The sequence below is a fragment of the Rhodococcus sp. BE178 genome, assembly GCF_050433545.1.
Lineage (GTDB): Bacteria > Actinomycetota > Actinomycetes > Mycobacteriales > Mycobacteriaceae > Prescottella.
Window position 1 is genome coordinate 1 of record NZ_JBNPXA010000013.1, and the last position, 115,343, is coordinate 115,343.

General features: G+C 67.9%; 88 protein-coding genes and 3 pseudogenes (1 of these 91 running past the window's edge). 36 read left to right on the plus strand and 55 right to left on the minus strand.

Annotated elements, in window-relative coordinates:
* Positions 1-105 precede the first annotated feature (105 nt).
* Complete coding sequence (locus J2X34_RS20545) at positions 106-690, minus strand: TetR/AcrR family transcriptional regulator (RefSeq protein ID WP_114724487.1); 585 nt, start codon at positions 688-690, stop codon at positions 106-108.
* Between the two features lie 85 nt (positions 691-775).
* Between J2X34_RS20545 and J2X34_RS20550 the strand changes: the two genes are divergently transcribed.
* Positions 776-1,831 carry a beta-ketoacyl-ACP synthase III gene (locus J2X34_RS20550; RefSeq protein ID WP_429519470.1) on the plus strand — a complete coding sequence of 352 codons (1,056 nt, stop codon included), beginning with the start codon at positions 776-778 and terminating at the stop codon, positions 1,829-1,831.
* A 66-nt stretch (positions 1,832-1,897) separates the two neighbouring features.
* Here J2X34_RS20550 and J2X34_RS20555 read toward each other — a convergent pair whose 3' ends face one another.
* On the minus strand, positions 1,898-2,488 hold the full coding sequence (locus J2X34_RS20555) for a TetR/AcrR family transcriptional regulator (RefSeq protein WP_429519472.1): 591 nt from the start codon (positions 2,486-2,488) through the stop codon (positions 1,898-1,900).
* 64 nt (positions 2,489-2,552) lie between these two features.
* On the opposite strand from J2X34_RS20555, the gene J2X34_RS20560 reads away from it, so the two are divergent.
* Positions 2,553-3,263 carry a lysophospholipid acyltransferase family protein gene (locus J2X34_RS20560; protein ID WP_429519474.1) on the plus strand — a complete coding sequence of 237 codons (711 nt, stop codon included), beginning with the start codon at positions 2,553-2,555 and terminating at the stop codon, positions 3,261-3,263.
* Here J2X34_RS20560 and J2X34_RS20565 read toward each other — a convergent pair.
* From J2X34_RS20565 to bioB, 4 genes are all read right to left on the minus strand, one after another.
* Positions 3,241-5,553, minus strand: coding sequence for an FdhF/YdeP family oxidoreductase (locus J2X34_RS20565; RefSeq protein WP_429519476.1), 2,313 nt, complete (start codon positions 5,551-5,553; stop codon positions 3,241-3,243). The two genes, J2X34_RS20560 and J2X34_RS20565, sit on opposite strands and share 23 nt — an antisense overlap.
* Before the next feature lie 178 nt (positions 5,554-5,731).
* On the minus strand, positions 5,732-6,286 hold the full coding sequence (locus tag J2X34_RS20570) for a DUF2567 domain-containing protein (protein WP_429519477.1): 555 nt from the start codon (positions 6,284-6,286) through the stop codon (positions 5,732-5,734).
* A gap of 11 nt (positions 6,287-6,297) precedes the next feature.
* Positions 6,298-6,546 (minus strand): hypothetical protein, encoded by a 249-nt coding sequence (locus tag J2X34_RS20575; RefSeq protein WP_114724492.1) that lies wholly within the window; start codon positions 6,544-6,546, stop codon positions 6,298-6,300.
* Positions 6,533-7,546: a biotin synthase BioB gene (bioB, locus tag J2X34_RS20580; protein ID WP_429519484.1), complete on the minus strand. Its 1,014-nt coding sequence runs from the start codon at positions 7,544-7,546 to the stop codon at positions 6,533-6,535. The genes J2X34_RS20575 and bioB overlap by 14 nt, the downstream gene beginning before the upstream one ends.
* Positions 7,547-7,717: 171 nt before the next feature.
* Here bioB and J2X34_RS20585 point away from each other — a divergent pair, with 171 nt between their 5' ends.
* The 6 genes from J2X34_RS20585 (at position 7,718) to J2X34_RS20610 (ending at position 14,056) form a co-directional block, all read left to right on the plus strand.
* Entirely contained in the window at positions 7,718-8,347 is a 630-nt protein-coding gene (locus J2X34_RS20585; protein WP_429519488.1) for a TetR/AcrR family transcriptional regulator C-terminal domain-containing protein, read from the plus strand.
* Between the two features lie 71 nt (positions 8,348-8,418).
* On the plus strand, positions 8,419-9,012 hold the full coding sequence (locus J2X34_RS20590; protein WP_429519491.1) for a hypothetical protein: 594 nt from the start codon (positions 8,419-8,421) through the stop codon (positions 9,010-9,012).
* Positions 9,013-9,469: 457 nt separating this feature from the next.
* Complete coding sequence (locus J2X34_RS20595) at positions 9,470-11,251, plus strand: MOSC domain-containing protein (protein ID WP_429519493.1); 1,782 nt, start codon at positions 9,470-9,472, stop codon at positions 11,249-11,251.
* A gap of 80 nt (positions 11,252-11,331) precedes the next feature.
* Complete coding sequence (locus J2X34_RS20600) at positions 11,332-11,757, plus strand: DUF6325 family protein (RefSeq protein WP_114724510.1); 426 nt, start codon at positions 11,332-11,334, stop codon at positions 11,755-11,757.
* A 15-nt stretch (positions 11,758-11,772) separates the two neighbouring features.
* Entirely contained in the window at positions 11,773-12,096 is a 324-nt protein-coding gene (locus J2X34_RS20605) for an SHOCT domain-containing protein (RefSeq protein WP_114724498.1), read from the plus strand.
* A gap of 55 nt (positions 12,097-12,151) precedes the next feature.
* Positions 12,152-14,056 (plus strand): alkyl/aryl-sulfatase, encoded by a 1,905-nt coding sequence (locus J2X34_RS20610; protein ID WP_429519500.1) that lies wholly within the window; start codon positions 12,152-12,154, stop codon positions 14,054-14,056.
* 29 nt (positions 14,057-14,085) lie between these two features.
* Here J2X34_RS20610 and J2X34_RS20615 read toward each other — a convergent pair whose 3' ends face one another.
* Positions 14,086-15,063 (minus strand): helix-turn-helix transcriptional regulator, encoded by a 978-nt coding sequence (locus tag J2X34_RS20615; protein ID WP_429519505.1) that lies wholly within the window; start codon positions 15,061-15,063, stop codon positions 14,086-14,088.
* Between the two features lie 119 nt (positions 15,064-15,182).
* Here J2X34_RS20615 and J2X34_RS20620 point away from each other — a divergent pair, with 119 nt between their 5' ends.
* Positions 15,183-16,619 carry an amidase gene (locus tag J2X34_RS20620; protein ID WP_429519508.1) on the plus strand — a complete coding sequence of 479 codons (1,437 nt, stop codon included), beginning with the start codon at positions 15,183-15,185 and terminating at the stop codon, positions 16,617-16,619.
* Positions 16,620-16,650: 31 nt separating this feature from the next.
* On the opposite strand, the gene J2X34_RS20625 is transcribed toward J2X34_RS20620, so the two are convergent.
* Positions 16,651-16,986: a hypothetical protein gene (locus J2X34_RS20625; RefSeq protein ID WP_429519512.1), complete on the minus strand. Its 336-nt coding sequence runs from the start codon at positions 16,984-16,986 to the stop codon at positions 16,651-16,653.
* A gap of 186 nt (positions 16,987-17,172) precedes the next feature.
* Here J2X34_RS20625 and J2X34_RS20630 point away from each other — a divergent pair, with 186 nt between their 5' ends.
* Positions 17,173-18,303 carry a lipase family protein gene (locus J2X34_RS20630; RefSeq protein ID WP_429519516.1) on the plus strand — a complete coding sequence of 377 codons (1,131 nt, stop codon included), beginning with the start codon at positions 17,173-17,175 and terminating at the stop codon, positions 18,301-18,303.
* Positions 18,304-18,316: 13 nt separating this feature from the next.
* Here J2X34_RS20630 and J2X34_RS20635 read toward each other — a convergent pair whose 3' ends face one another.
* Positions 18,317-18,913: a TetR/AcrR family transcriptional regulator gene (locus J2X34_RS20635; protein WP_181818974.1), complete on the minus strand. Its 597-nt coding sequence runs from the start codon at positions 18,911-18,913 to the stop codon at positions 18,317-18,319.
* 170 nt (positions 18,914-19,083) lie between these two features.
* On the opposite strand from J2X34_RS20635, the gene J2X34_RS20640 reads away from it, so the two are divergent.
* Both J2X34_RS20640 and J2X34_RS20645 read left to right on the plus strand, forming a co-directional pair.
* Positions 19,084-19,659, plus strand: coding sequence for a pentapeptide repeat-containing protein (locus J2X34_RS20640; RefSeq protein WP_429519676.1), 576 nt, complete (start codon positions 19,084-19,086; stop codon positions 19,657-19,659).
* A 233-nt stretch (positions 19,660-19,892) separates the two neighbouring features.
* Positions 19,893-20,318 (plus strand): GNAT family N-acetyltransferase, encoded by a 426-nt coding sequence (locus tag J2X34_RS20645; RefSeq protein WP_254622533.1) that lies wholly within the window; start codon positions 19,893-19,895, stop codon positions 20,316-20,318.
* A gap of 77 nt (positions 20,319-20,395) precedes the next feature.
* On the opposite strand, the gene J2X34_RS20650 is transcribed toward J2X34_RS20645, so the two are convergent.
* Positions 20,396-20,677, minus strand: coding sequence for an SDR family NAD(P)-dependent oxidoreductase (locus tag J2X34_RS20650; protein ID WP_429519523.1), 282 nt, complete (start codon positions 20,675-20,677; stop codon positions 20,396-20,398).
* A 241-nt stretch (positions 20,678-20,918) separates the two neighbouring features.
* Between J2X34_RS20650 and J2X34_RS20655 the strand changes: the two genes are divergently transcribed.
* Positions 20,919-23,264, plus strand: a complete 2,346-nt coding sequence (locus J2X34_RS20655; protein WP_429519527.1) for an ATP-binding protein — start codon at positions 20,919-20,921, stop codon at positions 23,262-23,264.
* 122 nt (positions 23,265-23,386) lie between these two features.
* Here the strand turns inward: J2X34_RS20655 and J2X34_RS20660 are convergent, their stop codons facing one another.
* Complete coding sequence (locus J2X34_RS20660) at positions 23,387-23,887, minus strand: DinB family protein (RefSeq protein WP_114724506.1); 501 nt, start codon at positions 23,885-23,887, stop codon at positions 23,387-23,389.
* A gap of 217 nt (positions 23,888-24,104) precedes the next feature.
* Here J2X34_RS20660 and J2X34_RS20665 point away from each other — a divergent pair, with 217 nt between their 5' ends.
* On the plus strand, positions 24,105-24,710 hold the full coding sequence (locus J2X34_RS20665; RefSeq protein WP_429519534.1) for a helix-turn-helix domain-containing protein: 606 nt from the start codon (positions 24,105-24,107) through the stop codon (positions 24,708-24,710).
* A gap of 113 nt (positions 24,711-24,823) precedes the next feature.
* On the opposite strand, the gene J2X34_RS20670 is transcribed toward J2X34_RS20665, so the two are convergent.
* Entirely contained in the window at positions 24,824-25,066 is a 243-nt protein-coding gene (locus J2X34_RS20670; RefSeq protein WP_429519538.1) for a hypothetical protein, read from the minus strand.
* A gap of 45 nt (positions 25,067-25,111) precedes the next feature.
* Between J2X34_RS20670 and J2X34_RS20675 the strand changes: the two genes are divergently transcribed.
* Complete coding sequence (locus J2X34_RS20675; RefSeq protein WP_429519540.1) at positions 25,112-25,681, plus strand: hypothetical protein; 570 nt, start codon at positions 25,112-25,114, stop codon at positions 25,679-25,681.
* 408 nt (positions 25,682-26,089) lie between these two features.
* On the opposite strand, the gene J2X34_RS20680 is transcribed toward J2X34_RS20675, so the two are convergent.
* The 15 genes from J2X34_RS20680 to J2X34_RS20750 all read right to left on the minus strand — a co-directional run bounded on the left by J2X34_RS20680 (position 26,090) and on the right by J2X34_RS20750 (position 54,433).
* On the minus strand, positions 26,090-26,497 hold the full coding sequence (locus tag J2X34_RS20680; RefSeq protein WP_429519678.1) for a DUF1801 domain-containing protein: 408 nt from the start codon (positions 26,495-26,497) through the stop codon (positions 26,090-26,092).
* A gap of 96 nt (positions 26,498-26,593) precedes the next feature.
* Positions 26,594-27,208, minus strand: a complete 615-nt coding sequence (locus J2X34_RS20685) for a hypothetical protein (protein ID WP_174910796.1) — start codon at positions 27,206-27,208, stop codon at positions 26,594-26,596.
* Between the two features lie 11 nt (positions 27,209-27,219).
* Positions 27,220-27,966 carry a Mut7-C RNAse domain-containing protein gene (locus J2X34_RS20690; protein ID WP_429519545.1) on the minus strand — a complete coding sequence of 249 codons (747 nt, stop codon included), beginning with the start codon at positions 27,964-27,966 and terminating at the stop codon, positions 27,220-27,222.
* A 61-nt stretch (positions 27,967-28,027) separates the two neighbouring features.
* On the minus strand, positions 28,028-28,411 hold the full coding sequence (locus J2X34_RS20695) for a VOC family protein (protein ID WP_174910802.1): 384 nt from the start codon (positions 28,409-28,411) through the stop codon (positions 28,028-28,030).
* A 102-nt stretch (positions 28,412-28,513) separates the two neighbouring features.
* Positions 28,514-44,890 carry an amino acid adenylation domain-containing protein gene (locus tag J2X34_RS20700; protein ID WP_429519551.1) on the minus strand — a complete coding sequence of 5,459 codons (16,377 nt, stop codon included), beginning with the start codon at positions 44,888-44,890 and terminating at the stop codon, positions 28,514-28,516.
* A gap of 314 nt (positions 44,891-45,204) precedes the next feature.
* Entirely contained in the window at positions 45,205-45,561 is a 357-nt protein-coding gene (locus J2X34_RS20705) for a hypothetical protein (RefSeq protein ID WP_114719363.1), read from the minus strand.
* 126 nt (positions 45,562-45,687) lie between these two features.
* On the minus strand, positions 45,688-46,152 hold the full coding sequence (locus tag J2X34_RS20710) for an Hsp20/alpha crystallin family protein (protein WP_429519558.1): 465 nt from the start codon (positions 46,150-46,152) through the stop codon (positions 45,688-45,690).
* Positions 46,153-46,287: 135 nt separating this feature from the next.
* Positions 46,288-47,040: a succinate dehydrogenase/fumarate reductase iron-sulfur subunit gene (locus tag J2X34_RS20715; RefSeq protein WP_429519680.1), complete on the minus strand. Its 753-nt coding sequence runs from the start codon at positions 47,038-47,040 to the stop codon at positions 46,288-46,290.
* A 1-nt stretch (position 47,041) separates the two neighbouring features.
* Positions 47,042-48,973 (minus strand): fumarate reductase/succinate dehydrogenase flavoprotein subunit, encoded by a 1,932-nt coding sequence (locus J2X34_RS20720; RefSeq protein ID WP_429519560.1) that lies wholly within the window; start codon positions 48,971-48,973, stop codon positions 47,042-47,044.
* Positions 48,974-49,016: 43 nt separating this feature from the next.
* Positions 49,017-49,820: a hypothetical protein gene (locus tag J2X34_RS20725; RefSeq protein WP_258557664.1), complete on the minus strand. Its 804-nt coding sequence runs from the start codon at positions 49,818-49,820 to the stop codon at positions 49,017-49,019.
* A gap of 11 nt (positions 49,821-49,831) precedes the next feature.
* On the minus strand, positions 49,832-50,116 hold the full coding sequence (locus J2X34_RS20730; RefSeq protein ID WP_114719358.1) for a hypothetical protein: 285 nt from the start codon (positions 50,114-50,116) through the stop codon (positions 49,832-49,834).
* A 143-nt stretch (positions 50,117-50,259) separates the two neighbouring features.
* Positions 50,260-51,159, minus strand: a complete 900-nt coding sequence (locus tag J2X34_RS20735; protein ID WP_114719357.1) for a class I SAM-dependent methyltransferase — start codon at positions 51,157-51,159, stop codon at positions 50,260-50,262.
* 109 nt (positions 51,160-51,268) lie between these two features.
* On the minus strand, positions 51,269-51,958 hold the full coding sequence (gene bioD, locus J2X34_RS20740) for a dethiobiotin synthase (protein WP_114719356.1): 690 nt from the start codon (positions 51,956-51,958) through the stop codon (positions 51,269-51,271).
* Positions 51,955-53,121: an 8-amino-7-oxononanoate synthase gene (locus J2X34_RS20745; RefSeq protein WP_114719355.1), complete on the minus strand. Its 1,167-nt coding sequence runs from the start codon at positions 53,119-53,121 to the stop codon at positions 51,955-51,957. The genes bioD and J2X34_RS20745 overlap by 4 nt, the downstream gene beginning before the upstream one ends.
* Positions 53,122-53,158: 37 nt before the next feature.
* Positions 53,159-54,433, minus strand: coding sequence for an adenosylmethionine--8-amino-7-oxononanoate transaminase (locus J2X34_RS20750; protein WP_397484385.1), 1,275 nt, complete (start codon positions 54,431-54,433; stop codon positions 53,159-53,161).
* A 135-nt stretch (positions 54,434-54,568) separates the two neighbouring features.
* Here J2X34_RS20750 and J2X34_RS20755 point away from each other — a divergent pair, with 135 nt between their 5' ends.
* Positions 54,569-56,641, plus strand: coding sequence for an acyltransferase family protein (locus J2X34_RS20755; RefSeq protein WP_429519563.1), 2,073 nt, complete (start codon positions 54,569-54,571; stop codon positions 56,639-56,641).
* Positions 56,642-56,660: 19 nt separating this feature from the next.
* Here the strand turns inward: J2X34_RS20755 and J2X34_RS20760 are convergent, their stop codons facing one another.
* Positions 56,661-57,908, minus strand: coding sequence for a cytochrome P450 (locus tag J2X34_RS20760; protein WP_429519565.1), 1,248 nt, complete (start codon positions 57,906-57,908; stop codon positions 56,661-56,663).
* A 197-nt stretch (positions 57,909-58,105) separates the two neighbouring features.
* A complete protein-coding gene (locus J2X34_RS20765) occupies positions 58,106-59,317 on the minus strand; it encodes a PucR family transcriptional regulator (protein WP_429519567.1) in 1,212 nt (403 codons plus the stop codon).
* Between the two features lie 183 nt (positions 59,318-59,500).
* On the opposite strand from J2X34_RS20765, the gene J2X34_RS20770 reads away from it, so the two are divergent.
* The 4 genes from J2X34_RS20770 (at position 59,501) to J2X34_RS20785 (ending at position 63,751) form a co-directional block, all read left to right on the plus strand.
* Positions 59,501-60,541, plus strand: a complete 1,041-nt coding sequence (locus J2X34_RS20770; RefSeq protein WP_114719351.1) for an NAD(P)-dependent alcohol dehydrogenase — start codon at positions 59,501-59,503, stop codon at positions 60,539-60,541.
* A gap of 341 nt (positions 60,542-60,882) precedes the next feature.
* A complete protein-coding gene (locus J2X34_RS20775) occupies positions 60,883-61,422 on the plus strand; it encodes a chloride channel protein (protein WP_258557663.1) in 540 nt (179 codons plus the stop codon).
* 183 nt (positions 61,423-61,605) lie between these two features.
* Positions 61,606-62,280 (plus strand): response regulator, encoded by a 675-nt coding sequence (locus tag J2X34_RS20780; protein WP_429519570.1) that lies wholly within the window; start codon positions 61,606-61,608, stop codon positions 62,278-62,280.
* A gap of 13 nt (positions 62,281-62,293) precedes the next feature.
* Complete coding sequence (locus tag J2X34_RS20785) at positions 62,294-63,751, plus strand: ATP-binding protein (RefSeq protein ID WP_429519572.1); 1,458 nt, start codon at positions 62,294-62,296, stop codon at positions 63,749-63,751.
* A 40-nt stretch (positions 63,752-63,791) separates the two neighbouring features.
* Here the strand turns inward: J2X34_RS20785 and J2X34_RS20790 are convergent, their stop codons facing one another.
* The 3 genes from J2X34_RS20790 to cycA all read right to left on the minus strand — a co-directional run bounded on the left by J2X34_RS20790 (position 63,792) and on the right by cycA (position 67,879).
* Positions 63,792-64,340 carry a hypothetical protein gene (locus tag J2X34_RS20790; RefSeq protein WP_429519574.1) on the minus strand — a complete coding sequence of 183 codons (549 nt, stop codon included), beginning with the start codon at positions 64,338-64,340 and terminating at the stop codon, positions 63,792-63,794.
* 98 nt (positions 64,341-64,438) lie between these two features.
* On the minus strand, positions 64,439-66,310 hold the full coding sequence (locus J2X34_RS20795; RefSeq protein WP_429519576.1) for an acyltransferase family protein: 1,872 nt from the start codon (positions 66,308-66,310) through the stop codon (positions 64,439-64,441).
* Between the two features lie 105 nt (positions 66,311-66,415).
* Complete coding sequence (gene cycA / locus J2X34_RS20800) at positions 66,416-67,879, minus strand: D-serine/D-alanine/glycine transporter (protein ID WP_114719347.1); 1,464 nt, start codon at positions 67,877-67,879, stop codon at positions 66,416-66,418.
* A gap of 610 nt (positions 67,880-68,489) precedes the next feature.
* Between cycA and J2X34_RS20805 the strand changes: the two genes are divergently transcribed.
* The 4 genes from J2X34_RS20805 to J2X34_RS20820 all read left to right on the plus strand — a co-directional run bounded on the left by J2X34_RS20805 (position 68,490) and on the right by J2X34_RS20820 (position 73,134).
* A complete protein-coding gene (locus J2X34_RS20805; RefSeq protein WP_114719346.1) occupies positions 68,490-69,746 on the plus strand; it encodes an NAD(P)/FAD-dependent oxidoreductase in 1,257 nt (418 codons plus the stop codon).
* 160 nt (positions 69,747-69,906) lie between these two features.
* Positions 69,907-71,550, plus strand: a complete 1,644-nt coding sequence (locus J2X34_RS20810; RefSeq protein ID WP_429519578.1) for a PucR family transcriptional regulator — start codon at positions 69,907-69,909, stop codon at positions 71,548-71,550.
* A gap of 146 nt (positions 71,551-71,696) precedes the next feature.
* Positions 71,697-72,152: a RidA family protein gene (locus tag J2X34_RS20815; protein WP_114719458.1), complete on the plus strand. Its 456-nt coding sequence runs from the start codon at positions 71,697-71,699 to the stop codon at positions 72,150-72,152.
* A 553-nt stretch (positions 72,153-72,705) separates the two neighbouring features.
* Complete coding sequence (locus J2X34_RS20820; RefSeq protein ID WP_429519580.1) at positions 72,706-73,134, plus strand: hypothetical protein; 429 nt, start codon at positions 72,706-72,708, stop codon at positions 73,132-73,134.
* 96 nt (positions 73,135-73,230) lie between these two features.
* On the opposite strand, the pseudogene J2X34_RS20825 reads toward J2X34_RS20820, so the two are convergent.
* Positions 73,231-73,387: pseudogene (locus tag J2X34_RS20825) on the minus strand (IS256 family transposase); the annotation flags it as partial.
* 1,794 nt (positions 73,388-75,181) lie between these two features.
* Here J2X34_RS20825 and J2X34_RS20830 point away from each other — a divergent pair.
* From J2X34_RS20830 to J2X34_RS20840, 3 genes and pseudogenes are all read left to right on the plus strand, one after another.
* A pseudogene (locus tag J2X34_RS20830) lies at positions 75,182-75,337 on the plus strand (integrase core domain-containing protein); the annotation flags it as partial.
* Positions 75,338-75,750: 413 nt separating this feature from the next.
* On the plus strand, positions 75,751-77,094 hold the full coding sequence (locus J2X34_RS20835) for an SLC13 family permease (protein WP_429519582.1): 1,344 nt from the start codon (positions 75,751-75,753) through the stop codon (positions 77,092-77,094).
* A 342-nt stretch (positions 77,095-77,436) separates the two neighbouring features.
* Positions 77,437-77,853 (plus strand): annotated as a pseudogene (locus tag J2X34_RS20840) (helix-turn-helix domain-containing protein); the annotation flags it as partial.
* An 80-nt stretch (positions 77,854-77,933) separates the two neighbouring features.
* On the opposite strand, the gene J2X34_RS20845 reads toward J2X34_RS20840, so the two are convergent.
* The 4 genes from J2X34_RS20845 to J2X34_RS20860 form a co-directional block, all read right to left on the minus strand.
* Positions 77,934-80,018: a glycosyltransferase family 39 protein gene (locus J2X34_RS20845; protein ID WP_429519683.1), complete on the minus strand. Its 2,085-nt coding sequence runs from the start codon at positions 80,016-80,018 to the stop codon at positions 77,934-77,936.
* 14 nt (positions 80,019-80,032) lie between these two features.
* Positions 80,033-81,268 carry a bifunctional glycosyltransferase family 2/GtrA family protein gene (locus J2X34_RS20850; RefSeq protein WP_114719341.1) on the minus strand — a complete coding sequence of 412 codons (1,236 nt, stop codon included), beginning with the start codon at positions 81,266-81,268 and terminating at the stop codon, positions 80,033-80,035.
* Between the two features lie 155 nt (positions 81,269-81,423).
* Positions 81,424-82,860: a sensor histidine kinase gene (locus tag J2X34_RS20855; RefSeq protein WP_429519584.1), complete on the minus strand. Its 1,437-nt coding sequence runs from the start codon at positions 82,858-82,860 to the stop codon at positions 81,424-81,426.
* Between the two features lie 2 nt (positions 82,861-82,862).
* The gene (locus J2X34_RS20860; protein WP_114719339.1) at positions 82,863-83,564 is read right to left on the minus strand and encodes a response regulator transcription factor; all 702 of its coding nucleotides are present in this window, start codon (positions 83,562-83,564) and stop codon (positions 82,863-82,865) included.
* 145 nt (positions 83,565-83,709) lie between these two features.
* Between J2X34_RS20860 and J2X34_RS20865 the strand changes: the two genes are divergently transcribed.
* Positions 83,710-84,018 carry a PadR family transcriptional regulator gene (locus J2X34_RS20865; protein ID WP_114719338.1) on the plus strand — a complete coding sequence of 103 codons (309 nt, stop codon included), beginning with the start codon at positions 83,710-83,712 and terminating at the stop codon, positions 84,016-84,018.
* A gap of 146 nt (positions 84,019-84,164) precedes the next feature.
* Positions 84,165-84,608, plus strand: coding sequence for a hypothetical protein (locus J2X34_RS20870; protein ID WP_114719337.1), 444 nt, complete (start codon positions 84,165-84,167; stop codon positions 84,606-84,608).
* Between the two features lie 31 nt (positions 84,609-84,639).
* On the opposite strand, the gene J2X34_RS20875 is transcribed toward J2X34_RS20870, so the two are convergent.
* The 5 genes from J2X34_RS20875 to J2X34_RS20895 form a co-directional block, all read right to left on the minus strand.
* Complete coding sequence (locus J2X34_RS20875) at positions 84,640-84,873, minus strand: PepSY domain-containing protein (protein ID WP_429519587.1); 234 nt, start codon at positions 84,871-84,873, stop codon at positions 84,640-84,642.
* Between the two features lie 100 nt (positions 84,874-84,973).
* Positions 84,974-85,495, minus strand: a complete 522-nt coding sequence (locus J2X34_RS20880) for a hypothetical protein (protein ID WP_258557661.1) — start codon at positions 85,493-85,495, stop codon at positions 84,974-84,976.
* Positions 85,387-85,701, minus strand: a complete 315-nt coding sequence (locus J2X34_RS20885) for a hypothetical protein (RefSeq protein ID WP_258557660.1) — start codon at positions 85,699-85,701, stop codon at positions 85,387-85,389. Before J2X34_RS20885 ends, J2X34_RS20880 begins: the two co-directional genes overlap by 109 nt.
* A 136-nt stretch (positions 85,702-85,837) precedes the next feature.
* Positions 85,838-86,413: a hypothetical protein gene (locus J2X34_RS20890; protein WP_114719335.1), complete on the minus strand. Its 576-nt coding sequence runs from the start codon at positions 86,411-86,413 to the stop codon at positions 85,838-85,840.
* The gene (locus tag J2X34_RS20895) at positions 86,413-88,284 is read right to left on the minus strand and encodes a DEAD/DEAH box helicase (protein ID WP_114719334.1); all 1,872 of its coding nucleotides are present in this window, start codon (positions 88,282-88,284) and stop codon (positions 86,413-86,415) included. The genes J2X34_RS20890 and J2X34_RS20895 overlap by 1 nt, the downstream gene beginning before the upstream one ends.
* Positions 88,285-88,424: 140 nt before the next feature.
* Here J2X34_RS20895 and glgX point away from each other — a divergent pair, with 140 nt between their 5' ends.
* Complete coding sequence (gene glgX / locus J2X34_RS20900) at positions 88,425-90,533, plus strand: glycogen debranching protein GlgX (protein ID WP_429519590.1); 2,109 nt, start codon at positions 88,425-88,427, stop codon at positions 90,531-90,533.
* A complete protein-coding gene (gene treY, locus J2X34_RS20905) occupies positions 90,530-92,908 on the plus strand; it encodes a malto-oligosyltrehalose synthase (protein WP_429519592.1) in 2,379 nt (792 codons plus the stop codon). Before glgX ends, treY begins: the two co-directional genes overlap by 4 nt.
* Before the next feature lie 166 nt (positions 92,909-93,074).
* On the opposite strand, the gene J2X34_RS20910 is transcribed toward treY, so the two are convergent.
* A complete protein-coding gene (locus tag J2X34_RS20910; protein WP_429519594.1) occupies positions 93,075-93,203 on the minus strand; it encodes a hypothetical protein in 129 nt (42 codons plus the stop codon).
* An 88-nt stretch (positions 93,204-93,291) separates the two neighbouring features.
* Entirely contained in the window at positions 93,292-94,302 is a 1,011-nt protein-coding gene (locus J2X34_RS20915) for an EamA family transporter (RefSeq protein WP_114719331.1), read from the minus strand.
* A gap of 82 nt (positions 94,303-94,384) precedes the next feature.
* On the opposite strand from J2X34_RS20915, the gene J2X34_RS20920 reads away from it, so the two are divergent.
* Positions 94,385-95,257 carry a LysR family transcriptional regulator gene (locus tag J2X34_RS20920; RefSeq protein WP_429519596.1) on the plus strand — a complete coding sequence of 291 codons (873 nt, stop codon included), beginning with the start codon at positions 94,385-94,387 and terminating at the stop codon, positions 95,255-95,257.
* A gap of 108 nt (positions 95,258-95,365) precedes the next feature.
* Here the strand turns inward: J2X34_RS20920 and J2X34_RS20925 are convergent, their stop codons facing one another.
* Complete coding sequence (locus J2X34_RS20925; RefSeq protein WP_429519598.1) at positions 95,366-96,211, minus strand: SAM-dependent methyltransferase; 846 nt, start codon at positions 96,209-96,211, stop codon at positions 95,366-95,368.
* Positions 96,212-96,332: 121 nt separating this feature from the next.
* On the opposite strand from J2X34_RS20925, the gene J2X34_RS20930 reads away from it, so the two are divergent.
* Together J2X34_RS20930 and treZ are read left to right on the plus strand one after the other, a co-directional pair.
* A complete protein-coding gene (locus J2X34_RS20930; protein ID WP_429519600.1) occupies positions 96,333-97,145 on the plus strand; it encodes a mycofactocin-coupled SDR family oxidoreductase in 813 nt (270 codons plus the stop codon).
* A gap of 51 nt (positions 97,146-97,196) precedes the next feature.
* Complete coding sequence (gene treZ / locus J2X34_RS20935; protein WP_174910916.1) at positions 97,197-98,936, plus strand: malto-oligosyltrehalose trehalohydrolase; 1,740 nt, start codon at positions 97,197-97,199, stop codon at positions 98,934-98,936.
* 21 nt (positions 98,937-98,957) lie between these two features.
* On the opposite strand, the gene J2X34_RS20940 is transcribed toward treZ, so the two are convergent.
* The 4 genes from J2X34_RS20940 to J2X34_RS20955 all read right to left on the minus strand — a co-directional run bounded on the left by J2X34_RS20940 (position 98,958) and on the right by J2X34_RS20955 (position 104,651).
* The gene (locus J2X34_RS20940; protein ID WP_174910919.1) at positions 98,958-99,110 is read right to left on the minus strand and encodes a hypothetical protein; all 153 of its coding nucleotides are present in this window, start codon (positions 99,108-99,110) and stop codon (positions 98,958-98,960) included.
* The gene (locus J2X34_RS20945; protein WP_429519603.1) at positions 99,111-99,923 is read right to left on the minus strand and encodes a class E sortase; all 813 of its coding nucleotides are present in this window, start codon (positions 99,921-99,923) and stop codon (positions 99,111-99,113) included.
* A 31-nt stretch (positions 99,924-99,954) separates the two neighbouring features.
* The gene (locus J2X34_RS20950; protein ID WP_174910925.1) at positions 99,955-100,098 is read right to left on the minus strand and encodes a hypothetical protein; all 144 of its coding nucleotides are present in this window, start codon (positions 100,096-100,098) and stop codon (positions 99,955-99,957) included.
* A 146-nt stretch (positions 100,099-100,244) separates the two neighbouring features.
* Positions 100,245-104,651 carry a DUF5979 domain-containing protein gene (locus tag J2X34_RS20955; RefSeq protein WP_429519605.1) on the minus strand — a complete coding sequence of 1,469 codons (4,407 nt, stop codon included), beginning with the start codon at positions 104,649-104,651 and terminating at the stop codon, positions 100,245-100,247.
* Between J2X34_RS20955 and J2X34_RS20960 the strand changes: the two genes are divergently transcribed.
* The gene (locus J2X34_RS20960) at positions 104,614-105,243 is read left to right on the plus strand and encodes a hypothetical protein (protein WP_429519606.1); all 630 of its coding nucleotides are present in this window, start codon (positions 104,614-104,616) and stop codon (positions 105,241-105,243) included. The two genes, J2X34_RS20955 and J2X34_RS20960, sit on opposite strands and share 38 nt — an antisense overlap.
* 414 nt (positions 105,244-105,657) lie before the next feature.
* On the opposite strand, the gene J2X34_RS20965 is transcribed toward J2X34_RS20960, so the two are convergent.
* The 4 genes from J2X34_RS20965 to J2X34_RS20980 form a co-directional block, all read right to left on the minus strand.
* A complete protein-coding gene (locus J2X34_RS20965) occupies positions 105,658-105,906 on the minus strand; it encodes a hypothetical protein (RefSeq protein WP_429519608.1) in 249 nt (82 codons plus the stop codon).
* Positions 105,907-106,164: 258 nt separating this feature from the next.
* Positions 106,165-106,902, minus strand: coding sequence for a class F sortase (locus J2X34_RS20970; protein WP_254622544.1), 738 nt, complete (start codon positions 106,900-106,902; stop codon positions 106,165-106,167).
* Positions 106,903-106,993: 91 nt separating this feature from the next.
* Entirely contained in the window at positions 106,994-110,770 is a 3,777-nt protein-coding gene (locus tag J2X34_RS20975; protein WP_429519611.1) for a DUF7507 domain-containing protein, read from the minus strand.
* A 564-nt stretch (positions 110,771-111,334) separates the two neighbouring features.
* Entirely contained in the window at positions 111,335-112,849 is a 1,515-nt protein-coding gene (locus J2X34_RS20980) for an MFS transporter (protein ID WP_114719323.1), read from the minus strand.
* A gap of 117 nt (positions 112,850-112,966) precedes the next feature.
* On the opposite strand from J2X34_RS20980, the gene J2X34_RS20985 reads away from it, so the two are divergent.
* The gene (locus J2X34_RS20985) at positions 112,967-113,521 is read left to right on the plus strand and encodes a TetR/AcrR family transcriptional regulator (protein WP_114719322.1); all 555 of its coding nucleotides are present in this window, start codon (positions 112,967-112,969) and stop codon (positions 113,519-113,521) included.
* Here J2X34_RS20985 and ilvA read toward each other — a convergent pair.
* Positions 113,514-114,866 (minus strand): threonine ammonia-lyase IlvA, encoded by a 1,353-nt coding sequence (ilvA, locus tag J2X34_RS20990; protein ID WP_174910934.1) that lies wholly within the window; start codon positions 114,864-114,866, stop codon positions 113,514-113,516. The two genes, J2X34_RS20985 and ilvA, sit on opposite strands and share 8 nt — an antisense overlap.
* Positions 114,867-114,928: 62 nt before the next feature.
* Positions 114,929-115,343, minus strand: partial view of a pyruvate dehydrogenase gene (locus J2X34_RS20995; protein ID WP_429519614.1) — the end only. It continues 1,361 nt past the right edge of the window; 415 of the gene's 1,776 nt are visible here — the last part of the coding sequence; its start codon lies off the right edge, out of view — the gene reads right to left on this strand; the stop codon is at positions 114,929-114,931.

Below are 115,343 nucleotides of genomic sequence, written 5' to 3' on the forward strand. Positions count from 1 at the left end.
TCGACCCCCACGCCGGCCACATCCTCACCAACCGAGGGACGCCGACCACTTGGAGTGAACTCACGACAAGTCGTGTGTCACTACATACCGTCTAGAGCGTGCCCCCTAGCGGGGTGCGAGGTGATGCCCCAGCAGCAGACCGAGCTGGTCCTGTGCCGCGGCGAAGGGTTCACTCGACTTGAGCGCGCGACTCTGGACGATCGCACCCTCGATGACCGACAAGAGCAGTCCCGACATCGAACGCGCGGTCGAGTTGTCGAGCCCGCTCCGAACCATGCCGCCGGAGAGCAATGCCGTCCACTCGGTGAACGCGTGTCCGGCGGCGGACTGGACCGCCGGATCGAGCTCGTCCAACGCCGCCGCCATCATGAACGAGCCCAGACGGTAGTCACTGGATTCGAGAGGATCACGCCAGAATGCGAGCAGGTCGTCCAACCATCGGTCGATCGACGGCGCGGTCGGCAGCCGTTCAGCCATCGCACTCAGATGCGAACCGACGACCCTCGACACGATCCGAGTGGCCGTCTCCACGACCTCACTCTTTCCGGCCGGGAAGTGCTGATACAGCGAGTTCCGCGACGTATTGCTGCGTTTGAGCAGCTCCGCCAGTCCGGCACCGTGCACCCCGAGCTCCTGCACCATGGCAATGGTGCTCGCGAGGAGTCGAGCGCGCGGGCGTGCTGTGGTCATTCGAGCCTCTTTCGGTTGTGTGGACCGATCGGTTCATGTTAGATCTGAAGCATGTGAACCGATCGGTCCACATGGAGAGGATGCCGTGCCCGCCCCCATCGCCACCGCACAGCCCGTCGCCCACGCAGCCCTTCTGGGCCTCGGCGTGTACCGGCCGCGACGTGTGGTCCCCAACTCCGAGATCGTCGACCGCATCGACTCCTCCGACGAATGGATCCGGACCCGTTCCGGAATCACGGCCCGTGGCTGGGCCGAGCCCGACGAGACCATCGTCTCGATGAGCGTGGCGGCCGCCCGCGACGCGCTCGCCGCCGCGGGTCTGGTGGCCGAGCAGATCGACGCGGTCGTGCTGGCCACCTCGTCGCAGATGGTGCTGGGGCCGTCGGCGGGGGCGGTGGTGGCGACGGAACTCGGTATGCACGACACCGCCGCCTACGACATCTCCGCCGGGTGCGCGGGCTTCTGCTACGCGCTCGGCAACGCCGCGGGTCTCGTCCGCGCAGGGCAGGCCCGCCATGTCCTGGTGATCGGTGTGGAACGGCTGTCCGACCTGCTCGATCCGACCGACCGGACGTGCGCGTTCATCTTCGCCGACGGTGCCGGCGCGGTCGTGGTGGGTCCGTCCGACGCCGAGGGAATCGGTCCGGTCGCGTGGGGTTCGGACGGAAGCCAGACCGCGGCGATCAAGCAGGACAAGGACTTCAAGCAGTACTTCGCCGAGGTCGAGGCAGCCGAAGCCGACGGGGGCCGCACCGAACGGCCGTACATCCGGATGAACGGTCAGGCCGTGTTCCGTTGGGCGGTCACCTTCCTGGAGAAGGCGTGCCGCGACGCACTGGAGAAGTCCGGTGTCGCGGCCGACGACCTGGACGCCTTCGTGCCGCACCAGGCCAACAGTCGCATTACCGACGCACTGATCCGGACACTGGGACTACCCGATACCGTCGCGGTCGCTCGGGACATTGCCGAAACCGGCAACACCAGCGCGGCGTCGATCCCGATGGCCATGGAACAGCTTCTGCGTTCCGGCCAGGCCCGCCGCGGCGACACGGCGCTGCTGCTCGGCTTCGGCGCCGGACTGGCCTATGCCGGACAGGTCGTCCAACTACCCCCGATCGCGACCGGTGACGGGCTCGGATAGCGTCCCAGTCGCCCCGGACAAGGCCGGATGCGGTGCTCGGGGATCAAAAACGGGAACAGCGCGCCCTCAGGTCGGCGGCACCAGGTGCGCACCGATCACCCGCCCGACGAGACCCTCGAGCACGGCATCGCCGGCGACCAGTTGCAGACTCCGGTTCGCCACGAGGACAGCGGTTCCGTGCAGGGACACCCAGATGGCAAGTGCGCGATCGCCCGCGTCGGTGTCGTTCGACGCGTCCTCGACGAGCCCGTGCAGTGCGGCGAAGAGTGGCAGGGTCGTCGCGCGCAGGTTCTCCCCGGCACCCTCGAGCAGGTCGTGCCGGAACATGAGCTCGAACATCGCCGGCCGGTCGCGGGCGAACTCGACGTAGGCGATCCCGAGCGCGACGAGTCGATCTCGCGCAGGGACACTGGATCCGTCGAGCGACGGGCGCAGCCGCACCGCGAGGTCCGAGAATCCCTCGACAGCGATCGCGGCGAGCAGAGCGTTGTGCGTCGGGAAGTAGCGCCGCGGCGCTCCGTGTGACACCCCGGCCCGCCGGGTGATCGCCCGCAGGCTGACGCCGGACGCCCCCGCCGCCTCGAGCAATTCGACACCGGCAGACACCAACTCGTCACGCAGCGAACGCACCGTCTCCATGTAGACAGTGTCTACCATCGCGCTACGATCAAGCGGGTAGACACTGTCTACTCGAGTGCGGGCCGGAAAACAGGAGGCTGCTGTGTGGTATCGACTGTTCAAATACGTGCTGATCGGACCCGTTCTCCGGGTCCTCGGTCGGCCGACGATCGAGGGCGCGGAGCACATCCCGACGAGCGGTCCGGTGATCCTCGCGGGCAACCATCTCGCGGCCGTGGACTCCTTCTTCCTGGTGCTGATGGTCCGGCGCCGCATCACTTTCGTGGCGAAGCGCGAGTACTTCACGGGCACGGGGATCAAGGGCAGGTTTCTCCGTTGGTTCTTCACCGCATCCGGGCAGGTCCCGATCGACCGTGGCGGTGCCGACGCCGCCGCGAGCGCGCTGCGGGCCGCGCGCGACATCCTCGAGTCCGGTGGCGTGTGGGGCATCTACCCGGAAGGGACCCGGTCGCCCGACGGACGGCTGTATCGCGGGAAGACCGGCGTGATGCGCGTTGCGCTGGCCACCGGTGCGCCGGTCGTTCCGGTCGTCGTCCGTGGGACCGACACGGTCAACCCGCCCGGCACCCGCGCGTGGCGGCCCGGCCGAGTGCGGATCACGATCTGCCCACCGGTCGATTTGTCTCGCCAGCACGGCGGGCTCGGCCCCACCGACGGGTCACCCCACCCGGCGCGGTCCGCCACGGACGAGTTGATGCGCGTCCTGCACCGCCACTCGGGCCAGGAGTACGTCGAGATGTACGCCGCGGACTACAAGCGTTCCGATCGGGTCACGACGCCGCCCGAACAGTGATCCTGACGTTCTTCATGAGCGGCTGGTCACTCTGCGTGCTGTAGTCACCGATGGCGCACAGCACGTTCATCTCGGGCATGTACCCGGCCGCGCTGCCACGAGGGACGTCGTACGGAATGGCGGTGTAGCCGTGCAGGGAGCGCGTGCTGCCGTCGCGGGCGATGCTGGTGATGTCGACATCGTCGAACTTGCCGATACCGCGCTCGCGCATGTCGTCGGCGTTCATGAAGATCAGCGTGCGCAGGTTCTTCACACCACGGTAGCGATCGTTGTCGGAATAGATGGTGGTGTTCCACTGGTCGTGCGAGCGCATCGTGCAGAGGACCAGCCGGTCCTCGGCGGGGACGACATCCGGCAGTGTGGCGGTGGAGAATTCGGCCCGCCCGGAGGGGGTGTCGAAGACCAGTTCGCGGGCGGGTTGGCGGATGCGGAAGCCCAGGGGCAGGCGCACTCGTCGATTGAAGTCCTCGAATCCGTCGAGCACGTGGGACATGGTGTCGCGGATCCGGTCGTAGTCCTCGACGTACCGCTCCCACGGCGTGGCGCTGTCGGGCAGGGCGGCGCGGGCGATGCCCGCGACGATAGCCGGCTCGGACAACAGGTGCGGGGACGCGGGCCGCTTCATCCCGATCGACAGGTGCACCATGCTCATCGAGTCCTCCACCGACGTCGCCTGGACACCGGCGCGCTGCTGGTCCTTCTCGGTGCGACCGAAGCAGGGCAGGATCAGCGCATCGCGGCCGTGGACCAGGTGGCTGCGGTTGAGTTTCGTGCTCACGTGCACGGTCAGTCGGCACTTCTGCAGCGCCGCGAAGGTGTACGGGGTGTCGGGAGCGGCCAGCGCGAAGTTCCCGCCCATGCCGACGAAGACCAACACGTCGCCGCGGTGCATGGCTTCGATGGTGCCGACGGTGTCCAGTCCGTGGCGTCGGGGCGGGTCGATCTCGCAGACCGCGGCGAGCCGGTCGAGGAACTCCCCCGTCGGACGATGATCGATACCGCAGGTCCGGTTGCCCTGGACGTTGCTGTGACCCCGAACCGGTGAGGGCCCGGCGCCTTCCCTGCCGAGGTTTCCACGCAGCAGCAGCAGGTTGACGATCTCGCGGGCGGTGTCGACGCCGTGATCGTGCTGGGTGACGCCCAGGCACCAACTGAAGATGCTGCGGTCGGCCTCGCAGTAGACCAGCGCCGCCTTGCGGATATCGGCGCGAGCGACCCCGGACTGGTGCTCGATCTCCTCCCACGACGTCGCCTCGCACAGGGCCCGGTACTCCGCGAACCCGGAGGTGTGGCGCTCGATGAACTCGGTGTCGAGAGCTTTCGGGTCGGTGCGGGCCTCGTCCAGGACGACCTTCGCCATCCCACGGAGCAGCGCCATGTCGCCGCCGATGCGTGGCTGCAGGTTCAAGGTGCTGGTGGGGGTTGATCGGAAGGAAGCCATGGCCAGGAACTCGTGCGGAATGATCGCGCGCCGGGCCGCGGCCTCGATCAGCGGGTTGATGTGCACGATCTGAGCGCCCCGCTTGTAGGCCTCGACAAGTGAAGTCAGCATTCTCGGCGCATTGGAGGCCGCGTTGACGCCCATGACGAACAGCGCGTCCGTGACCTCCCAATCCTTCAGGTCCACCGTTCCCTTGCCCGTGCCGAGGGACGCTTGCAGGGCGCGGCCGCTCGCCTCGTGACACATGTTGGAGCAGTCGGGCAGGTTGTTCGTGCCGAGTTCGCGGGCCAGGAGTTGATACAGGAACGTTGCCTCGTTGCCGAGCCTGCCCGAGGTGTAGAAGGCCGCCTGATCGGGGTCGTCGAGTTCACGCAGGGCCCGGCCGACGAGGTCGAAGGCATCCGGCCAGCTGATCGGAACGTAGCGGTCGGTGTCCGGGTCGTACCGCATCGGCTCGGTCAGACGGCCCTGATCCTCGAGAGCGGCGTCGCTCCACCGCGACAGCTCGCCGACGGTATGCGCCGCGAAGAAGTCTCTGCCGACTCGTTTGTGGGTCATCTCCCAGGTGACGTGTTTGATCCCGTTCTCGCAGATGTCCAGGTGCAGGCCCTTGAGATCGTCCGGCCAGGCGCATCCCGGGCAGTCGAAGCCGCGGCCCTCGTGATTCATCCGCATGATGCCTCGCGGCCCGTCGAGGAACTCACCTTCTCGGGCGAGCACGCGGCCCACGCTCTTGGCGGCGCCCCAGCCGGCGGCCGGGTGGTGGTACGGCCGGACCCGGAAGGGGGCTGATTCGCCACTGCTGCCGGCTGTCGGGTCGGTCTTCTCGTTCTCGGATTCCGCGCTCATGATCGGTACGCTCCTGACGCGAACGGATCGGTCGAGGTTCGGTGACTACTCACGAAGAGCCGGATGGCACGCCAGGACGGTGCCAGCGGCGGATGCCGAGGAGTCTATCCCGAAGGCCGCCCGCCCGGACCCGATCCGACCGCGCAGGGCTCCTCGCCGAGACGATCTCCGCGACCGGCTAGCGCTCGACGGGGACGTCCGGCTTCGATTCGTCCTCGGAAAGTTCGTGATCCGAGATCCCGAGATCGTCGTACGGGCTCAGGGACACGAGGAGAAGGTAGATCAGTGCGGCCGCAAGGGGCTGCAGGATGAGCACGATCGGCGTCACCAGCCCCGGTGCCGCGGCGACGACGTCACCGACGGTCGGGGAATCGACGTCCGGGAAGCGCAGCTGCGCGACACCCATGCCCACGAGCGCCGCGACGCCCGCGCCCAGCCCGGAACCTCCCACCAACGCGGCCAGCGCGGCCGGACCCCGGGAGCGGCGCATCCCCCACACCGCGACGGCCGACAACACCCCGAGAACCAAGCCGATTCCGGCGAAGATCGCGATCGCGTCGAAGCGGTGCAGGCTCTCCGTGGTGAGCACCACGCCCCGGTCCTCGGCGACGACGAGCATCCGGACGGGCGGCGCCAGGAACGCCCACACGACACCTGCCGCGGCGCCGAGGATGGCGAGCCACCACACGATCCGCAGGGCTGCGCGCGGACGCGGGCGTCGAGATGTCGTCACATCGTGCGACGTTACCTGCGTCCGAGAAGAGCGGAGTCGAGGACGCCGTGGCGCGAGCACTTCGCCCACCACCCGTCCGGGCTGACCTGGACGATCATCCGTCGACCGCACTGCTCACAGAATCGCGGCGGCTCGAGCCCCAGTTGTGCCGCCGCGGGCACCTCGTCATCGACACCGACGACGATTCGGTGCCCGGTGAACGGGTTGTAGCGCTCGTCGCCCATCGCACCGGCCTCGCTCACAACGTCAGAGGGTGGCATTGAGTGCCTTGATCGGCATCTCGAGATCCACCAGCAGATCCAGATCGCTCTCGGCGGGGCGGCCGAGGGTCGTCAGGTAGTTGCCGACGATGACGGCGTTGATTCCGCCGAGCATGCCCTGCTTGGCCCCGAGGTCACCGAGAGTGATCTCACGTCCACCGGCGAACCGGAGGATCGTCCGCGGCAGCGCGAGACGGAAGGCGGCGACGGACTTGAGGGCCTCGCTCGCCGGCAGCACATCCAGATCCCCGAAGGGCGTGCCGGGACGCGGGTTGAAGAAGTTCAGCGGCACCTCGTCGGGTTCGAGGGCGGCGAGGTTGGCCGCGAACTCGGCACGCTGCTCGACGCTCTCCCCCATGCCGAGGATGCCGCCGCAGCACACCTCCATGCCCGCCTCGCGCACCATCCGCAGCGTGTCCCAGCGCTCGTCCCACGTGTGGGTGGTGACGACGTTCGGGAAGTAGGACTCGGCGGTCTCGAGATTGTGGTTGTAGCGGTGCACACCCATGGCCGCGAGCTGATCGACCTGCTCCTGGGTGAGCATGCCGAGCGAGCACGCGATCTGGATGTCGACCTCGTTGCGGATCGCCTCGATCCCGGCGGCGAGCTGGGCCAGCAGCTTCTCGTCGGGCCCGCGAACCGCCGCCACGATGCAGAACTCGGTGGCACCGGTCTTGGCGGTCTGCTTCGCCGCCTCGACCAGGCTGGGGATATCCAGCCACGCGGACCGCACCGGGGACTGGAACAGACCGGACTGCGAACAGAAGTGGCAGTCCTCGGGGCACCCACCGGTCTTGAGGCTGATGATTCCCTCGACCTCGACCTCGGGACCGCACCACTTCATCCGCACGTCGTGCGCCAGGGCCAGCAGCTCCTCGAGCCGGTCGTCGCCCAGCCGAAGCACCTCGAGCACCTGGTCCTGCGACAGCGCTTCGCCGCGCTCGAGCACCTGATCACGGGCGGTGGCGAGAATGTCGGTCCGCTCGGGGGCCTGGGTCACTGCAACTCCTCGGGTTCGAACAGCCCGCAGGAGCGGGCCGGACGGATACAGCAACATGATCGACGTCACGAATTGAACGCCGTACAAGTTGAACGGCGTTCACGTTAGAGCTGCGGTCGATTAGTGTCAAAGGAAACCCGCTCGAACGGCCGATCGAAGTAGGAGAAGTCAGTGCAGCTACGACGCGGCGACGTCCTCGACGGCGCCATGGCGATCCTCGACGAGTACGGCCTCGCCGACCTCACGATGCGCCGACTCGCGACCTCGCTCGGCGTCCAGCCCGGCGCGCTCTACTGGCACTTCCCCAACAAGCAGACCCTCCTCGGGGCGATGGCGGACCGCATCCTCGAGGACGTCGACGCGCCGGTGTCGTCGACGCAGTGGGACGACGGCATCGCGGAGTTGGCCCACCGCCTGCGCAGCGCGCTGCTCGCCCACCGCGACGGCGCCGAACTGGTGGCCGCGACCTACGCGTCGCGGATGACGTCGAACCTGGCCCGCGAGAGCTTCGTCGGTGCCGGGATCCGCGCCGGCCTGCCCCGTCCGTACGCCGAGCTCGCCGCCTACACGCTGCTGTACTTCGTGCTCGGACACACCGTCGACGAGCAGTCCCGCGAACAGTTGGAGGCGATGGGCGCACTCACTCGGTCCCCCGCCTCGCCCGACACCGAGACGGGCGCCGACCTCGGCTCCGACGACGAACTCCTCGACGGCGATCCGGCCGTCCGCTTCGACTTCGGTCTCGGCCTGTTCATCGACGGCGTCCGGGCTCGACTCGGCGAGCCTGCGGCCCGCGCCTGACCGCCCGCGCCCGCCCCTACATTCGGAAAAAATCGCAATTCCGTCTGCGCCCGAGTTCCTTTCACCGCCGAATGGCGAGGGCGGCGCCCTGCGGCCCGTTACTGTCGCCGATCATGAGTTCAGTCGAACGGTTCCAGACTCGCACCGCGGTGCGCCGGGCCGCGATGCATGTCGGTCTGACCATCGCGGGAGGGCTTTCCCCCTTGCTGCTCGCCGGTTGCACGTCGGGAGGCCCGACCCCTGCACCCTCTGCGAGCGAGACGGAATCGGCGGCCGTCGACACGACCACAGGATCAGACGGATGTGATGTGGTGCCGAAGCAGCGCGACGAGCTGTACGGAAAGGAATGGCTTCTCGCTTACAAGCAGGAGCCGTCCTCGGGTGTGTCCCTCCGGCGCTGCCACTACTCGAGGAGTGCACAGGACAGAACCGATCTCGTACACCCGGCATCGGGCATCGCCGATGCCGACGAGGTACAGGAGATCATTCTGTCGCTGCCCGATTCGACCGACGTGGGCCACCGATGCGGCCCCGGGGGTGATTACCTGTTTATCTACACCTTCGACGAATACACCGTGCTCGACGAGTCCGGAACGCCGGTGGCGACGTTCCGGACAAGCGAGAACGACCCCTGCGGAATCAACAACGTGATCCCCTCCGCATGACGCCGTGGCCCGACGGCGCGCATCACCGCGGAATCCACAGCGCACGTGCAGTTTCGGACTTCGATGCCGATCGCGGCGCGAGAGCGAGCGTGCAGACGAAGGTCACGGCCGCGAAACCGACTGCGACACCGGGCATCACAATCGACGCCTCACCTGCAGACGTGGACAGCACCCACATCGAGGACATCGACATCAGCAGGAATACCGCGGCCGCAGAACACGACGCGAAGCGCGCCCGCCGACCGCCGCCACGACCACACCTCCGCACACCGCACCCGAGCCGATCGCGATCGACATCTCCCGCCCCACCCATTCCCCCATGTGGTCATGCGTACCACAGGAGGCGTCGTCGAACCCTTCACGGGTGAAACGTCTTCGGCACGGCGAAGGTTGCTCGTTCATCTCGGATCGCGCTCTTCACCGCTGAACCGCGTCGACGACTACTAGCGTCGGGGACATGGGACAGCCTGCCGTCACCGGGCGTCTGGTCTCGATCAATGTGGGAATGCCGCAGGACGTGCCCTGGCGCGGTAAAACCGTTCATACCGGAATCTGGAAGTCACCGGTGTCCGGACCGGTCAGGGTTCGACGCCTCAACGTCGACGGGGACGGCCAGGGCGACCTGGCCGGGCACGGCGGTGAGATGCGCGCGGTCATGGTGTATCAACTCGACTCGTACGCTCACTGGGAGCAGGAGTTCGGGCGCGACGACCTCGTCCACGGTCAGTTCGGTGAGAATTTCACCGTCGACGGCCTCGCCGACCACGACGTCTGCATCGGCGACCGCTATCGCATCGGTGAGGCTGTCTTCGAGGTCACCCAGCCGCGAGTCACCTGCTATCGGGTCGGGCTGCGGATGAACGAGCCGCGGATGGCCGCACTCCTCGTCGCGCATCGCCGGCCCGGCTTCTACCTTCGCGTCATCGAGGAAGGGACCGTGCAGGCCGGACAGGACATCGTCAAGATCGCCGACGGCCCCGAATCCCTCACGGTGGTCGACGCGGATCGCCTGCTGTACACCGCGGACCATCCCCGGGAACAGCTCGAGCAGGCGCTCCGGATCGAGGCTCTGAGCCCGGGCTGGCAGACCTCGTTCCGTTCACTTCTCCGACAGGCCGACCGTCCCGGCGGCGGCAACGTCGGGCTCAGTCCCGCCGCGGCCGGACCACCGCCCGCCTGGCCGGGTTTCCGCGGTCTGCGCGTCACCGACATCCGTCAGGAGACCCACAGCGTGTTCTCCATCGTGCTCGCCGACCCGAACGGCTCCGACCTTCCCGCCGCACGGCCCGGGCAGTACCTCACCGTGAAGATCGCGTCCGATGACGGCGAATCGGCGCTGGTGCGGAGCTACTCCCTGTCCGGCGAGCCCGGCGCTCCCACCTATCGGATCAGCATCAAGGTCGAGCCCCGCGGTGTGGTCGGCAACAAGCTGCACGACGCACTGCAGGTCGGCGACGACCTCGCCTCCGCTGCACCACGAGGAACGTTCTTCCTGGCCGATGGGCAGACTCCCGTACTGCTCGTGTCCGCCGGGGTCGGGATCACCCCGGTGCTGGCGATGCTGCGTGCACTCGCAGACGAGGAATCCGGCCGCGAGGTGTGGTGGGTGCACGGCACCCGCAGCCGCGACGAACACGCGTTCGCGACCGAGGTGCGGCAGCAGCTGAACCACCTGCCCCACAGCCACTTCCACGTCTGCTACAGCAGGCCCGCAGCCACCGACCGCCCCGGAATCGACTTCACGGACACCGGGCACATCGACGCCGAACTGCTCACCCGAATCGATCCCCCACGCGATGCCACCGCCTACCTGTGCGGACCCACCGCATTCATGAACGATGTAACCGGCGCCCTTGTCGGTCTGGGCCTCGGTCCGGAGCGGATACGCACCGAGATCTTCGGCGCGGGCCCGGGTATCACCCCCGGCATCGCGGCAACCCCGTCTGCGCCACCGCACGCTCCGCCGGGACCGCCGACGCAGGGACTCGCAGTGTCCTTCGCCCGCAGTGGCCTCACGGTGCCGTTCGACTCCACCGGGTACGCGAGCATCCTCGAACTCGCCGAGGCCTGCGACGTCCCCGTTCGCTGGTCGTGCCGCACCGGCGTGTGTCACACCTGCGAGACCGCGATCATGAACGGCGACGTCGACTACGACCCGGATCCGGTGGACCCGCCCGGTTCCGGCGACGTTCTGATCTGCTGCTCGACGCCCCGCGACGACGTCGTCATCGACCTCTGACCCGGACGATCCGCTCGATGCGGACACGACATCCGTCGAACGTCCGGCGTCCGTGCGGCAATGGTGGCAGGCTCACGGTCATGGGTGACACATCGAACATCGGACCGGTCGAACTGGTCGTACTGGCATTCCCCGGCGCTCGCGTCGACGACGCCACGGTCGCTGCGCTGCAGGACGTCGTCGACCGCGGCTACGTGACGCTGCTCGATCTCGTCTACCTCGCCAAGGACGCCGACGGGAACGTCACCCAGGTGGACGTCGACGAGGACCTCGACGACGTCGGCCTGGCAATCCTGTCGATCGAGGCGAAGTCGCTCATCAGCGACGAGGACCTCGACGTCGTACGCGATTCACTCGAACCCGGCAGCTCCGCGGCGATCATCGTCTACGAGGAGACGTGGGCGCGACAACTCGCGTCGACGGTCCGCGGCGCCGGCGGCGAGGTCGCACTGCACGTCCAGATTCCCCGCGACGCGGTGATCTCCGCGGTCGAAGCAGCACTCTAGGAACAGGAGAGCCACATGGTATTTCGAGCCGGCCGCAGGGGTCGTCCCGGATTGCTCGGCACCGTCGCGCGCACCGCGGTCATCGCGGGCACGGCGCAGGCCACGTCCAACGCCGTGAACCGCCGCGGACAGCAGCGGGCCGCGGAGCAGCAGGCATACGCCGAACAGCAGGCCGCGGCACAGCAGGTGGCCGCCGTCCAGCCCGCGCCCCCGCCACCGCCCGCCGCGCCGTCGGGTGACGACCTGGTCTCCAAGCTGCAGCAACTCGGTCAGCTGCACCAGTCCGGTGTGCTGTCGGACGACGAGTTCGCCGCGGCGAAGGCACAGCTCCTCGCCTGAAAGATCCGACGAAACAACTGAATTCGTGTCGATGGCCTGACGAGAGGATGTCCACATGACGGAGAACGAGGGTGCCGCCCCTGCAATCGCCGCAGCCAATGCCCGGGCGTCGGCGGCGCTCCCGTTCTCCGACGATGCGGACGTCGCGGACGCGGACCGCGGCTTCGTCGCTGCGCTGAGTCCCGGTGTGGTCACGGCACCCGACGGAGCCGTGGTGTGGGACAACGATTCCTACGCTTTCCTCGCCGAGTCCTGCCCTCCGACCGTCAATCCGAGCCTGTGGCGGCAGTCGGGGCTGGTCGCGCGGCAGGGCCTGTTCGAGGTCGCCGAGCGGATCTACCAGATTCGCGGCCTCGACCTGTCGAACATGACACTGATCGAGGGCGAGACCGGCGTCATCGTCATCGACCCGTTGATCTCGGCGGAGACGGCCGCGGCCGGACTCGCGCTCTACCGTGAGCACCGCGGTCACCGGCCGGTGACCGCGGTGATCTACACGCACTCCCACATCGACCACTTCGGTGGGGTCAAGGGCGTCACCACCGAGGAGGACGTCGCGGCGGGGCGCTGCGCGATCATCGCGCCTGTCGGCTTCGTCGAGCACGCCGTCGAGGAGAACGTCTTCGCCGGCACCGCCATGGCACGCCGGGCCGCGTACATGTACGGCGCCGCACTGCCGCGTGGACCCCACGGCGCCGTCGGGGCCGGGCTGGGGCAGACCACGTCGACGGGAACCCCGAGCCTGATCACTCCCACGCTCGACGTCACGGCGACCGGACAGATGGAAGACGTCGACGGGGTTCGAATCGAGTTCCAGATGACGCCGGGCACCGAAGCGCCGGCCGAGATGAACTTCCACTTCCCCGATCTGCGTGCACTGTGCATGGCCGAGAACGCAACCCACACGCTGCACAATCTGCTGACGCTGCGCGGCGCCCTGGTACGGGACCCGCACGTGTGGGCGAAGTACCTGACCGAGTCGATCAATCGGTACGCCGCACGCTCCGACGTCCTGTTCGCCTCCCACCACTGGCCCACCTGGGGGACGGCGCGGCTCACCGAGTTCCTCTCGCTGCAGCGCGACCTGTACGGCTACCTGCACGACCAGACTCTCCGACGAATCAACCAGGGCCACACGGGTATCGAGATAGCCGAGGAGATCGAGTTACCGCCCGCGCTGGTGAACGCCTGGCACACGCACGGCTACTACGGTTCGGTGAGCCACAACGTCAAGGCGATCTACCAGCGCTATATGGGCTGGTTCGACGGCAACCCGGCCCACCTGTGGGAACACCCGCCGGTGGAGTCCGCGCGGCGGCACGTCGAGTTCATGGGCGGGTCGGCCGAGGTGCTACGGAAAGCACGGGAGTCATACGCCGACGGCGACTTCCGCTGGGTCGCGCAGGTGGTGAACTACGTCGTCTTCGCCGAACCCGACAACGTGGAGGCGAAGGCCCTGCAGGCCGACACCTTCGAGCAGCTCGCGTACGGCGCCGAGAACGGGACATGGCGCAACTTCTATCTCACCGGAGCGTACGAACTACGCAACGGGCCCGTCGGAACCCCGACGGCGAGCGCCGCGCCCGACATCGCGGCCGCACTGTCGGTGGAGCAGGTGTTCGACGCGATCTCGCTGCGGATCGACGGGCCCAGGGCGTGGGCGGCGCACATCGTGATCGACTGGCGCATCACCGACGAGGACGTCGTGCACCGCACACAGCTGCGCAACGGCTTGCTGGTGCACTTCGACCTCGACGCCACCGTCAGGGACTGGCCGGCCCCGGACGCGACGTTCACCCTCACCCGGCCGATGCTGCTCGGCGCGTTGCTCGGTGGGGTGAACATGGGCGAGGCGATCGCCGACGGCCGGATCGCCGTCGAGGGTGACGTCGCCACCCTCGTGGAACTCGCGGGGTATGTCGACGAACCCGACCCGAACTTCGCGATCGTCACCCCCTGACGGAGGCCCCACCACGACCCGACGGGCGATCAGATCGGCGTCAGCCCCCACCGCGCGGCCGTTGCCGCGGCCGCCGTGCGGTTGGGCGCCGCGATCTTGCGCAGGATCCGCTCGAGATGCGTGGCCACCGTCGCGGGGCCGATCCGCAGCCGCGCGGCAATCGCACCGTTGGAGGCGCCCGTCGGCAGCAGCGCGAGCACCTCCGCCTCCCGCCCGGTCAGTTCCATCGGCGGGTTACCCGGGCGGCACGCGACCAGGGTGCCGCCGCGCCGGACCGGCTCCATTCGCACACACAGCACCGAGCCCGCACCGACGAAGACGAAGTCTGCGGCCCGTCCCGACGCCGCGACCGCGCCGGCCAGTCGACCCCCGGTCGTGCCAGGGCCGAACAGGACGACCGGGGCGTCACCGGTCAGCGCCCGTGCCGAGCCGTCGGCATCGACGACCAGCGCGGCGTCTCCGGGACCTACCCGCGGGGACGGGCCGGGCTGTGCCAACGGGTCGAGCGCCTCCGCCAGCACGTCGCTCAGCAAGGTGACCGTGACGACGGACTGCTGGTCGAATCGCTGTCCGTCGGTGGTACTCATGTTGAGCATCCCGATGTAGCGACCGTCCCGCGTGTGCAGGCACTGGCTCAGCCCGTCGCTGTAGTTGTGCGAGCGAATGACCCGATCGAACACCGGTCCCGAACGCATCGCCTCGGGGACGTCGAAGAGTCGCATGGGAAGTCGCGTGTCCCGCAACTGCCGGAAAAGTGGGTGCCGCGGCATGCAGTGGTTCACGACGTCGACGGAATCGGCGTGGTAGCCGAGGCTCGCGCTGGTCACGTGTGCGCCTGCGACAGGGTCCCACCACGACAGCACCGCGTGCCTGTACGGAACGGCGGCGGCGAGTTCGAACAGGACCCGACCGGTGGAGATACCAGGGGAACCCGCGTCGAGCGACCCCGAGGTCACGGCCGCCCGAAGGCACAGGGCCGCCCCCAACCGGTCAACCGTCGTGTCCATGGCGGCAGTATGCCCTACGTCACAGAAGACCCCGCCGCGTCCGTCGATCGACGGATCCCCGGACCGCACGGCGGACGTACGTTCGCTCCTCCATCGATCAACGAGCCACGGAGGATGCCATGGATATCGCCGACTATGCCGCGCGGGATGCGACCGAACTCGCGTCACTGATCGCAGCGGGAGAGGTGGGCGCCGCGGAGGTGCACGTCGCGGCCGCGGCCGCACTGGACCAGGTCGAGCCGCAACTGGGTGCGGTCGCCGGCGAGCGGTTCGCCCAGCCACTCGACCACGACGCGTCGGGACCGTTCCGGGGTGTGCCGTTCGCGATCAAGGACCTGATCACGCACGCCGCCGGGGTGCCACAGCGCAACGGCAGCAGACTGTTCGGGCCCGGGATCGAGCATCCCCACGACAACGACCTGATGACACGGTTCCGCCGCGCGGGCCTGGCCACGATGGCGGTGACCACCTCCCCCGAATTCGGCTTCAACGCCACCACCGAGGCGCTCGCCTACGGCGGGCCCACCCGCAATCCGTGGGATCCGACGCGCAGCCCTGGCGGATCGAGTGGCGGATCGGCGGCACTGGTGGCGGCGGGCGCGCTGCCGTTCGCCCACGCCAACGACGGCGGCGGCTCGATCCGCATCCCCGCCGCGGCGTGCGGACTCGTCGGCCTCAAGCCGAGCAGGGGCCGCACCACTGTCGGCCCCGACCACGGCGACCCGCTGCTCGGACTGGGCATCGAGTTCGCCGTCACGCGCACGGTGCGGGACTGCGCCGCGCTGTTCGACGCGGTGCACGGATCCGAACCCGGCGACAAGTACCTGTTCCCCGCGGAGGATGCGTCGTTCAGCGAACTGATCACCCGGGGCGTACGGCCGCTGCGGATCGCGTTCACCACCGTCCCGTACGACGCGAGCCGCACGGTCGATCCGGAGTGTGCACGGGCCGTGACCGACCTCGCCGCCCGACTCGCGGACCTGGGCCACCACGTCGAGGAGGCGGCGCCGCGCATCGACGCCGCGGCGTTCGACAAGGCGAACCTCGACGCGTGGTGCAGCTTCCTCGGCGACATCGTGACCACGGCCGCCGAGATGACGGGCACGGCTCCGGGCCGCGAGCACCTCGAGGCCACAACGCTGGCGTGCGCAGAGTACGGCGCCTCCCTGAGCGCGCGCGACATCTTCGCCGCCGAGCACCAGTTCAACGTCGCCCGCCGGGAGGTCGCGCGGTTCCTCACCGGGTACGACGTGTTCCTGACGCCGACCACCGCGCAGCCGAACGTCCCGCTCGGGCAGCTCGACGCCGACGACGCCTCCCTCGACGCCCGGGGTTGGTACGACAGGATCTTCGAGTACAGCGCGTTCACCGCACTGTTCAACGCGACCGGCAATCCGGCGATCTCGCTGCCGCTCGCCGAATCCGGCACGGGCTGGCCGATCGGACTTCAGTTCGTCGGCAGGTACGGCGACGAGGCCACCCTGTTGGCCCTCGCCGCGGATCTGGAACGGGCGATGCCCTGGTCGGCTCGACGCCCGGGGATCTACGCGCACTGACGGCGACCGCTCGGACCGGACCGAATCAGCCTCACACCACACCGTGACGGCGCTCGTTGACCAGGACACAGATGTCCTTGTCGGCGGCGGTCCGGTTCGCCGCCTCGAACTCGCCCGCGAGCAGCAGTTCACGTTCGCGGGCAGCGAGCGCCCGAATCGCGCGGTCGAGCTCGTCGTGCTCCATCGCCCACGCCGCCGCGTGCACGGGAGACGACCTCGCGCGTCGACGTTCGCCCCATTCCTTCCACGCGAACACGATGAGTGCCAGTATCGTCAGCAGGATCGGGATCATCGCGACGACCACCAGCCACGTCGGCGCTGCGACCAACTCCCCCGAGTACTCGCCCGGATACTCTCCCGGCCCCATGAATCCACCCCCACCACCATGACAATGCCGCGCGAACTACGCTGCGCCCGTCTGCGTATCGGATAATAGACCGGCTCCTCGACCGCGGGAGCGGCACCCGAAGATGGTCGAACCGGTATGCCGGCACCTCCGGTTCGCGCAGAATGGGAGTCGGCGTACACGCGGACGAACCCCGGGAGCGGTGCGATGATCCGACTACGGCTCGGCCAAGCATTGATGGTCACCGCGCTCGTCGCTGCGGTCGTTGCCACGGCGCCCGCCCATGCACAGCAACCGACCCCGGCAGCTGCGCCGGGCACGGTGACCGCTGTGACTCCCCTGCCGCCGTCGTTCTGGATCCCCGGCGCCGTCGACGGATCGAAGCTCACCTACTGGTCCACCGGCCCACTGAACCGGCCCGCGTTGAGTACCGGCGCGGTCTTCCTCCCACCCGGTGATCCACCCGCAGGTGGCTGGCCGGTGGTCTCATGGGCGCACGGCACCGTGGGCATCGCCGACAAGTGCGCTCCTACCGTGACCGGGACGGTCGGCAGTCCGTACCTCACGCACTGGCTCTCGCAGGGTTACGCGATCGTCGCGACCGACTACGTGGGGCTGGGCACGCCGGGAATCCACCCGTACCTGGACGGTCCGTCGGAGGCGCACAGCGTGGTCGACATGGTGCGCGCTGCGCGTGCGGTCGAACCGTCCCTGTCGTCGCGGTGGGTGGCACTGGGCCAGTCTCAGGGCGGCCAGTCCGCGATGGCCGCGGCGGCGATCGCGACACGCTACGCACCCGAACTGGACTACCGCGGGGCGGTCGCGACCGGGGCGCCGTCGAACCTGGAGAACCTGGCGCCGCTCGTTGGGCCGGGCTTCCCCCGATTGCCACTGACCGGCAGCACCGTGTTCGTCTCGTACATCCTGGCCGGACTCCGGGCGGCACGACCCGATCTCGACATCGATCGATACCTGACACCGCGCGGCATCGACGCCCTCGCCCGAGCCGAAACCGACTGCTACGAGGAAATGGCAACGGACCTGGACGACGTCACGATCGGCGATCTGGTGAACCGGCCGCTCGACGATCCCGCAGTGCTGGCCGCTGCTCGCGGCATGCTCGAGATCCCGACGACCGGCTACGACCGGCCCGTCTTCCTCGGGCAGGGGTTGACGGACGAGATGGTGCCGGCTCCGCTGGCGTTGAAGCTCGCGGCCGAACTCGCCGCCAACCGCCAACCGGTCACGTTCCGCACGTACCCGACGGGGCATATCGAGACGATGCGGGCTGCACTTCCCGAGAGCCTGTCCTTCGTCCGAAACCTGTTCGGGCCGTGAGTAGGTCGGATGCTCAGCGCGGGGCCAGGTTCGTCAGCGCCAGAGCAAGAATGCGCTCCATGTCTTCGACCCGATAACTCGCCTCGGGCTCGCAGGCTCGGTCAGCGACCAGGTGATTGGACATGGCCAGTCCGTGCAGCAGAACCCAGAGCATCGGACCGACGTCCCGAGCCTCGCCGGCGATGAGGGTGCCGCTCTGCTGCGCCTCGACGACCAGTTCCTGGAAGTACCGATTGAAGTCGTTGGCGGCATCTTCGAGCACCCGGCTCGGCTTGATCGCATAGTCGCCGCCGAACTCGAGTCGGTAGTGGTTCGGATGTTCCCAGGCGACTCGTACGTAGGCGAGGCAAGCACGGAACAGCGGGGCGGTGGCCGACGTGGTGTCCGCGACGGCACGCTGCATCTCTGCCTTCAGGAAGGCCAGGTTCTCGGCGGCCACCGAACTGAGGAGGTCGTCCTTGTCCTGGAAGTGCCGGTACGGAGCCGTCCGCGACACGTCGGCCGCGGCACCAACCGCCCGCAATGTGACGTGAGCCGGTCCACCCCGCGCCAAGAGTTCACTGGCCGCGGCGATCAGGGCACGGCGCGTGTCTCGGGTTCTTTCCTGCACGCCCAGAGAATAGGAGGAGGTTGACGCTGTCAACAAGTCGAGTTAAGTTGACGCCGTCAACTAGACGGTGGTGGTCGAACCGTCCGGTCGAGATGCCGAGCACGGTCGGCCCGACGCATGATCCGGGCCAACGCCGACCGGCTACTACGTTCGTCCGATACGGGGGCTCAATGACGTCCACATCGCAGGCAAATCCGCTCGACCTACTCCGCTCGGATGTTGCGACCTGGAATTCCCTACGGAGTTCCAGCGATTCAGAGACGGTCAGCCTCGTCGACGCCGACCTGGCGGGCGTGGGCCTGGCGGGCGCAAATCTGACGGGCATCGATCTCACCGGCGCAGACATGTCCGGAGCCGACCTCACGGATGCCGAACTCGCAGGCGCGAATCTGACTTCCGCCGAGTTTGTCGGCGCCAACCTGACGAGGGCCGATCTCACCGGCGCAATCGCGCATGACGCCAATTTCACCGGCGCGTATCTCACCCGGGCCAACCTGCGGGACGCCGACCTGACGATGGCCTATCTGACGAGAACCTACCTCGCACATGCAGATATCACCGGCGCGGACCTCTCCGGCGCGTACATGACCGGCGCATACCTCGGGGAGGCCGATCTGACGAGCGCCACCCTGATCGGCACCTATCTGGGCAAGGCCAACCTGACCGGCGCGAACCTCGTTGACGCTGTCCTGAACGGTGCCGATCTGACCGATGCGACCTTGCCGGACGGCACAGTGGCCGAGTGACGGCGGGCGTATCTTCCCCGTCGGCATCCTGAAGAGACCGTAGGACTCGAAAGAGTCCGTGACCTCGTTTCGTAGGCATGGCCGGCTGAATCTGTTGATCATCGGAAGTAGTGGTGAGCTCGGCCCACAAGGCGTGGACCGTCCTGGATATGGAACCCTCGCGAACCCTGCGAAATCTGGTTCTGCGAGACGGGCGGCAGACGCCGGATAAGCTCCCGGACATGGACGTCCGAGTGGAGATCATCCGGGAGGCGAGTCAAGGGATCGTAGATGCCTTCAGCAGGTTGCTGCCGCAGTTGTCGTCGACCGCCAAGCCCCTCGACTACGAAGCGATCGACCGGATGGTGACCTGTGATGCCAACACCGTGCTCGTCGCCCGAACATCTGATGCGGTCGTCGGCACCCTGACCCTGGTGCTGTTGCCCCTGCCGTCCGGTGCGAGGGCCCGTATCGAAGACGTTGTCGTCGACGGTGCGGCGCGAGGCCAGGGAGTCGCTGGACTTCTCACTCAGGAGGCCCTGCGGATCGCCCGGGAGGCGGGTGCCCGGACAGTGGATCTCACCTCCCGACCAGATCGTGCAGCAGCTAATCGACTGTACGAGCGTCTCGGCTTCCAGGCCCGCAAGTCCAGGGTCTACCGCTTTCCATTTGACGACTGACAGCCAACCGCCGACGGCCCGCTGCGGCGCCCGTCTGTTCGAGAAGCCGCAGATGCCGGAATAACGCCCCCACCTCTTCATATGGGGTGGCAGGCCCGCAACAGTGGCAGGGATGCGAACGGGCCGGCCATGAAAGAGCGCTCGACTTGGTCGAGGTCGACATCCAACAGATCGCCCAAATCGCTGAACACCGCGTTGCTCACGAGAATGTCTACGCCGCCGAACAATTCGACAGTCCTGGACACAAGCGGATCGAGTGCGTCATGATCGCTCACATCGCAGGCGATCGGCTCGGCGCGCACACCCGAATTGGTCAACTCCGCACAAGTGTCCACCAGCTTGCTCTCCGTGCGCCCCACTACCGCGATGTTCGCCCCTCCTTCGCCAAGCGACAGCGACGCCCTGCCCTACGCCCTGGCCCGCGCCGGTGATCAGCGCGACTCTGCCATCAAGAGTGCCCATCAGCGCTCAACCGGTGGTTCCAGTGACTTGTCGGGGCCCGCGTTTCACCTCGGCTACAACGTGACCACGAACGGCCGGTCGGGAACTGCCGAGGGTAGTTTTCATATGCATGAGTTTCGCGAGATGAGATGACGTTCGATGACGACCTCCGTGAAAGCCGAGCGCGGAAACCTGCCGGCGGAATCGACCAGTTTCATCGGCCGGCGCCGTGAGCTGGCCGAGGCGCGGCGGTTGCTGTCGACCTCGCGGCTGGTGACCCTGACCGGCATCGGTGGGGTCGGCAAGACCAGGCTGGCGGTGCGGACCGCCGAGGACTCGCGGCGAGCATTCCCCGACGGGGTGTGGTTTGTCGCGCTCGGCGAGCTGCACGATTCGACGTTGTTGGCCGAGACCGTGGCGGCCACGCTCGGACTCGCGGATCAGCCGGGCCGGTCGTCGTCCCGGCACCTGATCGATCACCTCTCCCCCACCCGGACGTTGTTGGTGCTGGACGACTGCGAGCATGTGCTCGATGCCGTCGCGGAGTTGGCGGAGGCGCTGCTGCGAACGTGTCCGGAGCTGCGAATCCTGGGGACGAGCCGCGAGGTCCTCGGGGTGGTCGGGGAACAGGTGATGCGGGTGCCACCGTTGACGGTTCCGGACGCGCAGCGGATCCCGTCACTCGAGGCGCTGCCCCAGTACGAGGCGGTCACACTGTTCCTCACGCGGGCCACCGCGGGCCGTCCGGACTTCGCGCTCACCGAGGCCAACTGCGCGGCAGTGGCGGGAATCTGCAGGAGGCTGGACGGGCTGCCATTGGCAATCGAGCTGGCGGCGGTGCGGATCCGGGCGATGTCAGCCGAGCAGATCCTGCAACGCCTGACGGACCGGTACCAGTTGCTGACCGCCGGTTCTCGGGTCGCACCGACCCGCAAACAGACGTTGCGGGCGTGTGTGGACTGGAGCTACGACCTGTGCGAGGAACGGGAGCAGAAGCTCTGGACCTGGCTGTCGGTGTTCGCCGGCAGCTTCGAACTGGATGCCGCCGAGGGCATCTGCCCAGACGAGCTGGTTGCAGACGACTTCCTGGATGCGGTCGCCTCGCTCGTGGACAAGTCGATCCTGGTCCGGGAGCAGGTCGGGGAGGTTGTGCGCCTCGGCATGGCCGAGACGATCCGCGTGTACGGCAGGGAGAGGTTGCGCGAATCCGGCGACTACGCCTGGTTCCTGCGGCGGCACCTCGACTGGTACGAACGACTGGTACTGCGGGCCGCGTCCGACTGGATCGGCCCCCACCAGACGCAGTGGATCGCCCGACTCGATCGGGAACAGCCGAACCTGCGCGATTGCCTGGCGTTCAGTCTGACCGACGCGGTCGTCGCTTCCGATCCGGATATCAGCGCGCGCATCGTCAACGCCATGTTCCTGTTCTGGTCGTGCCGGGGTCTGCTGACGGAGGCCCGGCATTGGATGGGCCGCTGTCTGACGAGCTCCGACATCATGCAGGCCGAGGAGCGCGTGGTGATGTCGTACTTCGACAGCCTGTTGGCTGGTATGCAGGGCCAACTCGACGAGGCCGCGGCGAGGGTGACGGAATGTTGCTCGCTCGCAGAGCAATTGGGAGTTGCCGAGTCGATCGAGATCGCGAACTACGCGAGCGGGTATCTGGCCGTGTTCCGTGGAGACCTCGCCGCGGCGGTCGAGCCGTTCCGGGCCGCACTCACGAGCGACCCAGATCTGGGTCGATCCTGGCGCCGGACCGCCATACTGCTGGGTTCCCTTCCCTCCCTTGCACTCGTCAGCGGGCTGCTGGGGGACGAGGGGACGGCCGTCGCCTGTCACGAGCGGGTACTCGAGATCACGACGCCGCGGGGTGAGTCCTATTTCCGGGCGTACTCGTTGTGGGCTCTCGGCGTGATAGCGCTCCGGGCAGGAGAACTCGATCGGGCAGCAGCCCTGACGGAACAGGCGTTGCGGCTGATCTGGCAGATCCATGTCCAGGTCATGACCGGCTGGTGCCTGGAGTCGTTGGCCTGGATCGCGATCCGCGGCGGCAATCCGAAAGGTGCCGCGGTCCTGATGGGCGCCGCCGAGACCCTCGCGCGGACGGCGGGAAGCGCCTCGGTAACCCTCCCCTACCTGCTCGGCTACCACGACAAGTGCGCGCAATCCACCCGCGAGGCACTCGGGGACCGCGCCTACGGCGTGGCCTTGCGCACCGGTGCCGACATGAGCCTCGGCGAGGCCGTCGCCTACGCACTCGGCGACCACACCGCCGACCAGCCCCGGACGACACCGGTCACACCGGTGTTGACTCGCCGCGAGACCGAGGTGGCCGAACTCGTCGCGAAAGGCCTGACCAACAGGGAGATCGCCTCCATGTTGGTGATCTCACCCCGCACCGCCCAGGGCCACGTCGAGCACATCCTGACCAAGCTCGGGTTCACCTCGAGGACGCAGATCGCGGCCTGGAGTGCCGAGAACCAGCAGCATCGACAACTCTGATCCGAGGCTCTGATCCGACGACGGGGAGATGCCGTGACGCCCTGGACGTGCCCGGCCGCGACGTTGGTAGCGGGCGTGGCGGCCGGGTACAGCTCGGCGTCGGTCCTGGAGGTTCGTTGAAGTCAGCGCCCGGTGGTGCTGTCGATCAGTTCGCGGAGGATGTCGGCGTGGCCGGCGTGGCGGCCGGTCTCTTCGATCATGTGGGTCAGTGCCCAGCGGACGCTGGGGGTGGGGCGTCCCGGTCGCACCCGCGGAACGGGTGAGCCGAGGTCGGGGCACTCGTCGAGAATCTTGTTCGCGGCTGCGACGGTCTCGCGGTAGCGGGCAACGACATCGACCACGCTGTCCGTTGGCACGGCCCGGAACGTCGCCTGCCAGTCGGTCACGTTGTCGCCGAGGAACATCGCGCGCTCTACGAACGTCAGGTGATTGAGCAGTCCGAGCAGGTTCGTGCCCGAGGGCACTGCTGCTTCTCGCACCTGCGGTTCGGGTGCGCCGTCAACCTTCGCGGCAATCGCCGATCGGAGGTAGTCGAGGAAAGCACGGAGGGTCTCGGTCTCGCTGTATCCGGATCGCGGCGGTGGGGTGTCGCTGCGGCGCTTACGCGGCGAGTTGGTGGGCACGGTGGCCTCCTTCCTGGGTCTGGTCAGGCGGTACGGCGGATGAGGAGGGCGAGATCGGTCACCTCGGCGGTTTCGCCATCCCGTCCGGTCGCGATCCGGCGGGGCTGGCCCGCATCCGTGGTTCTCATCGAATTGCTCCTCTGGTCGGGACACTCCCAGTCTCGCCGGGAACGCATCGAACCGGCACGCAATCTTGCGGTTCTGGCAAGGTGGTCTCGTGGATCGCGAAACGGACGATGTTCTGGACGTGGTGGGTCCGCGGCTGCGTGCGCTGCGCCGCGAACGCGGCCTCACCCTTGCTGACCTCGCGGTGAGCACCGGGGTGTCGGAGAGCACGCTGTCGCGGCTCGAGAGTGGGCAGCGAAGGGCGACGCTGGAATTGCTGCTGCCTCTCGCCCGTACCTACAACATTCCGCTGGACGATCTCGTCGGGGCCCCGCGCACCGGCGACCCCCGGATCCACCTGAGGCCGATCCGACGGGCCGGGATGATCTTCGTGCCGTTGTCCCGGCGGCCGGGTGGGGTGCAGGCGTTCAAGATGATCATCCCGACTCAGCCGGAACCGCTCGAACCGACATCGAAGACTCACGACGGTTTCGAATGGCTGTATGTGCTCAACGGTCGCCTGCGGCTCGTGCTCGGCGATCGTGACATGACGTTGCCGCCCGGTGAGGCCGCCGAGTTCGATACGTCCCTACCGCACTGGCTCGGCAGTGCGGACGGCGGCGTGGTCGAACTGCTGATCCTGTTCGGCCCGCACGGAATGCGTGCGCACGTGGGCGCTGACCCGCATCGTTCCTCTCGCAGTGCGATCCAGCGATGAGCGCCACCTCGCCCGCGCAGGCCTTTGAAGCTGGGATGCGGTAGGCGCGCCCAATTCCGGTGCGCCGGTGAAAAGTGTGCCGTATCCCGCATCGGTGAGTGGCTCTGTCCGCCCTAGTCCGCGGTCTCGGTTGGTGGGTGCACGGTCCGCGGGCGTGTGGGGTCGACGGTGATGGCAGCGACGATGTCGGCGTTGATCGGGTCGGTGTAGGGATTCGGCGTCGCGTCGTGGACGACGCCGATTCTGCTCGGGCCGGACAGGTCGACTGTCGAGGCGTCACCTGTCTGTCGGTTGATCCGTCGTAGTTCCTCCGGGCCGACAACGCTCCATTTGGTTCCGCCGGTATCGAGCGCCACGTCGGCTCTGGTCGCCGCTCTACTGACCGTGCGCTCCAATTCAGGATGGGTGACGGGCGTCAGGCGGCGGTTCGTCTCGTCGAGAACTTGGAGACGATGAAGGTCGGGTCGGGTGCGTATGGCTCCGTGTCGCCGATCGCTGGACAACCAGCCCCTCGACTGACCTACGACGTAGAGCTTGTGCAGGTGGACGGCAGTGACCCTGCCGCCTTCGGTGGTGTAGCGATCGAGGTTCAGTCCGCCATCGTCGGTGAGGGTGCAGCGGTGGATGTCGTGCGGGGAGGTGATCCAGCAGCCGTCATCGCCGTCGGTGTGTACTCGTCGCGTCCACTTTTCGTCCGGGACCTCGAGAGGCAGGGGCAAGGTGTATCGCACGATGTTCGGCGGACCCCCAATCGATGTGTCCACCCGAAGGAGTATCGGATCGGACGCGTGCATGACCCAAACGATGTTGTCGTGGACGGCGACCGCACCGGCATTGAAGGCTGGTTTGCAGTCCGGCCTGGCATTCAGGTCCAGTTCGACGAGGATGCCGGCCGCGACGAAGTCGCCGTCCTGGGCCGAATCAAGGTGAGGGTTACCGGTCCGCGGACGGCACGGTCGGTCCACCATTGACTGCTCCACCCATCGCCGTAGACGAGATGCAGCCAACGAAGTCCACCATCACGGTCGGTCCACGGTGCTCGGCCGTACGCCGGACGAGCGATCGCCGTTCGTGTTTCGTCGCACATCGAGGGGGCTTCTTCGACTGAAGTGAATCCCAATGACACGTCGACGAAGTCGCCGACCGCAGCGCGGGGAAACGACCCATCGCCGATGAGCCATCCGGGGACGAGTACACGCAAGGTTCGAGGACGTTGAATTGCCTCGTGCACTTGGTAGTTCATGTCGTTCCCGACGCACTAGGAGTCCGCGCGGCGAAGCGTGCGGGCGTCGGGTCACCGCGCCTGACGATACAGCCATCGACCCGACTGTGTCGCATCCGGCTCCCGCCACCGTTCCAAGTTAGGGACCGGGTCGCGCCTAGGACATGTTCAGCTCCGCCGCGGCGCGCACGAGCGCCGTGAAGGCCTTGTCGTCGATGCTGTCGCCTTCGTGGAAATCGATGGCACGCCTGGTGTTGCCTTCGAGGCTGGAGTTGAACAGGCCCGCTGGGTCGTCCAACGAGGCGCCCTTGGCGAAGGTCACCTTCACGATCTTCTTGTAGGTCTCTCCCGTGCAGATCATGCCGGCGTGCGACCACACCGGGACGCCTCTCCACTTCCATTCCTCGACCACATCGGGGTCGGCCTCCTTGACGAGACTCCGGATCCGGGCGAGCATCTCGCCCCGCCAATCGCCCAGCTCGTCGATTCTCGCGTCGATCAGCCGAGAGGGATTGTCTTGTCCTGCACCTGCACCTGCACCGGAGCCGCTTTTCGCTTGGTTCATGGTTGCCAGTCGCTCTCTTCGCCGTGGTGGTCTCTCGCCGATCACTCGAGTATCCGCGCCGGCCGTCGTGAATGCATCGCGAATCGTGTCGGCGCGTCAGTCCAGCAGGTCGGCGGCGTTCTTCTCGAACCAGTCCTGCGGATGCACCGACCTCGTTCGATCGAGAGTCCCGTGGGTGCGTTCGATGACGGGCCGGAAGCGGCGGGCCGGAACGTCGAGGTGGATCCAGTCGAAGGCGCGCAGCGTCGGATGGGCGAGGATGCGGTCGACGTCCTCGTCGGACACCGGAACGTCCTTGACGATCAACAGTTCCTCGAGGTTCGGTGCTTCCAGTACGGGGGCGAGTGACGAGAGGTTCTTCATCATGCCGAGCTCGACGCGGCGCAGATTCGTCATGTTCGCGAAGGACGGCAATCTCCCCACCCGTGATTGCGCGTACAGGCTCAGCAGACGCAGTCCTTCGCACTCCGGCAGCGCATCCATCTCGGTTATCCCGCGCACGCTACTCATGTGCAGGTAGACCAGCTGATCACAGCCGTGAACAGCATCAGCGTTCGTCCCTGTCCCGCCGCGGATGTCGAGCCATCGAAGCCCTCGAAGCCGGCTGTAGAAGTCCGGAGGTGTGCGCACCGCGTTCGCCCTGATCCGACGCACCCCGCGATGCACCGCGATATCGGATTCCGACAACGTCACGCGCTCGAGCATCAGCATGACTTCGGATGCTAGAACCACACCCCGATCTCTGCCAGTCGCGCCCGCAGACGCGCGAGATGCCCACCCGGCCAGTACAACTGTCCGCAGTCGTGGCAGCGGCTGAAACGTTTCTGCTCCCGCAGTACCCCGCCGGGCACACGGCCTCGCGCCAGCGCGGGAGTCGCCGGTCCGATCAACCCGTTGCAGCGGGCGCACCGCGTGAGCGGCGCGATGCGCCCCTGCAGCCGGAACCGGTCGAGTACCTCACGCAGTTGCCGCCGCGAATCGGTCTCGTGCAGGAATCCGCCGTGCACGAGTGCGGCCCGCCTGAGTAGACCGACGTCCCGGGTCAGCAGGATTCGATCTTCCGTGCGGGACAGCGCAAGAAGCTCGTCGTCGTCGCTGTCGTTCCGGTAACGGGTGTCGAAGCCGAGCAGTCGCAGGTAGCGCGCGAGGTGACCGAGGTGCACGTCGAGCACGAATCGCGGCTGCTGCAGCGGCGGGCGCAGCGGCGCGATCCCCGGCAATTCCAGCGACTGGAACGCCGGATACACCGCGACCCGTTCCCCACCGGCGAGACGGTGGTCGAATCCCACGGGGCTGCCGTCGACGAGGATCAGATCGACCTCGGTGTGCGGGACGCCGAGTGATTCGATCCGGTCCTTGACCGACGGCGTCCCGTCGAAGGCGTGCTCGAAGCTCCGCTTGCGTTGCGCGGGCGCCAGAAACTCGTCCAGCTCCCCGTAGAAGCGGAACTCGCACCAACGTCGATCCATCACCAGGCACCGCGCGGAACGGGGCGTCGTTCGCCCGCCTACCCTCGCCGCACCCGACCGCCTAGCGGCCGGAACCGTACGGGCGGGTGATGATCTCGAGGTTGTGTCCTGCCGGGTCGTGGAAGTAGACGCCGCGGCCACCGTCGTTCCGGTTGAACGTGCCCGGCCGGGACTTGTGCGGATCGGCCCAGTGCTCCATCCCCCGTTCTACGATCAGGCCGTAGATGCGGTCGAAGTCCTCCTCGCTCACGAGGAACGCGTAGTGCTGCGGCAGGACGTCGATCGGCGGATCCGCGAAGTCCAGGGTGACTCCGTTCTCCAGTTGCACTGCCAGGAACGGACCGGCCGGAACCGGATCCGGCAGGCCGAAGAGCGAGGTGAGAAAGAACGCGGACACGTGCTTGTCCTGCGCGAAAACGATGGTGTGGTTGAGCGAGATGGCCATGGATGACCCCTTGTGATACGACGCCTCCATGCCTGACGCAGTCCGCCACCGGCACGCGACGCTGCGCACCATCAAAGCACCGATCGCGGTTGCCCCGCAAGATCATCGGAGATCGCCGTCCAGGCAGGCACCGACGATCGGCCCGATCTCCGCGAGCGCCTCGGGCGTGGTGAGCCGGTTGTGCGTGTGACCGACCGGGTAGACCCGGACGGCACCGGTCACGAAGCGATCCCACGGCGTCTCTTGCCGTGCCGATCCGCCGTCGGCGGCGACGTAGACGAGGTCGCCGTCGAACACCGCCGGCCGGTAATTCTGTCCCAGCCCGACGGTGTGGACGTAGTCGTCGTAGAGCCGGCGCAGGTCGTCGGCGGTCAACGACGCGTACGGTCCGCCGCTCTCGTGCAGCAGTTGCGCGGCGCGCTCCGGGGTGAGCTCGCCATCGCCGCCGGCGGGCTCGTCGACGCCCGCGAACTCGGCGAACAGCATGCCCAGCGTCGGTGTCCGGGACGCCTCGGGAACCGAGTCGGAGGTCTGGGTGTCCAGCATGATCAGCGTCCCGACGTCCTCGCCGAGTTCGCGCAGTCGCACCGCCATCGCGTGGGCGATCGCACCGCCGACGGAGTACCCGAGCAGGTGGTATGGACCGTGGGGGCGCACCCGACGAATCAGCTCGACATACTCGCCCGCCAGTTCCTCCATCGACCCGGGATCGTGCCCGACATCGACCGTGCCGGGCGACTGCAGGCCGTACACCGGACGCGCTGTCGGCACGTACGGAACGAGTCCCGTGTAACACCCCACCAATCCGATCGCCGGATGCACACAGAACAGCGGGGCGCCGCCGTCCCCGGCCCGCATTCTCAACAGGTTGCCCATACGGTCCGGGGTCCCGGCGTCACCCGCGGTTCGCCGCGCGATCACCGCCGGCGTCGGGTCACCGAACACCCACTGCATCGGCAGTGCCCGACCGAGTCGCGACTGCACCTCGGCGACCACCCGCACGGCGCTCAGCGAATTGCCGCCGAGCTCGAAGAAGTTGTCGTCGATGCCGACCCGCTCGGCGCCGAGGACGTCGGCGAACACCTCGCACAGCACCCGCTCGACGTCGGTGCGCGGCGGCCGGTACTCCCCCGCCGTGAACACCGGCGCGGGCAGCGCGCCGCGGTCGAGCTTGCCGTTCGAGTTCATCGGCACCTCGTCGAGGATCGTGATCGCCGACGGCACCATGTACGCCGGCAACGATGTCGCCGCGAACTTCCGCAGCGCAGCGCCGTCGACAACACCGTCCGGGGTGAGCCGGACGTACGACACCAGCACCGTCTCGCCGTTGGGCGCATCGTGGCCGAGGGACGCGGCGAACTCGACGTCCGGGTGCGCGGTGAGGGCGGCGTCGACGTCCCCGATCTCGATGCGCAGGCCGCGGATCTTGATCTGGAAGTCGGTGCGCCCCACGTACTGCAGGCCGCGCCCGCCGCACCGGCGCACCAGGTCCCCGGAGCGGTACATTCGCGACCCGGCGCCGTCGAACGGGTTCGCGACGAACCTCTCCGACGTGAGCGCCGGCTGCCCCCGATAGCCCCGGGCCAGGCACGGGCCGAACAGGTACAGCTCGCCCTCGCCGCCGTCGGGCACCGGACGCATCCAGCAGTCCAGGACGACGGCGCCGACACCGGACCGGGGCACCGGTCCCCCCATCGTGATCGGCGTCCCGGGCTCGAGGGACTCGCTGGTCGTCACGCACACCGTGCACTCGGTGGGCCCGTACGCGTTGAGCAGGCGCGTGCGGGGCGCCCACGCGTCGACCAGTTCCGCGCCGAACAGCTCGCCGCCCACCTCGATCACCTGGACGTCGGGCAGCGATCCCGGTTCGATCGTCCCGCACACCGCGGGGGTGACCAGCAGATGCGTGATCCGCTCCTCCCGCGCGTAGGTCGCGAGTTCGGCGCCCGCGTACACGTCGGGCGGTGCCACCACCAACGTCGCGCCGGCGCCGAACGCGAGCATCAGTTCCAGGACCGAGACGTCGAAGCTCGGGGAACACACGTGGAGGATCCGCGATTCCGCGCTCGCCCCTTGATGTTCCACCTGTGCGGCGGTCAGGTGCGGCAGACCGGCGTGCGTCACCACGACGCCCTTGGGCGCGCCGGTGGATCCGGACGTGTAGATGAGGTAGGCGGGATCGGCCATCCGGATCGGGTGGGTGCGTTCGTCGTCGCGGATCGGCGGTGCCGGATGGTGTTCCAGGTCGAGGCCGTCCAGCGGCAACCAGTCGAGTCCGCCCGGTAGCACGTGGGCACCGGTCGCGGTCAACCCCACCCGGGCGCCGCAGTCCCCGAGCATGTACTCGATGCGTCCCGGCGGCAGCTTCGGATCGATCGGTACGGGCGCCGCACCGCTCTTCGCGACCGCCCACGTGGCCGTCACCGACTCCGCCGAGCGCGGCACCGCGACCGGCACGAAGTCCTCCGGGCCCACACCCCGGTCGAGCAGCACCCGCGCCAACCGGGTGGAACGCTCGTCGAGTTCACGATAGGTGGTATCGATTCCGTTCCAGCGCAGCGCGATCGCGTCGGGATCACGCGCTACCGCGTCCTCGAGAATCTGCGGCCAGGTCCGCGGCTGGACCGACGCCGACTCCGCCACGTCGACGAGTTCGGCGCGCCGCTCGTCGCCGAGCAGATCGATGCGTCCCACCGGCGTATCGGGGCGGTGCGCCACGGTCTCCACGACTCGACCCAGCCGCTGCGCGAGATCCGCGACGTCGACCGGCGCGAGCGCCTCCGGCGAGTACCGCAGGCGCATACGCAGTCTCGTGTCCTCGAACGCCATCAGCGACAGCGGGTAGTGCGTCGAGTCGTTGCCGACCACTCCGGTCACACGCAGTCCGGTGCGTTCGGTGAGGCGCGCGAGCGCGCCGGGATTCATCGGGTACGACTCGAACACCATCGCGGTGTCGAACAGTCCGCCGAAGCCGGCCGCCTGCTGAATCGCGGTGAGACCGCGGTACTCGTGCGGCATGAGCGCGGTCCGTTCCCGCTGCAGCCGCGCCAGCAACTGGCGCACGGTCTCGTCCGGATCGAGCCGCACCCGCACCGGCACCGTGTTGATGAACAGACCCACCATCGCCTCGGCGCCGGCGATCATGGGCGGTCGACCGGAGACCGTGGTGCCGAACACGACATCGGTCCCGGCGCTCATCTCGCCGAGGAGGATTCCCCACGCCACCTGCAGCACCGTGTTGACGGTCACGCCCGCCGCCTCCGACGTGCGCACGAGCGCCTCGGCCGTCGGATCATCCAACGGCACGGTCTCACTCGCGCTCGCCGACAGCTGCCGACCCACCGCGTGGGGGGCCGCGAGTGTGGGGCCGGGCAGCCCCGACAGTGCCCTCGCCCAGGCCCGTCCCGCGGCGCCGACGTCACGGGAGACCAGCCACGCGAGGTAGTCCCGGTACGGCGGGGCCGTCCGGTCGAGGGGTGCGCCCCCGGTGGCGTACAGGTCGAACAGATCGGCCACGAGCAGCGGCGCGGACCAGCCGTCCAGGACGATGTGATGGTTGGTGATCACCAGTCGGTGGGTTCGCTCGCCGACGTCGATCAGCAGGAAGCGGATCAGCTGGGCGCCGCGCATGTCGAAGTGGTTGCCGCGGTCACGGTCGATCACGGTGTCGCTGTCCGCGCGGGTGGCGACGGTGATCGCCGACCAGTCGACGGGGACGTGGTCGAGCAGCACCTGCACGACGCTGCCGTCGTCGTGGTTGTCGAACACCGTCCGCAGGCTCGCGTGCCGGTCCATCAGCGCCTGCGCCGCGGCGGCCATCCGGCGTTCGTCCAGGTCACCGTCGAGGTCCAGGACGAGCTGGACGTGGTAGGCGTCGACGGCCTCCTGCGCGAGCAGCGCGTGGAAGAGCAGCCCCTCCTGCAGCGGTGTCGGTGGCCACACGTCGACGACACCGCCGTGCGAGCGCTCCCAGCGGGCGATCTCCGCCCGCGTCGCGGGAACCAGGTCCAGGTCCGACGGGGTCAGGCCCCCGCACGACGGGTCGCTCAGGTGCGCGGCGAGGTCGCGGATTCCGTTCTCCCACAACGTCACGAACTCGCGCGTCGCGTCCGCGCCGAGCACGCCGCACGCGTACCGGATCTTCGCGGTCAGCTGCGGCCCCGCCGGACCGTCGGCGATATAGGCGTCGACCGCGAGTGTGGTCGGCACCGGGCCGTCGCTGCCGGAGTCGGACGCGGAGTCCGCACCGACCGCCGTGACCCCGCCCGCGGACGCGTCCCCCGACAGCCGTCCCAGGTAGTTGACGGAGATCTGCGGCGTCGCGAGAGCGGCGAGGGTGGGACCGGTATCGGGATTGAGATACCGCAGCAGCCCGTAGCCGATGCCGTGTCCGGGGACCGCGCGCACCTGCTCCTTGACGGTTCGCAGCGCCTCCCCGAAGTCGGCCGGGTCCACGTCGGTCAGGTCGAGCCGGATCGGGTACGCCGTGGTGAACCACCCAACGGTGCGTGACAGATCGGCCCCGGGAACCGCGTCCTCGTCCCTCCCGTGGCCTTCGACGGACACGACGGCGCGCACCCAACGGCCGACCCCGCCCCACCGGTTCCATCGCGCCGCCGCGATCGCCGTCGCGCACAGCACGGCATCGGCCGGCGTCGCCCGATACGCCTCGGGCAGGCGCTCCAGGAGCTGACGGGTGACCTCGACCGAGTGGCGCACGTCGAGTTCGCCGACGGCGGTATCGGCGGCCGGATCGAACCGATGGTCTCCGAGCACCGGATCCGGCGGAACGAGCGTGTCCGTCCACCAGTCCATCTCGGCAACTCGTTCCGGTGCGGTGGCCGACACCGCGAGTTCGTGCGCCCACGTCCTCATCGACGTACCGACCGGGGGCAACTGGGGTGTCCGACCGGTACGGATCTGCTCCGACGCCGACACGAGGTCGGGCAGCAGGATCCGCCACGACACCCCGTCGACCACCAGGTGGTGGATTGCGACCGACAGTCGGCCCGCCCGGTCCGGGCCCACGTCGCACCACACCGCCTGCACCATCATCCCGTTCGACGGGTCGAGCCGACCGACCGCCGCGGTCCGTTCCCGCGCCGCCACCGCGTCGACGGCACCGTCGTCGGCCGCATCGGAACAGTCCACGCGGCGCAGGCACTCGCCGGCCGCCACCGCGCCCGGTTCGGGGATCTCGAGGTGCAGATCGGTGCCGGCGCCGACGCGACGGGCCCGCAGCATGTCGTGACGGTCGAGCACCTCCTGGAAGGCGCCGGCGAGGTCGGCGGCGGACAGTTCCGCCGGGACCGCGACCGTCACCGACTGCGAGAAGTGGTCCCAGTTTCCGCCGCGCTCGGCCAGCCAACGGACGATCGGTGTCGGCTCGACCGGCCCGATGCCGCCGCCGTCGATCTCCCCCAGCACCGGGTGTCCGCCCGCCTCGACCCCGGCCCGGATCACCGCGGCCAGGCCCGCGACCGTGGGGTGTTCGAAGACGTCCTGGGGGGTGAGCCCGAACCCGCGCTCGCGGGCCCGCGACACCAGCGAGATGACCGTGATCGAGTCACCGCCGAGCACGAAGAACGAGTCGTCCGCCGCGACCTCCGGCACCCCGAGTGCCTGCGCGAACAGCCCGGCGAGCGCTTCCTCGACCGCGCCGGCCGCGCGGCGGCCACCCCCGGCGAACGCCGCGAAGTCCGGTTCGGGCAGCGCCTTCCGATCGATCTTGCCGTTGACCGTGACCGGGAGATCGTCGAGCACCGTCACCGCCGCGGGCACCATGTAGGACGGCAGCAGCGCCTCGACCTGCCGACGAACCTCGACCGGGTCGAGCGTGCGGCCCGGAGTGGGGACCACGTATCCGATCAGCCGATCGCCGCCGCCATCGACGCTGCCACCGGCCCCGCGTTGCGCCACGACCACGGCCCGGGCCACCCCCTCGCACCGCAGCAGGGCGGACTCGAGCTCGCCGAGTTCGACGCGGAAGCCGCGCACCTGGACCTGGAAGTCGGTGCGTCCCAGGAACTCCAGTTGCCCGTCGCCGCCGCGACGGCCGAGGTCCCCGGTCCGGTACATCCGCCGCCCGCCGCCGCGGCCGTCCGCGACGAACCGTGCCGCCGTCAACCCCGGGCGTCCGACGTAGCCGCGCGCCACGGCCTCACCGGAGAGGTAGATCTCGCCGACCACGCCGTCCGGGACCGGATGCAGCCGTGCGTCGAGCACGTGCAGGCCGACCCCCGGGATACCCCGGCCGATCACGGTGCCGGGGATGCCGGCCAGGCCGCCGCGCTCGAGCGCGGCGGCGCTGTCGATGACCGTGGCCTCGGTGACCCCGTACATCTCGAACACCCGACCGGCGTCGTCCGGGCGGCGGGCATACCAGCGGGACACCTGCTCGAGGGCGAGCTCCTCGCCGCCGACGAACACGTAACGCAGGGGCAGATCGGCCGTGTCGCGGTCCACCAGCTGGTAGAACGACGCGGGGGTCTGATTGAGCACCGTGATCCGTTCGCGGCGCAGCAGGTCGACGAAGTCCGCCGGGGTCCTCGCCGTCAGCGGGTCCACGAGCACGGCCGTCGCACCGGTCGACAGCGGACCCCACACCTCCCACACCGCGACGTCGAAGGCGAACGAGTGGAAGATCGTCCATGCGTCCGACGAGCAGAGGTCGAACAACGTCGTCGCGTTCACGAGAAGGGCGACCGCGCTGCGGTGCGTCACCTGCACGCCTTTCGGCCGTCCCGTCGATCCCGAGGTGTAGATGACGTACGCGGCGTTGTCCGGGCGCAGCGCCGCGACGCGATCGACGTCGGACAGCGGCGCCGGCGAGAGTCGTTCGAGTTCGGCACGGGTCGCGTCGTCGTCGAGCAGCAGCATCGGGGCGGACACTGCACCGAGCGCGGCGGCCGAGTCGGTGGTGGCCACCACGCACGTGGGCTCCGCGTCACCGAGCACCAGCGCGATCCGCTCCGCGGGCGAACCCGTGTCGACGGGCAGGTAGGCCGCGCCCGCCGCGATGGTCGCGACGATCGCCACCATCATGTCCGTCGACCGCGGAAGCGCGAGGGCCACCACGGTTTCCGGCCCCGCGCCACGATCCACGAGGAGCCGCGCGAGCCGGTTCGCGGATGCCGCGAGGTCCCCGTAGCTGAGCCGGGTGTCACCCGACACCACGGCCGTCGCGTCCGGGTGCTCGGCCGCGGCGGCGGCGAACACGTCGGCGAGCGTGTCCGACGCGGGCGGGGTGCCGCCGATGACCGCCGACACGATCGCGGTCCGCTCGCCGGAGGTGAGCAGGTCGACGTCGCCGACCGGGTGGTACGGGTCCACCGCGGCGGCGTCGAGGATCCGGTGCAGGCGCTCGGTGAACCCTCGGACGGTGCCGAGGTCCCACAGGTCGGTGGCGTAGGTGACGTCGAATCGCATGCCGTCGGGGGCGCCGTCCGAACCGAACGACTCCGACACGCTCAGCTGCAGATCGAACTTCGAGACCCCGAGGTCCCGCTCGACCGGTTCGACGTCCAGGCCCGGCAGCCGCAGGTAGTCGGACATGTCGGTGCGGTACTCGACGAGCACCTGGAACAGCGGCGCATACGACGTCGACCGGGTCGGGGCCAACTCGTCGACGAGCCGCTCGAACGGCAGGTCGGTGCGCGCGAAGGCGCCGAGGTCCACCTCACGCACCGCGGCGAGCACGTCGGCGAATCCGGCGCCGGTGTCGATCGGAGTCCGCAGCACGAGGGTCCCGACGAACATGCCGACCACGTCGTCCAGCCCGGCCTCTCCCCGGCCCGAGACCGGGGTGCCGATCACGATGTCGGCGGTGCTCGACAGGCGCGCGACGAGTACCGCGAGGGCGGCGTGGGCGACCATGAACATCGTCGAATTGCCCCGGTGCGCAAGGTCGGCCAGGGCAGCGTGCGTCCGCCGGTCGACATCGAAACCGACGACGGCACCGCGCAGCGACTGCCGCGCTGGGCGCGGCCGGTCGGTGGGCAGCGGGACCAGGTCGGGGATGCCGTCGAGCGTCCGGCGCCAGTAGTCGAGTTGCCGCGCATAGCGCGACGTCGGATCGTCGGGCGACCCGAGCAGGTCACGCTGCCACAGGGCGTAGTCGACGTACTGCACGGCCGGCGGCGGCCAGTCGGGCGTCGCCCCGCGTCGACGCGCTTCGTACGCGCGCATCACGTCCTTGCCCAGCGCCGTCATCGAGAAACCGTCGGCACTGATGTGATGCGCCACCACGGCCAGCACGTGCTCGGACCCGGACACCCGCACCAACTCGGCCCGCAGCGGCACCCGATCGCTGACGTCGAAGCCGGTCGACGCGAGCCGCAGCAGGTGCGCGTCGAGGTCGGCGCGCAGCACCGCCAGCACCTCCGGTTCGGGGACCTCGCCGATGTCGACGATCCGCTGCGTCGGCACGCCACCGACCAGCGGGTACATCGTGCGCAGACTCGAATGGCGGCACACGACGTCCCGGACGGCGGCGGCGAGCGCCCGCTCGTCGAGGTCACCGCGCAGGCGCACCGCCATCACGATGTTGTAGGCCGGCGACGACGTGTCCAGTTGGTTGATCGACCACATCCGCAGCTGCGCCGACGACAGCGGCAGCACCTCGGGCCATTCGTACGGCCGCAGCACCGGTCGGTGCTCGGCGCCCGCGCCGCCGTGTTCCACCCGCGCGGCGAGCCCGCGCACCGTGGGGGCCTCGAAGATCGCGCGGACATCGAGGTCGGCGTCGAGCGCGGCATTGAGTCGGCCGGTGACCCGGGTGGCCATCAACGAGTTGCCACCGAGGTCGAAGAAGCTGTCGTCCAAGCCGATTCGGTCGATCCCCAGCACGGCCCGCAGGTGCGCGGCGACGATCGTCTCGATCGGGGTGAGGACCGCGGCGCTCGTGGCATCGACGAGGCGCGGGAAGTCCGGGGCGGGCAGCGCCTTCTGGTCGAGCTTGCCGGCCGGGGTCAGCGGCACCTCCGCGATCGGCACGATCAGCGCCGGAACCATGTGCGCCGGCAACCGGCCCGCGAGGTGGCGGACCAGTTCGTCGGGGTCGACGGCGGGGGCGTCGCCGGAGCGGACGTACGACACGAGGACGGTCTCCCCGGACGGCGCGGTCCGGCCGAGGGTCGCGGCGAACTCCACCGCCGGATGCTCGGCGAGGGCCGTGTCGATCTCGCCGAGTTCGATGCGGAATCCGCGCACCTTGACCTGCAGGTCGCTGCGACCGAGGTACTCGAGTGCGAGGTCGGGGCCGTCCTGCCGCCAGCGGACGATGTCGCCCGTCCGGTAGAGGCGGTCACCGGGCATGGTGCCCTCGTCCTCGTCCGTGGGGTCGTCGGTCGCCGCCACGAACGGGCTGGCGACGAACCGTTCCGCGGTGAGACCGGGGCGCAGGTGGTAACCACGCGCGATCGCCGGACCGCCCAGGTACAGCTCGCCGGGGACGCCGATCGGGACCGGCTGCAGGCGCGCGTCGAGCACCAGTTCCACGAAACCGAGGGTCGGGCCACCGATGGTGACCGGGTCGTCCGGGGCCAACGGACCGGCGATGTTCGACATGATGGTGCCCTCGGTGGGCCCGTAGGCGTTGAACATGTCGCGTCCGGACGCCCACCGGCCGATCAGTTCGGGCGGGCACGGCTCCCCCGCCACCGCGAGGGAGCGCAGTGCATCGAGCCCTTCGGGATCGAACGACCCGAGGACACTCGGGGTGAAGAACGCGTGTGTGTCCTGCCCGGCGGCCAACTGCCGGGCCAGATCCTGGCCGCCGTAGACGTCGGGCGGGGCGATCACCAGGTGCGCGCCCGACCCGAACGCCATCAGCAGCTCGAACACGGACGCGTCGAAGCTCGGCGACGTGAACTGGGAGACCCTCGAATGGGAGGTGACGGTGAGGCTTTCGCGCTCCTGGACCACGAGGTTCGCGAGACCGCGGTGGGTGAGCACGACACCTTTCGGCACGCCGGTCGAGCCGGACGTGTAGATCAGGTAGGCCGGGTTGTCGATCCGCAGGGGCGCCGTGCGGTCCGCGTCGGTGACCGGATCGGCCGGGTACCGCTCCAACCGGTCCCGGTAGTCGTCGGAGTCGATCTCCCGCCACCCGATCCGCCCGGACAACCGCGGGCGCCGGTCGTGCACGGTCAGCCCCGCCGCCGCTCCCGAGTCGCGGAGCATGTGGTCGATCCGCTCCGGCGGATAGGTGGGGTCGACGGGGACGAACGCCGCCCCGGCCTTCGCGACCGCCCACACCGACTCGACGAATTCGATGGACCGGGTCAACCCCAGCGCGACAACGCTTTCCGGTCCGACGCCGTCGTCGATGAGCAACCGGGCCATGCGCGAGGATCGGGCGTCGAGGTCGGTGTAGGAGACGGTGCGATCCCCGCACGACAGCGCGGGCGCGTCCGGATCGATCGTTGCCGCGTCGGTGAGGATCCGCGCCAGCGTCCGGTGACGGCCACCGCGGCGGCCGAGCACGGGTGCGAGACGGTGGTAGTCGGCGTCGGACAGCAGTCGCAGCCGGGCCAACGTCTGCTCCGTGTCGTCGGCGAACGCATGCAGCACCCGCTCGAGCCGATCGGCCACCGCGTCGACCTCGACCGCGTCGAAGAGGTCGGGCGCGTAGTCGATCCGGATCTCCAGCCCACCGTCCACCGACGCCGCGAGCGCGAACGGATAATGGGTGGCGTCCCGGACGGCGACGTCGGTCACCCGCATCCCGGCGAAGTCGGTGTCCGCGGTCAGGCCGGCCCGGTCGACCGGGTACGACTCGAAGACGGTGATGGTGTCGAACAGGGCGGCCGCACCGGTCGCACGTTCGATGTCGGCGAGCCCGACGTGCTCGTGATCGAGCAGCGACGTCTGCTCGGCGTGCGCGCGGTCGAGGAGTTCGCCGAGCGTCTCGGCGGGATGCAGGCGCACCCGCACCGGAATCGTGTTGATGAACAGGCCGATCATCGACTCGATACCGTCGATCTGCGGCGGCCGCCCCGACACGATCGCGCCGAAGACGACGTCGTCACGCCCTGTCCACGCCCCCAACACGATTCCCCACGCCGCCCGCACGATGGTGCTGAGGGTGACACCGCGCTCGCGGGCGACCGCCTCGAGTCGGGCCGTCGCCTCCTCGGTGAGGATCAGCCGCTCCGCCCGTGGCACCGTGGGCAACTGCCGACCACGTTCGAGCGGTCCGAGCAGCGTCGGCTCGTCGACCCCTGCCAACGCGTCGACCCAGCGCTCCGTCGACGCCGCGAGGTCGACACTGCCCAGCCAGGACAGGTACTCCCGGAACGACGGCGGCACCGGGACGGCCCCCGGGTCGGGTGCGACGTACGCCTCGAGAAACTCGCGCACCAGCAGGGGCACCGACCAGCCGTCGAGCAGGATGTGGTGGTACGTCAGCACCAGACGGTGCGTGTCGGCGCCGGTGCGGATCAGCAGCCCCCGGAGCAGCGGCGACACGCTCATGTCGAAACGTCGGGCCCGATCGTCGGCCAGGACCTGCTCGGCGGCTTCGGGGTTCTCGAGATCGGCTACCGCCCACGGCAGCTCGACGCGCTCCGGCACCAGCTGCACGGGGTCGCCGTCCGGCCCGGTGGCGTACGAGACTCGAAGGATCGCATGACGATCCAGAAGAGCCTGGACGGCGCGGCGGACCCGGTCGGCATCGACCGATCCGCCCAGCACGATCTCGAGCTGCACCAAGTACGGGTCGTGCTCGTCGCCCGTCAGCTCCGTCTGGAACAACAGCCCGGCCTGCAGCGGCGACAGCGGCCACACGTCGGCGAGCCCCGCCTGCGCCTCCTCGAGACGTTCGACGGTCCCCTGGTCGAGGTGCACGAGCGGCAGATCCGACGGAGTGAGGCCGCCGGCACCGGGCCGGACGGCGGCCGACGCAAGTGCGCGGCACGCCGATCGCCACAGCTCGGCCAGGTCCTGGACGTCCCGGTGATCGAGCACGCCGCCCGGGTACGCCAGTGTCGCCCGCAACGTCGGGCCCCGCTCGCTGTCGACGGTGATCAGGTTGATGTCGAGGGCGGCGGTGGCCGGCATGTCCGGTTCGACCGAGGAACCCAGGTCCCCGAGTTCGTCGACCGGGAGCCAGTCCCCACCCACGCCGTGCGGCGCCACGGCCATCCGCCCGAGGTAATTGATGCTGGTCTGCGGGGTCGGCAACCCGTCGAGGGGTCCGGGGGTGCCGTCGACGCGGGCGCCCAGGTAACGCAGTACGCCGTAACCGATTCCGTGATCGGGCGCCCCACGCAACTGTTCCTTGACGAGTTTGAGCGCCTCACCCGCGACCGGCCCCCCGGCGAAGGCGGCGTCGAGATCGATTCCCGCCAGGTCGAGCCGCACCGGGTGGGTCGTCGTGAACCACCCGACGGTCCGCGACAGGTCCGCGCCCGACACCACCTGGTCCTCGCGGCCGTGTGCCTCGATCGTGAGCAACGTCGACAAGTCGGACGCGGTGCCACGCCGGTGGCGCCAGGTCGTCAGCGCCAGGACCAGCGCGGTGACGACGGCGTCGTCGACACTCCCGTGCACGCTCTCCGGTACCGCGGTGGACAGTGCCGCGGTCACGGCCTGTGGGAGGTCGACGGCGACGGTCTCGACCGTGTCGGCCACGTCGAGGCGCGGATCCAACGGGCGGCTGCCGAGCAACGGGTCGGGGCCCGCGAGCACGCCTCGCCAGTAGTCGATCTCGGCGGCGTGATCGCCACGTGCACGCTCGTCGAGTGCGTGCGCCCACGTCCGCATCGACGTCCCCACCGCCGGCAGTCGCACCGTCCGACCGGCCCGCGCCTGCCCCCACGCGGAGGCCAGGTCCGGCAGCAGGATTCGCCACGACACACCGTCGACCACCAGGTGGTGGGCCACCAGCACCAGCCGACCCGGCCGACCCGGGCCCGCGTCGCACCACACCACCTGCAGCATCCGGCCGGCCGTCGGGTCGAGCCGATCGACCGCCTCGGTGCGCGCGACGACCAGTGCCGCGACGAAGTCGTCCGTGCCGGGATCCGCGGCCACCGGGATCCTGTGCACGACGTCGCCCGCGGCGACGGCCCCGGGCGGCGGGACCTCGAAGGCGGCGATGTCGATGTCTATGCCACCGACGTATCTGGCGCGGAGCATGTCGTGGTGGTCGAGGACGGCCTGTACCGCGGTCCGCAGATCATCGCCGTCCAGCCCGATCGGCAGGACCACGCACACCGACTGCGACAGCCGGGTCCAGGACCTTCCGCGGTCGACGAGCCAGCGCACGATCGGTGTCGCCGCCACCGATCCGACACCGCCGCCCGACAGTTCCTCGAGCGCGGGAGCGCGCGCGGCGGTGTCGGTGGCCACGGACGCCAGCCCCGCGACCGACAGCCGCTCGAAGACGTCCCGCGGGGTCAACGCGAGACCGGCGGTACGCGCGCGGGACGCCAACTGGATCGCCATGATCGAGTCGCCGCCCAGCGCGAAGAACGAGTCCTCGGCGCCCACGGATTCGAGCCCGAGGACCTCGGCGAACAGCCCGGCCAACTTCTCCTCGGTGACCCCGGCCGGCGCCCGGCCGACCCCCGACGAGGAACCGAAGTCCGGTTCCGGCAACGCCTTCCGGTCCACTTTCCCGTTCACGGTCAGCGGCAGCCGCTCGAGAACCGTCACCGCCGCCGGCACCATGTAGGGCGCGAGCGTGCCGGTCACCTGATCCCGCACCGCCGCCGGTCCCACCACCGCACCCGATTCCGGGACTACATACGCGACCAGTCGCACGGGCTCTCCCGGCGCGGCGCGTCGAGGCACCACCACCGCGTGGGCGACACCGGGGCACTCCACGAGCGCCGCCTCGATCTCGCCGGGCTCCACGCGGAAACCACGCACCTGGACCTGGAAGTCGCTGCGCCCCAGGAACACCAGCCTTCCCTCGTCGTCGAGACGGGCGAGGTCCCCCGACCGGTACATCCGGCTGCCGTCGCCGGAGAACGGGTCGACGACGAATCGCTCGGCGGTGAGCCCGGGGTGACCGCCGTAGCCGCGGGCCACCTGCACACCACCCGCATAGATCTCCCCGACGACACCGACCGGGACGGGACGCAGGCGACGGTCGAGCAGATACAGTCTCACGCCGGGAAGCCCCCGGCCGACGACGTTGCCGCCGCCCGACGCAGCCAGCGCCGACGTCATGGGCATCGAACTGAGGAAGACCGTGGTCTCGGTGATGCCGTACACGCTGACCAGGGCGGACCGGTCCCCGGCATGGCGGTCGAGCCAGGGCACGAGGCGCCGCTGGTCGTACTCGTCGCCCCCGACGAAGACCCGGCGCAGGTCGGGCAGTGGTGCGGGGGCATCCTGCTCGACCTCGGCCAACTGCAGGAACGCGGCGGGCGTCTGGTTCACCACGCTCACGCGCTCACGTCGGAGCAGATCGAGGAACGCGTCCGGGGTTCGCACGGTGTCCCGATCGACCACCACGAGTGTTCCGCCGATGGTCAGCGGCCCCCAGATCTCCCAAACCGAGAAGTCGAACGCGAAGGAATGGAACATCGTCCACACGTCGGCCGCGGTGTTGTCGAACTCGAGGTTCGCATTGGCGAGCAGCGCCGCGGCACTGCGATGACTCACCTGCACGCCCTTGGGCCGGCCGGTCGAGCCCGACGTGTAGATCGAGTACGCCAGGTGGTCCGGCCGCAGCGGCCGGATCCGTTCCCCCGCGGTCACCGGCGCGGTCGGCAACCGCGCCAGCTCGGCGCGTGTCGCGCGCGTGTCCAGGGCGACGACGGGGGCGTCCAGCCCGTCCAGTCCGTCCAGTTCCTCTGCGAGCGCGGCGGTCGTCAGCACACACGTCACCCGCGCGTCCGCCAGCACGTAGTCGCGGCGTGCACGGGGCGATGACGCCTCGATCGGCACGTACGACCCGCCTGCGGTCAGGACCGCGAGCAGCGCGACGATGAGCTCGGCGGACCGGTCCGACACCACCGCCACCCGCGACTCCGGCCCCACTCCGAGCGTGATGAGTTCGCGTGCAAGCTGATTCGCCTCGCCACACAGCTCGCGGTACGTCAGCTCGGTGTCGCCGAACACCACCGCGGCCCGATCCGGGTCCAGCTCCGCGGAGTGGGCCACCAGCTCCGGCAACGTCCCGCCGCCCGACACTCCGGGAGTGTTCCACTCCGCCAGCAGCGCGGCGGTCTCCGCATCGTCGACGATCGGGAGCTCGCCGACGGGGGCCTCGGGAGCGGCGGTCGCCAGCGCGCGCAGCAACCTGGTGAACCGGTCGTAGTGCCGGCCGAGTGTGGCGTCGTCGTACAGGTCGGGATTGGCCTTGAAGTCCAGGCGGATCGGGCCGGAGGTGCCGTACCGGTAGACATTGACCAGCAGGTCCTCGATCGGACCGGACGAGAGCACCTCGAGCGAGGTCCGGGTGTCACCGAGGCGCAGCTCGGTCGGGAACATCATCAGGTTGAGCAGCGGGCCCGAGAACCCGCGGCCGGACCCGTGCTCCCCGCGGTCCCGGCGCAGATCCTCGTGCCGGTAGCGCTGATGGCGCAGCGCGCCGGACAGGGCCGCCGCGACGGCCGCCACCAGTTCCGAGACCGTGGTGCCGGTACCCACCGACACCCGCAGCGGCACCACGTTCGCGAGCGTCCCACCGGATCGCCGCAGAACCGCAGTCGTCCGGGACGAGACCGGCAGGCTCAGCACGATGTCGGACGCACCGATGTGGCGTGCGGTGTAGGCGACGATCGCCGACGCGACCAACACCGGGAGCGTGACCCCGTATCGATCCTGCGCGGCTGCAAGAGCGTGGGCGACCGCGGGTTCGATCTCGGTGCCGACGTCCCGGCTGTGGGCCCGCGCCGGCGCGGCGTGCTCGGCGAGGCTGCACCGCTCCGGCATCCCTGCGGTCCGCTCACGCCAGTAGTCGCGATCCGACTCCCACCGCGTCGACCCGACGTACTTTGCCTCGGCGGCGTGGACCTTCTCGAGACCGTCGGCCGTGTTCGGTGGTGGCTCGCGGCGCTCGACTGCCGCGTTGTAGAGATCGGCCATCCGATAGACCAGCGTCGCCGCGCCGACACCGTCGAGCACGATGTGGTGCGCACGTGAGTACCAGAAGTAGCGGTCGTCGGCGATCCGCAGGAGCGCAGAGACCGCCAGACGGTCCCGGAACAGATCGATCGGCGTGCCGATGTCCGAGCGCATCCATTCGCGCGCCGCCGCCTCCGGGTCGGGTTCACCCCGCAGGTCCACCAGCCAGGTTCCGGTGTCGACGTCGGGATCGACGATCTGTTGCGGCCGGGAATCGTGCGGAACCAGACGAATCAGACCCGAACCGAATTCGCGGGCCGCTTCGGAAGCGGCCCGCGAGAGCAGTGGGACGTCGAGCCGTCCTCGGATGTCGATGAACTGGGCGACCGCCATCGGCACGCCGGGGTCGAGTTGTTGTGCGAGCCACTGGCCCATCTGTGCGGGCGTCAGAGGCATCGGATCCGGACACCCTGCGCCGAACCCGTACGCCCCCATGCGATCACCGGCGTCCGTCGCGCCGGGCGCCGTGTCGACTCGAAATGGAAGCTCCATCAGCAGGATTGCGGCTTCACACGGACCGAGAGGTCCGGTTGTCGGGCTCCGGACCCGACGCCGTCACCTCAGCCGGTGCCGGGTGAGCCGATCGTCCGCGCCCGAACGCCGAGTGCGCTCGCCGACGCGGGATTTGCGTCGATGTTCGTCATTGCAACAACGATACGTCGGTCCGCCGCGACGGAGCGAGTGACGATTTCGTGTCGATCCCGGTCAACTCACCACTGCGGTCCCGCAACCACCAGGAACACGACGCCGACCGTCACACCCAACGCCCCGCTGAGGGCTCCGAACAACGCCTCGAGCGACTTCGGTTCGTCGTCCTCGACATCCACGGCACGGGACGCGGCCACACCGGTGACGATCGCACCGATACCGAGCAGGATGCCCAGACCGAACGTCCAGAATGTGATGACGGACAGGGCCCCGAGCGCGAGCGACGTGTCGCTGCCCGCTCGGCGCAGGACCGCCCCGACGGACGCGAGCGGCGATGCGGGACGGCGTTCAGGCCGGGAATCGGGGGCGGGAGTGGGCTCGGGAGCGGAATCGGGCGAACGGTCAGCGACGACGGACATGGTGGAGCGGTACTTTCTCGAGCGAAGGACAGAGGTTGCGAGGTGCGTGGGGACCGCAGACCTAATCGGTACGGGAACCGTGCCCCGTACCGATTCGCGCCGACGGTGGTGCAGGTGCCGTCGGCCCTAGGTGTCTCCCGTCCTGTCGCCCGCCCCCGCCTCGATGGTCCGTGGAGTGTCGGATCCCAGGCGGGTGACCTCGATCCGTCGTGGCTTCGCGCGCTCGGCAACCGGGATCATGACCGTGAGGACACCATTTTCGTAACTGGCAGAGACCTTTTCGACATCCACGTCGTCGCCGAGAGAGAGCTGACGACGGTACGTTCCGCTGAACCGCTCGGACGCGAGCCACTGGACGTTCTCCTCCGAGGGCGCGCTGCGGTGCGCCGTGAGGGTCATCGTCCCGTTCTCGATGTTGACGTCGACCGAGCCGGGATCGACACCGGGCAGGTCTGCATGGAGGACGTAGTGATCGTCGACTCGGTAGAGGTCCATCGGCATGAACCGCGGTACGCGCGTGCTACCCATCGGGTTGGAGAGAAGGCTTCGAGTCAGTGCATCAATATCCGAAAAGGGATCGAAGCGCAGCACAGCAACACACCTCCTGAGCATCTCCGGTGCCCGCCACCCGACGGGCAGCCGATCAACTGTGCATTACCAAAATTAGCACTCCCACCCGATGAGTGCCAATCGTTTGTTCGGTCGATCGCAACAGGGCCCGGAGGGCTACTTCCCTCGCCGAAACAGCTTGTTACCCAGCCACACCACAGGGTCGTACCGCATGTCGGCGACGCGTTCCTTCATCGGGATCAGCGCGTTGTCGGTGATGTGGATGTTCTCCGGACACACATCGGTGCAGCATTTGGTGATGTTGCACAGCCCCAGCCCGAACTCGGACTGGGCGGCGTCGCGGCGATCCGCGGTGTCGAGGGGGTGCATCTCGAGCTCGGCGATCCGCATCAGGTAGCGCGGGCCGGCGAACGCCTCCTTGTTCTCCTCGTGGTCCCGCACGACATGACACGTGTTCTGACACAGGAAGCACTCGATGCACTTGCGGAACTCCTGAGACCGCTCGACGTCCACCTGCTTCATCCGGTACTCGCCCGGCGCCAGACCGGGCGGCGGCGTGAACGACGGGATCTCGCGCGCCTTGGTGTAGTTGAACGACACGTCGGTGACGAGATCGCGGATGACGGGGAAGGAACGCATCGGGGTGACGGTCACGACGTCGTTCTCGCCGAACGTCGACATCCGGGTCATGCACATCAGCCGTGGTTGACCGTTGATCTCCGCCGAGCACGACCCGCACTTGCCGGCCTTGCAGTTCCAGCGCACCGCCAGATCCGAGGACTGCGTCGCCTGGATGCGGTGGATGATGTCGAGGACCACCTCGCCCTCGTTGACCTCCACCGTGTAGTCGCACAGGTCCCCGCCCGACGCGTCGCCGCGCCACACCCGAAACTTCGCGTCGTAGCCCATGTCAGGTCGCCCTTCCCGGATGCCCTTCGAGCTCGGCATCCGTGTAGTACTTCCCCAGCTCGTCGATCTCGAAGAGCGCCAACAGATCCGGACGCATCGGCGTCTGCTCCTCGCGCGTGACGATCACGTCGGGGATCGCGACGTCGTCGCCGAGTGCCGGATCGCCGCGCACCGTGCTGCAGACCAGCAGTGTCGACCGCCACTGCGGGTCCATCGACGGGTAGTCGTCGCGCGTGTGCCCGCCGCGACTCTCGGTCCGCATGAGGGCGGCGCGCGCGACGCACTCGCTCACCAGCACCATGTTCAGCAGATCCAGCGCCAGGTGCCACCCCGGGTTGAACTGGCGGTGGCCCTCGACCGTCACCCCACCGACGCGAGACTTGATGTCGTCGAGCCTCGCGACTGCCCGCTCCACCTCCTCCTCGTTGCGAATGATGCCGACCAGGTCGTTCATGGTCTGCTGCAACTCGGTGTGCAGGGTGTAGGGGTTCTCCCCGAGCCCCTCCGCGGGCGGGTCGAACGGCGCGAGGGCCGCGGCCGCCGCGGCCACGACATCCGATTCGGTGACCGCAGGACGGGTCTCGAGGGACTGGACGTAGTCGGCCGCCCCGAGCCCGGCGCGCCGACCGAAGACCAGCAGGTCCGACAGCGAGTTTCCGCCGAGCCGGTTCGATCCGTGCATGCCCCCGGAGCATTCTCCGGCAGCGAAAAGGCCGGGCACCGTGGATGATCCGGTATCGGGATCGACTTCGATGCCGCCCATCACGTAGTGGCAGGTGGGACCGACCTCCATCTGCTCCTTCGTGATGTCGACGTCGGCGAGTTCCTTGAACTGATGGTGCATCGACGGCAGCCGCCGCACGATCTCGTCCGCCGGCATCCGGGACGCGATGTCGAGGTACACGCCACCGTGCGGGGTGGACCGTCCGGCCTTGACCTCGGAGTTGATCGCCCGCGCCACCTCGTCACGGGGCAGCAGGTCGGGTGTACGACGGTTGTTGTCCGGATCGTCGTACCACTTGTCGGCCTCCTCCGCGGTCTCCGCGTACTGACCTTTGAACACCGCGGGGATGTAGGAGAACATGAACCGCTCGCCGTCCGAGTTCTTCAGCACCCCGCCGTCGCCGCGGACGCCCTCGGTGACGAGGATGCCCTTCACGCTGGGCGGCCACACCATCCCCGTCGGGTGGAACTGGACGAACTCCATGTTGATCAGGTTCGCCCCGGCCCGCAGCGCCAACGCGTGGCCGTCGCCGGTGTACTCCCACGAGTTGGACGTGACCTTGAACGACTTGCCGATTCCGCCGGTCGCCATGACGATCGCGGGGGCGTCGAACAGCACGAACCGCCCCGACTCGCGCCAGTACCCGAAGGCGCCGGCGATCCGGTCGCCGTCCTTGAGGAGTTCGGTGATCGTGCACTCCGCGAAGACCTTCACGCGCGCCTCGTAGTCGCCGGTCTCCGCGAAGTCCTCCTGCTGCAACGAGACGATCTTCTGCTGCATCGTGCGGATCAGTTCGAGCCCGGTGCGGTCCCCCACGTGCGCCAGGCGCGGATAGGTGTGCCCACCGAAGTTGCGCTGGCTGATCCGGCCGTCCGGGGTGCGGTCGAACAACGCGCCGTAGGTCTCGAGTTCCCACACCCGATCCGGCGCCTCCCGCGCATGCAGTTCGGCCATCCGCCAGTTGTTGAGGAACTTGCCGCCACGCATGGTGTCGCCGAAGTGGACCTGCCAACTGTCCTTGGAGTTCGCGTTGCCCATCGCGGCGGCGCAGCCGCCCTCCGCCATCACGGTGTGAGCCTTCCCGAACAGCGACTTGCACACCACGGCCACCGACAGGCCCCGTTCGCGCGCCTCGATGACCGCCCGCAGCCCGGCGCCGCCGGCGCCGATCACCACCACGTCGTACTTGTGCCGCTCCACCTCTGCCACGAATTCCCCCTCCAGCTGGAATCGCTCGTGCCCGTCGAGCCCGTCAGTTGATGAGACGCAGGTCGGAGATGGTGCCGCTCGCGACCAGCATGATGTAGAAGTCGGTGATGATCAGGGTCGCCAGCGTGGTCCACGCCAACTGCATGTGGCGGGTGTTGAGCTTGCTCACCCACGTCCACAGCCGATAGCGGACCGGGTGTGCCGAGAAGTGCTTGAGCCGGCCGCCGGTGACGTGGCGGCACGAGTGGCACGACAGCGTGTACGCCCACAGCAGGATCACGTTGACCGTGATGATCAGGCTGCCCAGGCCGAGGCCGAAGCTGCCGTTGGGGCCCTCGTACGCCCGCACCGCGTCGTACGTGTTGACCAGTGACACCACCAACGCGACGTAGAAGAAGTAGCGGTGGGCGTTCTGCACGATCAACGGCAGCCGCGTCTCCCCGGTGTAGGTGGCGTGGGGCTCGGCCACCGCGCAGGCAGGCGGCGCCAACCAGATCGACCGATAGTAGGCCTTGCGGTAGTAGTAGCAGGTGAGACGGAAACCGAGCAGGAACGGCAACACCAGGAAGCCGAGCGGAATCCACATCGGCAGCTCGCCGACCCAGGTGCCGAAATGACTCGCACCCGGCACACACGACTCGCTGATGCACGGCGAGTAGAACGGCGTCAGGTAGTGGTAGTCGTCCACCCAGTACGCGGTCCGCACGAACGAGCGGACCGTCGCGTACACGACGAAGACCGCGAGCCCGAGCGTCGTGAGCAGCGGCGCCAGCCACCACCGGTCGGTGCGCAACGTGCGCGCACCGATGTCCGCCCGAGCCGGCGATGGTGCACCGATCTCGGTCACGCGGGGCGCCCTCACGCGTTCTCGTGCGGGTTGCCGCCAAGGCCTTCGTCGTCGGCCCCCTGCCACAGCGAACGGTCGTAGGGCGTGTCCGGCACCTGTACACGCTCGGTGCCCGCCCCGACCGTGGGCCGCGGAGGCGATTCGGTGAGGTCGTGGGCGTCGATGTCGAGACGATCGACGTCGTTGGCCAGCCGGCGCACGGCCGACGCGTCGCCGTAGACGTCACGCAGCGACCCGACGCACTCCCGCAGATGGCCGATCGTGCGCTGCAGATCCATCACTTCGGTGGTGGTCATCGGTACCTCCGAGAAGCTTCGAAAAGCACTGTTCGAATCCTCGGCCGATCGGAGCGGTACCAGGGCTGTCGGTCCGCCGCCCGATCTGCCTTCTCGATGTGATGGCACTCACAGTACGTGAAGCGTCGCCGTGTCGCCGCGAATTACCCCGACGGCACCGGGCCGTCGGAATTCCCCAGCACAGCGGGGCGCCTGGCCACGACAGCGAAGTTGAGAGGAATCCGCGGCGCTCCGGGTCGCAGCTCCCACCCGCGCCGACACGGGACGAGATCGTCGAACGCGGGCCAGTCCATGTACGGCAGCTCGACCAGGGATTCGATCGTCAAGCCGGCCTCCAGGAGGGAGCCGACGACTTCGCCGAGGTCGTGGCGCCACTCGTAGTTCGTCACATGCGCGATCTGCCCGGCCGAATCCTCGGTGTACGTTCCCGAGTCGTCGTAGGTGCGGTGACCACCCCCGCCGAGATAGTCGTCGACGATCTCCCACGGCTCGTGGTCCATCGACCCGAGAATCGGATGGTCGTCGCGAATCATGAACACGCCTCCCGGTTCGAGGAGGTCGTGGATCGACTGGGCCCACGTCGCCAATTCCGGCAGCCACACGATCGTGCCGGCACTCGTGACGACGGTTGCGAACCGGCGGTCGATCAGGGTCGATGCATACCGGGCGTCGCCTTCCACCCAGCGGATGTCACGCCCGTCGGCGGCCGCGATCCGCGCCGCGTGGTCCAACGAGTTCGGCGACAGATCGAGTCCGTGCACGTCCACGGCGCCGAGCCGCGCCCACGAGATCGTGTCGGTGCCGATGTGACACTGCAGGTGCAGCAGACTGCGGCCGCGCACCCCCGAGTCCGGCAGGTGGGGCGCAAGCACCGAAAGATCGTTCACAACGACTTGCGAGATCGTCCCCGGATCGGCGAGGAAGCCCTCGACGTCGTACATCTTCGATCGCGCGTGGACGTCCGCCCGGTCGTTCCAGTTCGCCCGGTTGGCGGCGATGGCCTCCGTGGCCTCTGTGGCCTCTGTGGTCTCTGTGGTCTGCACGACCCGTCCTCCCGTATGCGTACGCGTATGTCGACTCGACCGTGTCTAGCACGGACATATGCGTCCGGCGCAGCGATTTTCTGCGCCTCGGGCCGTCGGATCGGGTTGTTCAGCCGATCGAGGCGGCGAGCCATTCGGGGTCGAACCAGCCCGGCGCGGCACTCGCGAATCGAGCCTCGTCGAGACGCCCACTCCCCTCCGGGATGCGCCCGACCAGCGCGGCCCCCGTCACGTTCGGCAGATCCTCGAGATTGCAGCGCATCGCGAGATCGGGTTCGACGGGCCACGATCCGACGACGAAGCCCGAGCACTTCACGCCCGCCGCGGCCAGCGATTCGGCCGTCAACGCACAGTGGTTGAGCGTGCCCAATCCGGGCGCAGCCACCACGACGACAGGCGCATCCAGGTCGGCGGCGACGTCGCGCACCGTGAAGCCGTCCGCGCCCAGACGCACCAGCAGTCCCCCGGCGCCCTCGACGATCGTCACGTCGTACGTGGCATCCAGTTCGCGCACGACGGCCACGACATCGGACCGGGTGAGCATCGGCATGCCACTGCGCCGGGCCGCCGTGTCCGGGGCGAGCGGTTCGGGATACCGGGCGAGTTCGACCGTCGCCGTCACACCGCTCAGCCGCGTGACCTCCGCCAGATCGCCCGGCTCGTCCGCCGTGACACCCGTCTGCGCCGGCTTGCACACCGCGACCGATCGGCCCGCTGCCCGAAGCGCGGCCACGAGCGCCGCGGTGACGATCGTCTTGCCGACGTCCGTCGAGGTACCGGACACAACGAGCACGCTCACGCCGATACTCCCACGCGATTGCCCGAAAGCACCTCGGCGAGAATACTTTCGATCCGTTCCATCTCGTCGGCATCGATCGTCGCGCGCGCGGTCAGGCGCAGCCGCGACGTGCCCTCGGGCACCGACGGCGGTCGGAAACAGCCCACGTGCAGCCCCCGTTCCCGGCACGCGACCGCTGCGGTGAACGCCACCTCCGGATCCCCGAGGATCACCGAGACCACGGCCGATGCCGGATCTGTTACCCCGGTGATGCGCGCCAGGTCGCGGGCCCGGTCGAGCACCGCGGACGCGCGCTCCGGCTCCCGGATCAGCACGGCCAGCGCGGCACGTGCGGCCCCGACCGCGGCGGGCGCGAGGCCGGTGTCGAAGATGAACGTGCGCGCCGTGTCGACCAGGTGTGCACGCACCTTCTCCGACGCCAGCACCACGCCGCCCTGGCTGGCCAGCGACTTCGACAGGGTCGCCGTGACCACGACGTCGGGCTCCCCCGCCAGTCCGACCTCGTGGACGAGGCCGCGGCCGCCCGACCCGCGGACGCCGAGCCCGTGGGCCTCGTCGACCAGCAGCACCGCGCCGTGCTCGCGGCACACACGGTGCATCGCGGCGAGCGGCGCAAGGTCGCCGTCCGCGCTGAAAACCGAGTCGGTGAGCACCAGCGCGCGTTCCTCGGCGCGTTCGGCCAGCGCGCGGCGGAGGAACTCGATGTCGGCGTGCGGTGCCACCACGACCCGGGAGCGGGACAACCGGCACGCGTCGACCAGCGAGGCATGGCAGCCCGCATCGGACACGATCAGCGCGCCGGGACCCGAGAGTGCCGTGACGGCACCGAGATTCGCGGCGTAGCCGCTCGCGAAGACCAGGCCGGCCTCGGCGCCGACGAACTCGGCGAGTTCACGTTCGAGCAGTTCGTGATCCGACGTCGTGCCCGTCACCAGCCGCGATCCGGTCGCGCCACCGCCCCAGCGACGGACCGCGTCGACGGCGCCGTCGATCACCTCGGGGTGCCGGACGAGACCCAGGTAGTCGTTGGAGGCGAGGTCGATCACCGAGTCGGACGCGCCGCGTGCCCGCAGCTCGCGACGCAGACCGGCCGCCCGCCGATCACGTTCGACGTCGTCCAGCCAGCTCAGCGCATTGCCCTCGGTACCCACCCGAAGCACGATACAAGCCCACTTGAACAGCGTTCAAGTGGGCTTGCGGTCAGGCCGCCTGGCTTCGCGCGGCCGCCACCATGCCGGTGGTGAGCCGGTCCAGATCCTCGGCGGTACAGATGTAGGGCGGCATCGCGTAGATCAGATTCCGGAACGGGCGCAGCCACACCCCCGCCCCGACAGCGGCGTCGGTCGCGGTCTGCATGTCGACCGGTTCGGCCAACTCGATCACCCCGATGCCGCCGAGCACCCGGACGTCGACGACACCGGGAATGTCCCGCGCGGGTGCCAGCCCGCGTTCGAGCCCCTCGTTCAGCGCCGCGACCTCGGCCCGCCAGTCGCGCGAGAGCAGCAACTCCACCGCCGCGACCGCGACCGCACAGGCCATCGGGTTCCCCATGAACGTCGGGCCGTGCATGATCCCGCCGCCCTCGCCTGCGCTGATCGTCTCGGCCACCTCGGTGGTGCACAGCGTCGCGGCGAGCGTGAGATAGCCGCCGGTGAGGGCCTTGCCGACACACATCACGTCGGGCGCGATCCCCGCGTGGTCGGCGGCGAACAGCTCGCCGGTGCGACCGAATCCGGTGGCGATCTCGTCGAACACCAGCAGCAGATCGTGCTCGTCGCACATGCGGCGCAACTCGCGGAGGTAGTGCGGGTGGTGGAACCGCATGCCCCCCGCCCCCTGCACGACGGGCTCGACGATGATCGCCGCCAACTCGTCGCGGTGTTCGATCACGAGCCGCTCGAACTCCGCGACGTACGCGGCGTCGTACTCGCGCGGCGGCGCGGGCGCGAACACCTGCCGGGCCAGCACGTCCGTCCACATCGAGTGCATGCCCCCGTCCGGGTCGCACACGCTCATCGGCGCGAACGTGTCCCCGTGGTAGCCGCCCCGCCACGTCAGCAGCCGGTGCTTCTCCGGTCGCCCCTGGGCGCGCCAGTACTGCAGGCACATCTTCACGGCGACCTCCACCGACACCGAGCCGGAGTCGGCGAGGAACACCTTCTCCAGACCGGCGGGTGTGATCTCGACCAGCAACTCCGCGAGACGTGCGGCCGGCGCGTGGGTGAGCCCGCCGAACATGACATGACTCATCCGGCCGAGCTGATCGGTGACCGCGGCATCGAGGACCGGATTGCGATACCCGTGCACCGCGGACCACCACGAGCTCATACCGTCGACCAGTTCGGTGCCGTCCGCGAGGGTGAGGCGAGCGCCCTCCGCGGACTCGACGACCAGGGGGGCCGTCGACGCGGGAAACGCCCCGTAGGGATGCCACAGGTGTTCGGTGTCGATCGCGACGATCCGCTCGGAAGACATGCGCAAGGAGTTCACGGCGCTCGACTGTATGTGCTCGGGCGCGACGGTCGACGCGGCAGGTATTTTGGGGACGTCGCCGCCGCGACCGTTCCGCGGCAATCCGGGATTCCTCCCGCGCCGCCTCGAAAGGATCGCGTGTCAGTCCGCTCCACCGCCCCGACCCTCGGTGGCCCCTCGGGCTCCGAAAGCCGCATTCGCCCAGTTCACCGCCGTGATCTCGACGGTCTCCGCGGCCTCGCGATCGGGCTGGTGGTCGTCTACCACGTGTGGTTCGGACGGGTCTCCGGCGGCGTCGACATCTTCCTGGCGCTGTCCGGGTTCTTCTTCGTCGGGTCGCTGCTGCGGGTCGCTGAGGGTCCGTCTCGACTCGATCCACGCCCCGTCGTGGGGCGAATCACTCGACGACTCGGACCGCCTCTCGTCGTGGTGCTCGCGGCGACGGTCGCGTTCACCGTCTGGGTCCATCCGGCGACGTTGTGGTTCGACATCGCGCGGCAGACGACCGCCTCGCTGACGTTCCTCCAGAACTGGCACCTCGCCGACACCGCGAGCGACTACCTGGCCGCCGACCCGTCGGTGAGCCCGTTGCAGCACCTGTGGTCGATCTCCGTGCAGGGCCAGTTCTACCTCGCCGCGATCGTTGTCGTGTTCGCGGTCGCGTGGCTGTTGCGGGCCCGCGGGTTGCCCGTCCGCGGGCCGCTCGCGGTCGTCCTCGCGGCCCTGGCCGCCGCGTCCCTGATCTATGCGACGACCAGTGAACTGCCGCAGACGTGGCTGTATTACGACACCGCCGCGCGGATGTGGGAACTGCTCGCCGGCGGTGTGCTGGCGTGCGTCGCACCGTGGATCCGGGTGCCGCGCGGGTGGCGGATCGCGCTGTCCGTCACCGGCCTGGCGATCGTTCTCGGCTGCGGCATGGTGCTCGACGGACGCAGCGAGTTCCCCGGACCGTGGGCGCTGGTCCCGGTCGGCGCCGCGCTCGCCTTCATCGTCGCGGGCGCGCAACCGGCGGACGATGCTCGCGCGAATCCGGTCTCGAACCTGCTCACCTCGCGGCCGCTGCTACGTCTCGGCACCGTCGCGTACGCGCTGTACCTGTGGCACTGGCCGATCCTCATCGGCTATCTGGTGATCGCCGATCGCCCGTCGGCGAGCGTCGCCGGCGGGGCCATCGTGATCGCGGTGTCGCTGGTCCTCGCGGAACTGACGACCCGACTGGTCGAGACCCCGATCCGTAGGACCGCCGATCGCGGAGTGGCACGGTCGGCGCTCGTCGCGGCCGTCGCGGCGCTCGCGGTGATCGTGGGTGCCGCATCGGTGACCTGGACCGACTTCGTCGACCGCCGGACAACGCAATGGGCCCAGCAGGGACCACTCGATCCGGTCACCTACCCGGGTGCGGCCGCGCTCACGTCCGGCGCCGACGTCGTGACGGCGCGCGAGCAGCCGTCCCGGTTCGTCGCGCACGCCGACCTGCCGCCGACCACGGGCGACGGATGCATGTCGCAGTCCGGCCAGATCGAGGCCCTCACCTGCACGTACGGCGACGTCGATGCCGAGCGGAGTATCGCGGTGATCGGTGGATCGCACGCCGAGCACTGGATTCCGGCCCTGGACATCCTGGCCCGGGAGCACCGTTTCCGTCTGGAAACGTTCCTGAAGGTGGGCTGCCCCGCCCTGTTGCCCGTCGGCCCCGACTACCCGATCGGCGAGTGCGAGGAGTGGACGTTCGGGGTGGTCGACGCCCTCACGGAGATGCACCCCGACTACGTCTTCAGCACCTCGACCCGGCCCCGCCCCGGCGAGCCCGGCGACTACACCCCTGAGACGTACGTCGCGCTCTGGCAGGAACTGGCGACCCGGGATCTGCCCGTGATCGCGCTGCGCGACACGCCATGGCTCGAGGAGGACGGCGTCAGCTACCGGGCGGCGGACTGCCTCGCCCGGCGTGGGGGCAACGCAGACTCGTGCGGCATCGACCGTGCGGAGGTCCTCGAGCCCGTCGACCCGGCGCAGGCCGCCGCGGCGTACCTGCCGACCGTCCAGCTACTCGACCTGTCCGACGCCGTGTGCAGGACCGACCGATGCCGCGTGGTCGAGGGCAACATCCTGGTCTACCGCGACGACGACCACCTGACCGCGACCTACGTGCGCACCCTCGCGCCCGAACTGGGCAACCGCCTCGGCCCCGCCACCGGGTGGTGGTGACGGGGCCGCGGGCGCGGGCTCAGTGCGCCACCGGGCACTTACCGGCGTAGTCCACCTGGAGTTCCTTGATCCCGTTGATCCACCCGGACCGCAGCCGCCGCGGGTCACCGAGTTTGGTGATGTCCGGCATGTGGTCGGCGATCGCGTTGAACATCAACTCGATCTCCATGCGCGCCAGGTTCGCCCCGATGCAATAGTGCGCCCCGGTGCCACCGAAGCTCAGGTGGTCGTTGTCGGCTCGCGTGATGTCGAACTGCATGGGGTTCTCGAACACGTCCTCGTCGAAGTTGGCGGACGAGTAGAACATGACGACACGGTCGCCCTTGCGGATCTGCTGACCACCGAGTTCGGTGTCGGACAACGCGGTTCGCTGGAATCCGACGACCGGCGTGGCCCAGCGGATGATCTCGTCGACCGCCGTGGCCGGACGCTCCCGCCGGTACAACTCCCACTGGTCGGGGTTGTCCATGAACGCCATGATCCCGTGCGTGATCGCGTTGCGCGTGGTCTCGTTGCCCGCGACCGCGAGCAGCAGCACGAAGAACCCGAATTCCTCGGAAGCCAGGGCGTCGCCGTCGATGTCGGCCTCGACGAGCGTGGTGACGATGTCCTGCGCGGGACACTTGCGCCTCTCCTCCGCCATCGCATACGAGTAGGCGAGAATCTCCGCGGACGCCGTCGCCGATTCCTGCGCGAACTCGGGATCGTCGTAGCCCATCATCTGGTTCGACCAGTCGAAGATCTTGTGGCGGTCCTCCTGCGGCACACCGATCAACTCCGCGATGGCCTGCAGGGGCAGCTCGCATGCGACCTGTTCGACGAAGTCGCCGGCGCCGGCGGCGACCGCCTGCTGGACGATCTGTTCCGCCCGCGCCTTCAACGCCGGACGCAGACTCTGGACGGCACGCGGGGTGAAACCACGAGCGATGATCTTGCGGAGCTTGGTGTGATCGGGCGCATCCTTGTTGATCAACAGGTGCCGCATCATCTCGACGGTCTCGCGGGGCATGTCGTCGCCGAAGCGGGCGATCGCCGTGTTCTCCCACGTCGAGAACACCTCGCCGTTGCGCGAGACCTCCTTGACGTCGGCGTGCCGGGACACCGCCCAGTAGCCGGCGTCTGGGTATCCGCCCTTCGTCGGCGGCTGCTCCACCCACCAGACCGGAGCCGACTTCCGGAGTGCCGCGAACTCCTCGATCGGCAACCGGGTCTCGTACACATCGGGGTCCGTGAAGTCGAATCCTTCGGGGATGCCGGGAACCGCCACGTCGTACTCCTTCGCTCGGGGATATCGCCGACCACGTCTTCCGTCGTCGTGACGATCGTCACACGGAAGGGTGCGATCTCGCTTGGCCGATCTGCCCAGTCCAGCGCGGACCTTTTGTGCGACCCGCACATCCCGACATTTGTGCGACCCGCACATCCCGACATTTGTGCGACCCGCACATCCCGGCGCACCGCGGGTCAGCCCCCGAAGGTGTCGAAGCAAGCCAACGCCAGTTCGAGTTCGAGGTGCCGCCCCGTCAGATCGCGCCCGAGCGTGGCCTCCACCTGCTGGATCCGGTACCGCACCGTGTTCTTGTGGACACCGAGCCTGCGGGCCGCGGCTTCATGGCTACCGCGGCAGGCCAACACTTCGCGCAGCGTGTCCCGGAGACGCTCCGCGGTGGCATCCTCACCCCGCAGGCCCCCGAGTTCCCGCTCGACGAGTGCCCGCATCGACTCCGGATCCGCCGACAGCATCGACACCACCTCGACGTCGCGATACCGCGTGACGGTCGCACGACGGCGACCGGACTCGGCGATCCGTTGCGCCGCAATCGCTTCCCGGTGGCTGCGACGGAATCCGTCGATCCCGGCGGCCGGCTCGCCCAGCGCGAGCCGCACCCCCTTCGGCACCGACAGCGGATCGACCGTCCACGGATCAGCGTCACCGTCGTCGGTGGCGATCCACGCCCACACCCCGTGCGCCCCGGAGGGCACCGACAGACTGCGACGTGCCCCGGCCAGACGCGCCACGACCGATTCGAGGGATCCACCGGACGATGTGGATTCATCCGCCCACAGCACGACCGCGATGTGCGCCCGCTGCAGCGGATACCCGAGCCTGGCCGACGCCTGCGTCTGGTCTCCGCCGCCGTCGAGGATCTCCCGCACCGCCGTCACCCGGTACGCGAACGCGCCCTGCAGCAGACGTTCCCGCTCCTGCGCGTAGGTGACCGCAAGCTCGTCGAGCATGGAGTTGAGCAGTTCACCGGTCTGCGACCACATCGTGGTGAGCACCTGGATCTTGAAGTCGGGGTCCAACGACTCCTGCTCTATCAGCGCGGACGTGAAGCCCAGCATCGCGCGGTGGCCGGCGTGGTAGATCCGCGAGAGCACCCGCAGCTCCAGACCCCGCTGCGCGACGGTACGCGCCAGTGCGTGCGTCTCCTCCGACACCGCGGCCGCGGCCGGGCCGTCCGCCAACGGCCCACTGGCCTCGAGGAACGCTCCGAACTGACTGCGGATGGCGGAGCGCAGATCCCGCTCCAGTTCCGCGTCCGACGCCAGTTCCGGCACATCCGCAGCGAACGACTCCTCCAAGTAGGCGAGGAAGGCGCTCAGATGCTCTCGTGTCAGCGTCGTGGTGATGTAGTCCCGCAACCACAAATCGGCACGCGTGTCCTTGCCCACGCGCCCACCTCCCCTGTTCGCGGCGCACCGTCGGCGCCATTGTGTATCGAACGGACCATCGGCGCCGGCAGTTCCTCGAGACCCGCCGAGGATTCGTCGGCGACCGAGGCGAGCCTCGCGCGGTCGTGGAATGCTCGACAGGCAAGGCGAGTTCTCCTCGAACGATCGACGAAGGAGCGCGGTATGCGAGCAATTCAGTACACCCGGATCGGCGGCGAACCCGAACTGGTCGACATCCCGAAACCCGAGCCGGGGCCGGGCGAGGTGCTTCTCGAGATCACCGCCGCCGGTGTGTGTCATTCCGACGAGTTCATCATGAGTCTGCCGACGGAACAGTTCGGCTACGACCTGCCGCTGACGCTCGGCCACGAGGGCGCCGGTCGCGTGGCCGCCGTCGGCGCCGGTGTCACCGATCTCGACGTCGGCACCAACGTGGTGGTCTACGGCCCATGGGGCTGCGGCCGCTGCTGGCACTGCGCTCAAGGACTCGAGAACTATTGTTCGCGTGCAACGGAACTCGGTATCCACCCGCCCGGTCTCGGAGCACCCGGCGCCATCGCGGAGTTCATGGTGGTGGACTCGCCTCGGCACCTCGTACCGATCGGAGACCTCGACCCGGTCGCGACCGTCCCTCTCACCGATGCGGGTCTGACCCCGTATCACGCCATCAAACGGTCGCTGGGCAAGCTCAGGGCAGGATCGTCCGCGGTGGTGATCGGTACCGGTGGACTGGGCCATGTCGCGATCCAGCTGCTCCGCCATCTGTCCCCGGCTCGCGTGATCGCACTCGACGTCAACGACGAGAAGTTGCAGTTCGCCCGTGAGGTCGGAGCCCACGAAGCGGTGTTGTCCGACGCCGACGCCGCGGCGAACGTCCGGAAGATCACCGGCCCCGCCGGCGCGGCTTTAGTCCTCGACTTCGTCGCCGTCCAGCCGACTCTCGACGTCGCCACCGCGGTCGCCGGCGTCGGATCGGACGTCACGATCGTCGGACTCGGCGACGGCAAGGCCACCGCCCGCGTCGGCTTCTTCACCGGCGCATTCGAGACCAATGTGTCAGCGCCGTACTGGGGCTCGCGCAGCGAACTGATCGAGCTCATCGACCTCGCGCACCAGGGCGTCCTCGACATCGCTGTGGAGCGCTTCAGCCTGGACGACGGCGTCGAGGCCTACCGCCGCCTCGCCGCGGGCACGTTGCGGGGACGGGCGGTCATCGTGCCGTGACCGGTGCCAGCGATCTCCTGCCGGTGCCGGCGCTGCTCGGCTACCTGTTACGCGAGAGCCTGCGAACACCCCCACCCACGCCGTAGCGTTGGGCGTGGCCGCCGCCGTCATCCCGATCGCGATGGTGATCGTCACCGATCGAGTCACCGATCTCCTCTACACCTGGATCCCGGATCTCGTCGGGTTCGACGGATATGCCCGGTGGTGGATCTTCGCCGTGCTCACCGGGATCGGGCTCCTGGTGTGGAAGCTTCCGGGTCACGGCGGACCCGACCCGGCGACAGCCGGACTGGTCGGCCCCCCGATCCCGCTCCGCTCGCTCCCCTCGCTGGCGCTGGTGGGTGGCACTCGCCCTCGGCGCGGGTGTGAGCCTGGGTCCGGAGAACCCGCTGATCGCGATCAATGTCGCGGGGGCGGCGTGGATCCTGGCGCGGCTGTGGCCGACCGTGCCGACGAAACGGGTGGTGTGGCTGACGACGTCCGCGACGATCGGAGTGCTGTTCGGGACCCCGCTGGCGGGGCCGTTGGCGTTCGTCGAACTCGCCGGGCGGTGCCCGAAAGGCGAACTGTGGGAGAACATGTTCGCCCCGCTCGTCGCGGCCGGGGCGGGGACGGCGACGATGTTCCTCCTCGATCGCCCGATGCTCATCCTCGACGTGCCCGAGTACCGTTGGCCGACGTTGGGCGCGGTGCTGGGCGCGCTGGTCGTGGCGGTCCGCAGTTGCTGGCTGGGCCTGTTCATCGGGGCGACGATGGTGGCATCGTTCGGGGTGATCCTGGTGCTGTGTGTGGCGGTGCTCCCGGTATGGCTGTTGACGGTCCACCGCGGCCAACTGGTGGTGGGACCCAACACCGGACCGCTCGAGAAACACGCCGGCTGATGCTTTGTCAGAGTCATCTTCCGAGTGAGAGGTGCCGCGGCCGCCGATCTCCGGGGTTGTTGTGCTGCATGTTCTCAAGTCTCGGTGAGTACTGTCTCGTCCGCGTGCGCAGCGTGTCTTGGCTGTGTAACAACGGTGGCGTGGCGGTATCGGTACCGGTGGGAGTCTGGATAATGGGTGCCTGTGGCTCAGATCTTGCTCATCGAGGATGACGAAGCGGTACGCGAAGGACTCAGACTGGGGCTAGGTCAGCTCTCTCATGTCGTGCAGGGAGCCGTCACCGGCCATATGGGTCTCGATTTTCTCCAGATCCAACCGCCCGACGTTGTCATCTTGGATCTCATGTTGCCCGGCATGGACGGTTTCGAGGTCTGCCGAAGAATTCGTTCCGCCAGCAGTGTTCCGATCATCATGCTGAGCGCCCGTGGCGACGATGTGGACATCGTCAGTGGGCTCGAAGCCGGGGCCGACGACTATGTGATCAAGCCGGTCCAGCCTCGGGTTCTCGATGCTCGGATCCGGGCGGTGCTCCGTCGCGGCGAGACGCAATCCACGCCCACGGCCAAGTACGGCGACTTGACGATCGACTACTCCTCGCTGATCGTGGCAAAGCATCACGATCCGCTGATACTGCCCCCGACGGAGCTGCGTCTGCTCCTGACCCTCTCAGCGGCCCCGGAGCAGGTCTTCAGCCGGCAACAGCTGTTGCAGTCCGTGTGGGAGCACGAGTACCTGGGTGATTCGAGACTGGTCGACGCCTGCGTGCAACGACTGCGCGCCAAGATAGAGGACAATCCCGCACAGCCGGTCTACATCCAGACGGTGCGTGGGTTCGGCTACCGCTTCGGACCGGTCTAGGCGGGAACAGCGGATGCGGATTCGGACGCGGCTACCCGGGTGGCGCGGCGGCTTGCGGGCTCGCCTGGTGATCGCCTTCATCCTGGTGACTCTGGCTGCCATAGCCAGTGCCGCCACGGCCGGCTACATCTCCGCCCGCAATTCCCTCCTCGCCGCCGATCAGGACCGCGCCATCCGCGACCTGCGGCAACGCGTCACCGCGCTCGCCCCCGAGCTGCAGTACCCACCAGACCAGGAAACCCTGAACGCATTCGCGGCACAGTTGCCGGGCAACGCCACGGTGACCTACCGCGATCTGCAGTCCACCACTGAATCGGCACACGTCACCATCAACCCGGAGCTCCGCGACGCGGTACGCGACCACACGCGCGTACAGGTGCAGTATGTCTCCACCCCGACCGGGCCCGAGTTGGTGATCGGCATGCCGGTGACGATCTGGCAGCCCGGCGACGCGAGTCAGCCGTCGGGGCTGGAGGTGTATTCCGGCCACGATCTTGCTCCGACCTACCAGCAGGTGCAGGTGCAGAGTCGGACCGCATGGCTGGTCGGTGCCGTCGCGGTGCCGTTCGCCATTCTGGTGGGTTTGTTGTCCTCCAACGGCGTACTTCGCCCGGTACGAGATCTCCGTCATGCCACTCGGCGATTGTCCGCGGGCGATCTCACGGCACGCCTGCGCGTGCGGGGAACCGATGAGCTGGCGGATCTGGCGCACACGTTCAACGAGACCGCTGACGAACTCGAGCGGACGATCGCCGAACTGCAGCGACTGGAGGAAGACGCCCGCAGGTTCGTTGCCGACGTCTCTCATGAGCTCCGAACCCCACTGAGCGCGATGCTCGCGGTGACCGACGTGCTGGAGGCAGACGTCCCGCGTATGCCCGACGATGCCGCGCGATCCGCCGGTCTGCTGGTGCGGGAAACCCGCCGACTTACTCGACTGGTCGAGGACCTCATGGAGGTGTCACGATTCGACGCGGGCACCGCGTCGCTGATCCTCGAGGAGGTGGACGTCGGGGAGGCGATTCGGGCGACCCTGGTGGCCCGCAACTGGGACGACACGGTCGATCTGGACTTACCGAGAGACGTTCGAGCCCAAGTCGATCGACGCAGACTCGACGTGATCATCGCGAACCTGGTCGGTAACGCGCTCCGGCACGGGCGGCCTCCTGTCACTGTCGTGCTTCACGCCGACCGCGATTGGATCGAAGTCGTCGTGAACGACCACGGCGACGGAATCCCAGACGACGCGCTGCCGCACGTCTTCGACCGATTCTTCAAAGCGGACACCGCCCGCGGTCGCTCCGAGAGCAGTGGATTGGGGCTGGCCATCGCACAGCAGAACGCGCGGATACACGGCGGCGACATCGAGGTCGGGAACGTCCCGGGCGGCGGGGCACGTTTCGTGGTTCGGCTACGCCGGAACGCCGACCAGAACCTCAACGAGGTCCAGCACGATCCTGACGATCAGTGATCAGATCCGCCTACTGTGCAGTCGTGGCCAGCACAGCTGGTCACAGCACCGGACATTTGCGGCCAGCAACCTTGTCGCCGGATAGTCCGTTGTGGAGCAAGATATCAACGGATTTGTCCTGGCCTGGGTTGCCGCGCGCGGCGTCGACCGCGAGGGCGGTGCACACCACCTGGTCGACCGCCGGCGGGGAGAGGTCGTAGACCGGTACCGACACGGTGATCACGGTCTCGGTGACGGTGACGTCGATGTCCGCCAGTGAGGCCCCCATCCGGGGCACCTCATTGCGAAGCTCGCGGGTGTCGTCCCGTAGGTCGCGACCGGCACCCAGGCCGAGCATCTGGATGGCGCGGCGGAGGTCGCCGAGCTTCCCCCACGGCTCGTCCCAGACGGTCCCTTGCGGTGCCGTCACCGGGCGCAGCGCGGTCCCGTCGAGGTAGTACAGGGTCGGGCCGGTGGCAATGCCGACCGGGGGCTCGCCGCCGTCTGTGACCCCACTACCCGTTGGGATCTCGCTGCAAGCCACGGTCAGAGTCAACCCCGTCAAGACCAGCAGAAGAGCACGCAGCGCCGCAGTCGGCACCCGGTTCACCCCTCGCACATCGACGATCCTCCCACGAGCTTGCGGAACGCCGTTCGGACGGGCGGGTGTGCGGTCCTTCCGGCGGCGACCTGCCGGGTGATGGCTGTTCATCGCGACTGCTGCTCGATGGCGCGCGTCAAAAGGTCGACATACAGCCCGGTCCCGGTGGGGCTCCGCGGGTGAGTGTCGTCCTCCCAGAACACCTCTGGTACACCCTGGGTGGCGACCTTCCAGTCGACGATCACGGTGTTGGGCCAGCGCCGCTGTGCGGCGCGCAGGGCGGCATTGACCGCGTCCTGCCACGGCCTGGGCACGCTGACGTTCATGATGATCACCCGACGCGACGACCCGATCGTTCGCAGTGCCGCATCGAGGGCGGACTCGTCGAATTCGCCGTTCGTGCCCAACGCGATCACAACCACCTTCCCGAGCCGTCCGGTGTCGCGCAGCTGCGCAATGAGATCGGGCAGATCCCACATCTGCCGACCGATTTCCACATCGACGTCCGCGCCGGGCAGGCGCTCTCGCAGTTCGCGTCCGGCCGCCGCCATGACGGAGTCGCCGATCGCGGTCACCCCGCTGCCCGGAGGGCCGGGAGTCTCCGCCCTCAGCGGGATACCCGCGGGCGGAGATGTGGGTGTCACTGATGGCGTCTGCGGGGCGCGGGCCGCGCTCTGGCCGGCAGCGATCTGAGATTGCAGGTCGTCCGCCGGCGGGGCGAAGACAATACCCGCCGCCGCAGTGAAGACGGTGGTGGCGGCCACGGCCACCGCCACGCCACGGCCGGACGACGAGGGCAGTGAGCGGGGGTACTCGGTGAACCGCACGAGAGTGCCGCGGAATCCGTGCCGCCTGATCGGGTCCTCGACCCAGCGATACGACAACGCAGCGGCAGCAAAGGATATCGATGTCGCCGTCGCGGCGAAGACGAGCGGCGACATCGCGGGAACCGCAGCGTGAAGCAGCACGATGACCGGCATATGCCACAGGTATATGCCGTAGGACCGCAACCCGATCCACCGCAACGGCCGCGCAGCGAGGGTTCGCGCGAACCAACCGCCATCAGCGACAGCACCTATTACCACGGCGCCCGCCGCGACAGTCACCAAGCCGAACCCACCGGAATACAGGAACGGGCTCGCTCCATCCAGCACCGCAACCATGACCACCAAACTCGCGGCGCCCACCAACCCCGCGGTGTCGAGGGCGCGACGCCGCACAGGCACCATCGTCCTCACCCACGCCGAAGGCATCGACAGCGCCAGCGCTGCCCCGACAAGCAACCCGAAGGCATGGGTATCGGTCCCGTAGTACACACGGGAGGCATCGACGCCGGGCTCGAAGAGCACGATCATCGCGGCCAGTGACGCCAGCGCGCCCGCTCCCGCGAGCACGGCGCACAGCGAGCGACTACAAGTGACCCGCATGACGACGAACAGGACCGGCCACACCAGATAGAACTGCTCCTCGACCGCGAGGGACCACAGGTGCAGGAACAACGACGGCTCGCCGAACCCGGCGAAATAGGACATCCCGCTGACAATGTTCCACCAGTTGCTGGTGAACGTCGCTGCGGCGAGCAGCTCTCCACCGATATCGGACACCAGAGTCGGCCGAATCACTGTGGCCGCGGCTGTGGCGACCACGACGACCACCGACACGGCCGGAATCAATCTACGTGCCCTGCGAACCCAGAAAGTACGCAGAGGAATGGTTCGTCGTTCCGAGAACAACCCGTGCAACTGATCGGTAATCAGGTAGCCACTGATCACGAAGAAGACATCGACACCGAGAAACCCACCCGGAAGCCATGTCTCGTCGAGGTGGTACACGAGCACCGCAAGCACCGCCCACGCCCGTACCCCGTCAATCCCCCGCCGGTACCGCCTCCCACCCGACTCGCCCAGACGCGCAGTCGGAATCGCGGCGCCGCCACGACCGTCGACACGGCGGGCGAGCGTTGGTGGCGAAGAATCCATGGGCACAGACTTCCTAAGCAGTGTCAGCACCAGATGCGGTCCGTGTCGCAACCGCGTCACAGAACCACCGACCCGGGGCACGGGACGGCGCGGCGGAGCCGGCGATCACCCCTCGCAGGTCTCGTCCTGGAAGGCTGCAGCGCGTGCCATTTGCGCGGGCCTGCGGCGCACGATCGCCCACGCCACACCCAGCACGGCGAACCACACCGGGGTGATCAGCAGCGCCTGCAGCGTGTCGTCCTTCTGGGTGAACGCCCAGATCAGGAACAAGAAGAAGGCGAACACCGCGTAACACATGGGGACGCCGCCAGGCATCTTGTACGTGGAGGCCTGGTGCAGGTGCGGACGTCGCTTGCGATAGACGAGGTAGCTGATCAGGATGATCGACCAGACGAACATGAAGCAGAGTGACGCGATGGTCGTGACGAGGGTGAAGGCCTCGATGATCGAGCCACCGACCACGACCATCACGACACCGGCAAGCAGGAACACACCCGAGAGGTACAACGCGTTCGCCGGCACGCGTCGCCGGGTGAGCTTGCCGAACGCCGCGGGCGCGTCACCTTCCTGTGCGAGCCCGTACACCATCCGCGAGGTCGAGTAGATCCCCGAATTCGCCGAGGACGTCGCGGAGGTCAGCACGACGAAGTTGATCACCGAAGCGGCAATGCCGAGGCCGGCGAGGGAGAACATTGCCACGAACGGGCTGCGATCTGCGACGATCTCTCGCCACGGCGTAACCGAGATGATGACAGTCAGCGCGACCACGTAGAACAGCATCATGCGAACCGGGATCGAGTTGATGGCCTTCGGAAGGTTCTTCTCCGGGTCCTTGGCCTCGGCAGCGGTGGTGCCGACAAGTTCGATACCGACGAAGGCGAAGGTCGCGATCTGGAATCCGGCAACGAAGCCCATGATGCCGGTCGGGAAGAAGCCACCGTCGTTCCACAGATTGGCGAAGGACGCCTCGGCGCCGCCGGGGGCGATGAAATGAGTGAAGACCATTGCCAGTCCGACAACGATCAAACCGACGATGGCAATGATCTTGATCAGCGCGAACCAGAACTCAGTTTCTCCGAATGCCTTGACGCTGGGCAGATTCAATCCGATGAGGAGGGCCACCGAGACGAGCGCCGGGATCCACAGCGGCAACGACCCCCACCAGTACGAGACGTAGCCCGCAATGGCGATGACATCCGCGATACCGGTGACGATCCAACAGAACCAGTAGGTCCACCCGGTAAAGAAGCCGGCCCACGGGCCGAGTAGATCGGAGGCAAAATCCGCGAACGATTTGTACGAGGTGTTGGAGAGCAACAACTCCCCCATCGCGCGCATGACGAAAAACAGCATCGTGCCGATGATCGTGTACACGAAGATCACCGACGGACCCGCGAGGGAGATCGTCTTGCCGGACCCCATGAACAGGCCGGTGCCGATCGCCCCGCCGATCGCGATCAGCTGGATGTGACGATTGGACAATTGCCGGGACAGTCCCGGCGGGTGTGACTCGTCGGCTGCGACAGCAACTGGCGTCGCAGCGACGCGGGGCTCGGTGTACTCGGACACAGGTACTCCTTGCTTGGGATGGATGCGGCACAACGACGATTGGTGGCCTGCGCACGGCACCCACACGGTTCGGTTCGACTGGGCGGGATCGATCGCGACCGGGATGTCGCACAAGTGAGAGGTGGGCTGCCCCAGCAGTCACATCGACGCTCCGAGCGCCCCAGCGCTGTGCCGCGGATCACACTGTAAGGGTGGACGAGGCGCGGCGCAACGGTCACGTCCTCGCCGAGGGCACCATGCCGCACCGCAACACTGCACCAACCATCCGACACCCGCGCGTCAAATGCGCTGCACACCAGCGCTTTAAGATACCCACCGATTGCCGGGACCCGGGAGTGCGCGGCACGTTCAGCCACACCCGTCGACATGCGCACCTCCCCAACATGGCGAGAGCATTCAACTCCGGACAGGCAACCGCGGGCGCAGGGAACGTGCATGGAGCGCCAGCCCGCCCCAACGGTCATCGACGGCATCGCCGCTGTTCAGGGCATCGATTGTGCTGTCAGCACTGGCTGCCGACGAAGTATTGGAGCGACAGCACGGTGACTCGCCGCCCCACACACCCCGATGATCGTGTGACGGCAAACACGTTTCGAGAAGAGGTGCGTTCATGAGGCTCTGCCCAACGACTCCACAGCGGGTCTGCATCGTCGGTGCGGGGATGGTCGGGTTGTCCACGGCATGGTTCCTGCAGGAACGGGGTGTCGAGGTTACAGTGCTCGACCGCAAGGGAATTGCGGCCGGGGCGTCGTGGGGTAACGCCGGGTGGATCACCCCTGGAATCAGCACTCCATTGCCCGAGCCGGCGGTGCTGCGGTACGGGGTTCGTGCGGTGCTCAGCCCATCCTCGCCGGTGTACGTACCGCCGACATTGAACCCTCGTTTGATTCGTTTTCTCGCGTCATTCGCCCGGCACAGCACCGCGGCGCGGTGGCGTACCGCGATGGAGGCCCTGGTCGGGATCAACCAAGGCGCACTGTCCGCGTTCGACGAACTAGCGGACAGCGGTGTACAGGCGAGGGCACACGAGGCGAAATCCTTTCTGGCAGCGTATCGGACACCGGCGGAGCGCACCGTCCTGCTCGAGGAGATCGAACACATTCGTGCAGCCGGTCAGGGAATCGAGTTCGACGTCCTGTCGGGTGACGACGCACGCGGGGTAGAGCCGTCGTTGTCCGACGAAATCGGCGCCGCGATCCGACTGCACGGTCAGCGGTTCATGAACCCCGGCGAGTTCGTGCACAGCCTCGCGGATGCGATCCGAGAGCGCGGGGGCACGATCTGCGAGGGCGTTGACGTCAACGGTGTCTTCGATGACGGTAGCGCCGTTCGGATTTCAGCCCCCACAGGTGATGTGGGACAGTTCGACGCCCTGGTACTCGCGACCGGAACATGGCTCGGCGACATTGCGCGCGACTTCGGCGTCCGCATACCCGTGCAGGCCGGTCGTGGATACAGCTTCAGTGTCGCGATCGACCACGTTCCTGCAGGCCCGGTCTACTTCCCGGCACAGCGGGTGGCATGTACGCCACTCGGAGATCGTTTGCGGGTGGCCGGGATGATGGAGTTCAAGACACCCGACGCTGCACTGGATCGGCGACGGATCGCGGCGATCGTGGAGGCCGCGCGACCTCTGTTGCGGGGCGCCGATCTCAACGCGCGTCGCGACGAATGGGTCGGTTCACGTCCGTGCACGCCGGATGGCCTGCCGGTGATCGGAGCAACCCGCTCGCCCCGCGTGTTCGCCGCAGGCGGTCACGGTATGTGGGGTATCACCCTCGGGCCGGCGACGGGACGTCTGCTCGCGGAGACGATCACCACCGGCCGAACAGCGACCGAGCTCGCACCGTTCGATCCGCTCCGGTGACCGGATCAGTTGTGGAGGTGGAGACTCCCCGGCGGCCCAGCGCATCGATCTCGGTCCGTCGATTCCCGACAAACGAGCGATACTGTGGAAGTGCGACTGCGCACGGCGGGTCCCAGGAGACTCGGCACGGCCGAGTCTCCTCCGTCACCGAGGAGAACCGATGATCAACGTCAGCGCCTTGATCGACTCGCTGGGCGGGGCCCTTCTTCGCCCGATCGTCTCCGGTCAGCGCGATCAGATCCACGACGTCACCCTCGCCGATGCCGACGACACATCCTTCGACCACCCCGGCAGCCTCGTCCTGGGTTTCGGAGTCGACTGCGCGGCCGCCGCTGTCGAACTCATTGATCGAGCAGTCCGCGCCGAGGCCTGTGCCGTGGTCCTCAAGGCACCCTTGGCCGAGGACCCGGGCGTGGCCGGCCCGGCCGCCGAGCTCGGCGTCGGTCTGATCGAACTGCAACCGCAGGCCTCGTGGACGCATCTGGTGTGGTTGACACGCAGCATCCTCGATCACGCCACGACGCTCGCACGATCCGAGATCCAGCACGATCCCAGCAACTACGGTGAACTGTTCGCCTTCGCCGACGCCGCAGCGGCCACCATCTCCGCACCCGTCACCATCGAGGACGCCCATTCGCGGGTGCTCGCCTACTCCGAGCTCCAGGACACCGCCGACCCGGCCCGCATCTCCACCATCGTCGGACGCCGCGTCCCGGAGCCGATCGTGCGGCACTTTCGGTCCCGAGGAGTGTTCCGACGACTGCAGTCATCCGACGAGCCGATCTGGGTCGACGCCGGTCCCGACGGCGTACTTCCGCGGTTGGTCATCCCTATCCGCGCCGGACGAGAGCTCCTCGGCTCCATCTGGGCCGTCGATCCCGGACCTCTCCCCGATGACCAGGTCCACGAACTGACCCGTACCGCATCTGTGGTAGCGCTGCACCTCCTGCGTCTGCGCGCGCAGTCCGGCGCCGCACGCAGAATGACCGTCGACCGTCTCCGCGCGGGACTGCTCAGCCCAGACAACACAACGGACCTGCGGTTGCCGCCCGGCCCGTGGCGCGTCGTCGCTTTGGCCGACGCTGCCACCGAAACGCAACCGGAGTACCGGCTACACCTGTGGGAGTCGGTCATGACGCGCTACGGCTGGCCCCAACCACTGCTCACCTCAATCGAAGGCACTCCGATGGCCGTGGTCACCGACACGGGGTCTGCACGCACCGCAGGGAGCTGGGCGTGGCTCCAGGCATTGGCCGACGACACGTACGCGTACGACAACACCGTGTCGATCCTCGCCGGGCGACCCGCACACACGACACACGATCTTTCCCGATCATGCGCGGAGGCAACCGAACTCATTTCACTGGCCCGGAAAGGACGGGCCGCTACACCGTCGACGACCTATGAGGAATCCTGGCACGAAGTCGTTATCGCACGAACTCACGCGGCACTGCTCACGGAACCACCGCTCGGCGCAGGACCTATCCAGCCCTTGGTCGACCACGACGCTGAACGAGCAACCGATTACGTCACAACCCTGGCCGCGTTCCTCGTGCACTACGGCGAACCGAAGCGTGCCGCACAGTCGCTCCATATCCACCCGAACACGTTGCGCTACAGAATCAAGCAGATAACCGACCTCATCGGACTCGACTTGATGGATGCCAGGCTCCGCCTGGCCATCGCGGTCCATCTGACGTCCATCCTGGATGCCGCCGACAGCGCCGCCTCCGGTTCTCCTGAAGAGGCTGCCGTAGAACCACTTCCGGACGAACAGCCGACCAGCGACGATCGCCAGTGCTGATCGGCAAGCCGGCATTTCCTATCTCTTTCCAACCATTACCAAGATCCGAATCCGACAACCCAGGGAGCGCAACTATGTCCTCGACACCACCCACCGCAACCACGCCCGACGCGGGTTCGAACTCGGAATCGGACGCGGACCCGTCGATGTCGTGGGCGGACATCCTCACCGAGTTGGGGTACGCGTTACCGGCGACCACAGCACCGATAGGTGCGTATGTCTCGGCCGTTCGGACCGGCAACCTGGTGTACACGTCTGGCCAACTGCCTGTGGTAGACGGTGTGATCGAACGGACGGGCAAGGTCGGCCGCGACGTTTCAGTGGCGGACGCATCGAGCGCCGCTGAGATCTGCACGCTGAATGCTCTCGCTGCGATCGATGCTCTCGTCGGTCTCGACGCGGTCGTGCGAATCGTCAAGGTGGTCGGATTTGTCGCGTCCGCAAACGATTTCGCCGGCCAGCCAGACGTCGTCAACGGGGCATCGAATCTGCTGGCAAATGTATTCGGCAACGCCGGTGCACATGCTCGATCGGCAGTCGGCGTCGCGGAACTACCTTTGAATGCACCCGTCGAAGTTGAACTCGTCGTCGAGGTGGCCTGACCACGAATACGGAAGGATGGCGGTGGTCGCGACAGTCGTCAGTCTGACACATACCCCCGAAACGACAACAGCCCCGAGCCGACCCGAGTTTCAGGTCGGCGCTTGATCCCATCGGAGAGTGACTCGCGATGGACATCGGACGTAGAACCCTTGTCGCAGCGGTCGGCCCGATTGTGTCGTCCTGCCTGGGCGGGGCGCTGGCGCCGGAGGGCTACTGTCTGGGCAGCCACACCGGCTACGGGGCGACTGTACGAACACGACAGCCTCGGCCTGTGGCAGCATCCGTCGGCAGTCGAAGCGGTGCTCGCCGAATGTGTTGCTCTGCGGGTGCGGAGACACAGTTCGTTCCTGCTCGCGGGCCTGTATCGCCGTAGTGTCCTGTCCACACCGTTCAGAAGGTGATCACGCGGCCCTGCCCTATCCGGATCCGGAGGCTCACCATGACCCATCCGACGTCGACCAAGACGGCGACACGACGTATGACAGAGACGCGGCGCAGTCCCTGCCGCAGCTGCGGCTGAGTCTCCCCGCGGTCCAGCACAACGTCGATCTCATGGCGGCGTGGTGCCGCGACCGCGGCGTCGAGCTGTGCCCGCACATCAAGACGACGATGACCCGGCCCATCGTCCAGAGACAGCTGGACGCCGGCGCGTGGGGGGGGTCACGGTCGCCACGGTTCGTCAAGCCTCCATTGCCCTCGAATGGGGGCGCTGCCAATCCACTGAGGGTCCTCGTCGACGTCGGGACCCCGGGCGGGCGAACCGGAGTCCGGGACGCCCCGGCGGCGCTGGGCCTCGCCCGGGAGTGTGAGAACGTGCCGGGAATCGCCCTCGCGGGCGTCGCGGGGTACGAGGGTGTTCGCCCCAACCGTCGGGACGCGGACATCGTCACGCAGGTCGATGCGCATTGCCGGGAGACGGTGGACGCCTTCCGCGCGGTGTCGCCGTGGATCCAGACCGACAGCGCCCTACGGGGGGGGTGAACTTCGGATCATCGCGTGATGCGCATTGTGATCAACGAGTTGTGTTGAATGCGAGCTGATTTCGAACATGCTGGGCAACCGCTCGGTCGGTTCGGTGGCGCGCTGCTTGGCTGCGATCGCAGCCCGCAGTCGTCCATGCCGACGTCGGAGACGTAGCGTCGAGTGACTCGCCGCTCGTCGTGTTGTTCGATGACAATGACTGTCACCAATGGAGGACGCGGCCGTGGGGAAAGATCTCCACGACGTCGGCTCTGAGTTGATCTCCTTGGACGGCAAACTCTGCGGCGCCCGACCCCTCCCGCATCGTGGGATCATCCGTTTCTGAAATTCACTTCTTGCAGATTCGCCTGCCGAATCCTGACATCTTGCGACTTTCGGATCGCAAGTGCTCGTCGGCACCTTCAATATGGTCGGTCATTCGTTTGCAATTTCTTCTGATTTATGATGACCTGCAACAGAGTTCGCAAACGAAAGTGACCGCCAGCGCCCGCTGTCCTATCCTTTCCAGGTCGCCCTCCCCCGGGGTGACGTTCGTGGCTCCATTCCCCCAGCGTGGTGTCACATGGGTGGCGCTTCTCGCTTCCGAGAGTGCAGGCACCACCCTTCTATCGACTGATCGCCCTGCCACCGGTGTGACCAGGCGGGGCGATCAGTCCACAAGGGCCGCCCCTGGCTGCCGTTGGCGTCCTGTCCAGCGAGCTGTGCCGCATAGGACTGCTTGCAACACAGGGTGAACCGGGCGGTTGCGCAAATATCGACCCGATCCACCCGATCTGAATCCGAGAGGCGGACCGAAGTGTTCACGACAGTCGTCGTCCTGGCCGCCCTCGTCCTGGCTGTCGGCGGTGTCGTCATGGTGGTGATCGCTGCACCCCGCAACCGGAGCCCAGGTCCACGTTCAGCAAGACGAACCGGAGACGAATCTCCCGAGATCGACGACAGGTAGTAGCTCGCGCCGGGTCGTCGAAGGCGGTCAAGAGCTCGGGCCCAGACCAGGATAGGTATACAAACAGGCAATAGTGCCGTAGTCCCTGAGCCGCCGATAGGTCAAGCTGAGGTAGTCCTGATCAGCCCGACTTCGACGAGGGTGAGGAACGATGAACGGCGGACTCGAGGCATTCTTGACCTTGGTCGTCTGCAAGTGGCGCTTCGCCTCGATCGGCCGAGGTCGTAGGCAGTCAATCCTTTGGGCCCCACTGCCGCATCGACCGGAAAGGCGGCTGTACGAGTATGACAGCCTCGGCTTGTAGCGGCGCCTCACGATGCCCGCGCGACGAACTTCTCTACGTATCAGATGTTACGTGCCGATTGAGACCCGCCTTTTGCTGACCCAGCCCGTCGGGAGCGTGGACGATGTTGTGCTTCGGCCTCCAAAGCGTTTGTGAGGACAGCCTGCTGGTCCGATCGGCGCCCGCGCCGCCTCGGCGCGCCAAGTTGGTCTAGTTCGGCGCAGACCGCACGCAGGGACCATCGGTAGGCCCAGGCGTTGTCGGTGATCAGCCGACCCCGCTGACGCTACCGATATTCCATGGCTGTCGCAGGACCGCTCTCACCACAATTGTGTCGAACATTTGATTCACAGACCGGACTGAAGGTCGGGAACCTGGCGTCAGCTGGATGTTCCTGAAACTCGACGCGCAGACCGGGCATCACGCGGTGTTGGCCACGGACCCACGCGAATGTCCACTGGCCAGAGTCCAACGCAATGATCGTCATCCTGCACGGAGCGGGCTCCCGCGTGCGCGGCGTCTCTTGGATTGGCCGAAGGGCCACGACCGTGCCCTTCTTCGATGGGTTCCAGGGGGCGTGCAGGTCGGCTACTGGTTGCAGGTTCTCGCCAGGCATCTAGGTCGCTCCCTGAGGTGGGCTGTTTGAGCAGATCCACCCTGTCGCACCCGGACAGAAGACCGCACCGGTAGAAATACCTGGTTAGGTACCTATATCGGCACTCGACGCAATGAGTCCGCGTCGGGTACCAACAGTGTTGCGACGGCCCCTTGAAACCGCCTGCTTCGGGGAGAGGCGTTTCGTCGTTCTCGGGTCACTGCGTCGGAAGCAAACCGAATGGGCCTACCGGCAGGTCTTCACCACCAACGCCGAACGCGCCGCGGCACTTGCACCCTGGCTCAAGCGCGACAACACTCGACGACGCCACAGCGCACTCGGAGGCCTTCCTCCAATCAGCCGCCTGGCACCAACCTGGTGGCCGGGTACAGCTAGTACCGCAACCACAGTTTGTGATGTCGGCCCGTCGCCGATAACGCTCGTCGTCGCGGAAGCGGCCGACGCGTGCCAGTGGGACGGCGCCCCGCCGCACCCTTCGGGGTGATCGCCCATCTCCGGCGCTCAGACCTCGGTAGGTCAATGAATCACGCACAGGCACAGCAGTTCTCGCTGGTGCTGAACTTCTCGCGTCACGGCCGTGGCGGTCGTCGACTGCGCCGGGCCGTTGGGTTCGTTTCGCCGTGGGCGCGCCCATCGGCTCCAGGGTTTCTGTACAGCAGAGCGGTGTTGCCATCTGAGGAAAACTTGCCTACGTTATGAGCGCAGCGGGTGTGATCGGCGTCTCATCTTGCATCGCTCGTGAAGTGCATTAGTTGTCGCGTAGGAGGTTCAATGTCCATCGACGTCCTCGGAATCGTCGTTCTCGCGCTCATATTCGCGCTCGGGACATGGCGGTCGGTCAATCTCGGTGCGCTGGCGCTGATCGGAGCGGTGGCGGTCGGCACGCTGGTTGCAGGAGTTGGACTCGACGAGATCTACGAAGGGTTCCCGGCCGATATCTTCGTGCTTCTGGTGGGAATGACCTTCCTGTTCGGCGTCGCCACGGCCAACGGCACCGTCGAATGGGTCGTAGACCGAGCTGCCCACCGCGTAGGAGACCATGCGAAGGTGCTGCCCTGGGTGCTCTTCGCAGTCGCTGCGGTGCCGACTACGGCCGGAGCGCTGGGGCCGGCCGGCGTCGCCATCCTCGCTCCTCTGGGTCTTCGACTCTCACAGCGGTACAACATCAATCCGGTCCTGACCAGTTTGATGATCGTTCACGGTTCCGCGGTCGGGAACTTCTCGCCGGTCAATGTCCTCGGGGCTATCGTCAACCAGACGATGGAACGAGAAGGCCTGTCGTCGAATCCGCTGCTGTTGTTCGCCGGCAACCTGGCATTCAACGTCATGCTCGGCGGAGTGATCTACTGGATCTACGGCGGCGCGCTTCGCCGCCGCGGCGCTGATCGCTCGGACACCACTTCCGGGTTGCCGGACCCGACCGGCGGCGACGTCGCGCAGGTGCCGGATGGTTCCGGCGCCGTTTCGGTGCGGGGAGCGGCGGCCACGACGATCGCACCTTCCCGAAGCCTGCCCACACTCACGTCCCCGCAGATCGTCACCATCGGAGCCGTCCTGGTAGTGGTCGCGGGCGCCATGATCTTCGGGTTGGACATCGGCGTGTTGGCGTTGACCGCCGCGGTGGTGTTGCGGTTGGTCACGCCGAAATCGAGTGAAGGAGCAGAGAAATCGATCTCGTGGAACGTCGTGCTCTTGATGTGCGGAATCATCACCTATGTCGCGCTGCTGCAGCACATCGGGACGATAGGTCGGATCGGTCACGCCGTCGCCGGCTTGAGTCTTCCTCTCCTCGCGGCATTCATCATCTGCCTCATCGCCGCAACGGTTTCCGCGTTCGCGTCCAGTGCGGGCACGCTCGGAGCCTTGATTCCGCTCTCCGTTCCGTTGTTGGCACAGGGGGATGTTCCCGTGCTCGGATTGATCATCGCGCTGGCGGTGTCGGCGACGGCCGTCGACGCGACCCCCTTCTCCACCGTGGGCGCATTGACGGTCGCCAACGCCCCGGTCTCGCAGCAGCAACGCATCTTCAGTGGCATTCTGCGATGGGGTCTGTCGATGATCATCGTCGCACCGGTCGCCGCATGGCTGATGTTCGTGCTCGTCCCGAGCCTGTGATCCTGCGTTAGTGTTCTGAGTCAGGAATTGTATTCACAATTGCCGAATGGGCGAATGGCGCGTACCGGGTGGCCGAAGGCCGAGTTGACACAACGCGGTCCCGTGCGACACCACGCCCACTGGATACCGCACTCGAAGCAGCCAGGGGGCGAATCCGACGGTTTCTCGTTCCACGAGTCCATCACCGTGTTGTGGTAGCGGTTGCCTTTACGTGACATCGACTGCGTCGCACCGGTATCGGCCAGCAACCGTCGCCAGGACCGATGCTGATATTGGGCGGAATCAACCGGTGGTCGCAACACCTTGATGACGGAGGTGTTGATGGGCAGGCCAGCGGGATGGATGAAGGATCTCACGGGCCGGTCGCCGATGAGGTCGCCTGGCGCACCGTCGCATCGACGGGAGGTCGAGGGGCAGTTCTGGCGTGAGATCGCGACAGGTGTGACGAGTGAGGCAGCAGCGGCAGCGGTCGGCGTGTCGCCGGCGGCCGGTGCCAGGTGGTTCCGGGATCATGGTGGGATGCCGACGTTCGTGACCGTACCGCTTATCGGCCGGTATCTGTCCTTCGAGGAGCGTGAGGAGATTGTGCCACTGAAGGCGCAGGGAGTTGGGGTGCGTGAGATCGCCCGGGCGGTGGGACGGGATCCGTCGACCATCTCACGGGAGCTGCGTCGCAACGCGGCAACCCGCGGCGGCAAACTCGACTACCGGGCTTCGGTGGCGCAGTCCACGACAGTCAGGACAACACGAACGCCCCGTCATCCTTGACTACCGGCTTCGGTCCGTCGGCGGGTGCCGACGGACCGAAGCAGGTGATCGCAGTGGTGCGCGTACGCGCCCTACCTCGCTCCTGTCAGGGGCGCGGTCAGGTCGTACATCGGCATCCCGTCGACAGTGGTCGGCGCGAAGTTCTGCTTCACCCATTCGGTGATCTGTGCGCCTGTGCCGACGCCGCCGGGTCCCATCCCGGCCATTTCCATGCCGTCGCCGATGAAGTAGTGGATCCGGCCCTCGGCCACGTACCGCTGGAACTGCGCGAGGGTCGGCGACGGATCGGTACCGTTGAACCCGCCGATCGGCATCACAGGGCGGCCGGTGGCCAGCTGGTAGCCGGCGGCGCTGTTCGAGCCGGTCGTAGCGGCCGCCCAGGTGTACCGGTCTGCGTCGTGTTCGAGCAGTTTGGTCATCTCAGCGCTGGGCTCGCTGCCGTGCAGCAACCCGCCGCCGGGGCCACCCCCAATCTGTTCTAGCCCGACTGGCTGGCTTCCCGCAGGTGCTGCCGGCTGGTTCCCGGTGGGGCCGCCCGGCGCGGGCCCCGGGCCCGGGGCCCCGGTGGCAGGGCCGGGCGGCGGGATCACCACCGCCCCGCCTGGGCCGACGACAATCAAGCCCGCGCCCGAATACTCTGCAAGGTCGAAAGGCAGGGCCGAGTCGCTGGGCCCTGCGGTGGGTATCGCGCCCCCGTGTGGGGTCCTGATGGTGTCGGCCGCGTACGCGGCCGGGCCCGCCAGCCCGGTGAGCACCGCCGCCGCCGCGGTCGCCGCTGCCAGCCGCCCGTTCAGGCGCGGCCACAGCAGTGCCACCGCCGCGAGGGCCCCGACCACCAGCACCGTCCAGCGCAGCCAGGGCAGGAAAGACGAGCTGCGCCCGAGCAACTCCCACGACCATACGGCTGTCACTGCGAGGATGACCGCCAGGGCGATGCGGATCCGCCAGTCGGTGCGCCGGCGCCAGGCCAGCACCGCACCCGCGCCGACGAGTGCGCCGACCTGCGGGGCCATCGCGATTGTGTAGTACGAGTGGAAGATTCCGGCCATGAAGCTGAACACCAGTCCGGTGACAAGCAGCCAGGACCCGAACAGCACGAACGCCGCCCGTCTGGGATCGATACGGGCACTCCTGCCGCACAACACGATTCCGAGCACGCCGAGGATGAGCGCGGCTGGTATCAGCCAGGAGATCTGACCGCCCTGCTCGAGGTCGAACATCCGGGTGATCCCGGTACTCCCCCACATCCCGCCGGGACCACCGGCCGGCAGTTCACCCAATGGGGGCATCCCGGCGGTCTCTGCGCTCGTTCCCAAATTCATGAGGGCGCTGCCGAGTTCGTTGCCGTTCAGGCGGCCGAGGCCGTTGTAGCCGAGGGTCAGCTCCAGGATCGAGTTGTTTTGTGAGCCGCCGATCCATGGCCTGGACTCGGCGGGCCACAGCTCGACCGTCAGCAGCCACCAGCCGGCGGCGACGACCATCGCGGCCAGTGCCGCGAACAGTTGCGCGATCCGGGCGCCGAGGCGGGGCGGCCCGAACAGCAGGTAGGTCAGCGCGAGTGGCGGCACCACCAGCATCACCTGCAGCTGTTTGGTGAGGAAGCCCAGCCCCACCAGCGCGCCGGTCAGGACCAGCCAACGGGTGCGGCCGTCCTGCACCGCCCGCAGCAGCGCCCAGGCCGAGGCCGTCATGAGCAGCACCAGCAGCGCGTCAGGGTTGTTGAACCGGAACATCAGCACGGCCACCGGTGTCAATGCCAGCACCAGCCCGGCGAGCAGTCCTGCGGCTGCGCCGAAGTACCGCCGCACCGTCGCCCACAAGAGCGCGACCGTGGCGACGCCCATCAGTGCCTGCGGCACCAGGATCGCCCACGAGCTGAGCCCGAACAGCCGCACCGACAGCGCCATCACCCACAGCGAGGCGGGCGGCTTGTCCACGGTGATCGAGTTCGCGGCGTCCGACGAGCCGAAGAAGAAGGCCTTCCAGGACTCCGAACCCGCCTGCACCGCAGCGGAATAGAACGAGTTGGCCCAGCCGGAGGCGCCGAGTCCCCAAATGTAGGCCACCGCGGTCCCGATCAGCAGCGCCGCCAGCAGCCACGGCTCGGGGTTGCGGCGACGCGGGGTCGGCTCGGGCGCCGCGGCCTGCATCGACATGGCTTCGACGGTGGTCACCGGGCGGCTCCTTCGAGGTGGTTTCGGAACACCCGACGCAGGGCGACGAAACGAGTGAGAGTGGCAATCAGATTCGCGGCCACCAGCACCGCCAACTCGAGATGCTTGGAGGCGTCGGGCAGCCAGTGGTGCAGGGCAAACAGGGATCCGCTGGTCAGAGCCAGGCCGACCGCGAACACCGCGAGGCCCTGGGCCTGGTGTTTGGCGGCATCCGCGCGGCCGCGCACTCCGAAGGTGAACGCCCGGTTGGCTGCGGTGTTGAGCACCGCGGTGATCAGCAGCGCGACGAGATTCGCCGCCTGGGCACCGATCACGGGATGCAGTGCCAGGTAGAGCACCGCGTACGCGACGGTCGAGGCTGCCCCGACCGCGGCGAACCGGACCAGCTGCCCGACCATGCCGTGCGGCACCCCCGGCACCAGCGGCTCGCGGCCGAGGCTGGTGCGTAACGCGGCGACCGGCAGAGCGCCGGTGGCCAGTGCCCGGCCGACCCGGAGCACGCCCTTCAAGTCGGCGACTGCGGTCGAGACGATGTCGACGGTGCTGTCGGGGTCGTCGACCCAGTCCACCGGCACCTCGTGGATGCGGAGCCCCACCCGCTCGGCGAGCACCAGCAGCTCGGTGTCGAAGAACCAGCCGGTGTCCTCCACCAGCGGCAGCAGCTGTCGGGCGACGTCGGTGCGCATCGCCTTGAATCCGCACTGGGCGTCGGAAAACTTCGCCCGTAGCGCACCGCGCAGGATCAGGTTGTAGCAGCGCGAGATCGCCTCACGCTTCGGCCCACGCACCACACGGGAGGAGCGCGTGAGCCGCGAGCCGATCGCGACGTCGGAGTGTCCCGACACCAGCGGCGCCACCAGCGGAAGCAGCGCGTTGAGATCGGTGGACAGGTCTACGTCCATGTAGGCGACGACCTCCGCGTCGGAGGCGCTCCACACGGTGCGCAGTGCTCGGCCGCGCCCCTTCTCGTCGAGGTGCACCACACGGACGGAGTCGAACTCCTCCGCCAGCCGGTTCGCCACCGCGAGCGTCGCGTCGGTGCTGGCGTTGTCCGCCACCGTGATCCGGCTCGGATATGGGACGGATCCGTCCAGGTACGCGCGCAGCCTGCGCACGCAGGGCTCGAGGTCGCGTTCCTCGTTGTAGACAGGGATCACCAGGTCGAGAGTGACGGTGTCCACGCTTTCCGGCGGCGGCCGATCTCCGTGGCAGAGAAAAGAGTTCGTCGTCATGACCGCAAATGATGCTGGCCGAACCTGCGACGACCCTGGACTGCGGCTGGCAACTTCCTGTGCGCGCTCGCCGCGCGGGTACGGCGTAGGCGGGAGTATGGCTCCGAGAACCCGCTGCGCGAGCGGGGTCCCGGGCCACCGCCCCGCCTGAGCGGTCAGTCCTGCCGCTCGATCCGCGGCAGCAGCACCCGGAACACCGCACCCTCCCCCTCGGCGGACTCCAGGGTGACGGTGCCACCGTGCGCGGACACCAGCGCCGCGACGATGGACAGGCCCAGCCCGCTACCGCCGCTGCTCCGGTTTCGCGAGGCATCGACCCGGTAGAACCTCTCGAACACCCGCTCTACGGCTTCCGCACTCAGGCCGGGACCGGTGTCGGAGACCTCGAGCACCGCATTCGGCCCCTCGGTGCCGACCCGCACCACTACTTCGGCGTCCTCCGGTGTGTGGCTCAGGGCGTTGCCGACCAGGTTGCCGAGTACCTGACGCAGCCGCGCCACGTCACCGAGAACCTCGGCCAGCCCTGGGCCGCCGAGCACCTCGAGGCCGATCCGCCGCCCGGGAGCGACGGCCCGCGCGTCGTGGACCGCGTCCGAGGCCACGGCGAGCAGATCCACCGGGGCCCGCTCGATCGGGCGCTCGGCGTCCAGGCGTGCCAGCATCAGCAGGTCCTCGACCAGCAGACCCATCCGGGCGGCCTGCCCTTCGATCCGTGCCATCACCACCGCGGTGTCGGTCATCGCACCCTGTCGGTACAGTTCGGCGAATCCGCGGATCGTGGTCAGCGGGGTACGCAGCTCGTGACTGGCGTCGGCGACGAACCGGCGCATCTTCTCCTCCGACCGGCGCGCCGAGTCCTCAGACGCCGCGGTGGCCGCGAACGCGGTTTGGATCTGCGACAGCATCCCGTTGAGCGCGGCCGACAGCCGCCCCACCTCGGTCCCGGCGCCGCGGTGGTCGGGGACCCGGCGGTCCAAGTCGCCCGCCGCGATAGCTGCGGCAGTGTGCTCGACCTCGACGAGCGGACGCAGGCTCCGCCGCACAACGAAATAGCCGAGCACCCCCAGGACCAGCAGCACCACGGCCCCGATCACGACCTGGAGGATCACCAGTCGCTGCACGGTGTCGTCGACGTCGGACAGACTCACCGCCACCGTCACCTTGCCCATCGGCGAGGAGTTGGCCAGCGCCCGCCAGCGCTGCCCGGGGTCACCGACCGAGCCGACCGTGACCGGCTCCGGCCCCAGGTCCTGCGGTAGATCTGGTTGTTTGAAGTCGTCGTTGATGACCAACTGGGTCTGGCCGGCGGGGGCTTGGGTGAGGACGAAGAAGGGGGTCGGTGGCCGGTCGGGCGCGGGCAGCGGTAGCGGTAGCGGCAGTGTCATCGGCGGCAGCGGCGACAGAGCCTCGGGTTTCGCCCACCCGTGCGCCGCGTCGCGCAGCGTCGCGTCGGTGCGGGCGATCAACGAGTTCTCCAGCGACGAGGTAACCGCCACCCCCGACGCGAACAACCCGAGACCCGCGAGGAGCACGAGTGCGGCCATCAGCATGAACCGCAATGGGATCTGACGGACCCGGCGCCCCACCACCATGCCTACCTCTGCTCGCGCATGACGTAGCCGACGCCGCGCAACGTGTGGATCAACCGTTTCTCCCCGGTGTCGATCTTTCGGCGCAGGTACGACACGTACGTCTCGACCACCCCGACCTCACCGCCGAAGTCGTAGTGCCACACGTGGTCGAGGATCCGCTGCTTGCTCAGCACCACACCGGCGTTGACCATGAAGTACCGCAGAAGGGTGAATTCAGTCGGGGACAACGAGGCCGTCTCGCCCGCCTTCCACACCTCATGTGTTTCGTCGTCGAGTTCGAGGTCGGCAAAGCGGATCCGCGCGGGATCGACCCACTGGTCACGCGAAGCCCGCCGCAGGATCACCCGCAGTCGGGCGACCACCTCCTCCAGGCTGAATGGCTTGGTCACATAGTCGTCGGCGCCCAGAGCGAGGCCGGCGAGCTTGTCGTCGACAGTAGCGCGGGCGGTCAGGAACAACACCGGGGCGTCCACACCGTCGGCGCGCAGTCGACGCAGCAGTCCGAAGCCATCCATGCCCGGCATCGTCACGTCGACGATCAGCGCGTCCGGCCGGAACGCGCGCGCCCGGTCGAGCCCCTCACATCCGTTGGCGGCCGTCTCCACCTCGAAGCTCTGAAACCGTAGGCTCACCGACAGCAACTCGACGATGGTCGGCTCATCGTCGACGATCAATACCCGGGCCGCGGGCTTGGTAACACTCACCCGGCCATCATCGGCGCAGCTCCTGGCCACAGCCTGGACGTTCGCTGTGAACTTCCTGTGAGCCGCCCCGGGATCCGCGCCGGCGCCACATGCACTGTAGATGCATGGTGATGACCATGCGCATCTCTATGTATAGAGTTAGGCCATGAGTACGCGATTACGTAGGACGCCGGCAACGCTCGCCGTTCTCGCTGAACTGTCGAGTTCCGCCGGTCCGATATGGGGATTGCAGATAGTGCGCGAGACGGGACGTCCTGCGGGGAGCGTCTATCCGATCCTCGCCCGCCTCGAAGAGGCAGGGTGGGTGGAGTCCGCGTGGGAGACCGATCAGGCCCACTCAGGACCACGGCGGCGCTACTACACCCTCACCGATGACGGCCGGGCACGCGCGACGGCGATGCTCGCGCCGGCGACTCCCGCACCGGCGGCGATCTATCGAGCGAGGTTGGTATGAGAGCGGCTCGGTGGATGGTCCGGACCTGCGCGCGATTGACCCCTGCCGCCCGCAGGGATCGCTACCGCGAAGAGTGGCTGGCCGACCTCGGGCACTGCTCCGAGATCGGAGTTCGAACCGCCACAGTTGTTTTCGGAGTTCTATCGATGACCATCCAATCGCAGAAGGCGAGGTTCCACATGACCGATTCGATGAACGCCCTGTCGACCGTCAAGGCGATCGGGCTGCAGATCGTATGCGTGGTGCTGGTACTCGGAGGCGTGCAAGGCTCGTATGCCTGGTGGTCCTACGCCCTGTGGGGTGTCGGATTGGCGGGCTCGGTGTGGATCGCCGTAGCCGCTGCACACGCGGCGGTTCGTGCACCAGCAGCGTCCCGCGCCCGCAGAGCGGCGAGCGCCGCGATCACCGCCTGTATCGCAGTGCTTATAGCGGCGGTCGTCGAGATCAATCTGCACTTCGAAGCGGTAGATGCCGGTTCACCGAACCGTCCGCTCGTCGTGATCATGGTCGCTACCGGATTCGCCGGTGTCGCCGCATTTCTCACCCTCGCCGGAGCCAGCGTGGCCGCCCTGCAACAGCGGTCACGCTGATCAGCCGGGGTCAGTCGGGTCGATCGCGGACTCACCCGCCCGCGGTCCGCGACACAGACCCTTGATCGCCCTCGGGCTCGTCCTCGATGATGCGACCCGTCTGCAGATCGATGTCGACTTCGCGGTGGCCACCCTCGAGATCGACGAAATCCACCTCGACGGTGGGCCGACCACCCTCCTCGTCCAGCTCGACACCGAGGATCCCCGGCGTCGGCGGAGGCTGCTGGGCGTCGACGAGACGGTTCGATCCCGGCGGACGGCGCATTTCCGAAAACCCACAATCTCCGTCCGTTCCGGATCTCCGCGGCCTGCACCGCTCGGGACAGCGTCGGCCGAACCGTGTCAGCCGAGATTCGCCTTCGGAGTCAGGGGCGCCGCCGCCTGCTGTACATAACCCTTGTGATCGCCGACGGTATTGCGATCGACCGCGCCCAGCACGGCGTCGACCTCCGCCTCCCGAACGAGGACCTCCCCTTGAGCCGCAGCGCGAACTGGCAGGCCAGGCCCGCGATCGCGCCGATCGCCAGGGCCGACGCCGTGTCCACATAGCCCGCGCAGGGCGTGACGGTGGCCAGGCCCGCCACCGCGCCGGTGGCCGCGCCGAGCACGGTGGCCCTGCCCTGCCGGAACCACTCGAGAATCAGCCAGATGACCAGCCCGGCGGCCGCGGCGACATGGGTGTTCAACAACGCCTGAGCCGCGACACCGTTCGCCTGCAGACCGTCCCCCGCATTGAACCCGAACCAGCCGAACCACAGGATTCCCGCGCGGACGATCGTCAGAGGCACCGAGTGCGGCACCGTCTCGCTGTCCGGCCATCCCGCCCTCCGGCCGACCACGACGAGGATGGCCAACGCCGCGGCACCGGCAGACGCGTGGACCACCATGCCACCGGCCCAGTCCTGCGCTCCCCTACTCGCGGCCAGCCCTCGGGGTTGAACAGCCCGGCATCACGGCTGAACGCGATGCTGTGTCCGATGAGGATCCAGACAACGGTCACCACCCCGAGCGGAACGATGTTCTGCTGAAGCATCACAAGGGTGTTGCGGCTCTTGACCATTCCGGCATAGAAGAACGCCAGCCCCGGAACCATGAACAGCACGAGGGCGGCGCAGATCAGGACCCAGGAAGTGTCACCGGCGTCGAAGCGGCGTCGTCGTGTCAGGACCCCAGCCGATCCCGCTCCGTTGTGCGAACCGCACAGGCGCGGGAGCAGTACCGGCTCTCGGTCAGACGCCGTAGTACCGTGCGACGTCGATCCGGGACAGCGGTATCCAGTCCGACGACGAACCCTCGGCGAAACGTGCGGCGGTCGCGGATCGGCGTTCCCGCAGCGCGACCGCGAGAGCGGGCTCCTCGTCGATCCGTTGCACCAATTGGTAGATAGCCGCGAGATGGTGGAGGCACGGCTTCCGGCGCCCCGTGCACGCGCAGGTACCGGCGTGATCGGCGACATCGCCGGTCAACGAGATGCCCTTGTCGACCAACTCGGCGACCAGACCGTCGGGCAGTTCACCCGCAGCGACCCGGCGGTCGTCGGCGCCGGCGCGAGCGACCGTGGCGCGAACAGTGGCGGACTCGCGCCTGTCCCACAGCGGTACGTCGATCCCGACCGGGAAGGCCTTGCCGCGGACGGTCACGTCCGCGCGGATCCGGCCGGCCTCGGCGACAGTGAGAACGACGGAGCCGTTACCGGACAGCGTACGAGCCTGCGGCAGCAGCGAGTTCGACGACGACGCGGTGGTCGACTCGATGGTGCGGAGCCACACACGGCCCCACGCGGTGACACCGAACTTGATGGCCATCAGTTCGCTCCGAGCGTGTCGAGGTCCAGCAGGGCGCGCAGTTCGGCGTCGGGCAGCTTGGCGAGCACCGCCTCCGGGTTCCCCGAAACAGATTCGGCGACGGCTCGTTTCGAGTGGTGCATCGCGGCGATGTGGTCCTCGATCGTCCCCCCGGTGACGAGGGTATGCACATTGACGGTGCGGCGCTGCCCGATCCGGTGCGCCCGGTCGGTGGCCTGGTCCTCCACGGCGGGGTTCCACCAGCGGTCATAGTGCAGCACATGACTGGCCCGGGTGAGATTGAGTCCGAACCCGGCGGCGCGGAGACTGAGAATCAGGATCGGCGGCCCGTCGGGCGAGGACTGGAAGGTCTCGACGAGTTCGTCGCGGCGCTCCGCGCCGAGGCCCCCGTGCAGGAACGGCACCGTGCCCAGGCCGAGTTCCGAGCTCAGGTGCGCGGACAGCAACTCACCCATCGTCCGGTACTGCGTGAACACCAGTGCCCGGTCGCCGTCCGCGACGATCTCGGCGAGCATTTCGGTTGCCCGATCGAACTTTCCGGAACGCCCCACCAGGTCCCGGTCGTCCGCTCCGGTCAGCTGCGCGGGGTGATTGCACACCTGTTTGAGCCTGGTGAGCAGCGCGAGCACGTTGCCGTGGCGCGCGATGCCGCTGCCCAGGCCGTCGGCGAACGCACTCTCGACGGCGGCGCGATAGAGCCGGGACTGCTCGTCGGTCAACGTGCACGCGACCGTCGAGTACTGCTTCGGCGGCAGGTCGGTCGCGACCTGCGCCTTGGTACGGCGCAGAACGTACGGGGCGATCACGGCGTTGAGCCGTTGCGCGGCGGTCCGCGACCGGCCGGACTCGATCGGGGTCGCGAACCGCTGACGGAACCGGGCCCGGGTCCCGAGGACCCCCGGATTGGTGACGTGGAGCAGCGACCACAGCTCCTCGAGCCGGTTCTCGACCGGAGTGCCGGTCATCGCCACCTTCAGCGTCGCCGGCAGCCGAGCCGCGGCCTTGGCTGCCTGCGCGGCCGGATTCTTGATCTGCTGGGCTTCGTCGAAAACCACCGAGTCCCAGGCGACGTCGGACAACGCGTCGGCGTCGGACCGCAGGACGGTGTAGCTGGTCAGCATCACCGTTCTGTTCGGGAGCGTCACCGGCAGTGCGCGGTTCGCACCGTGGAAGACCACCACCGGCAGGTCCGGTACGAAGCGACCCAGTTCACGACGCCAGTTGCCGATCACCGATGTCGGGCACACCACCAGATGCGGGCCCGCGTCCGCACGCATCGCGAGCAGGGCGACGGCCTGCAGCGTCTTGCCGAGGCCCATCTCGTCCGCGAGGATCCCGCCGCCCTCGCCCGCCAACGCCCGGAGCCAGCCCACACCGTGAATCTGATAGGGGCGCAGGGTCGCCTGGATCCCGGCCGTCTCCAGATCGCCGACGAGCGCGGCGGCGTCGAGGAACTGACGGAGCGACACCGCCGCCGACGGGACAGCCGACTCCCCCGCGTCGAGGGTCGCGTGTGCGGCCACCGGCATCGCGTCGGCCAGTTCGGTACAGGCCGCATCGCCCCGTCCGGACAACCGGGCGGCCTCGCGCCACACCGACACCGACACGCCGAGCCCTTCGTGTTCGGGCCGCAACCCGCGGAGGGCGGGCAACACGGCCGGCAGGTCCACCGCCCGCGCCTCCACCGTGCGTGGTTCCACCCTCGTGCCGTCGACGGGCACCGCGAGCCGGCACGTCGTGGGCCGCCCCGCCGGTAGTCCATTGTCCGCCAGCGCCGCCTCGACGTCGTCGACACCCCACCACACGAGCGTCCCGAGCGCGGGATCGAAGGTGGCCTGCAGCCGTCCGGGATTCACGCTCGACTCGTCCATGTCCGCCGAGACTAGCGCCGCAGGGGCCTCCGCCGCCATCGGAATCGGCCCGGAAGTTCGCAGTTCAGGTGTGGTTTTCCCAACATTGACGGCCGCAGGTTTGCGGTGCCTCGAGGCCGTTCCGGCTAGGGTTCTGCAGCATGGAACGCAGCGACGCCTCGTTGGACGTGTGGCCGGGCAGTGCGTATCCACTGGGCGCGACCTACGACGGTGGCGGCACCAACTTCTCGCTCTTCTCCGAGGTGGCCGACGCGGTCGAACTGTGCCTGATTGCGCGAGACGGGACCGAGACCCGCATCCCGCTCGACGAGGTTGACGGGTACGTGTGGCACGCGTACCTGCCCACGGTCACCCCCGGTCAGCGCTACGGCTTCCGGGTCCACGGGCCACACGACCCGGCGGCGGGTCTGCGGTGCGATCCGTCGAAGCTGCTGCTGGACCCGTACGGCAAGGCGTTCGACGGAGCCTTCGACGGAGATTCGTCGCTGTACACGTTCGGCGAGGACACGTTGGGGCACACCATGACCACCGTCGTGATCAACCCGTACTTCGACTGGGCCGCGGACCGGCCGCCGCGGACGCCGTATCACGAGACCCTCATCTACGAGACCCACGTCAAGGGGATGACCGCGACGAACCCGGAGGTGCCGGAGGAACTGCGCGGCACGTACGCCGGGCTGGCCCATCCGGCGGTCATCGAGCACTTGCGCTCGTTGGGAGTCACCGCGGTCGAGCTGATGCCGGTCCACCAGTTCATGCACGACCAGATCCTGCTGGACCAGGGCCTGCGGAACTACTGGGGCTACAACACCTTCGGGTTCCTCGCCCCGCACGCCGAGTATTCGTCGGTGACGAAGCCGAGCGGTGTCGTCACCGAGTTCAAGGCGATGGTGCGCACCTTCCACGAGGCAGGCATCGAGGTCATCCTCGACGTCGTCTACAACCACACCGCGGAGGGTGATCACCGCGGGCCCACCATCGCGTTCCGCGGCATCGACAACGCCGCCTACTACCGGCTCGACGACGAGGACCCCGAACTCTACAAGGACTACACCGGCACCGGGAACAGTCTGGGTGCCCGGCATCCGCACACCCTGCAGCTGATCATGGATTCGCTGCGGTACTGGGTCACCGAGATGCACGTCGACGGCTTCCGGTTCGACCTCGCGTCCACCCTCGCCCGCGAGTTGCACGACGTGGACCGGCTTTCCGCGTTCTTCGACCTCGTCCAGCAGGATCCGGTGGTGAGTCAGGTCAAGCTGATCGCCGAGCCGTGGGACGTGGGCGAGGGCGGCTACCAGGTCGGCAACTTCCCCGGCCTGTGGACCGAGTGGAACGGCAAGTACCGCGACACCGTGCGCGACTACTGGCGCGGTCAGCCGTCGACACTCGGTGAGTTCGCCTCGCGCCTGACCGGGTCGTCGGACCTGTACGAGGCAACCGGGCGGCGCCCCGGGGCGAGCATCAATTTCGTGACCGCCCACGACGGCTTCACGCTCGCCGACCTGGTGTCCTACGACGAGAAGCACAACGCGGCCAACGGCGAGGACAACCGGGACGGCGAGAGCCACAACCGGTCCTGGAACTGCGGCGTCGAGGGCCCCACCGACGACCCCGGAATCCTCGCCCTGCGCGCCCGCCAGCGCCGGAACATCCTCGCCACGCTCCTGCTCAGCCAGGGCACACCGATGCTCGCCCACGGCGACGAGATGGGGCGCACCCAACAGGGCAACAACAACGTCTACTGCCAGGACTCGACGCTGTCGTGGATGGACTGGACGCTCCTCGACGCCAACGCGGACCTGGTCGAGTTCACCCGACGGGTCAGCGCCCTGCGATCGACGCACCCCGTGTTCCGCCGGCGGCGGTTCTTCGCGGGCCGCCCGGTACGCGACGCCGAGCACAGCCGCGACATCGCGTGGTTGACTCCGTCGGGACGCGAGATGACCACCGCGGACTGGGACAGCGCGTTCGGCAAGGGCCTGGCGGTCTATCTCGGCGGAGACGCGATACCGGAACCCGACCAGCGCGGCCGTCGGGTGGTCGACGACTCCTTCCTGTTGCTGTTCAACGCCCACGACGACGCCCTCGAGTTCACCGTGCCGCACGGCGAGGTCGACTCCCCATGGACCGGCGAACTGGACACCACCGCACCGACGGGGGGCACCGATGTCGTTGTCGCGCCGGGTGACTCCATCGCCGTCCCGTCCCGCTCCCTGCTGGTACTGCGCCGGGACCGAATGCCATGAGGCCGATCACCGCCACCTACCGGCTCCAGCTGCGCGGTGACGCGTTCACCCTCGACGACGCCCGGCGCCTGGCCGACTACCTGGACCGGCTCGGCGTCTCCCACCTGTATCTCTCGCCCATCCTCACCGCCACCGCCGGATCGACGCACGGGTACGACGTCATCGACCCGACCACGGTCTCGGCCGAAATCGGGGGGCGGGCGGCACTGGTCGCACTGTCCGCGGAACTCGCCGAACGCGACATGGGGCTGATCGTCGATCTGGTGCCCAATCACGTCGGCGTCGGCCGGCCACGGGAGAACCGTTGGTGGTGGGACGTGCTGACCAACGGCCGACGGTCGCCGTTCGCCCGGTTCTTCGACGTCGACTGGCGCGAGGACAACGGGGCGGACGGGCGAATCGCACTGCCCGTCCTGGCCGATGAATCCGACCTCGGCGGTTTGAGTTTCGACCACGACCGGGGCACCCCGATGCTCGCGCTCGGCGACCAGCGGTTCCCCATCGCTCCCGGCACCGAGGACGGCAACCCCCGCGAGGTCCACGACCGGCAGGCGTATCGGCTCGTCGGCTGGCGCGACGGGGCGGTGGGATATCGGAGGTTCTTCGCGATCAACGACCTCGCCGCGCTCCGGCAGGAGGATCAGCGGGTGTTCGACACGACGCACCACCAGTTCGCGTCGTGGGTGCGCGACGAACTGGTCGACGGCGTCCGCGTCGACCACCCGGACGGCCTGAGCGATCCGTCCCGCTACCTGCGCACCCTGCGGGAGGTGATCGGCACCGACCGTTGGCTGCTCGCCGAGAAGGTCCTCGCGGCCGGGGAACCGCTCGACCCGACGCTGCCGATCGACGGAACCACCGGATACGACGCCCTCGCCGAGTACGGCGGCGTGTTCGTCGACCCTGCCGGTGAGGCGACGCTGACAGCGCTGGCCGACCGTGCGGGGGCACCCGGCGATGCGGCCTGGCTGCGCGACAACGGAATCGAACTCCGACGGCGTGCCGCGCGCACCGAGTTGGCGCCCGAGGTGCGGCGCCTGGTGCGGGCGGTACTGCGCGACTCGCCGACCTTCTGCAACCCGGACCAGTTGCGCGATGCGCTCGTCGAGGTACTCGTCCACATGCCGGTCTATCGCGCCGACTACGCACCACTGGCGGGCACGATCCCCCGGATGATCGGGGAGACACTCGATCGGCACCCCGAGTGGGCCGCCGCGCTGACGACCCTGGCCGGCGCGCTCACGGATGCGGCCAGCGAAGCGAGCACCCGCTTCCATCAGGTGTGCGGCGCGCTGACCGCCAAGGCGGTCGAGGACTGCCTGTCCTACCGCACCTCCCGGCTCGTCTCACTGCTGGAGGTCGGCGGCGATCCCGGCCGGTTCGGCTGCTCCCCCGCCGAGTTCCACCTCCGCGCCGCCGAACGCGCCCGGCTGTGGCCGAGGACGATGACGACACTGTCGACGCACGACACCAAACGCGGCGAGGACGTCCGCGCGCGCATCGGGGTGCTGTCGCAGGTTCCGGAACTATGGGCTCGCTGCGTCGCCGACTGGGAGATGTCCACCCCGAGCCCCGACGGCACCACCGGACTCTTCCTGTGGCAGAACATGTTCGGAGTGTGGCCGGCGGACGGATCGGTCCCGACGTCCGCCCTGCGGGGACGACTCCACCAGTATGCGGAGAAGGCCACCCGCGAGGCCGGACTACGCACCGCCTGGACGGACGTCGACCAGCATTTCGAGACCGCGCTGCACACCTGGCTCGACAGGGTCGCCGACGGACCGGTCGGCCGCAGCATCGGCCGGATCGCGCAGCAACTCGCCCCGCACGGATGGTCCGACGCGTTGGGACAGAAGCTGCTGCAACTGTGCGGACCGGGCGTCCCGGACGTCTACCAGGGCACGGAGTTGTGGGAGGACTCGCTGGTCGATCCGGACAACCGGCGGCCGGTGGACTATCGGCCTCGCCGGAGGCTGCTGCAGTCGATGGACACCCCCGGCGTCGAGACGCCGCCCCTCGACGGATCGGGTGCCGCGAAGTTGCACGTCACCCGCACCGCGCTGCGACTGCGCCGCGAACGCCCGGACAGCTTCGTCGGAGGCCACTACCGCCCCATGTTCGGCGTCGGACCCGCCCACGCTCATCTCGTCGGCTTCGCTCGCGGCCCGGCCGGTCAGGCGTCGGACGTCATCGTCCTCGCCACGCGGCACAGCGTGCGACTCAATGAAACCGGTTGGGGCAGTTCCAGCATCGCACTACCGAACGGAAGCTGGTTCGACCGGCTCACCGGCGAACTGTATGCCGGGGCTGCTCCGCTGACGAAGATGTTCGAACGACTGCCCGTGGCACTGCTGGTGCGACTGGACCGGCCGTGACGAGTCGAGTCTTGCCCGCTTCGCGTGCGCGCCCGACGCCGTCGCAGCACTGAAGGTCGCTGCCGTACCCGACCAGCCGGGTGTGGCAACGACCTTCAGCAACCCCTACGCCCCAAGGATGGGGCGCGCTACTACTTCAACACCAGACGTGAAGTCGGACCATTTCTCAGCTGAAGGTGGCGAGCGCACCGATCAGGCCGAGCAGTGCGCCGACACCCGCGAGTACGCTGCCGATACCACTCACGACAGGCTGAATCTGCTTGATCAACGCGAGGTCTGCATCAGAAGAACCCATAACCACTCCTCATCCGAATGTCGTTGCGCGGTTGCGCAAGCAAGAATGTACTACAGCACGTAGTAGCCGCGCTACGCGTGAGAGGAGCTCACTCGGAGCCATCGCGCCCGACAGACGTTTGATCGCTGGTAGCGTACCGTCCGCCGCGACGACCACCCCCGCCGGCTGGCGGACGGATACGCCGGCAGCGGCGGGATGTGTGCGCGCCCACGTCACCCGAGGCTTCTCCGCTCGGGTCGAGGGCTGCGGGCGCTCTCGCGCCGCCGCGTTGCGCGCCGATCCCCGCGGCCACGACGAAGCCGATGCCGAGTACGGCCAGGGGATTCGGGATCTGCCGTAGCGCCACGAGTCCGATGAGAGCCGCGATCGCAGGTTCGAGGCTCATCAGTGTGCCGAACGTCCCCGCGTCGAGGCGGCGCAGCGCAACCAACTCCAGCGCATAGGGCACCACCGGGAGCAGCACCGCAAGCCCGAGGCCGAGGAGTACGAGCTGCGGTGTCAGGCGCGCGAAGACGTCCGGCGCTGCTACCAACGTCGTGACAACCCCGGCGACCGGCATCGAGATGGACAGGCCGGCAAGGCCGCCCACCTCGTCACCGACCTTCTGCGTGAGCAAGATGTATGCCGCCCAACACACGGCAGCGCCCAGTGCGAAACCCGCACCCGTCGGATCGACGTGGCCGCTCCAGGGTTGCGTCAGCAGCACGACACCGCCGCCGGCGACCAGCGCCCACAGCCGGCCGACTCCGCGGGTTCGGGTCACCGCGATCCCCAGGGGTCCGAGAAACTCCAGTGCACTCGCAGTTCCGAGAGGGATCCGCGACGCGGCGGCCATGAACAGCATCGTCATGCCGGCAGTGGCCACACCCAGTGCCGCCGCGGAACGAAATGCGCGGCGAGTGAACTGCTCTGGACGTGGTCGAACGATCGCGACGAGGAGGAGACCGGCCCAGGCGAGCCGTAGCCAGGCGGCACCGGCTACACCCACCTGGTCGATGAGCGCAACCGAGGCCGCGAGACCCAGCTGCACGCACAGCATCGCAGAGAGCGCCATCCCGGCTCCGGCCCGCGATGCACTTCGGGCCTCGATCGTCGTCATCACGTCAGTGAACCGAACTCATCCGTCAAACTCCACGCGAATAAAGTGGACTGATCGTTCACGAATCCTGAACAATGCCTGCATGGACCTGCACCGACTCCGCATCCTTCTCGAACTGTCCCGGTGGGGTTCGATGCGCGAGGTCGCCGACGAGCTCGGAATGACCACTTCTTCTGTCTCCCAACATATTGCGGCGCTGGCCCGAAGGATCGGCACGCCGCTGACAGAACCCGACGGTCGACGGGTGCGCCTGACCCCGGCGGGCCGGCGACTCGCCGAGCACGCGGTGACGATCCTGGCCGCGGTCGATGCCGCGATAGTGGATCTCGACGTGGACGCAGCGCCGGCCGGTACGGTGCGTGTAGCGGGCTTCGCGTCCGCCATTCGGCGCTCGCTGTTGCCGACCATCGCTCGGCTCGGGGCGGCTCAATCGGCGGTGACGGTCATGATCGCCGAGCAGGAGCCGTTCGAGGCTCTCGAACGGCTCGCCCGCGACGACGTCGACATCGCGCTCACGTACGACTACAACCTCGCTCCGGCGACACTTCGCAACGACTTCAGCGCGACCGCACTCTGGACGATGAAATGGGGCCTCGGCACACATGCGGCCCAGCGCCCCGGCCCGCTGTCCTCATACGCAGGCAGCAACTGGATCGTCAACTCGCGCAACACTGCAGACGAAGAGGTCCTACGCATCCTCGCCTCCATGGCCGGCTTCATTCCCCGGATTACCCACCACATCGACAGCCTCGAGCTCATCGACGATCTCATCGCCGCGGGCCACGGCGTCGGTTTGCTCCCCCTCGAGCGCACCCGCCAGCACTCCGAGGTACGGGTCAGTAGCCTCGACGATCTCGAGGTGATCATGCGAACCTATGCCGTCATTCGCCGCGGTCGCGAACAATGGTCGCCGCTGCGGCTCGTACTGGACGAATTGAACGCCGAGGAGCCCTGATCCAGGAACAAGACTGCGAACGCTTCCGCGCAACCGCGTCCACCCCATCACCGGTAGCGGCACCGGCGAGCATTTTTCGATGCGACCGCTGTCGTCCGCCCCGCGATCTCACTTCCTCACGGCCGACACCAACCACCGGTTTCCCTGCCGCAACTGCTTCAGCACCGAGTGTTCGGGCAGCACACGCCCGTACCGCCGCGCGAGGTCGTCGACGGTCACAGCGGTGGCACGCCAACCGTACGAGTCGAACCAGGCCTCCGGATCCGCGGGACCGTTCGAGTGCAACAGGGCGAGCCAGTCGCGCCGACGGAGGGGGCTACCCCGGAACAGCGGTGCGTCGTCCATCGCCGCCGTGAAGTCGACGTTGGTTATGGTGGCGCCGATCGCACTTCCCGCTCCCGACAACTCCCCCGCGTGCCGCATCAGGGCGTCCACGCCGTCCTCGGGTAGATACGCCAGCAGACCCTCGAGGATCCAGGCTGTGGGGACGTCGGGACCGAACCCGGCTCCGCGCAGGGCCGCGGGCCAGTCGTCGCGCAGGTCGATCGGCACCGTGACGCGGGCCGCCTGCGCGGGCGAGACACCGTCCAGGACGGCGTCCTTGAACTGCACCATCTTGGCGGTATCGAGTTCGTAGACGGTCACCGGCTGCGGCCAGGGCAGCCGGAAAGCGCGCGTGTCCAGGCCGGCGCCGAGGAGGACGAGCTGCCGACAGCCCGCCGCAACGGCGTCCAACACGAAGTCGTCGAGGAACTTCGTCCGCACCGCGACCCACGTCGTCAGCTCCTCGCGGCTGCCGTCGTCCATCTGATCGGTCGGCGGATTCCAGCCGGATGCTCCGACGAATTCACCGGCCCACGGGTCGTCGAACAATCTGTCGGCGCGACCGCTCTCCATCGCGCGGGCCGCTGCGACGAACACCGCGGTCACTCCGACGCCTCGAGGTTGATTCACGGCGGCACCTCCTCGGTCCACCGTCGATTGTGCTCCCGGTCACCGAGAATGCACGTCCGCGCACCCCGTCGGCCGAATATGGTCCAGGTCACATGACCGTCAAGGACTGGAGGACATACCCATGAGCGCGAACCGTTTCGTCGGCAAGGTCGCTTTCATCACCGGAGCCGCCCGCGGCCAGGGTCGCGCCGAGGCGGTCCGGCTCGCGTCCGAGGGTGCCGACATCATCGCGCTCGACGCGTGCGCGGATTTCGACTCCACCGCCTACGACGGCGCGACCGAGGCCGATCTCGCCGAGACCGTCGCTCTCGTCGAAGGTCTGGGCCGCAAGATCGTCGCCACCAAGACCGATGTCCGGGACTTCGACGCGCTCGCGGCCGCCCTCGCCGACGGCATCGGCACCCTCGGCCGCCTCGACGTCGTGGTCGCGAACGCTGGCATCTGCTCGGGCGCCATGTCGTGGGAGATCACCCCCGAGCAGTGGCAGGAGACCCTCGACGTCAACCTCACCGGCGTCTTCCACACCGTCAAGGCCGCGATCCCGCACCTCATCGAGCAGGGCGAGGGCGGCTCCATCGTCATCACGAGTTCGGTCGCCGGCCTGCGCGGCCTGCCGTTCCTCGGGCACTACGTCGCCAGCAAGCACGGCGTCACCGGACTCGCGAAGACCCTCGCGGTGGAATTGGGCGCACACAACATCCGCGTCAACACCGTCCATCCCAACGGTGTCGAGACCGGCATGCAGGTCAACGACATGCACGCGCTCGTCCAGGAGTACAGCACCACCCTGGCCCCGATCTTCATGGGCAGCCTGCCGGACCAGATCAGCCAGCCCGAGGACATCGCCAACGCCGTCGCATGGCTGGCGTCCGACGAGGCCCGGCACGTCACCGGCATCCAGCTGCCGGTCGATCTCGGCACGCTGATTCGCTGACGCCACCCCCGGACGGCTGCGATGTGCACGTGATCGGTGCATTCTGATCACGTGCACACCTTCGAGGTCTGGGCCCCCCTTCCGAGTTCGGTGCGCGTCGAGGTCGACGGGTACGCGCACGAGATGACCCGCTCCCCCGACGGCTGGTGGCGCGCCGACGTCGCCGCCGAACCGGGCGCGCGGTACGGATTCGTGCTCGACGGCACGCCGCCGGTGCTGCCCGATCCACGCTCGCGACGGCAGCCGGACGGGGTCCACCTGCCGTCGCAGCTGCATCGGCTCGATCCCGCAGGCTGGACCGACTCGGCGTGGACGGGCCGCCAACTGGCGGGCAGCGTCGTCTACGAACTGCACGTCGGCACCTTCACGGCGGAGGGCACGTTCGACGCCGCGATCGCCCGGCTCGATCACCTCGTCGATCTCGGCGTCGGATTCGTCGAACTGATGCCGGTCGCCGCCTTCAACGGCACCCACAACTGGGGCTACGACGGCGTGCTCTGGTACGCGGTGCACGAGGGCTACGGCGGCCCGGACGGCTTGCAGCGCTTCGTCGACGCCTGCCATCGGCGCGGACTGGCGGTGATCCTCGACGTCGTCTACAACCACTTCGGCCCGTCCGGCAACTACCTGGACCGGTTCGGCCCGTATCTCGCGGACGGCGCCAACTCGTGGGGTCGCGAGGTGAACCTGTGCGGCCCGCACAGCCACGAGGTGCGTCGCTACATCATCGAGAACGCGCTGAGCTGGTTCCGCGACTTCCACATCGATGCGCTGCGCCTCGACGCCGTCCACGCGCTCGTCGACAACACCGCCGTGCACCTGCTCGAGGATCTCGCGGTGGAGGTGCACCGACTGTCGGCGCACCTGCGACGGCCACTGACCCTGATCGCGGAGAGCGACCTCAACGACCCCAAGATCATCTCGGCTCGGGCCGCCGGTGGCTACGGCCTCGACGCGCAGTGGGACGACGACGTCCACCACGCCATCCATGCCGCAGTGTCCGGCGAGAGGCAGGGATACTATGGCGATTTCGGCTCCCTGCAGGCGTTGTCGCACACGCTCACGCACGGCTACTTCCACGCCGGCACCTTCTCGACGTTCCGGGGCCGCAACCACGGCCGCCCCATCGACATCCGCAGGATTCCCGCCGACGCCCTGCTCGCGTACACCTGCACCCACGACCAGATCGGCAACCGCGCCACGGGCGACCGACCCGGTTCGTACCTCACCGCGGGTCAACTCGCGATCAAGGCCGCCCTGGTCCTGTGCTCCCCGTACACACCGATGCTGTTCATGGGCGAGGAATGGGGTGCGCGAACACCCTTCCAGTACTTCACGTCTCACCCCGAACCCGAACTCGCGAAGGCGACCGCGGAGGGTCGCCGCCGCGAGTTCGCGGAACACGGCTGGGACAGCGCCGACATCCCGGATCCGCAGGATCCTCGAACGTTCCAGCGATCGAAACTCGATTGGGGCGAGACGGCGATCGCGGCGCACGCACGGTTGCTCGAGTGCTATCGGGAACTGATCGCGTTGCGGCACAGCCGCGCCGATCTGACCGACCCGTGGCTCGAGCACCTCAAGGTCGAATACGACGAGAACGAACGCTGGCTCGCACTCATTCGCGGCGACCTGCGGATCGCCTGCAATCTGGGCACCGACCCGGTGACCGTGCCCATCGGCGGGATTCCCCTCCTGTGGTGGGAGGAGCCGACGGTGGACGAGACGGCGTCGGCGATCGTTCTGCCCGGGCACTCGTTCGCGGTTCTCGACGCCGGCCGGATCGGATAGCCCGGAACAGGACGGCGCAGCCTATACGGTGACGTCCGAGTAGGGCATGTGCTCGGACACCCAGGGAAATACCACTTCCATGAGCAGCAGCACGAGCGCGACAACGAGGACGATCAGGAGTAGTGCCTTCACCGGCCGGGGGCCGGGGAGCGCGTGCCAGAGGTAGCCGTACATTCATCGCTCCTGCAACGCCGCGGGACCGTGGCCCGAGGACTTGGGGATTGTTTCGACGAGCATGGCATGCACGATCATGCGCTCGGTGTTCGAGAACAGCGGATGGCACGTGGTCAGCGTCAGCATGCTTTCCAGCCCGGGGGCTGCTTCCACCCAAGCGGCGCCGGGCAGCGGGTTGACGACCTCGACGTCGGTGGGCACGGTGATGTGCCGCCCCAGGACGTGGGCGTAGTCGCCGTCCGAGACGCGATCGGTCTGCTCGGGGCTCAGACAGGCTTCCGCCGCCGCACGCCTTTCGGGCGAGGCCGCCTCGAGTGGGAGCAGCCGGTAGGTCATCCATTGGAACTCGGTCTCCACGACGACGGCATCGCACGACGCGAGCCGATCCAGGTGCTGGAACACCGCACCGGTACCGATGCGATGCCCGGCGAGCGCGAAGTTTCCTGCCTCGCCGGGCATCTGCGTCTCGGGGTAGTGGCCGGGGCCGGCCCGCAGGTCCTCGTTGCGGGTGCCCTCGACGACGGCGTACACGGTGTCGAGGGCGGGGAGGTGGACCCGCGCGAACCCCTCGCCGAGCGCCGGGGGCAGCGGGGCAACCGGCTCATCACCGGCCGCCCCGGAGTCGTTGCCCCAGGACTGCTCCAGGTGGGCGTTGACATCGTCCTGCAGCCGCCCCGAGACGATATTGGTCCAGAACGCCTCATAGATGACGAAAAGCAGGACGAGGACCCCGGCCGTGAGGAGCAGTTCGCCGAGAATCTGCCCTGCGCCCGGCCGCGGCCGATGCGGGCCCGGAACCTTGCTGTCACTCACGGACCGGGGCCCCTTCCACAGATGTGTTGAACTAGCTGCCCGCGTTGATCATGACGCTTCCGGTGCCGCCGAGAAGATCATAGAGAAGCACGGACAGGCGACCGAGCCCGTCGATCGCGGCGGAACCGGTGGTCTGGATGTCGCCGATGACAATCGGGAACGGGAGGAAGAGCACGAGAATTCTCCTTCGAAGGGCGGCCGAGTGGACGGCCGCGAGACAGATGGTCGGCTGGTGCGTGGTATTCGATCGGTGTGGCGGAGCGGGGCGGGTGCGACCAGGTGTAGGTCGCACCCGCCCCGCTACCGTGTGCCGGCTGGGGGTTATCCCTCGCCGGACACCCGCCTGCGGTTGCGCAGGGTCAGCCATGCGCCGCCGACGATCAACGCCAGCCCCACACCGGCGAGCCAGATGACGTTCGCCCCCGTCACGGGCAGGGACGGCGACTGGTCCGGCTGGGTCGGAGCCGGCTTACCCGGAGCACCGTTGTGTCCGGAGTCGCCCGGCTTGGACGGCTGCTCCGGCGAACCAGGTCCGCCCGGCTGGTTGGAGACCGGAGGGGTCGGCCACTCGGAGCCAGATCCCGGCGGGATCAGCGATCCGTCCCACGGCGGGATCGGGATGGGGAGCGGAATGATGATCAGCCCGTTGCTGCTGGTCTTGTTCTCGAGTCCCAGCACCACCGATCCGTCCGCGTCACCGGCGAGGGTGACGGAGACTCCGGTCGGCTTGCCGTCGATCGTGACGACGTCCGCACTTCCCTCGTTGACGCCCCACACCACGTCGCCCCACTTGACGTTGGTCACGTCAGTGTGGGCGCCGGTCTCGACGAAGGTGATCTCGGTGTCGAGCGGGAACTGGACCCGGCCGTCGATGACGGCGGCGTCGCACTGGGCGGTCGGGGTGACCGATGCGCCCGGCTTGACGTCGAGGATGCAGGTACGCGCCTCGTCGTCGACGTCCGTCCATGTCGCCGTGACCTGGAACGTCGTGGACGGGTCCTTCGTGACCTGGTTGCCCTTGGGGCCGGTCACGATCTTCTCGATATCCACATCCGTGGTCGGGATCGGGCGGTTGTGGATCTCCACCTTCGCCTCGTCTCCGGGCACGATTGCGACGGTGTTGCGGTAGTCCGCGTCGCCGGCGTCCTCAGCCACCCAGTAATACGGCCGCGCCCAGGCGATGCCGGGCAGGGGGTTGGGATCGACCTCGGAGAAGGTGACCACGGTGTTCCGCGGCAGCACGTCGCCGGACTTCCAGCTGAAGCCGTTTCCTGCGTTGAGGGTGATGGTCTCGCCCACTGCCGGGAAATCGGTGCCCGCGGGGAGCGCCGGATCGATGCCGTCGATCCGAACCTGGAACTCCGCGCCTGAGGGCAGGTCGGCTTCGGTGGCGGGGATGGGGTCGTCGCCGTCGAGGATGTACTTCGTGAACTCGACCGAGCCGAAGGCCCACAGGGCCTCGTTCGTCAGCGTGATCAGACGCCCCTCGGTGGGATCGTCGGACACGATGCCCGTCACCGAGCCATTGCCGTTGTCCTTGAGCCAGGACTCACCGTTGGGGTCGGTGCCCCACTGGATCGTGCCCCACTCGACGCCGGCAACATCCGGGCGGCCAACCTCGGTGAAGGTCACCTCGGTGCCGACGGGAAGCTTGGCGTTCAGCGGCGTGGCCACGCCCTTCTTGACGGTCAGCGTCTCCTTGGCGTAGTTGACACCGTCCTTCCAGCTGGCCTCGACCGTGAACTCCACGTCGTCGCCGATCTCGCCGGCGGCCTCGCCCTCAACCTGCTTGAGGATGCGCAGGGTGCCGTCGTTCTTGTCGACGAAGTTGACGACCTCGACCTTGCGCAGGTCCTTGCCGATGGTGACCACGCCGGACTCACCGATCGTGACATCCCCGGTGTATGCGGGCACGCCATAGGCGAGACCATTGCCGTTGGCCGGAACCGTCTCGGTCAGCGTGATCTTGGTGCCGCCGGGCAGGTTCTCACCGAACGGAACCGCGGTGCCGTCGGACGGGAGCGTCAGCGTCTTGGACTGCGGAACGTTGTTCGCGTCGGTCCACGTGGCGACCACGTCGAACGTCTTGGGAACGTCCTTGTTGAACGCCTCCGGGCCCGTGAGCTTCTTGCTCAGCTCGAAGGTGCCCTGCGTGATCTTCGCCTCGTTGGTGACGGAGACCGTGTTCGCTGCCGCATCGGTGCCGATGACGAGCGTCTTCGGTTCGATGACGGGCGCCGACCACGTCACACGGTCGGTGTCCGTCGGCTGAACCTCGGTGAAGGTGACCTTCGCTCCGATGGGCAGGTTCTTCAGATCGAAGACCCCGCCGTGCGTCAGCGTGAACGGGCGGATCTCGTTACCGGAACCGTCACCGAGGTCGATCTCCGCATTGACGACGAAGGCCTCGTTGCCGGTGAGTGCGCCGAGCGCCTCACCGATGACGGTTTTGGTGATCTTCGCCGAGCCCAGGACGGCCTTGTTGACCAGCTTGACCTCGACGTTGCTCTTCGGCGTGATGGTCACCAGCGCCTCGGTGCGGTCCGCGTTGAGCGTCACGCCCTCTGCCGGGCGAAACGTCCCCTGCTCGAAGTAGACGCCGTCGACCTTGGGCAGGTCGATCTCGGACAGGCGGATCTGCCAGCCGGTGCCGCGGGGGTAGAAGCCACTGACCGGCGTGCCGTCAGCCTTCACCTTGACGTTGTAGGTCTCCGACGGCTTGTCCATCTCCGGGTTCTTCCCGGGGGCGAACTCCTCGACCTTCACGGTGAACTCGGTGCCCTCCGGGAACTTCTCGGAGGAGGAATCGATCTGCTTCAGCAGCGAGAACGAGCCTCGCGCCACACCTTGGCCGGTGCCGCCACCGCCCCATTCCTGCTTGACGCCGTGCGAAAGATTCGGGCCGCCTTCGTAGGCGAGCGTGTTGCTGTACTCCGTGCCGCGCTGGTCCAGTCCGCCGCTCGTGGTGCAGAGGGTGTAGTCGATGTAGTACCGCGTCTCACGGCTGTAGTCATTCGCCTCCTTCGGGAGGGTGAAATCGATCCCGTCGGCGGTACGTGTGACCGTGGTGCCGGCAGTCAGGTCACGCTCCGCGTTGACTCCGCTGTGGCCGAGGAAGTCCTTCGCGATGACCTTCAGATTGAGGTTCTTCTTGAGGTCACCGCTGACCTCACACACCGTCATCGTCTCGGAGAACGTGTCGGTGATGACCGCGGGATCGTTGCGGCCCTCGAGATGGCGTCCGGGGATTTCCACGTGCCAGTCCATGGTGGTGCCGGCCGACTGCTTCTCGCCGGCGACCTCCCGCGAATCGGTGTTGATCTTGCCGTTCTTCTTGCCGTTGAAGTCGGGACCCTTCACCGAACCCTTGACCGGCGTGCCGTTGACGGTCGCCGTGTTGGTGAACACATCTCCGGAGTCCGGCACTTTGTCCTCGGTGAGGCAGGTCCGGTACGTCACGTAGTAGTACTGCTTCGGGTCGACCTTGCCGGCATCCTTCGGCGTGATCGTCACGGAGATGTCTTTGGCACCAGCCGCGGCGGTGGAAACGATGTCGAACTCGCCGGTGACGTCGGTGCGTTTGGGCCCTGAGCCGTCCGGCCCGGGCAGACGGTCGGCGCGCCAAACCTTGAGCCCAAGGCCCTCCTCACAGACGGCATGATTGCCACCGAGAGTGTCCGCAATGGTGACTACCTTGCCGGGGCTGGTTTCGATGAAGCTGCCCGGGACCGTGATGGTCCACTCGGCCGCCTTGTACCGCTCACCATGCAGGAGATTGCCGGACTTCTCCGGCCCAGTCTTCGGACGCCAGTCCTGCCCGACACCGGGCGCGCTCACCGTCGTGCCGCCGATCCTCACGGAGTTGTCGTAGACGGCTTGCAGGCCGTCCTCCCCGGGGAGATCCACCTCGCCGCTGGTCGTGCACGAGGTGTACTCGACGCGGTAGAGCTTGCCCTTCTCGAAGGGTGCGCCGTTAGTGATCGTGATGCCGACCGCACCCGCGCCGCCAGGCTGGGTGACGGCGACGCCGCCGGGGACGTTCTTGAGATCGCCCGGGCGACCGGACAGCAACTTCGCGTTGAGCACTGCGTCCTCGCACAGCTTCATGTTGCTCGAGAGCGTGTCGCTCAGGGTCACCGAACCGTTGCCAGCTGTGTCCAGAGCGGCCAGGTCGGCGCCGGGGATGTCAATGGTCCAACGCACAGACTGCTTGTTGTCCTGGAGCTTGCCGGACTTCGTGGCCTCGCCGATCACGCGGCCATCGCTGATGCCGCCCTCGCCGGGCAGATCGACCGGCACGACCTTCTCGTTGATCTCGAAGTCGATCGTCTCGGACGTGGTGTACTCGACCGCCTTCGTGAAGACCTCGAAGTCGCCGAACACTTCTTCGGGGCGATCCGTCACGGCGTCGGTGAGCACACAGGTCATGACATTGGTGGCGGCCACCAGATTGCAGGTGCCCCAGGCCGTCCCGTCGTCGCCCTCGAGGACGAACGCGGGGTTGGTCCCGAGCTTCAATTCGGCAGGGAACTTGATCGTGAACTCGTCGCCCGACTGCGGGTCCGCCTTGCTCGCGTCCCAGGTGCCCTTCACAGTGACGGAGTCGCCGACCGTGATCTGCTGGCCGTTCTTCCCCTCGACCTGAACGTCGGTGATCTGTACATCGATCTTGGGATTGAGTCCGCGCGGGGTGACCGCCGCGCTTCGCTTCGCCGTCGTCGGGGCCACGCTGGTCGTGCTCGCGGGCGACTTCGACGTGGACGCGGACGGCGCCTTCGTCGTGGTCGCGGGCGACTCCGATGCGGGCGCCGTCGTCGTGGTTGCAGGAGCCTTCGTCGTGGTCGCGGTCGACTCAGACGTGGACGACTCCGGCGTGGACGCGGGCGGCGCCTTCGTCGTCGAGGTGGCCGGAGTGGTGGTCGTGGTCTCGCTTGGGTCCGCCGAGGCAACCGGGGCGAGCGAGAACGACGTCAAGACCAGGGTCAGGGCCATGAACATCAACCCCAGCGCCGTCCACCGAGACACCACCCCCTCTCCGGCACGGCGAAGGAAGACACGGTTACGCATGGGTTATACCTTTCGTTACACACACAAATTTTCTATCGACCTGCCGGAGGCTGCCGACCTGGCACACGGGATTCTCAGATCGGCCCTGCCCCACTCCGGCGGCCTACCCGAGGACCGGGAACGACTTGCAACTACCCCCGGGCGGCGCCACCAAAGTGCGCGCAAGTTCGGATGTCGACGCTGCGACCGGCGAGCAGTCTTCGGGCCGCGCGTGACGCGGCCACAAGGCTTGCCATTCGACCCCTTCCACTGAACGGCACAAGTTGGACAACTATCCATATATACGATCGGGGGACACACGCGCTGAGCCGAACCAACGTTTGATTCCGGGCCTTCGGACCACAGACGAGCGCCGGTACGTAGCGAAACCTGTTGCGCTACAGGGCGATTGAGTCGCTTCCAGCGAGAGCGGAGCGAACCATGGAGCAGTCGCGGCCGAGCGGAAACTTCACCCCCGGAATCACCCTCATCTACTGGTCGCCCGTCCAACTCCGTTGGTCATTCGTTTGGCGGAGGCGCCCGCTTTCGCGACGGCGGGGTGGCTGCGGACTGCAGTGTCGGCGCACACTCCACCGCGTGTGAGTGATGTACACCACTGTCCCGCAAGGAATCTGATGCGATGACGGGACGAGCTGGTGAGGATCTCGCGGGAAGCGATGTTCACGGGTCACGTACCCACAAAGTCGTTCAAGACCGAGCGCAAGGTCGAAGCATCCCATCGGGTGATCGATTCGGGCCGGACGATCGCCGCCGGATCGAGGCGGCCGCCGCCCAGGGTGATCAACCCCTCGACGGTGCCGAGTGCGCCGAGTTGCTGCGGTTGCGCAAGCAGGTCGCCGAGTAGAGGCCCGGATGACTGACCTGCTCGAGGCATCGCCCTCCGGACACTACGAATACTGCACGCGTTCTGCAGCAACAGGATTGATTCTTCGGATGAAGCGGCGGGCAGAGTTGGCGGTCAAGATCGCCGAATGTCACCGAGCCTCGGGTGGAGTGTACGGGTCGCCGAAGATCATGGCCGAACACGGGATCGTCGGGATCAGTTCACGCACGAGTACTACTACCGGTATACCTTCATTGAGCAGTAATTCACCGCGATCGTCCCGGATCGGGTCGGTGTTGCACAACCCCGCGTCCACCGTTCTGGGGGAACCTCGCGGCGACCACTACCGGATCAGAACGGGACGGCGGTCACCACCACGTTCTCCAGATACGTCCCGCGCCCCTGCGCATCCTTCACGATCTCCCCACCACACGTCACGATATGCAACTCACGCGGACCACCAGCACCCTGGAACACCCACTCCGGCAACACCTGCTTGACGAACCGCTCCATCCGCGTCACCTTCCACCGGGTGACCACCCCGTCCTTCGTCAGATACACAGCATCACCCGGATACAACGTGTGCATCCAATACAACGCACCCTCACCCTGATTCGCGTTGTCCACATGACCGGCCACCAGAATCCCGCCATCCGGCGCCTCGATCGGCGCCGACCCGGTCCAGTACGTCACCGCACTCACATCCCGAGGCAGCAACAAACTCCCGTCCGCCGCCAACCCCAACGGATCGAGCGCCGTCTCCACCCCGATCGCCGGAACCACCACGCTGTCGTCCGGCAACGGACCGAACGGAATCTGCGGCCGGTCCGCTGGATTCGCCGCCGCCGGACCCGGCTTACGCGCCTTCCCGCCGTCGCCGATCACGGGCGCCGGCCCAGCAACGGGGTCGTGGACTCCGTCCGGCGACAAGTCGAACGTCGACTCGGGCACCGGCGCCGCGGACGCCGACTCCGGTTGCAGGCCACGGAAGACCAGAAGACCACCACCCGCGAGCAGCACCAACGCCATGACTACCAGCAGAATCGTCCCGCTCCGACCCGACCCACGCTTGGCCGCATGCTTCCCCACGCTTCACAACCCTCTCCATCACCCCCGACGTGAACGCGGGTGGCCCGAGACGGTTCTCGTCTCGGGCCACCCGGTCAATCATCAGCGGTCATCACAGATCTGTGACGTCACCTTCCGCAGCCTTGCGCCTGCGCAGTGCCATGAACAGGACACCAGCCGCAGCGACCAGCAGCGCCAGTCCACCGGCGACGAGGCCCGTGTTCAGACCGCCGTCACCGTCGGCGCCCAGACCCGAATCGATCAGCGCACCCTTCTCGGTGTCGGAGTTGCCGGCGGCTCCACCATTTCCGGCATTCCCGTTCCCGGAGTTGCCCGCGTTGCCGGGAGTACCCGGGTCACCGGGCGTACCGGGGTTGGCGGGAGTACCGGGATTGCCACCGGGCGTACCGGGGTTACCACCGGGAGTACCGGAGTTACCGGAACCCGATCCGGCCGAACCCGAGTTCTCCTGCGAACCAGCAGAACCCGACGAGCCGGCCGAACCCGCGTTCTCCTGCGAGCCGGAGTTCTCCAGCGAACCCGCTGCGAGAGATCCGGCCGCGAGCGAACCTGCCGCCAGAGAGCCCGCCGCCAGCGAACCGCTGCCGAGGGAACCCGCCCCGAGGGAGCCGAGCGAACCGAGGCCCAGCGAGCCGAGCGAACCCGTTCCGCCGGGCTGTTCCCCAGCGGTGACCGTCGCGTCCGACGGATTCGATTCGATCGGAGCCTTCGACGGCGGGGTGCCGGTTGCCGTGGCGACGTTGTCGATCGAGCCGGCCTTCATGTCCTCATCCGTGAACGTGTAGGTGGCCTCGCAGGTCACCGACTCGCCGGGATCCAGCGAGTTGTCCGGGCACGTGATGTCCGACAGCGTTCCGGTGCCGGAGAACTCGTTCTCCTTGACCTTCACCTCGGTGAGGGTCTGATCACCGGTGTTCGTGATCGCGAACTTGTAGGTGACGGTGTCACCCACCTGGACGTTCTCGCGCGGCTCCGCGGTCTTCTCGAGCGTCAACCCCGACTTCGGATCCCCTGCCAGGTTCTCCTCGTCCTGGGGCGACTCGATCGGAGTCTCGGTGCCCGGAGGCGTACCCGTGGCGATCGCGACGTTGTCGAGCTTGCCGGCGTTGACATCGTCCTGCGTGATCGTGTACTTCGCCGAGCACGTCACCTTCGCGCCGGGCGCCATCGACTTCGCCTCTTCCGGGCAGGACAGGTCGGTGATCTTTCCCGAGCCCGAGAACGCGCCCTCGGCCACCTTCACGTTCGACAGCGTCTGGTTACCCGTGTTGGTGATGTCGAACGTGTACGTGATCTCCTGGCCGACCTTGAAGTCCTCGACACCCTTGGGCGACGCGGTCTTCACGATCTCGAGGGCAGGCTTCTGGTTGCCCGACAGGTTCACGTCATCGGGTTCCGAGGTCACGTCCCCACCCGACGGCGGGGTACCGGTCGCGGTGGCGGTGTTATCGAGAGTGCCCCGATCGACGTCGGACTGGGTCAGCTCATACGTGGCGGTGCACACCGTAGACGCGTTGGGCGCCAAAGGCTTCGACGCATCCGGGCAGACGAAGTCACTCAGTTTCGTCTTGTCACCCGAGAAGGCGACCTCGTTCGGATGCACGTCCGTCAGCGTCACATTGCCGGTGTTGGTCATCGTGAAGCTGTAGGTGACGGTCTCACCCACCGCGAACTTGTCCGCCTCGGTCGGCGTGGCGGTCTTCTCCAGGCTGATCGCCGCCTTCGGCTCGCCCGACAGCGTCTTGTCCGACGGCTTCGACGTGACCGGCTCACCCGACGGAGGCGTCCCCGTCGCGGTCGCGGTGTTCTCCAGCTTGCCGGCATCGATGTCGGCCTGCGTCAGCGTGTACTTCGCCGTGCAGGTCGTCGACTCGCCCGGTGCCAGCGACTTCGCGCCCGCTGGGCAATCGAACGCCGACATGTCGCCGTCACCCGTGAACTTGGTCTCGTTCGGATGCACGTCCGTGAGCGTCACTTCACCGGTGTTGGTGATCTTGAAGGTGTAGTCGATCTCCTGGCCGACCTTGTAGGACTCGGTCGTCGACGGCGATGCGTCCTTCACGATGGACAGCGACTTCGCGGGATTGCCCTCGAGCGTCTCCGTGTCCGGCGGGGACGTGATCGGTTCACCCGTCGGAGGCTTGCCCGTCGCGGTCGCGGTGTTCTCGATGCGCCCGCTGTCGATGTCCGCCTGGGTCAGCGTGTACTCCGCGGTGCACGTCACCGTGCCGCCAGGGGCCACGGACTTCACCGGGCAGTCGACGGCCGACAGCTTGCCATTGCCGGTGAAATCACCCTCGTTGACCTTCAGATCGTTCAACGTCACGTTGCCGGTGTTGCTGATCTTGAAGGTGTACTTGATGGTCTGGCCGAGCTTGTAGGCCTCGGCTTCCTTCGGCGACGCGATCTTGTCGAGCATGATGCCGGGAGTGGCCGGACCGCCGACGAGAGGGACGCTCGACTCGTTCGAGTTGACCGGCTTGCCACCCGGATCGGTTCCGGTCGCGGTCGCGGTGTTGTCGAGCTTGCCGCGGTCGATGTCCTCCTGCTGGAGGACGTACGTCGCGGTGCACGTCACAGATGCCTTGGGCGCCAACGACTTAGCACCATCGGGACAGGTGAAGCCCGACATGTCCGCCTTGCCGGTGAACGTCTTCTCGACCGGCTTGACGTCCTTGAGAGTCACGGCGCCGGTGTTCGTCATCTTGAAGCTGTAAGTGACGGTCTTGCCGACGACGAAGTCTGCAGCCGTGTTCGGCGACGCCGACTTCACCAACTCCAGGCCGGGCTTCTTCGCCGCGTTGGTGAACGTGCAACTGGTGCTCTTGCCGCTCTGACCAGCCGGAATCTCTACGGTGATGGTCGTGCCTTCACCGGACTTCTTCGTCTGGGTCTTGGCGTCGACGCACTCCCACGTGGTGACGTAGTTGTCGAGGCTTGCGCCGCCCTGGGCGGTCTCCGTGAGGGTGTAGGTCTTGCCCGCAAGTCCGAGGACCGGGCCGGCAGCCTGGTCCTGGATCCCCGTCTTGGTGCCCGTCGTGGTCGCCGTGTTGCCCTCGCTCAGGCCACCACCGGAGATCTCAAGGCCGAACTGATCGTCCGTCCCGACGCGACCGTCGGGCAGGTTCTTGCGCAACTCGATCGTGTTCGGATCATTGCAGGAACCCATATCGGTCATGGACGAGCTGGTCAGGTTGGCAGGGACTGCGTTGCCCGTACCCGGATCGACCTTGAGGAGGCTTCCGCCGCCACCGACGAACAGGTAGCCGTTCGGCCCGAAAGCAATCGAATTGCTCTTCTTGAAGGCCGTCGATTCATCCGTGATCGCCTTGCCCGTCAGAGTCTTCTCGGAAGACGTCGGCATCGGCCCCTGGACCGAATAGATGCGGCCGTTATTGTCCCCGGCCGCGACGATGAACAGGTTGCCCTGTGCATCGAAAGCCATGTCGCCGTTGCCGCCCGGGACCGTAGTCTTCTTGTCGAACTTCACCTTGAGGACGACACCGAGGGACGCGTTGTTGGCAGGGTCGTACGCCCCGAACGTGAACGAATCGGCGCCATCGTCCTTGCCGCCGTAGTAGTACAGGCCGTTCGCGGGGTTGATCGCACCGTGTGTGTTCTTGACCTTGGCCTTGTCCGACTCGCTGGTCGTCTTGCCGGACGCGGCGTCGTACTCGTAGATCCTCCGGTCGTCGCCGTCATCTTCCGAGGATGTGTAGATCGCGTAGGTCCCGCCGGGACCAATACCGAGCTGGTTATGCCGGTAGCCCTCGCCGCTCGGCTCAACCGGAAACGCGTCGGTGACGGCCCCGGTGTTCGGGTCGATCCGCTTCGCGACACTCGAACCGTTCTCGACTGAATACAGCACATCACATCTCAGGTTTTCCGCCGCTGCTGCGGTCCCTGCGCCGACCGTTACGGTCGACACTGTGGCCACGCCGGCGAACATCGCCATGACCACAGTTCGGATGACGCCCTTACGCAGAGCGCCGCCTAACCTCCCCATTTGAGGCCCTTCTTATGAACGCCCGGCCGAACCCAGCCACGGCGAAATGGATGATGAATGGACAATCACCCCGACGCCGGACATACAAACACAAACGTCGATACAGCCCGCACCACCCGAATCGACGCGCCTCACCCCCGAACGGATGGGGAATTCGAATGAAATACCCTGTTCAACAACATGATTCGATAGATTGTACTGAAGTGCAAAACGCATATCGAAGACCGGAGGTGAGGCGGCAAATCACCCTCATTTTCACCCGTTGAAAGTTGAACCAAAAGTCCCGAGCCGGACAGCCCCCCACCTGGCACTGGGCATAGCAGTTGCGGCACACGGCATCCGAGGCGTTGCCACTCGGACACGAAAGCGGCCGGTCCGATCTGCAGATCGGACCGGCCGCTCGAGCCGTTACACGTCAACTACATGTCAACGCCGGCGCAGCATCCGCGCCACCAGGATCGCGGTCGCGATCAGGATGACCGCGGTCGCTCCGGCGGCGATGTGCATGCCGTCGACGAAGGCCGCTTGGGCCGAGTCGACGAACGCGGCCGCCTGCTCCACCGGCATCGACTTCGACACCTCCACCGCGCCGCCGAGCGTGCCCTGCGCGATGTGCGCCTGATCCGCGTCCAGCGCCGAGACGTCCAGGCCGCGACGGAAGATCGCGAGCACCACACTGCCGAGCACGGCGACACCCAGCGCCACTCCCAGTTCGTACGCGGTCTCGGAGACCGCCGACGCGGCACCCGCGCGTTCCGGCTCGACCGCGCTGACCACCAGGTCGGAGGTGAGCGTCAACGCCACGCCGACTCCGGCGCCGGCCAGGATGAATCCGACGACGAACGCCTCCGGCCCACTGTCCGGCCCCAGCGCGATCATCACCGCTGCACCGAGGGCGGCGATCACCAGTCCGACGCTCAGTACCCGGCTGGGCTCCCAGCGACGCACGAGCCATGCCGCCGCGAGCGACGCGGCCGCGCTGACGAGCGTGCCGGGCAGCATCAGCAGACCCGCCTCCAGTGGGCTGTAGCCGAGCACCAGCTGCAGGTACTGCGATCCGAAGAACAGCACGCCGGCGAGCGCGAAGATCGACAGCAGGTTCGTCACGACCGCCGTCGAGAACGCCGGCCGCGCAAACAACGACAGATCGATCATCGGGTCGGCGAGGGACCGCTGCCTGCGGATGAACACCCAACCGGCGAGGGCGCCGACGAGACCGACTCCGGTGAGAATCCACGACGGGCCGTGCACGACGGATTCCTTGACCGCGTACACCATCGGGATCATTGCCACGATCGATAATCCGGCGCTGGCGAGGTCGAAGCGCCCCGGCTCCGGGTTCTTCGACTCCGGAATCACCAGCGGGCCGAGGGCGATGAGCGCGATCATCACCGGAATGTTGATGAGGAACACCGAACCCCACCAGTAGTGCTCGAGCAGCCAGCCGCCGACCAGCGGTCCGGCCGCGGCGCCGCCGCCGGCCATCGCGCCCCACACGCCGATCGCGGTGGTGCGCTGACGCGGGTTGACGAACATGGTCCGGATCAGACCCAGTGTCGCAGGCATCAGTGTTGCACCCGAGACGCCCTGCAGGACACGGGCGGCGATCAGCATCTCGGGGCTGGCCGACCATGCGGCGATCAACGACGCCAGGCCGAACCCGGCCGCACCGATGAGAAGCAGCTTCCGGCGCCCGATCCGGTCGCCGAGCGTGCCCATCGTGACCAGCAGGCCGGCGAGTACGAACGAATAGACGTCGATGATCCACAGCAGCTGCGTGCTGCTCGGCGCCAAGTCCTCACTGATGAACGGCAGCGCCAGGTCCAGCACTGTCGCGTCGACAGAGATGAGAAGGACCGCGAAGGCGAGCACGACCAGCCCGAGCCAGTCCTTCCGGCCGGCCCGAACGCCGTGCGGATCCCGCACCGTACCCAGAGACATCTCTACTCCCACGAAACTTCTTCGATGAACGAAAACCGACCAGAAGGTGAACCGTCCAGCCGGTACAGTGCCCAACCCAGGGTAGCAGTTCACCGTCCAGCCGGTACAGTGATTTTCATGGCCTCCGACACACGCGATCGCATCCTCGACGCCCTCGAACGCCTGCTGCACGACGTCGGCGTCGCCCACGTGACGCTCGAGGCGGTCGCCACCGCGGCAGGCGTCTCCAAGGGCGGTCTGCTCTACCACTTCCCCAGCAAGGAAGCGCTGCTCGCGTCGATGGTCCGCCGTCTCGGCGACCGGTCCGACCAACAGCTCGCCGACGCCGTCGCCGGCGGGCGGACCGTGTCCGAGATCTACCTGCAGTACCCCGGCGCCGACTCGGCGGACGAGATGGCGCTGTACCGTTCGATGCTCGCCGCGATGCGCAGTGCCGACGGGCAGCACGACGAGGTGCAGCAGGCCGTCGCGGACGTCATGCGATCGTGGGACGACGGGCTGCTCGCCGAGATCGACGATCCGGTCCAGGCCGAGATCGTGCGCCTGGTCGGCGACGGCATCTACCTCGCCGCCCTGCTCGGCCTACCCGAGCCCGACCCGGAACTCCACCGCCGGGTGGTGAACCGACTGCTCGGCCCCACCGCGGCGGCGGAGGACGACTCCGCTACGTGAGGTAGCGGTACGCCGGGGACCCGGGCTCGAGCTGTTCCACCTGGAGGCGCGAGGCACGCATCCGGTCGAGCAGGTCGGTCAACCCGTCCGCCGAACCGAGCTCGACGCCGACCAGCGCGGCACCCGTCTCCCGGTTGTTGCGCTTGACGTACTCGAACAGGGTGATGTCGTCGTCCGGCCCGAGCACCTCGTCGAGGAATCGACGCAGCGCACCCGGCTCCTGCGGGAAGTCCACCAGGAAGTAGTGCTTGAGACCGAGGTGGACAAGCGAGCGCTCGAGGATCTCGCCGTACCGGGACACGTCGTTGTTGCCACCCGAGATCAGGCACACCACGGTGCTCCCCGGCTCGACATCGAGATGACCGAGCGCGGTCACCGACAACGCACCGGCAGGCTCGGCGATGATGCCCTCGTTCTGGTACAGCTCCAGCATCGCGGTGCAGATCGCGCCCTCGTCGACCTGGGTCATCGCGAACTTCTCCGAGCCGTGCCCCGTGCGGGTGCCCGCCACCAACGGCAGCGACGCGTGCGAGACGACGCTCGCGCCGAGCTCGGAGACCACCGCGTAGGGCAGGTCGCCGACCCGCTTGACCGCGGCACCGTCGACGAACGGGTCGACCTCGGGCAGCGTCACCGGGCCACCGGCGACGAGGGCCGCCGTCATCGACGCCGCCCCCACCGGCTCGACACCGACGATCGTGGTCTGCGGCGCGCGCTCGTGCAGGTACGTGGCGATGCCGGCGATGCAACCGCCGCCGCCGACCGGGACAATCACGCTGTCCGGCGCCTGACCCAGCTGCTCGAGGATCTCCGCCGCGATGGTGCCCTGGCCCGCCGCGGTGCGGGCGTCGTCGAACGGCGGCACCATGGTGGCGCCCGTCCGCTCGACGTCGGCGGCCGCGGCGGCCGCGGCGGCGTCGTAGGTCTCCCCCGTCGGGATCAGTTCGACGAAGCCACCGCCGTGGACCATGATCCGGTCGCGCTTCTGCTTGGGCGTGTTGGCCGGAACGTAGATGCGCCCGCGGATCTCCATCGCCCGGCACGCGAACGCCACACCCTGCGCATGGTTGCCGGCGCTGGCCGTGACCACACCCGCGGCGCGCTCGGCGTCGTTCAACTGCATGATCAGGTTGTAGGCGCCGCGCAGCTTGTAGGAGCGGACCACCTGAAGATCTTCACGCTTGAGGTACACCCGAGCGCCGGTCAGCGCCGACAGTCGATCACTGAGCTGCAGGGGTGTCGCGTCGATAATGTGCGCAATTCGCTCGGCAGCAGCATCGATCTCGTCCGCGGTGAGAGCGGGCGAGGTGACCTTCAGTTCTGCGAGTTTCGGCGAATTTGACACCCAACCATGTTCCCACTGCGCACCCGGTCGCGCGCAACCGCCCCGGCATCGACGGACGGGCGTCAATCCTTCCGCGAGAACTGCGACGGCCGCGGCACATTCCGCAGATTGGACTTCGCCATCTGAACAGCTTCTCCCACACCGCCGTTCATCACCATCCGCGACATCGCCAGCGCGAAGCCACGCACCTGCTCGCCGGTGATGGTGGGGGGCAACGACAGCGCGTTCGGATCGGTGACGATGTCGACCAGCGCCGGACCGTCGTGGTCGAGCGCCGACCGCAATCCCGACTCCAGATCGGCCGGATTCTCGATCCTTCGGGAGTAGATCCCCAGCGCCGCAGCAACAGCCGCATAGTCGACGGACGGGACATCGACACCGAAATCGGGCAGGCCGTCGACCAGCATCTCGAGCTTGACCATGCCGAGCGTCGAGTTGTCGAACACGACGATCTTGACCGGCAGCTTGTACATCGCG

Excerpts from the sequence above, each read along its gene's own strand:
- J2X34_RS20545 (WP_114724487.1), bottom strand. The coding sequence starts at position 690 with ATGACCACAGCACGCCCGCGCGCTCGACTCCTCGCGAGCACCATTGCC.
- J2X34_RS20555 (WP_429519472.1), bottom strand. The coding sequence starts at position 2,488 with ATGGTAGACACTGTCTACATGGAGACGGTGCGTTCGCTGCGTGACGAG.
- J2X34_RS20565 (WP_429519476.1), bottom strand. The coding sequence starts at position 5,553 with ATGAGCGCGGAATCCGAGAACGAGAAGACCGACCCGACAGCCGGCAGC.
- J2X34_RS20575 (WP_114724492.1), bottom strand. The coding sequence starts at position 6,546 with ATGCCACCCTCTGACGTTGTGAGCGAGGCCGGTGCGATGGGCGACGAG.
- J2X34_RS20590 (WP_429519491.1), top strand. The coding sequence starts at position 8,419 with ATGGCGAGGGCGGCGCCCTGCGGCCCGTTACTGTCGCCGATCATGAGT.
- J2X34_RS20595 (WP_429519493.1), top strand. The coding sequence starts at position 9,470 with ATGGGACAGCCTGCCGTCACCGGGCGTCTGGTCTCGATCAATGTGGGA.
- J2X34_RS20600 (WP_114724510.1), top strand. The coding sequence starts at position 11,332 with ATGGGTGACACATCGAACATCGGACCGGTCGAACTGGTCGTACTGGCA.
- J2X34_RS20605 (WP_114724498.1), top strand. The coding sequence starts at position 11,773 with ATGGTATTTCGAGCCGGCCGCAGGGGTCGTCCCGGATTGCTCGGCACC.
- J2X34_RS20610 (WP_429519500.1), top strand. The coding sequence starts at position 12,152 with ATGACGGAGAACGAGGGTGCCGCCCCTGCAATCGCCGCAGCCAATGCC.
- J2X34_RS20615 (WP_429519505.1), bottom strand. The coding sequence starts at position 15,063 with ATGGACACGACGGTTGACCGGTTGGGGGCGGCCCTGTGCCTTCGGGCG.
- J2X34_RS20620 (WP_429519508.1), top strand. The coding sequence starts at position 15,183 with ATGGATATCGCCGACTATGCCGCGCGGGATGCGACCGAACTCGCGTCA.
- J2X34_RS20625 (WP_429519512.1), bottom strand. The coding sequence starts at position 16,986 with ATGGGGCCGGGAGAGTATCCGGGCGAGTACTCGGGGGAGTTGGTCGCA.
- J2X34_RS20630 (WP_429519516.1), top strand. The coding sequence starts at position 17,173 with ATGATCCGACTACGGCTCGGCCAAGCATTGATGGTCACCGCGCTCGTC.
- J2X34_RS20640 (WP_429519676.1), top strand. The coding sequence starts at position 19,084 with ATGACGTCCACATCGCAGGCAAATCCGCTCGACCTACTCCGCTCGGAT.
- J2X34_RS20655 (WP_429519527.1), top strand. The coding sequence starts at position 20,919 with ATGACGACCTCCGTGAAAGCCGAGCGCGGAAACCTGCCGGCGGAATCG.
- J2X34_RS20675 (WP_429519540.1), top strand. The coding sequence starts at position 25,112 with ATGGGTGACGGGCGTCAGGCGGCGGTTCGTCTCGTCGAGAACTTGGAG.
- J2X34_RS20680 (WP_429519678.1), bottom strand. The coding sequence starts at position 26,497 with ATGAACCAAGCGAAAAGCGGCTCCGGTGCAGGTGCAGGTGCAGGACAA.
- J2X34_RS20685 (WP_174910796.1), bottom strand. The coding sequence starts at position 27,208 with ATGCTGATGCTCGAGCGCGTGACGTTGTCGGAATCCGATATCGCGGTG.
- J2X34_RS20690 (WP_429519545.1), bottom strand. The coding sequence starts at position 27,966 with ATGGATCGACGTTGGTGCGAGTTCCGCTTCTACGGGGAGCTGGACGAG.
- J2X34_RS20695 (WP_174910802.1), bottom strand. The coding sequence starts at position 28,411 with ATGGCCATCTCGCTCAACCACACCATCGTTTTCGCGCAGGACAAGCAC.
- J2X34_RS20700 (WP_429519551.1), bottom strand. The coding sequence starts at position 44,890 with ATGCCTCTGACGCCCGCACAGATGGGCCAGTGGCTCGCACAACAACTC.
- J2X34_RS20705 (WP_114719363.1), bottom strand. The coding sequence starts at position 45,561 with ATGTCCGTCGTCGCTGACCGTTCGCCCGATTCCGCTCCCGAGCCCACT.
- J2X34_RS20715 (WP_429519680.1), bottom strand. The coding sequence starts at position 47,040 with ATGGGCTACGACGCGAAGTTTCGGGTGTGGCGCGGCGACGCGTCGGGC.
- J2X34_RS20730 (WP_114719358.1), bottom strand. The coding sequence starts at position 50,116 with ATGACCACCACCGAAGTGATGGATCTGCAGCGCACGATCGGCCATCTG.
- J2X34_RS20750 (WP_397484385.1), bottom strand. The coding sequence starts at position 54,433 with ATGTCTTCCGAGCGGATCGTCGCGATCGACACCGAACACCTGTGGCAT.
- J2X34_RS20770 (WP_114719351.1), top strand. The coding sequence starts at position 59,501 with ATGCGAGCAATTCAGTACACCCGGATCGGCGGCGAACCCGAACTGGTC.
- J2X34_RS20785 (WP_429519572.1), top strand. The coding sequence starts at position 62,294 with ATGCGGATTCGGACGCGGCTACCCGGGTGGCGCGGCGGCTTGCGGGCT.
- J2X34_RS20795 (WP_429519576.1), bottom strand. The coding sequence starts at position 66,310 with ATGGATTCTTCGCCACCAACGCTCGCCCGCCGTGTCGACGGTCGTGGC.
- J2X34_RS20805 (WP_114719346.1), top strand. The coding sequence starts at position 68,490 with ATGAGGCTCTGCCCAACGACTCCACAGCGGGTCTGCATCGTCGGTGCG.
- J2X34_RS20810 (WP_429519578.1), top strand. The coding sequence starts at position 69,907 with ATGATCAACGTCAGCGCCTTGATCGACTCGCTGGGCGGGGCCCTTCTT.
- J2X34_RS20815 (WP_114719458.1), top strand. The coding sequence starts at position 71,697 with ATGTCGTGGGCGGACATCCTCACCGAGTTGGGGTACGCGTTACCGGCG.
- J2X34_RS20820 (WP_429519580.1), top strand. The coding sequence starts at position 72,706 with ATGGCGGCGTGGTGCCGCGACCGCGGCGTCGAGCTGTGCCCGCACATC.
- J2X34_RS20835 (WP_429519582.1), top strand. The coding sequence starts at position 75,751 with ATGTCCATCGACGTCCTCGGAATCGTCGTTCTCGCGCTCATATTCGCG.
- J2X34_RS20845 (WP_429519683.1), bottom strand. The coding sequence starts at position 80,018 with ATGTCGATGCAGGCCGCGGCGCCCGAGCCGACCCCGCGTCGCCGCAAC.
- J2X34_RS20850 (WP_114719341.1), bottom strand. The coding sequence starts at position 81,268 with ATGACGACGAACTCTTTTCTCTGCCACGGAGATCGGCCGCCGCCGGAA.
- J2X34_RS20855 (WP_429519584.1), bottom strand. The coding sequence starts at position 82,860 with ATGGTGGTGGGGCGCCGGGTCCGTCAGATCCCATTGCGGTTCATGCTG.
- J2X34_RS20865 (WP_114719338.1), top strand. The coding sequence starts at position 83,710 with ATGAGTACGCGATTACGTAGGACGCCGGCAACGCTCGCCGTTCTCGCT.
- J2X34_RS20870 (WP_114719337.1), top strand. The coding sequence starts at position 84,165 with ATGACCATCCAATCGCAGAAGGCGAGGTTCCACATGACCGATTCGATG.
- J2X34_RS20875 (WP_429519587.1), bottom strand. The coding sequence starts at position 84,873 with ATGCGCCGTCCGCCGGGATCGAACCGTCTCGTCGACGCCCAGCAGCCT.
- J2X34_RS20880 (WP_258557661.1), bottom strand. The coding sequence starts at position 85,495 with ATGGTGGTCCACGCGTCTGCCGGTGCCGCGGCGTTGGCCATCCTCGTC.
- J2X34_RS20885 (WP_258557660.1), bottom strand. The coding sequence starts at position 85,701 with ATGGTTCCGGGGCTGGCGTTCTTCTATGCCGGAATGGTCAAGAGCCGC.
- J2X34_RS20890 (WP_114719335.1), bottom strand. The coding sequence starts at position 86,413 with ATGGCCATCAAGTTCGGTGTCACCGCGTGGGGCCGTGTGTGGCTCCGC.
- J2X34_RS20895 (WP_114719334.1), bottom strand. The coding sequence starts at position 88,284 with ATGGACGAGTCGAGCGTGAATCCCGGACGGCTGCAGGCCACCTTCGAT.
- glgX (WP_429519590.1), top strand. The coding sequence starts at position 88,425 with ATGGAACGCAGCGACGCCTCGTTGGACGTGTGGCCGGGCAGTGCGTAT.
- treY (WP_429519592.1), top strand. The coding sequence starts at position 90,530 with ATGAGGCCGATCACCGCCACCTACCGGCTCCAGCTGCGCGGTGACGCG.
- J2X34_RS20910 (WP_429519594.1), bottom strand. The coding sequence starts at position 93,203 with ATGGGTTCTTCTGATGCAGACCTCGCGTTGATCAAGCAGATTCAGCCT.
- J2X34_RS20915 (WP_114719331.1), bottom strand. The coding sequence starts at position 94,302 with ATGACGACGATCGAGGCCCGAAGTGCATCGCGGGCCGGAGCCGGGATG.
- J2X34_RS20920 (WP_429519596.1), top strand. The coding sequence starts at position 94,385 with ATGGACCTGCACCGACTCCGCATCCTTCTCGAACTGTCCCGGTGGGGT.
- J2X34_RS20930 (WP_429519600.1), top strand. The coding sequence starts at position 96,333 with ATGAGCGCGAACCGTTTCGTCGGCAAGGTCGCTTTCATCACCGGAGCC.
- J2X34_RS20940 (WP_174910919.1), bottom strand. The coding sequence starts at position 99,110 with ATGTACGGCTACCTCTGGCACGCGCTCCCCGGCCCCCGGCCGGTGAAG.
- J2X34_RS20980 (WP_114719323.1), bottom strand. The coding sequence starts at position 112,849 with ATGTCTCTGGGTACGGTGCGGGATCCGCACGGCGTTCGGGCCGGCCGG.
- J2X34_RS20985 (WP_114719322.1), top strand. The coding sequence starts at position 112,967 with ATGGCCTCCGACACACGCGATCGCATCCTCGACGCCCTCGAACGCCTG.